Annotated in this window: 94 protein-coding genes, 1 tRNA gene, 2 pseudogenes and 1 riboswitch (2 of these 98 only partly in view); of the genes and pseudogenes, 39 read left to right on the top strand and 58 right to left on the bottom strand. The window is 41.9% G+C overall.

What is annotated here, in order from left to right; all coding sequences use genetic code 11:
• The 4 genes from fcmC to DP114_RS14330 form a co-directional block, all read right to left on the bottom strand.
• A protein-coding gene (gene fcmC / locus DP114_RS14345; RefSeq protein WP_171976411.1) for a filament morphology membrane protein FcmC crosses the window boundary here: on the bottom strand, positions 1 to 410 show its 5' portion. It extends 133 nt beyond the left edge of the window; only the first 410 of its 543 coding nucleotides appear in the window; the start codon lies at positions 408 to 410; its stop codon lies off the left edge, out of view.
• A gap of 5 nt (positions 411 to 415) precedes the next feature.
• Positions 416 to 1,561, bottom strand: a complete 1,146-nt coding sequence (fcmB, locus tag DP114_RS14340) for a filament morphology actin-like protein FcmB (RefSeq protein ID WP_169268451.1) — start codon at positions 1,559 to 1,561, stop codon at positions 416 to 418.
• Positions 1,562 to 1,939: 378 nt separating this feature from the next.
• Positions 1,940 to 2,554 carry a DedA family protein gene (locus tag DP114_RS14335; protein WP_169268454.1) on the bottom strand — a complete coding sequence of 205 codons (615 nt, stop codon included), beginning with the start codon at positions 2,552 to 2,554 and terminating at the stop codon, positions 1,940 to 1,942.
• A gap of 357 nt (positions 2,555 to 2,911) precedes the next feature.
• On the bottom strand, positions 2,912 to 3,988 hold the full coding sequence (locus DP114_RS14330; RefSeq protein WP_171978195.1) for a Gfo/Idh/MocA family protein: 1,077 nt from the start codon (positions 3,986 to 3,988) through the stop codon (positions 2,912 to 2,914).
• 489 nt (positions 3,989 to 4,477) lie between these two features.
• Here DP114_RS14330 and queC point away from each other — a divergent pair, with 489 nt between their 5' ends.
• Positions 4,478 to 5,155 (top strand): 7-cyano-7-deazaguanine synthase QueC, encoded by a 678-nt coding sequence (gene queC / locus DP114_RS14325; protein WP_169268449.1) that lies wholly within the window; start codon positions 4,478 to 4,480, stop codon positions 5,153 to 5,155.
• Positions 5,156 to 5,331: 176 nt separating this feature from the next.
• On the opposite strand, the gene DP114_RS14320 is transcribed toward queC, so the two are convergent.
• Positions 5,332 to 6,717 carry a hemolysin family protein gene (locus DP114_RS14320; RefSeq protein WP_171976410.1) on the bottom strand — a complete coding sequence of 462 codons (1,386 nt, stop codon included), beginning with the start codon at positions 6,715 to 6,717 and terminating at the stop codon, positions 5,332 to 5,334.
• Between the two features lie 44 nt (positions 6,718 to 6,761).
• Entirely contained in the window at positions 6,762 to 7,466 is a 705-nt protein-coding gene (locus DP114_RS14315) for a hypothetical protein (RefSeq protein ID WP_169267842.1), read from the bottom strand.
• A 188-nt stretch (positions 7,467 to 7,654) separates the two neighbouring features.
• Here DP114_RS14315 and DP114_RS14310 point away from each other — a divergent pair.
• A tRNA-Ile gene (locus DP114_RS14310) sits at positions 7,655 to 7,727 on the top strand.
• 132 nt (positions 7,728 to 7,859) lie between these two features.
• Positions 7,860 to 8,483, top strand: coding sequence for an orotate phosphoribosyltransferase (gene pyrE / locus DP114_RS14305; protein WP_171976409.1), 624 nt, complete (start codon positions 7,860 to 7,862; stop codon positions 8,481 to 8,483).
• Positions 8,484 to 8,534: 51 nt separating this feature from the next.
• Here pyrE and thiC read toward each other — a convergent pair whose 3' ends face one another.
• Entirely contained in the window at positions 8,535 to 9,914 is a 1,380-nt protein-coding gene (gene thiC / locus DP114_RS14300; RefSeq protein ID WP_171976408.1) for a phosphomethylpyrimidine synthase, read from the bottom strand.
• Positions 9,915 to 9,921: 7 nt separating this feature from the next.
• A riboswitch (TPP riboswitch) is annotated at positions 9,922 to 10,017 on the bottom strand.
• A gap of 370 nt (positions 10,018 to 10,387) precedes the next feature.
• Between thiC and DP114_RS14295 the strand changes: the two genes are divergently transcribed.
• The 4 genes from DP114_RS14295 (at position 10,388) to DP114_RS14280 (ending at position 11,336) form a co-directional block, all read left to right on the top strand.
• Complete coding sequence (locus tag DP114_RS14295; RefSeq protein ID WP_216669999.1) at positions 10,388 to 10,537, top strand: type II toxin-antitoxin system HicA family toxin; 150 nt, start codon at positions 10,388 to 10,390, stop codon at positions 10,535 to 10,537.
• 11 nt (positions 10,538 to 10,548) lie between these two features.
• Positions 10,549 to 10,755: a type II toxin-antitoxin system HicB family antitoxin gene (locus tag DP114_RS14290; protein WP_171976407.1), complete on the top strand. Its 207-nt coding sequence runs from the start codon at positions 10,549 to 10,551 to the stop codon at positions 10,753 to 10,755.
• A 26-nt stretch (positions 10,756 to 10,781) separates the two neighbouring features.
• Positions 10,782 to 10,928 carry a DUF2281 domain-containing protein gene (locus DP114_RS14285; RefSeq protein WP_171976406.1) on the top strand — a complete coding sequence of 49 codons (147 nt, stop codon included), beginning with the start codon at positions 10,782 to 10,784 and terminating at the stop codon, positions 10,926 to 10,928.
• 210 nt (positions 10,929 to 11,138) lie between these two features.
• On the top strand, positions 11,139 to 11,336 hold the full coding sequence (locus DP114_RS14280; RefSeq protein ID WP_211178682.1) for a hypothetical protein: 198 nt from the start codon (positions 11,139 to 11,141) through the stop codon (positions 11,334 to 11,336).
• 69 nt (positions 11,337 to 11,405) lie between these two features.
• Here the strand turns inward: DP114_RS14280 and DP114_RS14275 are convergent, their stop codons facing one another.
• The 3 genes from DP114_RS14275 to DP114_RS14265 form a co-directional block, all read right to left on the bottom strand.
• The gene (locus tag DP114_RS14275; RefSeq protein WP_169267847.1) at positions 11,406 to 12,026 is read right to left on the bottom strand and encodes a hypothetical protein; all 621 of its coding nucleotides are present in this window, start codon (positions 12,024 to 12,026) and stop codon (positions 11,406 to 11,408) included.
• Positions 12,027 to 12,299: 273 nt separating this feature from the next.
• Positions 12,300 to 12,452, bottom strand: coding sequence for a hypothetical protein (locus DP114_RS14270; protein ID WP_169267848.1), 153 nt, complete (start codon positions 12,450 to 12,452; stop codon positions 12,300 to 12,302).
• Positions 12,453 to 12,893: 441 nt separating this feature from the next.
• Entirely contained in the window at positions 12,894 to 13,331 is a 438-nt protein-coding gene (locus DP114_RS14265; RefSeq protein ID WP_169267849.1) for a hypothetical protein, read from the bottom strand.
• 1,448 nt (positions 13,332 to 14,779) lie between these two features.
• On the opposite strand from DP114_RS14265, the gene DP114_RS35755 reads away from it, so the two are divergent.
• The 4 genes from DP114_RS35755 (at position 14,780) to DP114_RS14250 (ending at position 19,749) form a co-directional block, all read left to right on the top strand.
• On the top strand, positions 14,780 to 14,908 hold the full coding sequence (locus tag DP114_RS35755) for a hypothetical protein (protein ID WP_256379379.1): 129 nt from the start codon (positions 14,780 to 14,782) through the stop codon (positions 14,906 to 14,908).
• A 568-nt stretch (positions 14,909 to 15,476) separates the two neighbouring features.
• Positions 15,477 to 16,085 (top strand): rRNA large subunit pseudouridine synthase E, encoded by a 609-nt coding sequence (locus tag DP114_RS14260; RefSeq protein ID WP_171976405.1) that lies wholly within the window; start codon positions 15,477 to 15,479, stop codon positions 16,083 to 16,085.
• Positions 16,086 to 16,420: 335 nt separating this feature from the next.
• A complete protein-coding gene (locus DP114_RS14255; RefSeq protein WP_171976404.1) occupies positions 16,421 to 18,376 on the top strand; it encodes a serine/threonine phosphatase in 1,956 nt (651 codons plus the stop codon).
• 146 nt (positions 18,377 to 18,522) lie between these two features.
• On the top strand, positions 18,523 to 19,749 hold the full coding sequence (locus DP114_RS14250; protein ID WP_171976403.1) for a protein kinase domain-containing protein: 1,227 nt from the start codon (positions 18,523 to 18,525) through the stop codon (positions 19,747 to 19,749).
• A gap of 47 nt (positions 19,750 to 19,796) precedes the next feature.
• On the opposite strand, the gene DP114_RS14245 is transcribed toward DP114_RS14250, so the two are convergent.
• Complete coding sequence (locus DP114_RS14245) at positions 19,797 to 20,018, bottom strand: DUF4327 family protein (protein WP_169267854.1); 222 nt, start codon at positions 20,016 to 20,018, stop codon at positions 19,797 to 19,799.
• A 730-nt stretch (positions 20,019 to 20,748) separates the two neighbouring features.
• Entirely contained in the window at positions 20,749 to 21,279 is a 531-nt protein-coding gene (locus tag DP114_RS14240; protein WP_171976402.1) for a type IV pilin-like G/H family protein, read from the bottom strand.
• Positions 21,280 to 21,482: 203 nt separating this feature from the next.
• On the opposite strand from DP114_RS14240, the gene trxB reads away from it, so the two are divergent.
• Positions 21,483 to 22,856, top strand: a complete 1,374-nt coding sequence (gene trxB, locus DP114_RS14235) for a thioredoxin-disulfide reductase (protein ID WP_171976401.1) — start codon at positions 21,483 to 21,485, stop codon at positions 22,854 to 22,856.
• 52 nt (positions 22,857 to 22,908) lie between these two features.
• Here trxB and DP114_RS14230 read toward each other — a convergent pair whose 3' ends face one another.
• Positions 22,909 to 23,091: a hypothetical protein gene (locus tag DP114_RS14230; protein WP_169267857.1), complete on the bottom strand. Its 183-nt coding sequence runs from the start codon at positions 23,089 to 23,091 to the stop codon at positions 22,909 to 22,911.
• A gap of 420 nt (positions 23,092 to 23,511) precedes the next feature.
• On the opposite strand from DP114_RS14230, the gene DP114_RS14225 reads away from it, so the two are divergent.
• The 4 genes and pseudogenes from DP114_RS14225 to DP114_RS34965 all read left to right on the top strand — a co-directional run.
• Positions 23,512 to 24,402, top strand: a complete 891-nt coding sequence (locus DP114_RS14225) for an ABC transporter permease (RefSeq protein ID WP_169267858.1) — start codon at positions 23,512 to 23,514, stop codon at positions 24,400 to 24,402.
• A gap of 121 nt (positions 24,403 to 24,523) precedes the next feature.
• Positions 24,524 to 24,727 (top strand): hypothetical protein, encoded by a 204-nt coding sequence (locus DP114_RS14220; RefSeq protein WP_171976400.1) that lies wholly within the window; start codon positions 24,524 to 24,526, stop codon positions 24,725 to 24,727.
• Between the two features lie 950 nt (positions 24,728 to 25,677).
• Positions 25,678 to 26,598 (top strand): ROK family protein, encoded by a 921-nt coding sequence (locus DP114_RS14215; RefSeq protein WP_169265175.1) that lies wholly within the window; start codon positions 25,678 to 25,680, stop codon positions 26,596 to 26,598.
• 353 nt (positions 26,599 to 26,951) lie between these two features.
• A pseudogene (locus DP114_RS34965) lies at positions 26,952 to 27,074 on the top strand (prolyl aminopeptidase); the annotation flags it as partial.
• Positions 27,075 to 27,191: 117 nt separating this feature from the next.
• On the opposite strand, the gene DP114_RS14210 reads toward DP114_RS34965, so the two are convergent.
• Positions 27,192 to 27,728: a lamin tail domain-containing protein gene (locus DP114_RS14210; protein ID WP_216669998.1), complete on the bottom strand. Its 537-nt coding sequence runs from the start codon at positions 27,726 to 27,728 to the stop codon at positions 27,192 to 27,194.
• Between the two features lie 117 nt (positions 27,729 to 27,845).
• Between DP114_RS14210 and pip the strand changes: the two genes are divergently transcribed.
• The 3 genes from pip (at position 27,846) to rdgB (ending at position 31,014) form a co-directional block, all read left to right on the top strand.
• Positions 27,846 to 28,796 carry a prolyl aminopeptidase gene (gene pip / locus DP114_RS14205; RefSeq protein WP_171978194.1) on the top strand — a complete coding sequence of 317 codons (951 nt, stop codon included), beginning with the start codon at positions 27,846 to 27,848 and terminating at the stop codon, positions 28,794 to 28,796.
• A gap of 135 nt (positions 28,797 to 28,931) precedes the next feature.
• A complete protein-coding gene (locus DP114_RS14200; RefSeq protein ID WP_171976399.1) occupies positions 28,932 to 30,368 on the top strand; it encodes a phosphoglucomutase/phosphomannomutase family protein in 1,437 nt (478 codons plus the stop codon).
• A 61-nt stretch (positions 30,369 to 30,429) separates the two neighbouring features.
• Positions 30,430 to 31,014 carry an RdgB/HAM1 family non-canonical purine NTP pyrophosphatase gene (gene rdgB, locus DP114_RS14195; RefSeq protein ID WP_171976398.1) on the top strand — a complete coding sequence of 195 codons (585 nt, stop codon included), beginning with the start codon at positions 30,430 to 30,432 and terminating at the stop codon, positions 31,012 to 31,014.
• Positions 31,015 to 31,162: 148 nt separating this feature from the next.
• On the opposite strand, the gene DP114_RS14190 is transcribed toward rdgB, so the two are convergent.
• The 4 genes from DP114_RS14190 to DP114_RS14175 form a co-directional block, all read right to left on the bottom strand.
• Entirely contained in the window at positions 31,163 to 31,501 is a 339-nt protein-coding gene (locus tag DP114_RS14190) for a P-II family nitrogen regulator (RefSeq protein ID WP_015197276.1), read from the bottom strand.
• A 523-nt stretch (positions 31,502 to 32,024) separates the two neighbouring features.
• Positions 32,025 to 32,615, bottom strand: coding sequence for a hypothetical protein (locus DP114_RS14185; RefSeq protein ID WP_171976397.1), 591 nt, complete (start codon positions 32,613 to 32,615; stop codon positions 32,025 to 32,027).
• 264 nt (positions 32,616 to 32,879) lie between these two features.
• Positions 32,880 to 33,701 carry a bifunctional hydroxymethylpyrimidine kinase/phosphomethylpyrimidine kinase gene (gene thiD, locus DP114_RS14180; protein ID WP_171976396.1) on the bottom strand — a complete coding sequence of 274 codons (822 nt, stop codon included), beginning with the start codon at positions 33,699 to 33,701 and terminating at the stop codon, positions 32,880 to 32,882.
• Positions 33,702 to 33,807: 106 nt separating this feature from the next.
• Positions 33,808 to 34,230, bottom strand: coding sequence for a hypothetical protein (locus DP114_RS14175; RefSeq protein ID WP_169265146.1), 423 nt, complete (start codon positions 34,228 to 34,230; stop codon positions 33,808 to 33,810).
• Between the two features lie 120 nt (positions 34,231 to 34,350).
• On the opposite strand from DP114_RS14175, the gene DP114_RS14170 reads away from it, so the two are divergent.
• Both DP114_RS14170 and DP114_RS14165 read left to right on the top strand, forming a co-directional pair.
• Entirely contained in the window at positions 34,351 to 36,207 is a 1,857-nt protein-coding gene (locus tag DP114_RS14170; protein ID WP_171976395.1) for a DUF5942 domain-containing protein, read from the top strand.
• Between the two features lie 113 nt (positions 36,208 to 36,320).
• Positions 36,321 to 36,554, top strand: a complete 234-nt coding sequence (locus tag DP114_RS14165; RefSeq protein ID WP_171976394.1) for a hypothetical protein — start codon at positions 36,321 to 36,323, stop codon at positions 36,552 to 36,554.
• Here the strand turns inward: DP114_RS14165 and DP114_RS14160 are convergent.
• Together DP114_RS14160 and DP114_RS14155 are read right to left on the bottom strand one after the other, a co-directional pair.
• A complete protein-coding gene (locus DP114_RS14160) occupies positions 36,541 to 36,867 on the bottom strand; it encodes a thioredoxin family protein (RefSeq protein WP_169265177.1) in 327 nt (108 codons plus the stop codon). The genes DP114_RS14165 and DP114_RS14160 overlap by 14 nt on opposite strands.
• Positions 36,868 to 36,946: 79 nt before the next feature.
• Positions 36,947 to 38,128, bottom strand: coding sequence for an RNA-guided endonuclease InsQ/TnpB family protein (locus DP114_RS14155; protein ID WP_169264248.1), 1,182 nt, complete (start codon positions 38,126 to 38,128; stop codon positions 36,947 to 36,949).
• 57 nt (positions 38,129 to 38,185) lie between these two features.
• On the opposite strand from DP114_RS14155, the gene DP114_RS14150 reads away from it, so the two are divergent.
• The 4 genes from DP114_RS14150 to DP114_RS14135 all read left to right on the top strand — a co-directional run bounded on the left by DP114_RS14150 (position 38,186) and on the right by DP114_RS14135 (position 46,173).
• Complete coding sequence (locus DP114_RS14150; protein WP_169264249.1) at positions 38,186 to 38,347, top strand: CopG family transcriptional regulator; 162 nt, start codon at positions 38,186 to 38,188, stop codon at positions 38,345 to 38,347.
• 1,703 nt (positions 38,348 to 40,050) lie between these two features.
• The gene (gene hetF, locus DP114_RS14145) at positions 40,051 to 42,648 is read left to right on the top strand and encodes a cell division protein HetF (protein WP_169265149.1); all 2,598 of its coding nucleotides are present in this window, start codon (positions 40,051 to 40,053) and stop codon (positions 42,646 to 42,648) included.
• A 335-nt stretch (positions 42,649 to 42,983) separates the two neighbouring features.
• Positions 42,984 to 44,246 (top strand): serine/threonine-protein kinase, encoded by a 1,263-nt coding sequence (locus tag DP114_RS14140; protein ID WP_171976393.1) that lies wholly within the window; start codon positions 42,984 to 42,986, stop codon positions 44,244 to 44,246.
• 424 nt (positions 44,247 to 44,670) lie between these two features.
• On the top strand, positions 44,671 to 46,173 hold the full coding sequence (locus DP114_RS14135) for an aldehyde dehydrogenase family protein (protein WP_171976392.1): 1,503 nt from the start codon (positions 44,671 to 44,673) through the stop codon (positions 46,171 to 46,173).
• Between the two features lie 285 nt (positions 46,174 to 46,458).
• Here the strand turns inward: DP114_RS14135 and DP114_RS14130 are convergent, their stop codons facing one another.
• Genes DP114_RS14130 through DP114_RS14120 form a run of 3 tightly spaced genes read right to left on the bottom strand, consistent with a single transcriptional unit; the run spans position 46,459 to position 50,191 of the window.
• On the bottom strand, positions 46,459 to 47,880 hold the full coding sequence (locus DP114_RS14130) for a lactonase family protein (RefSeq protein WP_171976391.1): 1,422 nt from the start codon (positions 47,878 to 47,880) through the stop codon (positions 46,459 to 46,461).
• Between the two features lie 33 nt (positions 47,881 to 47,913).
• Entirely contained in the window at positions 47,914 to 49,242 is a 1,329-nt protein-coding gene (locus tag DP114_RS14125; protein WP_169265153.1) for a carboxymuconolactone decarboxylase family protein, read from the bottom strand.
• A gap of 49 nt (positions 49,243 to 49,291) precedes the next feature.
• Complete coding sequence (locus DP114_RS14120; protein WP_171976390.1) at positions 49,292 to 50,191, bottom strand: SDR family NAD(P)-dependent oxidoreductase; 900 nt, start codon at positions 50,189 to 50,191, stop codon at positions 49,292 to 49,294.
• Between the two features lie 165 nt (positions 50,192 to 50,356).
• Between DP114_RS14120 and DP114_RS14115 the strand changes: the two genes are divergently transcribed.
• Positions 50,357 to 51,265 carry a LysR family transcriptional regulator gene (locus DP114_RS14115; protein WP_171976389.1) on the top strand — a complete coding sequence of 303 codons (909 nt, stop codon included), beginning with the start codon at positions 50,357 to 50,359 and terminating at the stop codon, positions 51,263 to 51,265.
• Between the two features lie 322 nt (positions 51,266 to 51,587).
• Here DP114_RS14115 and gndA read toward each other — a convergent pair.
• Positions 51,588 to 53,006 (bottom strand): annotated as a pseudogene (gene gndA, locus DP114_RS14110) (NADP-dependent phosphogluconate dehydrogenase); the annotation flags it as partial.
• Between the two features lie 306 nt (positions 53,007 to 53,312).
• On the opposite strand from gndA, the gene DP114_RS14105 reads away from it, so the two are divergent.
• Positions 53,313 to 54,053 (top strand): Ycf66 family protein, encoded by a 741-nt coding sequence (locus DP114_RS14105; protein ID WP_171976387.1) that lies wholly within the window; start codon positions 53,313 to 53,315, stop codon positions 54,051 to 54,053.
• A gap of 57 nt (positions 54,054 to 54,110) precedes the next feature.
• Here DP114_RS14105 and DP114_RS14100 read toward each other — a convergent pair whose 3' ends face one another.
• The 5 genes from DP114_RS14100 to DP114_RS14080 all read right to left on the bottom strand — a co-directional run bounded on the left by DP114_RS14100 (position 54,111) and on the right by DP114_RS14080 (position 61,126).
• Positions 54,111 to 56,489: a hypothetical protein gene (locus tag DP114_RS14100; protein ID WP_171976386.1), complete on the bottom strand. Its 2,379-nt coding sequence runs from the start codon at positions 56,487 to 56,489 to the stop codon at positions 54,111 to 54,113.
• A 5-nt stretch (positions 56,490 to 56,494) separates the two neighbouring features.
• Positions 56,495 to 57,502: a PstS family phosphate ABC transporter substrate-binding protein gene (locus DP114_RS14095; RefSeq protein WP_246163180.1), complete on the bottom strand. Its 1,008-nt coding sequence runs from the start codon at positions 57,500 to 57,502 to the stop codon at positions 56,495 to 56,497.
• Positions 57,503 to 58,339: 837 nt separating this feature from the next.
• Positions 58,340 to 59,185 carry a sulfate ABC transporter permease subunit CysW gene (gene cysW, locus DP114_RS14090; RefSeq protein ID WP_171976384.1) on the bottom strand — a complete coding sequence of 282 codons (846 nt, stop codon included), beginning with the start codon at positions 59,183 to 59,185 and terminating at the stop codon, positions 58,340 to 58,342.
• Positions 59,175 to 60,047: a sulfate ABC transporter permease subunit CysT gene (gene cysT, locus DP114_RS14085; protein ID WP_171976383.1), complete on the bottom strand. Its 873-nt coding sequence runs from the start codon at positions 60,045 to 60,047 to the stop codon at positions 59,175 to 59,177. The genes cysW and cysT overlap by 11 nt, the downstream gene beginning before the upstream one ends.
• A 5-nt stretch (positions 60,048 to 60,052) precedes the next feature.
• Complete coding sequence (locus DP114_RS14080; protein ID WP_171976382.1) at positions 60,053 to 61,126, bottom strand: sulfate ABC transporter substrate-binding protein; 1,074 nt, start codon at positions 61,124 to 61,126, stop codon at positions 60,053 to 60,055.
• 283 nt (positions 61,127 to 61,409) lie between these two features.
• Here DP114_RS14080 and ileS point away from each other — a divergent pair, with 283 nt between their 5' ends.
• Complete coding sequence (ileS, locus tag DP114_RS14075) at positions 61,410 to 64,283, top strand: isoleucine--tRNA ligase (protein ID WP_171976381.1); 2,874 nt, start codon at positions 61,410 to 61,412, stop codon at positions 64,281 to 64,283.
• A 142-nt stretch (positions 64,284 to 64,425) separates the two neighbouring features.
• Here the strand turns inward: ileS and DP114_RS14070 are convergent, their stop codons facing one another.
• The 6 genes from DP114_RS14070 to DP114_RS14045 all read right to left on the bottom strand — a co-directional run bounded on the left by DP114_RS14070 (position 64,426) and on the right by DP114_RS14045 (position 73,737).
• Positions 64,426 to 65,364 carry a ParA family protein gene (locus tag DP114_RS14070; protein WP_169265163.1) on the bottom strand — a complete coding sequence of 313 codons (939 nt, stop codon included), beginning with the start codon at positions 65,362 to 65,364 and terminating at the stop codon, positions 64,426 to 64,428.
• Positions 65,365 to 65,544: 180 nt separating this feature from the next.
• Complete coding sequence (locus DP114_RS14065) at positions 65,545 to 68,145, bottom strand: DNA translocase FtsK (protein ID WP_171976380.1); 2,601 nt, start codon at positions 68,143 to 68,145, stop codon at positions 65,545 to 65,547.
• A gap of 17 nt (positions 68,146 to 68,162) precedes the next feature.
• Positions 68,163 to 70,241, bottom strand: coding sequence for an ATP-binding protein (locus DP114_RS14060; RefSeq protein ID WP_171976379.1), 2,079 nt, complete (start codon positions 70,239 to 70,241; stop codon positions 68,163 to 68,165).
• 54 nt (positions 70,242 to 70,295) lie between these two features.
• Entirely contained in the window at positions 70,296 to 71,147 is an 852-nt protein-coding gene (locus tag DP114_RS14055; protein ID WP_171976378.1) for a transcription factor RcaD, read from the bottom strand.
• A gap of 584 nt (positions 71,148 to 71,731) precedes the next feature.
• Positions 71,732 to 72,679 (bottom strand): glycosyltransferase family 2 protein, encoded by a 948-nt coding sequence (locus DP114_RS14050; protein WP_171976377.1) that lies wholly within the window; start codon positions 72,677 to 72,679, stop codon positions 71,732 to 71,734.
• A 32-nt stretch (positions 72,680 to 72,711) separates the two neighbouring features.
• Positions 72,712 to 73,737 (bottom strand): Npun_R2821/Npun_R2822 family protein, encoded by a 1,026-nt coding sequence (locus DP114_RS14045; protein WP_171976376.1) that lies wholly within the window; start codon positions 73,735 to 73,737, stop codon positions 72,712 to 72,714.
• Between the two features lie 242 nt (positions 73,738 to 73,979).
• Here DP114_RS14045 and DP114_RS14040 point away from each other — a divergent pair, with 242 nt between their 5' ends.
• Entirely contained in the window at positions 73,980 to 75,203 is a 1,224-nt protein-coding gene (locus tag DP114_RS14040; protein ID WP_171976375.1) for a glycosyltransferase family 4 protein, read from the top strand.
• Positions 75,204 to 75,214: 11 nt separating this feature from the next.
• On the opposite strand, the gene DP114_RS14035 is transcribed toward DP114_RS14040, so the two are convergent.
• Positions 75,215 to 77,050: a right-handed parallel beta-helix repeat-containing protein gene (locus DP114_RS14035; RefSeq protein WP_169265170.1), complete on the bottom strand. Its 1,836-nt coding sequence runs from the start codon at positions 77,048 to 77,050 to the stop codon at positions 75,215 to 75,217.
• 1,348 nt (positions 77,051 to 78,398) lie between these two features.
• Entirely contained in the window at positions 78,399 to 78,581 is a 183-nt protein-coding gene (locus tag DP114_RS14030; protein WP_169265171.1) for a hypothetical protein, read from the bottom strand.
• A 496-nt stretch (positions 78,582 to 79,077) separates the two neighbouring features.
• Here DP114_RS14030 and thrC point away from each other — a divergent pair, with 496 nt between their 5' ends.
• The gene (gene thrC / locus DP114_RS14025) at positions 79,078 to 80,169 is read left to right on the top strand and encodes a threonine synthase (RefSeq protein ID WP_169265172.1); all 1,092 of its coding nucleotides are present in this window, start codon (positions 79,078 to 79,080) and stop codon (positions 80,167 to 80,169) included.
• Positions 80,170 to 80,234: 65 nt separating this feature from the next.
• Here thrC and DP114_RS14020 read toward each other — a convergent pair whose 3' ends face one another.
• Positions 80,235 to 80,684, bottom strand: a complete 450-nt coding sequence (locus tag DP114_RS14020) for a hypothetical protein (RefSeq protein WP_169265173.1) — start codon at positions 80,682 to 80,684, stop codon at positions 80,235 to 80,237.
• Between the two features lie 158 nt (positions 80,685 to 80,842).
• Between DP114_RS14020 and DP114_RS14015 the strand changes: the two genes are divergently transcribed.
• On the top strand, positions 80,843 to 81,370 hold the full coding sequence (locus DP114_RS14015; RefSeq protein ID WP_169265174.1) for a DUF4112 domain-containing protein: 528 nt from the start codon (positions 80,843 to 80,845) through the stop codon (positions 81,368 to 81,370).
• 169 nt (positions 81,371 to 81,539) lie between these two features.
• Positions 81,540 to 82,475: an alpha/beta fold hydrolase gene (locus DP114_RS14010; RefSeq protein ID WP_171976374.1), complete on the top strand. Its 936-nt coding sequence runs from the start codon at positions 81,540 to 81,542 to the stop codon at positions 82,473 to 82,475.
• A 51-nt stretch (positions 82,476 to 82,526) separates the two neighbouring features.
• Here DP114_RS14010 and DP114_RS14005 read toward each other — a convergent pair whose 3' ends face one another.
• Positions 82,527 to 83,918, bottom strand: coding sequence for a GH1 family beta-glucosidase (locus DP114_RS14005; RefSeq protein WP_246163177.1), 1,392 nt, complete (start codon positions 83,916 to 83,918; stop codon positions 82,527 to 82,529).
• Positions 83,919 to 84,122: 204 nt separating this feature from the next.
• On the opposite strand from DP114_RS14005, the gene DP114_RS14000 reads away from it, so the two are divergent.
• A complete protein-coding gene (locus tag DP114_RS14000) occupies positions 84,123 to 84,329 on the top strand; it encodes a hypothetical protein (RefSeq protein WP_171976373.1) in 207 nt (68 codons plus the stop codon).
• A 232-nt stretch (positions 84,330 to 84,561) separates the two neighbouring features.
• Positions 84,562 to 84,729 (top strand): hypothetical protein, encoded by a 168-nt coding sequence (locus tag DP114_RS13995; RefSeq protein WP_171976372.1) that lies wholly within the window; start codon positions 84,562 to 84,564, stop codon positions 84,727 to 84,729.
• Positions 84,730 to 84,840: 111 nt separating this feature from the next.
• Here the strand turns inward: DP114_RS13995 and DP114_RS13990 are convergent, their stop codons facing one another.
• The 5 genes from DP114_RS13990 to DP114_RS13970 all read right to left on the bottom strand — a co-directional run bounded on the left by DP114_RS13990 (position 84,841) and on the right by DP114_RS13970 (position 88,876).
• Positions 84,841 to 85,707: a polyphosphate kinase 2 family protein gene (locus DP114_RS13990; RefSeq protein ID WP_171976371.1), complete on the bottom strand. Its 867-nt coding sequence runs from the start codon at positions 85,705 to 85,707 to the stop codon at positions 84,841 to 84,843.
• A complete protein-coding gene (locus DP114_RS13985; protein ID WP_171976370.1) occupies positions 85,704 to 86,189 on the bottom strand; it encodes a hypothetical protein in 486 nt (161 codons plus the stop codon). The genes DP114_RS13990 and DP114_RS13985 overlap by 4 nt, the downstream gene beginning before the upstream one ends.
• A 178-nt stretch (positions 86,190 to 86,367) precedes the next feature.
• Complete coding sequence (locus tag DP114_RS13980; RefSeq protein WP_171976369.1) at positions 86,368 to 86,922, bottom strand: peroxiredoxin; 555 nt, start codon at positions 86,920 to 86,922, stop codon at positions 86,368 to 86,370.
• 66 nt (positions 86,923 to 86,988) lie between these two features.
• Positions 86,989 to 87,222 carry a regulatory protein SipA gene (gene sipA / locus DP114_RS13975; RefSeq protein ID WP_171976368.1) on the bottom strand — a complete coding sequence of 78 codons (234 nt, stop codon included), beginning with the start codon at positions 87,220 to 87,222 and terminating at the stop codon, positions 86,989 to 86,991.
• Between the two features lie 127 nt (positions 87,223 to 87,349).
• Positions 87,350 to 88,876 carry an amidase gene (locus tag DP114_RS13970; protein WP_171976367.1) on the bottom strand — a complete coding sequence of 509 codons (1,527 nt, stop codon included), beginning with the start codon at positions 88,874 to 88,876 and terminating at the stop codon, positions 87,350 to 87,352.
• Between the two features lie 228 nt (positions 88,877 to 89,104).
• Here DP114_RS13970 and DP114_RS13965 point away from each other — a divergent pair, with 228 nt between their 5' ends.
• Positions 89,105 to 89,698, top strand: coding sequence for a TetR/AcrR family transcriptional regulator (locus DP114_RS13965; RefSeq protein ID WP_171976366.1), 594 nt, complete (start codon positions 89,105 to 89,107; stop codon positions 89,696 to 89,698).
• Positions 89,699 to 89,876: 178 nt separating this feature from the next.
• Here DP114_RS13965 and DP114_RS13960 read toward each other — a convergent pair whose 3' ends face one another.
• Positions 89,877 to 91,292: a 1-acyl-sn-glycerol-3-phosphate acyltransferase gene (locus DP114_RS13960; protein WP_171978192.1), complete on the bottom strand. Its 1,416-nt coding sequence runs from the start codon at positions 91,290 to 91,292 to the stop codon at positions 89,877 to 89,879.
• Positions 91,293 to 91,439: 147 nt separating this feature from the next.
• Positions 91,440 to 92,321 (bottom strand): hypothetical protein, encoded by an 882-nt coding sequence (locus DP114_RS13955; RefSeq protein ID WP_171976365.1) that lies wholly within the window; start codon positions 92,319 to 92,321, stop codon positions 91,440 to 91,442.
• 1,427 nt (positions 92,322 to 93,748) lie between these two features.
• Here DP114_RS13955 and DP114_RS13950 point away from each other — a divergent pair.
• Positions 93,749 to 94,528, top strand: coding sequence for a WecB/TagA/CpsF family glycosyltransferase (locus DP114_RS13950; protein ID WP_171978191.1), 780 nt, complete (start codon positions 93,749 to 93,751; stop codon positions 94,526 to 94,528).
• Between the two features lie 18 nt (positions 94,529 to 94,546).
• On the opposite strand, the gene DP114_RS13945 is transcribed toward DP114_RS13950, so the two are convergent.
• The 6 genes from DP114_RS13945 to DP114_RS13920 all read right to left on the bottom strand — a co-directional run bounded on the left by DP114_RS13945 (position 94,547) and on the right by DP114_RS13920 (position 102,495).
• Entirely contained in the window at positions 94,547 to 95,716 is a 1,170-nt protein-coding gene (locus tag DP114_RS13945) for a glycosyltransferase family protein (RefSeq protein ID WP_171976364.1), read from the bottom strand.
• A gap of 740 nt (positions 95,717 to 96,456) precedes the next feature.
• Positions 96,457 to 97,713, bottom strand: a complete 1,257-nt coding sequence (locus tag DP114_RS13940; protein WP_169266244.1) for a glycoside hydrolase family 5 protein — start codon at positions 97,711 to 97,713, stop codon at positions 96,457 to 96,459.
• Positions 97,714 to 97,736: 23 nt separating this feature from the next.
• Positions 97,737 to 98,777 (bottom strand): glycosyltransferase family 4 protein, encoded by a 1,041-nt coding sequence (locus tag DP114_RS13935; protein ID WP_169266243.1) that lies wholly within the window; start codon positions 98,775 to 98,777, stop codon positions 97,737 to 97,739.
• 65 nt (positions 98,778 to 98,842) lie between these two features.
• The gene (locus tag DP114_RS13930) at positions 98,843 to 99,931 is read right to left on the bottom strand and encodes a glycosyltransferase (RefSeq protein ID WP_171976363.1); all 1,089 of its coding nucleotides are present in this window, start codon (positions 99,929 to 99,931) and stop codon (positions 98,843 to 98,845) included.
• A gap of 253 nt (positions 99,932 to 100,184) precedes the next feature.
• A complete protein-coding gene (locus DP114_RS13925; RefSeq protein WP_169266241.1) occupies positions 100,185 to 101,156 on the bottom strand; it encodes a glycosyltransferase family 2 protein in 972 nt (323 codons plus the stop codon).
• A 13-nt stretch (positions 101,157 to 101,169) separates the two neighbouring features.
• Positions 101,170 to 102,495 carry an O-antigen ligase family protein gene (locus DP114_RS13920; protein ID WP_171976362.1) on the bottom strand — a complete coding sequence of 442 codons (1,326 nt, stop codon included), beginning with the start codon at positions 102,493 to 102,495 and terminating at the stop codon, positions 101,170 to 101,172.
• A gap of 531 nt (positions 102,496 to 103,026) precedes the next feature.
• On the opposite strand from DP114_RS13920, the gene DP114_RS13915 reads away from it, so the two are divergent.
• The 3 genes from DP114_RS13915 to DP114_RS13905 are packed head-to-tail and all read left to right on the top strand — an operon-like array spanning position 103,027 to position 107,809.
• Positions 103,027 to 105,333 carry a GumC family protein gene (locus DP114_RS13915; protein ID WP_171976361.1) on the top strand — a complete coding sequence of 769 codons (2,307 nt, stop codon included), beginning with the start codon at positions 103,027 to 103,029 and terminating at the stop codon, positions 105,331 to 105,333.
• 53 nt (positions 105,334 to 105,386) lie between these two features.
• Positions 105,387 to 106,736 carry a lipopolysaccharide biosynthesis protein gene (locus DP114_RS13910; protein WP_171976360.1) on the top strand — a complete coding sequence of 450 codons (1,350 nt, stop codon included), beginning with the start codon at positions 105,387 to 105,389 and terminating at the stop codon, positions 106,734 to 106,736.
• 8 nt (positions 106,737 to 106,744) lie between these two features.
• Positions 106,745 to 107,809 (top strand): glycosyltransferase family 2 protein, encoded by a 1,065-nt coding sequence (locus tag DP114_RS13905; protein WP_171976359.1) that lies wholly within the window; start codon positions 106,745 to 106,747, stop codon positions 107,807 to 107,809.
• Here DP114_RS13905 and DP114_RS13900 read toward each other — a convergent pair whose 3' ends face one another.
• The 6 genes from DP114_RS13900 to DP114_RS13875 all read right to left on the bottom strand — a co-directional run.
• On the bottom strand, positions 107,810 to 109,777 hold the full coding sequence (locus DP114_RS13900) for a serine/threonine-protein kinase (RefSeq protein ID WP_171976358.1): 1,968 nt from the start codon (positions 109,775 to 109,777) through the stop codon (positions 107,810 to 107,812).
• 393 nt (positions 109,778 to 110,170) lie between these two features.
• Positions 110,171 to 110,677, bottom strand: coding sequence for a YceD family protein (locus DP114_RS13895; protein WP_171976357.1), 507 nt, complete (start codon positions 110,675 to 110,677; stop codon positions 110,171 to 110,173).
• A gap of 341 nt (positions 110,678 to 111,018) precedes the next feature.
• On the bottom strand, positions 111,019 to 113,043 hold the full coding sequence (locus tag DP114_RS13890; RefSeq protein ID WP_171976356.1) for a hypothetical protein: 2,025 nt from the start codon (positions 113,041 to 113,043) through the stop codon (positions 111,019 to 111,021).
• A 416-nt stretch (positions 113,044 to 113,459) separates the two neighbouring features.
• Positions 113,460 to 114,248 carry an ergothioneine biosynthesis protein EgtC gene (egtC, locus tag DP114_RS13885; protein WP_169266233.1) on the bottom strand — a complete coding sequence of 263 codons (789 nt, stop codon included), beginning with the start codon at positions 114,246 to 114,248 and terminating at the stop codon, positions 113,460 to 113,462.
• Between the two features lie 480 nt (positions 114,249 to 114,728).
• Positions 114,729 to 115,106, bottom strand: coding sequence for a DUF423 domain-containing protein (locus DP114_RS13880; protein WP_171976355.1), 378 nt, complete (start codon positions 115,104 to 115,106; stop codon positions 114,729 to 114,731).
• 28 nt (positions 115,107 to 115,134) lie between these two features.
• Positions 115,135 to 115,343, bottom strand: partial view of a hypothetical protein gene (locus DP114_RS13875; protein WP_169266231.1) — the 3' end only. It continues 283 nt past the right edge of the window; 209 of the gene's 492 nt are visible here — the last part of the coding sequence; its start codon lies beyond the right edge, outside the window — the gene reads right to left on this strand; its stop codon occupies positions 115,135 to 115,137.

Raw genomic sequence — 115,343 nt, 5'->3', positions numbered from 1 at the left:
GGGGAAGTGGTTGAAACATTGTTCAGCATAATAGCCAATTGAGCCACTTGTTGGCTCAGTTGTATGAGCTGCTGTTCCAGCATTTCCAACCGATTCGCTTCCTTGGCAAAAAAACGTTCCTCAAGGTTAGCTATCTGACTTTGCAGTGCAGCAATTTTTTGTTCCAGAATTTTTTGTTCCAGAATTTTTTGTTCCACCCCTTGTGTTGCTGCTGCTGCTGCTGGTTTCGGGGCTGGTCGTACAGATTCCGGTACGCACAAAGATTGCCATAAGGCTTCTTTACAGAGGTCGCTGAAAGTTTTTTGGGGATCTTTCTCCAAATGACTTTCCACAAGAGCTAACAAGCTTTCATCAGCCACCCCTGGCTCAAACGTAACGGATTTCACTACTTTTTTTGACCATTGGAACATCAGTGTTAAGTTCTAGCGCGAGCGTTGGATAACTGTGCCTCTCCATAAATATATTGCCCTAAAGCGTTTGCTTGCCGAGACGGCGAAGCTAAATGGGCATTAATTTTTGCTTCTTTGAGCAAGCGTTGAACATCTTCCCAGAAGAATTCTCCACCTCCTCCGGTGAGAATTACATCGGTAACGCGCTCTGGTAGCCATGCTAGCACGCGGTTACAGATTTCGCGAGAAAACATTTCTATCAAATTGGGGAGAAAGTCATCTAAATTGGTAGGCTTGCTTGCACCTCTGGGACGGTAGAAGCGATCGCCTTTGATTCGGTTGACTGCAGCAATTAAAGATAGAGACTGGCTGTCTGCGCCCTCAATTTCAGCAGCAACCAGTTCATAAAATTTGCTCATACCGAAGTCTTCACTCTTTGACGCACCTCGGGCAAAGCGGAAATTATCAATCATCAAACAATCGGTGGTTTGATGTCCAATATCAACAATGGCTACAGAGACTTTGGTAAAGTCGGGCATTGCTGTACCTTTCTTTGGTTGAGCCTCACACCATAGTAAGCTGCCATAGCCTTCTGGCATGACCCAAACCTTGTTGATATTCAATGGTACGCTTTCTCCGCGAAAATTCATCACATGAGGACCACTGAGTTGGCTGATGAGCTGTGCTTTTTCCTTCTCAAATTGTTCTTGAGAAAGGTAAGGCAGACCGAGTACCACAGAGATCTCATCTTTGAGCTTAAAGTAGCCAGCGCAAGCCAAGACTTTGATCAGTGCGGATTCGACTTTAGATTGACCCACTCCTAAGTTAGCTCCAAAATCTGCTGCCAATTGACCAACAGCGTACCCATTGCCTTGATATTCCAACCACAGGTCCATCAAAGGATCAGTCGCGCGGGCTTCAAAAACACCTCCACGCACTTGTTCCATTGACATCTCTTTCACGTTGGCGGAGACGAACGTCACATTATTAGACTCGCGGCTAATACAAGTCTTTGTAGAAGTTCTACCTAAATCAATACTGAGAATCTTTTTCCCCGGTACACCAGCAATTGGTTGAGGGGGAGCAGCATTTATCGGCGTTGCGGCTGAAACTCTATTCATTGGAATAGCAGCGGCATTCATCGGAGTGGCAGCGGAAGGTTGGTCTGTCATAAAAGCTCCTAGTACTTAACTTAGCTCTCACAAGTTATCATGCTCATCTTACAGAAATGGGTGTACCAGAAAACATCTGTTGCGTCAACTGTAGCAAGCAATATAAAAACAATCACTTAGTTGTTGAGCGATAAACATGGCACGTAAGTTTCACTAGATATCATAGAATGGCAAAACTAACAAGCAGAGTTGCAAAAAATTGCTTTTATACTAAAGAGTAAGTAAATAGCCGTAATGAATTCCTCGATAGCGTTAGTGGAAGCAGGAAAGTTCCCTGCTTTATTACCAATTCGGGTTTTTTGGCCAACGCTAAATTTTATATTTAATTAAAACTATCTACTTACTTATTTTTCCAACGCAAGTTAGAAACAAGAATTGTTACTTTCTCCTGTTTTTTCGCTTACGCTTCATCACCCAGACGACAAATCCCAGGATCAGAACTACAGCCACAATTTTAGAAACAGGAGCCAGATACTTGTCCACAAGTTCATATTGACTACCCAAGGCATATCCTGAGAATGTTAGCAAACCAACCCAAACAGCGCTACCTAAAGTTGAGTAGATTAAAAATGGTAGCAGCGGCATATGACTCATGCCTGCGGGTACAGAAATTAAGGTGCGCACTCCGGGTACAAGGCGACCAATACAAACTGCTTTGCCACCTTGCTGGTCGAACCAGTTCTTTGCCTTGGTAATATCTTTACTTGATATAGTTAGCCACTTACCGTATCTATCTGCCCAAGCTTGTAAACGCTTTTCCCCGAATAATCTACCAGGATAGTACCAGATAAGTGCACCAAATACCGAACCCAGCAATCCTGCAAAAAAGACGCCAAAGACATTAAGTTTTTCTGGAGTTGCCCTTGCTGTAAAGCCGGCCAATGGCATAATGAGTTCCGAAGGAATTGGGGGAAAGAGATTTTCGACAAACATCAACAGAGCAATTCCCCAGTAGCCCAGAGAGTTAATAGTATTGGTTATCCATTCAAGCATAAAGTGTATTCGGTGAAGTTGTGACAGAAGTTTTGTAGTCATTTGTTGTTACTACATCAAACTTGCTTTCTTTACAGGACTTACGCAGGAATAAGCGAAAAATGTATCTCGGCGTATACCTAGGATGCACCACAAAGGACACAAAGAAATACGAGTTTGAAAGAGTTTTTGCGTAAGTCGTAATCTAAATACTTTTTAGCTAATTTTGTTAAAAAATACACTTTCCATAAATAAAAAAGGGTATAGGTTACAGGTTGTGGATGATAACGAGATTCTATTGTCTCGCCCCCCTACAACCGATCCCCCATTCCCTTTCTATACATTGATGTACCCTGCTGTTAACTGTCTTTTGTTCCGTTAAACAGTGGGTGTCAAAGATTGCACTTTTGGTTCAGATTGCCAATCTAATGGGTTCCAAACACGGTCTTCTAACGCCATCTGCTCAATTAAGCTTGCCAATCTTAAGGCTTTGAGTGCTTGTTCACCACCAACTGAAGGTTGATTTCCCCCACGTACGCAGTTGACAAAATGCTCTAACTCTGCTCCTAATTTGTCAGTGTTGCTTGTAGAAACTCTTTCAATCACGCCATCCTGTCTGTAAAGTGCTTGCCGATAATCGTTAGTGTGTCGATGAACCAAAATTTCATTTCTAAGAAAATCTGCCTCAGTGAAGGAGTTTTTACAATGAGCAACAATGCGGCGGATTTTGCAGTGAGTCACTTTACTGGCAGTCACAGTAGCAACAATACCATTGGCAAACCCTAAAGTAGCAGTTACGTAATCTAAATAACCAGAGTCTAATGTACGATTACCACTAGCTGTTAACTTTACTATAGGTGCTGCGGCTAATTCCAAAAGGAGGTCGATGTCATGAATCATTAAATCCAAAACAACTGAGACATCGTTTGCCCGACTTGAATATGGACTTGTACGATGTGCCTCTAGCGCCAGCACTTCCTCAGTTTTCAACACCTTGCTCAATTCTTGAAATGCTGGGCTGAACCGCTCTATATGACCTACTTGTAGAATACATTGAGAATCGGCGGCAGCGTTTACGAGTGATTCGGCTTCAGATATACTGGCTGCGATTGGCTTTTCAATCAGAACATTAATTCCCGCCAAAAGACAGTTGATTCCAACGGCGTAATGCAAACGCGTAGGTACAGCAATACAAACTGCCTGTACATGTGGCAGGAGATCGCAATAATCTTCAAAAAAGCGTACCTTGTACTTGCTGGCTGTTTCTAATCCTCGTTCAACATTTATATCTGCTACACCAACAAGTTCAACGTCCTTCATTGAACTCAGTACTCGGACGTGATGCTGTCCCATATTACCCACGCCGATCACGCCTATGCGGATCGGTCGTGGATAATTGCGCTGTACTTGACCATTTTGTTCTCCCACTGACATACTTCTATTCTGCACTGTTATTCTCTCCTCAACCACCACACTTAGAGACGTTATAGTCCTTGAACTTGACACTCAGCTACCAATCACTATGCGTCTAAAACCATCCAGATGGTAACATAGAGGTTCTGTTTATGAAGAATTTCAAAGTTTCTTGTGAGTTCCCGCCATATGACTCGCTTTTATAAGAAGTGTTTAAATTGATGCTTTTTTTGTAAAGTACAAAAACTATAATCACTTTTTTTATTAGCTTTTGAAAATAACTAGGACGTTAGTCAAGTGCTCTTTGTTTCACAAAAAAATGATTACCGAAAGATAAATCTACAATAAAGCAGGACGGTGGTAGCCCCTAATTTTTAGTTACGGGTGTGGCTCAATTGCCTGACACAATCATTATTAGTAGATTTGAGACTGAACTTAAAAGTTCCGGATTGTGCTTCCTCTGCGACCTGTTCTTTGTAGCGTGTCCGAAAGACACAAGTACTGGGTTTCTACACGTATAGCAAGTTGATTATGAAAGCTGTCATTTTATTATCTGGTGGTTTAGACTCTTCTACAGTTTTATACCAAGCGATCGCTGATGGTTATAACTGCCATACCATTTCTTTTGATTACCAACAGCGACATCGACGAGAGTTAGACTCAGCTTTGGCAATTGCTGAAAAAGCAGGCGTGGTAGACCAGCAATTGGTAAAGTTTGATTTAAGACAATGGGGAGGTTCTGCTCTTACGGATGATGCTATAGAATTGCCCTATAAGCGTGACATAGAGGAAATGTCTCAAAGTATTCCGGTTACCTATGTTCCAGCTCGCAACACGATCTTTTTAAGTTTTGCCCTTGGTTATGCTGAAACCATTTCTGCTCAGTGTGTTTACATCGGTGTTAACGCTCTAGATTATTCTGGATATCCTGATTGTCGTCCTGACTACATCCAAGCCATGCAGGAAGTGTTTCGTTTAGGAACAAAACAAGGACGCGAAGGGCAAAGCATTTACATCAATACACCCTTAATTCAGCTAAAAAAAACTGAAATTATTCAACTCGGGAATAAATTGGGTGTTCCTTGGGAACTCACATGGTCTTGTTATCAAGGAGGCGATGTTGCTTGTGGTGTCTGTGATTCTTGCCGTTTGCGTCTTGCAGCTTTTGCAGAACTGGGATTGAAAGATCCATTGGCTTATGCGAAGTAGGGGTGTAAGGGGAGCCAGTGCGTTGGGCGGGTTTCCCGACTTGAAGCACCTGGCGTTGTAAGGGTGTAAGGGGGATGAGAATATAAATGCATTTTCCCAATACCCCAATACCCCTAGTTTGTTGAGAATATAAATGCATTTCCCCTATACCCCTACACCCCTACACCCTTACACCCCTAGTTTGTTGACTCCTGCAACCGTCGCACCTGAATCTGATGTAAGCGTGGTCCAGTGACTGAGGTGACGGTAAATTCTAGATTTTCATAGCGAAAGGTTTCGCTAAGGGTGGGAACTTTCTGTAACTGGTAGAGTAAAAACCCTCCTAAAGTTTGGTATTCTTTTCTCAAGGGCAAATCGAGATGCAAAACCTCATTCAGGTCTTCTAGATTTGTTTGAGCCTGCACAAGAAAAGTTTGCTCGTCTAAAATCTTGATAAGCAAATCGTTAGTCGTGTCTGGTTCGCCTGGATTACCGATGATTTGAGCAATAATGTCTTGGATCGTAACCAATCCCACAGTTGCACCAAATTCATCTACTACCATGACCATAGTTGGTTCCTCTCGCTGCATGGTTGGCAAGAGTTCCTTTAAGGGAGTATGTTCTGGGACAAATCTTGCAGGACGTATCCAGGGCTGAATTTGTGTTTCTAAAGTTATCTTTCTTAAAGCTAAAGGTTTTGCCAAGTCTTTGAAGTAAACTATGCCGCGAATATCATCCAAGGATTCTCCAATAATAGGGTAGCAAGAGTAACCTGTAGCTATTACTTCCTGTAGAAAAGTCGCAAAAGTAGCGATTTTTGGCAAAGCGATAACGCTGGTGCGAGGAACCATGACTGCTTGTACTGTCTCGTCCCCAAACTCAAAGACGTTTTTGAGTAGTTGTCGTTCTTGTGCTTGTAATCCACTAGATTCGCGTTCTGTGGAAATAATGAGTTGTAATTCTTCAGGTGTCACTGGCGGCTTCCAACTTTTACCTGTGTATTCAATACCAAAAAGTCGCAATAGCCAACGAGTTGATTGGTTAAGAATCCAGATAAAAGGGCTAAAAAATCTGACAGTTGCTCTGATCGAAGGACCCAAAAATTTTGCCAGTTGTTCTGAATAGAGTATAGATACTGATTTGGGACACAATTCTCCTAAAACTATTTGCAAATAAGCTATGAAAAAAAAGGCAATTGGAATTGATAGAGAATGAGCTATGACTGTACTCATTCCTTTAGGTAGAGGTAAAGATAGTAGCCATAATTTTACAAGCACAACTATCGTGCTTTCTCCAATCCAGCCTAGTGCCAAACTAGAGAGAGTTATACCTAATTGAGTTGTCGATAACAATCGGTCAATACTGTGTTGCAAAACTTCAACAGCGATCGCCTGAATATCGCCAGCCTCCACCAGTTGATGGATGCGCGATCGCCGGACTGTCACCATAGAAAATTCTGCTGTTACAAAAAAGGCATTGATAGTAATCAGCAGTAGCACTGATAACAATCGCAGCCCCACGTCTGTCCAACTTAAGCTAAGAAAAGCACTCACTGTTGAAGCCGTATAATACTGATGCCCCATGAATATTTTTCTTAATGGTTAGTTATGCTACTCACCACTAATATTTATCTTTCTACGGGAATATTTGATACTTCTAGGCGTAATCTTTGAGCCGGATAATCTGTCAGGGCGAGTGAAATACGCTTGACATTATCAAGTAAAGGTGCGGGAATGCTGACCGTACCAGAAACAGAAGGTCCATTTACTGGCAATTCAGAAGGTAAACCTTCTGTGCTTGCACTTAAGGTTCGTCCTTTATCATCTGATACATCCAAAAAACTATACAGGAAGCGTACAGAATCTTTGCCTTTGTTCTGCATTTGTACTTTTAAAAGCAAAGCACCACCAGAAAAGCGAGCTGATTGTACGGAAAGGTTAACACCTTCGCTTTGGGCGTTAATGGGAAATCCTTCCTGAGGCTTTTCTTGTTCAGCGGCGGGCGTTGATTTTTCATCTTTCTTGAGCTTGCTGGTATTTACCTGCTCATCATCATCACCTTTTTTTCTAGATTTGGCAGCTTTAGTTTTGCCCTCAATTCGCGATTTGACAATTTTCAGGATTTCATTCTCCTTGAGAAAAGCAACCCCTGCGTGTTGCTCCTTAGCTGATTTAGCGCTGGAAAATTTGCTGGTAGGACGAGCATCAGGTGCTGTAACACCTTTGAGTGCTGCACTTCCTAAAGTAAATCCCCAAAATGCACTTACAGAACCAGCCCCCAACATCAGAACTAGCAAAATCAAAGTCAGAAGTACCGTAGAATTTAGTTTCATTGCCAACAAGTCATTGCAAAAGAATGCTGGTCTATTTAAAAGTATCGAAGTTATTTACTTCAATTTATAGAGGAGCTTAATCAATATTAGTCTCCACTACTGCCACGTCAAACTATATGGTATGAAAATCTGGTATATTATATTAGCATTGTCAAATTCTATTGACTTGTGCTATGATCTAAACTCGACCAGGGTTGGCCGAGCGGTTGAGGCAGCGAACTCATAATTCGCGCTAGGCAGGTTCAACTCCTGCACCCTGGATTTAAAATAGTCAGCAAAAACCCTTTGCATTTCCCGTAAGGGAAAAATCACTCAGGACTCAGCACTTATTGCTACGATGTCTCAGAAGTATATTTTTCTCATTATGAGCGCAATGCAGTGGAGCCTATTGTGATGACATATCAAGCCGAAACTTATGCCCAACCCAATATCAGCGCAACTACTACTGATTTAGTAACCGTTAGCCAATACTTACTCGATTTACTTTGTCAACTGGCATATAAAGAAGGTGATTTTGTCCTCTCCTCAGGACAGCGGAGTTCTTACTATATCAACGGCAAGCAAGTAACACTTCACCCCCAAGGCGCTTTGGCAATTGGTCGTATTCTGCTATCTATGCTGCCATTAGAGACTCAAGCAGTTGCTGGTTTAACATTAGGAGCAGATCCGATTGTCAGCGCTGTCAGTGTGGTTTCTGCATATGAAAATCGACCAATACCAGCATTAATTATTCGTAAGGAAGCCAAGGGACATGGAACAAGGGCATATATTGAAGGTCCCAGTTTGCCAGAAGGGGCAAAAGTAGTAGTTTTGGAAGATGTGGTTACAACTGGACAATCTGCAATGAAAGCCGTTGACCGACTTAGAGAGGCAGGTTATACCGTGAATGAAGTCATTTCATTAGTAGACCGTCAGCAAGGAGGAGCCGAATTCTACCAACAAGCAGGCTTGCAGTTTAAGGCGGTGTATACGATTAAGGACATTCAAGAGCGATATCGGCAGTTTATAAATAGTTAGTGGTAGTTGGTAGTAGTTAATTTTCTGCTACCAGCTAACCATTCCTAATTCCTAACTTTGGGTTACCGTCACCTTATCCTTTGCTAAGAACTTCTCAAGTTCTGTGAGTGCATCAGCATCAACTTTGGTTTGCATGGGGCAGAACTTGGGACCACACATTGAACAAAACTCAGCAGTTTTGTAAATGTCTGCTGGCAGAGTTTCGTCGTGGTACTCCTTCGCTCTTTCCGGATCGAGTGATAATTCAAACTGACGGTTCCAGTCGAAGTTGTAACGGGCGCGAGACAGTTCATCGTCTCTATCTCTTGCACCTGGGCGGTGTCTGGCTATATCTGCGGCATGAGCTGCTATTTTATAAGCAATCAAACCATTCCTGACATCTTCAGGATTGGGCAAGCCCAAGTGTTCTTTTGGTGTGACATAGCACAACATTGCAGTACCGTACCAACCAGCCATTGCTGCTCCAATTGCTGAGGTGATGTGGTCGTAGCCGGGGGCGATGTCCGTCACCAATGGTCCCAGCACGTAGAAAGGGGCTTCAGAACACTCTTCCATCTGCTTTTTGACGTTGAACTCAATTTGATCCATTGGAACGTGTCCAGGACCTTCTACCATGACCTGTACGTCATCTTCCCAAGCTTTACGAGTTAGTTGTCCGAGAGTTTTGAGTTCCGCTAATTGTGCATCATCAGAAGCATCATGGGTACAACCAGGACGCAGGGAATCACCAAAACTGAAGGAGACGTCATATTTCTTAAAGATTTCAATGATGTCGCGCAAGTGGGTATAGAGTGGATTTTGCTTGTGATGAGCCAGCATCCATCTTGCCAAAATACCTCCGCCGCGAGACACAATGCCAGTGAGGCGACTTCTGACTAAAGGCAAATGCTCAATCAAAATCCCAGCGTGGATAGTCATGTAATCGACACCTTGCTCGGCGTGTTTCTCAATCACATGCAGAAAATCATCTGGTGTCAGCTTTTCAATATTGCCGTGGACGCTTTCTAAAGCTTGGTAAACTGGTACTGTCCCAATTGGTACTGGTGAAGCTTTTATAATCGCAGTGCGAATTTCATCCAAGTTTCCGCCACCAGTGGACAAATCCATTACGGTATCAGCCCCATACTTCACCGCTAAATTCAGCTTTGCGACTTCTTCGTCAAGATTGGAAGAGTTGGGAGAAGCACCGATATTGGCATTAACCTTACACTTGGAGGCTATACCAATACACATTGGTTCCAAGTTCGTGTGGTTAATGTTAGCAGGGATAATCATCCGTCCCCGTGCGACTTCGTCTTTGACGAGATCCACGGGGAGGTTTTCCCGCTGCGCGACATAATGCATTTCTTGTGTGATGACACCCTGACGTGCATAATGCATTTGAGTGACATTGCTCTGCCCACGCCGCTTGGCAACCCATTCAGTCCGCATATTTGATTTCCTCGATAAACAGCTTCCCTCCGCCGGTATTACCCGGATTCAGGTGTTAAGAGTGTAATCTCAGCCTGATATACAGGCACCCCTAGCATAAGAAATCATCTTAGCATTTTCGTTATAAGTCGGAGCAAGGAAGTTAAAAATTTGTAGCATTTTTATAATGAAAGTCAAATAAATAATTAAAATGATAGAAAATGATGGCTGGTATTTAGCAAGAACAAGGGGTCATCGTCACTCGCTTCGCTCAAATTCAAAATTCAAAATTCAAAATTCAAAATTAAAGACAATTAGTGGGATCTTGCACTCTCGACGCTATTGTTGACCACCAAATCAAAGATTATGGTGGGGGCTTTGACACGAAGGATTAATCAATTCAAAAAAGAGTTATTATTTTTGAACTTTGATAGCGCAGCGTGGCACGAAGTGCCATACTTTGAACTTTGAATTCAAAAAAGGTCAATACAAACATGACAAAATCAGGTTTAGTTACGGTTCCTGGAAAATTATCTGATGATTTAGCACCTGGTACATTAAACAGTATTTTGAAACAAGCTCAATTCAAAAGTTCAACTGAAAAAATCGAAAACCAAGAACATCAAGAAGATACAGACAATTAGGAAGAAAATGGATGCGTTACGCAATAGTAATTGAGAAAGCTACTAATAATTATTCTGCTTATCTTCCTGACTTACCTGGATGTGTGGCTACAGGTTTAACGATAGAAGAAACTGAGGAACAAATAAAAGAAGCTATTGCTTTTCATTTAGAAGGATTAGGTGAGGAAGGTTTACCAATTCCCGAACCAACAACCCTTTGTCAATACGTCGAGGCATAATTAGGAATTGAAGTGGAGATGAATACATGAATATTGAGCAAGCAGTCTTAGAAAAATTGCGCCAGCTACCTGTAGATAAGCAGCAAGAGTTATTGAATTTTGCCTATTTTTTGTATCAAAATAATATTCCGAAAACTCCCTTACGTAGCGTTAGAGGTTATGTGCTGATTTAAAAGTAGATATTACAGAAGAAGATATTGCTCAAGCGCGGCAAGAAATGTGGGGGAATTTTCCAAGGGATACCGTTTGATGACATCAGTAGTTGCAGATACACACGCTTTAATTTGGTATATTTTTGACATAGACAGATTATCGAAAACTGCTTTTAGACAGCAAAACTAAGGTTTACTATAGAATCTAGTCATGAAGTAGATTCATTGATCATGACACTGGAACAACTTGAAGCCGCCATCCTGACACTCCCGCCTGATGAGTTTCAAAAATTGATGAAATGGTTTTTAGATTTCGATTATCAGCGTTGGAATAAACAGTTAAAAGAAGATATTGCTAATGGTAAGTTAGAAGAATTAGCTCAAGAAGCCATAGGAGATTTTAAAGCAGGTAACTATCGACAAATTTAATGCGGTGGAAAGTGCGATCGCGTTTATGGTTAAGTAAGTGACAATAATATTTTTAATCGGTCTTTAAAGTCACTTTCCTAAATAAACTAAACTTACAGAATTACATTTACTATTCTCGTCGCAATTCCTCACAGTTATTGAATCTTTAGAAAACTGCTGAATGTAAAAAATATCAGCATTGTATCCTCCACGCACATACCACGATAAAACTTCTCCATCAAGAATATATCCACCTTGAGGGTTTACTTTAAGGATCATTATTTGTTCTACTGCTGCTCCTGTATTGTTAGCTAATATCATTCTTCCAGAGTTACCTTGCATCCGTAAAATACCATTCCATCTACCATTCTGTAGAGCCCAAGCACCATAAATACCAGAATTAGGGTTATTAGAATTAGAGTTGTTTGCATAGCGTGACAGCCAATCAGAAGGTGCTAGAGTTCTACAGGTAATTTCACCATTCCAAGAAGATACTTTACAAGCTCCACCAGACCACTCAGCACAAGCAACTTTACCATTCCAAGAGGACTCTACGCAGTTATATCCACAAGCAACTTTACCATTCCAGGAGGATTCTCTACACTGGGCTTTGGGGATTTCTTGAGCATAAATATTCTGAATTGGAGTTGCAACGACAGCACCTAAGCTTAAAATTGTTACAGCACAAACTATCCAATCAAGTTTTCTCATATTTCGAGGCATTCAGTCTCTAGTAAATCTTAGGCATCAAGCTTGACTTTCAAGCGATCGCACTAAATATCATGTATTGAAAAGCGTGATCGCACTCTTAGTGATATGGATATAAATAGGCGATCGCCTAAAATAATCGTGTTATCGAGAGTGCGATCACTAGTTATGTTTAAAGTAAGAGTGATCGCACTACTGTATCGAATCAAAAACATGCGATCGCCCAAAATAATCGAGTCATCGAAAGTGCGATCGCTCTAATAACCTACAAATTATCTACTGAGCATTGCGACAAGCCTGAACAGCAGTTTGCTCGCTCACATCAGTTCGTACATCCTGCATCTGCCAACCTCCAAATCCTTCATCAGGAAAGTGACTACACCTAGGAAAACCACTACGAGTACAAACTAATTTACGCTCGTACATCATTATCGTGTCCTAGAAAGTGCGATAAGCTTTGCTTATCGCACTAAATTATCGGGTCATGGAAAGCGCAATCGCATAAAATCATCGTGCCTTTGAAAGTGCGATCGCACCCAAATTAAAAATGATGAATCTGGTCTGGCTTATCTCATGTAAGCTTTAATTGTCTGATACTTCGTTCGCGAATTTATTACATATCTTTAATTATGCAAATTGAAAGTGAAGTTTCGCTTTTCAGTACTAAAAATTTCACAATTCACAAATTTGGTATCGTAAGTTTCTGTAATGTTAGTGCATCCAGCACCATTTGTTCCCCATTTACAGTAAGTCTTTGTTAAAACTCGCCCACAAATAGATTCTGACCTTTATAAAGTTCATCCTCCTAAAACTTGCGAAAAGTATTTGTATTTTTCCAGACGTTAAGTACGAACCAAACTGCTATCTCAATCAACGCATATTAGATTGGCATAATAACCGTCCATCCGATCTTCCCCAGAGTTGCCCTCCACCGTTCAAACATGACCAACTCCACTCTTTCGCACCACCTAAAGCAAAATAGGAAATACCTGTTATGGGAAACGCAGCAGAATTCATACCCGCAGGAACGGGACATCCGTTATGGGGGTACTCTTTAAGTTGGTAACATCTATATCCTTGTTGGGTCAGACTGCCAGCTATTTTCACCTGTGGAGGTGTCATATCCCTGCCAACTTGCGACTGATTTCCTCCTTCCTTCGGACGTCCCAAAGGTCGTCCAGGACAAGTCGGATCTAAACGACTCAACCCTGTATTACAAGCTTGTACTGGTTTATCAGTAGCAAAACTCAACGAGCCAGATAGTATTGCTGATACAACTAATATTTTGAAGATTTTTTGGGTTTTCACAATATGGAAACTCCTCTTAAATTTAAATTCGTGTAGATTTTGAGGTTAGGGTAAAAATCTATGCAATCACTTCAGAATGATTTGATTACATCTGTTTACGTCATTTACTGATGTAGATAGCGTCTGATATAACGTGATGGATACAAGATATACAAACCACTAACTCCAAATCACCTAACGAGCATTAGCAATTTCCGCAACACAAAACCCCAGTTACACCAATACAGCAAGTTACATCACAAAAAATATACTTACATCTAACCAAACAATAAACAATCAGCTTGGTTATTGAATTTTATCTGATGACTAACTATATAAAGCTTGTAAAATACTGATTTGAGAAGTTAACTTGAAATACTCCCTAACTCCCCAGATGACACTACGGGAATTTCCCCACTCACGAACCCAGATACATCACGGATAACAATTACATCTAATCCGTGCGCTATTGCACCGCATCTTCAAAATCTCGGAAATTAAGAGCTATATACCAAACAGTGGACAAAACTGGACAACCAGTACAAATCCTGGAGATATAGCCATATCAAGTCCTTGACCTTGATTGTAAAGCATCGCGTAGCGGCGGCTTCCGCATCACCTGGTAAAGAGTGCGTTACTCCCAGCTAAACGCTAATTTTCGCTTTCAACCTAAAACTGATTTTTGCGTTTTTGGTAATTTGTACATATGAAATGTTCCCGCGCAAAACTTAAACCACATCAGTACAGCAACTAACACTACAGCACAAAAAATACTTGTCTAAAAGCGATTGCCTACGGCAGAGCTAGCGCCGAAGGGCGCGCTTCGCAAACGCTTAACGCCAAATTTTGATGAAGCTAATAACCTTAATTACACTGGTTCATAAAGATTCTGTGTATTTTCATAACTGTATTAAGACTGATATTTAAAATAACCATAAGGAAAATTCTTCTGATTATATATGACATTACCTCCTCATCTGAGAAGCGATAATTTGGCATATAAGTTTGCCGAAGCAAACTAGCATTGGAACCTGGATAAGTTATACCGAGATATCGCGGACGCCAAGCAGCAAGAAAGACGCAGGCAGTGCAAACAACTGACTCAGACTGAAAAAGCTTGTCTGCGGGGATTGCTTTCTGGTTACAGTCCAACTGAGATTGCTACGCAACTTAACCGCGAACCAAATGGATTGAGGGTTGAACTTTCCAGAGGTTTGTATCGATACATTGAGACTTTGACGGACGCGTGTATAAAAGGTTGGTATAATATCTCGAAACTGCTGGAAAATGCAGGTTATAGACTTCAACAAAACTGTAAAAAATACCACATTCCTCAAGTGGAGGAACCCGCGTACGCAAGTGGATCTGTTGCATCTAACGTCTCTACAATCCAAAATCCAAACTATTCTATTTCTCCCCTTAGTAAGAAGCGATTCAAGAAAGGTGTTCATTGGAGTGAAGCAATTAATATGTCTTTGATTATACTTTCGATAGGATGTAGTCTAGATGGCAAAACGATAGCAAGCAGCAGCATAGACGACATGATGAAATTACGAGAAGTTGAAATAGGTCAATATTGGCAAGACAAACAAAAATGATTACTAGTGTTAGGTTTCGTCTTCTTGGGCGATACAGTTGCTAGTGCTTGTTACTTATATCAGTGGTCTAAAATTACTTATAATAATTTACTTATCCCTCTGTCTGCTCTACGCCTGCTGCTCTTCAAAAATAGGTATTCTTCTGGCGGTTCGAGAGTATAATCTAACTATCAAGCTTTGAGACTGTAAAACAGAAAAATGCTTAAATACGATTCAAGTGTCAATGTGTAAGTCCTAAAATTTTTATTTTTGTTTTCATTTTTATTTGAAATTTTTACTCATGACCGAAAAAGAAAAGGATACAAGCCCCTTAATTTATTCATGGACAAGAAAAAATGTCCCGCAACATTATTCAAGCTTCCGGATTCATGAGCCAGTGCGTTGGGCGGGTTCCCCGACTTGAAGCACCTGGCGTCCGTGGAGTCCTTAATTTTGAATTTTGAGAGAAGTTTGAGCGGAGGTTTCCTCCGTAAGCGATAGCTCCACTCTTACGAGAAGCCGCTACGCGTCTACGCGGAGCGAGGCTCAAATCTTCGGTGATTTTGAATTTTGAATTTGAGCGAAGCGAGTGACTTACCGACACATTCTGTTTTACAAACCCTATGGTGTCCTCAGCCAGTTTACAAAAGACACTCCCACTCGTAGCAGCCTCAAAGACTATATCGACATACCCGATATATATCCTGTGGGTCGTTTGGACTGGGACAGCGAAGGGTTACTGCTGTTGACCAACAACGGGCAATTACAACATCGCCTCTGTCACCCTCAGTTTGGACACGAACGAACTTACTGGGTGCAGGTAGAACGAATTCCTGATGCTGCGGCTTTGACGCAGTTACAACAAGGTGTAACGATTCAAGATTACCGCACTCGACAAGCGAAGGTGGCACTATTGCCAACACAGCCTTCTTTACCAGAACGCGAACCGCCGATTAGGTTTCGCAAAAATGTGCCGACAGCGTGGTTAGAAATGACTTTAACAGAGGGCAAAAATCGTCAGGTCAGGAGAATGACGGCGGCTGTGGGATTTCCGACTTTGCGCCTAGTCAGGGTAAGCATTGCCCACTTAGGGTTAGATAACCTACAACCAGGTCAATGGCGTGAACTAACATCCGGTGAACTCAAGTTGTTAGTCGATTTAGCTTTTGCAGGCTCAATAAAGTTAAAACGCAAATGAACAACGCTTTTAGATTATAACTAAAGTATGAGTGTAGTTATCATTCTAGAGCCTATCATCCCAAATCTAATCACCTTGTATTCTTTCCTAAACCTAAAGATATGTGTCGGAATATGTGAACATGCCTAGTTTTCATGGGAATTTCTTGTAAAGATATAGCTTGCCAATATATCAAGTTTATAGTTAGTATGCGTCAAAATTAAGACTGCCACCAAAATTCGCCAGATGAATCACAATGTATTGTAGTTCTATTGTAGGCAGGTGCTAACAAATGTGGCACTTTTGGATTGTAGTGGCTAAAAGCACCTTGGAACGGGAATTAAGGAACTTCCACAATGCTGATTTGCCCTCAGTGTAAATTTGAAAACCCCAATGCTAACAAATTCTGCCAAAGCTGTGGCGCTTCACTGACTCATAAGGTCTGCCCTGAGTGCGGCACTCATTTGGCTTTAAATGCACGAGAATGTGATAACTGTGGCGCAGCATGCGGAAGCGTTTTGTGGGCAATTATTACAAAAGAAGAGACTTTGCCAGTAGATGAGGATAAGGAAGATTTTGCTTCTTCCTTATCCTCATCTCCTTTCTCACCAGGTTCTTACTTAGACTCACAAAACCGTTATCAGCTGCTAGAACCGCTACCAGCCTTACAAGAAATCGCTCTGAACACTGAAGTTTGTGTGAGAGTTCTAGATTGCCAACCATACCAAGTGTCACTCCTTGAGGTTATGCTGACAAATCAGCAAAAGGGGTTAGTCATGGAATCAGTTGGGGTTGATAAGATTCCGAGTCTAGCCAAACCTTATATTGCCTTACGATCATGGTGCCATTTGGGAATAGCGCCGATTCATGATGCTTGGCAGCAGGACGACATACAGGTAGTAGTCATCGAAGATCGCTCAAATTGGCAAGAATTACTTCATTTGTGGGAGGATGATTCACTAAGCTCGTTACAAATTGTACATTTTTTTTCCCAGATGACTCAGCTTTGGTCAGTACTGGAAAAAGCTGAGTGCCGTCAAAGTTTGTTGGAATTATCCAATATACGAGTTGATGAAAACCTGTCATTAGCACTACAAAGATTGTACATAGATTCGCCAGACTATACAGCTGTTCAGTCCTCAGAAGATACAGAGGCAACACTACCTGTTGCAACAGTTGCGCAGCCTATAACAATCCAAGATTTAGGGGGAGTTTGGCATGCGCTTTTTAGACAGTCTCAACGCACTCAATTTGGCTCTGTTTTGAACCTACTCTCAGAGTTAGAACAAGGAAACATACAAACGCTAGCACAGCTGCAATCATCTTTAGAAGATATTGTGTCTGAATTACAAGGCAATTCTACAAGCGTTTCAATTCCCTCTACATTCCCTAAGAGCAATGCTGCACCGACTGTCTTGCAGTTAGATGACCAACAGGATGAGACTGAATTCAAAAGCGATGATAAGTCCACAGTTACGCAACACATGCAATTAATAAGCCTGGAAAATGCAGGACTTACCAATGTCGGACGTCAACGCGACCATAATGAAGACTATTTTGGTATTGATACAAAAGTATACAAGCTAGAATCACCCAATAGCCAAACTTTGCAGGCGCGTGGTTTGTATATTCTGTGTGATGGAATGGGCGGACACGCGGCGGGCGAGGTTGCTAGTGCCTTGGCTGTAAAATCTTTGTGCGAGTACTTTCAAACCCACTGGACTTCTAACCAACTGCCAACAGAAGATAATATTCGCGCAGCAGTGCGGCTAACCAATCAAGCAATTTTCAATGTCAATCAACAAGATGCCCGTTCTGGTGTTGGGCGCATGGGCACAACTTTAGTTATGGTTTTAATCCAAGATACTCAAGTTGCGGTAGCTCATGTCGGAGACAGTCGTCTGTACCGGGTGACTCGCAAAACAGGACTTGAACAAGTCACATTGGATCATGAAGTTGGTCAACGGGAAATTTCTCGGGGTGTGGAACGTAGTGTAGCATATTCGCGCTCTGATGCTTACCAATTAACTCAAGCCCTTGGTCCTCGCGATGAACAGTCGATTATTCCCGACATCCAGTTTTTTGACATAAATGAAGATACTCTTTTTGTTCTTGCTTCAGATGGTTTATCAGATAATGATTTGCTGACTCTTCATGGGCAGAATTACTTAGCACCTTTGTTAAGTCATTCTGCCAATCTCGAAAGTGGTGTTCAAGCTTTAATTGATTTAGCAAACCATTACAATGGTCATGACAATATTACTGCTATACTTATTCGGGCAAGAGTGCACCCAAGTATAAAACAACAGTAATAATTGTAAATTATTGACAAGGAGAAAGAGGATCAACACAGGGAGAGAGTAACAGAACGAGGGAAACTTCTGTTGCTTCCTTACTCCTTCTCCCCAACTCCTTGTTTGCCACTTTCTACTCCCTTCTCCTTAATTAAAAATTACCTATGGTCACACTGACCCTATTAGAACCGCAACAAAAAACACCTCTTGATCAGTGGCACTTTGACGACGAGTCCATCATTCGGATTGGTCGTTCGGCAGATAATGACGTGGTTTTAACTGATAGTTTGGTGTCACGATATCATTTAGAACTCCGGCAAGTCAATTCCGATAAAAATGGCGGTTCTTGGCAGGTGATAAGTCAAGGCACAAATGGCACTTTTCTCAACGGCGTTTTAGTCACTCAAATTTTATTGCCAGATAACTCTGAACTGCAACTGGCGCAAAAAGGTCCAATTCTGAGATTTGAAATTAACAAGCAAACAACTTCACAAATTTTTCCTTCTCCAGCGCTACCTTATACAAGTTGCACCCATGAAGGAAACTCACCTAACAATTTGTTTTGCATCCACTGCGGTCAACCTTTGTCGATCATTCAGACAATTCGCCAATATCAGGTATTGCGAATTCTGGGACAGGGAGGTATGGGTACTACTTATCTAGCTTGGGATGGGCTAGGAAGAATAGCTGCAGGACACCCACAATTGTTGGTGTTGAAGCAGATGAATGCTGATATGGCAAAAATTGCTAAGGCACAAGAGTTATTTGAACGAGAGGCAAATACTCTTAAATCCCTAAGCCATACTGGTATTCCTAAATATTATGACTCTTTTGTCGAAAATGGAAAGAAATATTTGGCAATGGAATTAATTCATGGACAGGATTTGGAAAAACTAGTTTATTCAAAAGGACCAGTTGTCCCAAATCAAGCGATTAGTTGGATGATTCAAACCTGCGATATTCTGGAATATCTCCATAGCCAACACCCACCCTTGATTCATCGGGATATTAAACCCGCGAACCTCATGGTGCAAAACTATAATGATCGTATAGTTGTGCTGGACTTTGGCGCTGTCAAAGAGATTGCGACAACGCCTGGGACTCGTATTGGTGCAGAGGGCTATTGTGCCCCCGAACAAGAACGGGGACAACCCGTCACCCAATCCGATTTATATGCCATTGGACCGACACTTATTTTTTTGCTGACTGGCGAAAGCCCTTTTAAGTTCTACCGCCAGAGAGGGCGAAGTTTCCGGTTTGAAGTCGCAAATGTGCCCACAATTACTCCCCAGTTACGGCAAGTAATTGACCGCGCCACAGAACCTTTACCGTGGGATCGCTATCAAACGGCGAAGGATTTAGTCGCGGCTTTAGCCGTTTGCAAAGTTTAGGGAAAAGCTATAAGAAACAAGAAATAGAGACCGTATTGCCCTAGCTCTTATTCTTCATCCCAAGCTTCCACTGCTAGCAATTCGCTTACTGGGTCTTGCATACTAAACCCATAGTCTAGCAATTCTTGCTTCAAATGCTGCCATTCATTGCCGAAGAGCAAAGCGATTTTCCAGATACTATCTGTGGGCTTGATAATATTAGAATCTGCGAGTGAACGCACATTACGCTGCAACTTCACCATTGGGTGAATAACTTGCTGCTTACTCATAACCTCGATTAAATTCAGATTTGGTTGGGTAAATGCTTAATCAAAACTGCTTTCCGTATTGGAATTCTTGCCGATGCGTGGAGATTTTTACTTTGGCAAAGCAAGTCTCAACTTTCTAACTATATCATAACTTAACTCAAGTGAGTAACTATTTAATTGGCTTTTGTACGGTAATCCCCACCAGCAGAAGTTACATTTTCTTACCAAAAAGTCGTTACTTTCGGCAGATTTCAAACAGTACCTACTTTAGTATCTTCTACAAACAACATGTTTTGGGCACGTTCAGAGGATATATGCAAAATGTTATTTTTTTCTTTCACCATGAACTATGCAAGTTTTAAAAAACTTATGTTACAAAAGGTTTTTTGAAGGTTTTCACGGAACGGTGAACTGTGCAGTGAACTGGAGTTATGCCGAATTATTTAGTTATATACGATATAGTAAACATCTAGCATTATTATATAGAGATCAGAAAAATTTATCTAAAAATTTAATATTTTCGGCAGAGGCAAAAATTCGGGAAAATACACTCCAAAAGAAGGAAGACAGAACAATCATACGTAAATAAGACATTTTTATGGTATAAAAAAATATGAGTTGTTTTTCTAGAATTAAAACCGAAATAAAAGTGGCTAGTTCAAACTACCCACTTTTATCAACGATTCAATTAGAGATTGAAACGGCTAGATTTTTTAACAAGGACTGATTCTTTATAGTATCATTTAGCCTACTACTTGTTCAGTTCCGTATAGTTATCCGGGCATTGTGGTTCTGATGAGTTTTCGTTAGTTGTGCTATTTGGCTCCTGTGCGGTTCCTATACCAATATTATTAGACTCACACAAGATGGCTAAAGTCGCTCCTTGTTGTTTTGAGAAAATTACAACACCTGCGTAGGATTTGAGGCCGTCTTTCCGAGAAATACCATTATTGACGACAACCTGATTATTGCTATTTACTTTTCTTTCATACTTATAGTTCTTCTGAGTATCTTTAATACCAATCCCTAATTCACTTATATCCGCGAACTGACCATTTTCTAAGTAATAAGCTTGCTGCGCTCGGTTAATTGAACCGACATAGGTTTTAGCCTCTGATTGTTTTGCTTTGTTGGCTTGGCTAAGGAACGAGGGCAAAGCAATAGCAGATAGAATACTTATAATAATAATTACTACTAGGAGTTCAATGAGTGTGAAGCCCTCATCCTCCTTTTTTTTCTTAATAACGTAATGCAGTAATTTAGCTTTTATCTTGAAGATCATACGTGTTATTTCGTATATTCAGAGCTATAAATAGAACTTAATTACTTATTCTCAGTTTCAAATCACTCCTCCGGGATACTTTGGAAAGAGGGTAAGGTAATTGAAGCGCAGCCTGGTCTTAATATTCCTAGATTGGGATTTTCTATCACGCCCTGTCTGGTATGCTAAAATAAGTCGTAGTCGTTATGAGTTTTTATAATATTATGACTAATACAACAATAGAAAACGTAGTAATTATCGGTTCAGGTCCTGCAGGGTATACAGCTGCTATTTACGCAGGACGAGCTAACCTCAAACCAGTTGTCTTTGAGGGTTTCCAAGCCGGGGGGTTACCTGGTGGTCAGTTGATGACAACGACTGAAGTGGAAAACTTTCCTGGGTTTCCCGAAGGAATTACTGGACCCGAACTGATGGATAAAATGAAAGCTCAGGCGCAGCGCTGGGGGGCTGAATTATATACAGAAGATGTTGTTGAAGTTGATTTGAGTCAGCGTCCTTTTACAGTCCGCTCAGACGAACGGGAATTAAAAACCCACAGCATTATCATCGCTACGGGTGCGACAGCAAAGCGCTTGGGTTTAGCCAGTGAACATCAATTCTGGAGCCGTGGAATTTCTGCTTGTGCTATCTGCGACGGTGCTACGCCGATTTTCCACGGAGTGGAATTAGCCGTAGTAGGTGGTGGCGACTCGGCGGCGGAAGAAGCGATTTACTTGACTAAGTACGGATCGAAAGTGAATTTGCTGGTGCGAACTGAGAAGATGCGGGCTTCCAAAGCCATGCAAGACCGGGTTTTGAGCAACCCCAAAATCACGGTTTATTGGAACACAGACGCAGTGGATGTGTTTGGGAACGACAAGCACATGGAAGGAATAAAAATCCACAACACCACTACTGGTGAAGAGAATCAACTGCACGTTAAAGGATTATTCTACGCCATTGGCCACAAACCCAATACATCTTTATTCAAGGGACAACTGGAACTCGATGACGTGGGTTACATTGTCACCAAGCCTAGTTCTCCTGAAACAAGCGTAGAGGGCGTTTTCGCTGCAGGCGATGTACAAGATCATGAGTACCGTCAAGCAATTACCGCTGCTGGTAGTGGCTGTACGGCGGCGATGTTGGCAGAACGCTGGTTGTCTGCGAGTGGCTTAATTCAGGAATTCCATCAAAAACCGGAAACTCCAAATAACGAACTAGAAGAGTTAGCCCAGAAGAAAACCCAGGAACAACAAGCCGCTGAATTCGATTTGAATTCAACCCGCCATCAGGGGGGTATTGCTTTGCGGAAGTTGTTCCATCAAAGCGATCGCCTGATTATCGTCAAATACGTTTCTCCTGGTTGTGGTCCTTGCCATACCCTCAAGCCCATCTTAAATAAAGTCGTGGATGAATTTGACGATAAAATTCACTTCGTTGAAATTGACATCGACAAAGACCGAGACATTGCTGAAAATGCTGGTGTCACAGGAACACCCACAGTTCAGTTCTTTAAGGATAAGGATCTGCTCAAGGAAGTCAAAGGCGTTAAGCAAAAGAGTGAGTACCGCCAATTGATTTCAAGCAATTTGTAGGTAGTGAGTAAAAAAGAAAGGAGATGAAGCAATTTCATCTCCTTTCTTTTCCTTATACCTTTTCCTCTACTAGCCCGAAAACGATTTCATGTTTGCTAGTGGGCTTTTGCTCACGCAGTAACCGAAGGTATTCTTCTGCATCAACGCGACTCCGGTGGCGGCTGATGACTACCCTTTCTGACGGGGACACTGAATTGATAACCGCCCAGGGTTTGAGGCGTTCTTGATAAGCCATAATGAGATTATCTTCTTCAAAAAATTACGAGGCAGAGCCAGCGCTGTCACTTTCGGTGGTTAGATGCTGGCTTCTGCTACTTTAAATGATATTGTTGCCATGTTAAATAATGTTACAAATCTTTATAAGGAATTTAATTTTTGATATTGGACATTCTAGCTTGAAAATAGGGAACGCTTAACAGGGAACACAACGACCACGCTCCCTTAAACAAGCCACTTCGACTTCTTTCGGCTGCGCTCAGCACAAGCTGCTCAGTGCTAGTCAGGGCGGCGCAGTGCATTGCAGGGAACATATTTTTATTCTTGGTTGTGGGATTTTCTCATGAATAGCTGATTCGTTTTTGGATCATTGCATGAAACCATTTGGTATGTAGAATGGTCATTTATAGCTCATAGCCGCGAACTCCTCCCTTGGTTTATGACCATTACGAAAAGTTTCCAACTAAGATTTTTACGGTTTCCCGAAAGCCCCACCCTTTCCCAGCAATTGATGCTGATTGGGTTAACTATTACTCTATTTTTCGTGTTCCTAGCTCTTTTTGCTCCTTTACTTCAGCTATTGGGTTTGGTGCAAAACCCCATAGATTCCTTAAGTAACCCCATTCAAGAACCACCCTCACTTCAACATTGGTTTGGTACTAGCCGCGAAGGTTATGACGTCTTTTCCCGCACTCTATTTGGTGCTCAAGCCGCCTTGCAAGTCGTTTTATTAGCTACGGCGCTTAGTATGTTTATTGGTGTGCCTCTGGGTATGTTGAGTGGCTACGTGGGGGGTAGATTGGATAAAGCATTACTATTCGTTATGGATAGTATCTACACTCTACCGGGGCTGCTGCTTTCCATAACGCTAGCGTTTATCGTGGGACGCGGAATCTTAAACGCCGCTCTTGCGATCAGCATTGCTTATGTACCACAGTATTATCGTGTTGTTCGCAACCACACTGTGAGTGTTAAAACTGAAGTGTTCATTGAAGCAGCACAAGCAATGGGTGCTAACACTTGGCAGGTTCTTTCTCGATACCTGTTTTTCAACGTGATTCAAAGCGTACCCGTACTTTTTACCCTTAACGCCGCTGACGCAATCTTGATTCTGGGAGGTTTGGGCTTTTTAGGGTTAGGGCTTCCAAGAGAAACGCCAGAATGGGGACGCGATTTACAACAAGCTTTGCAAGCCCTACCCGTTGGTGTTTGGTGGACTGCTCTTTTCCCCGGATTAGGGATGACAATAATGGTTGTGGGGCTGTCGCTACTTGGTGAAGGGTTAAATGAGTATATCAATCCGCGTTTACGAAAAGACATCCGGAAATAGTCGAGAGGGATTTGTTATTAAATAGTGGTTAGTCGTCAATACAACAACTAACAATAAAAAAATCATACTTGATATCGTTTGCTACCCTAATATCTGTTGTACTTATCATTGAGAGATTTGTGTGAAAGATCATTTTTCTTTAATTGCTGCCGCTGCTGGTGGCTTCATGCTTTCCGTTGCCCTAACTGGTGTTTTAAGAGGTGCGCCAGTCGCATCTTTAGAGGGTAACCCTAATTTTAATCCCCTGACCGTCGCTACTTTACAACCCGCACCAAAGACTAGTAAAAATGTAGAAATGTTTGGTAGCAAAACGGGTAAAAAATAAAGTAGCAGATTTGGCAGCGGTGGCAAAAAATTTTTTCGCCGATGTCGCAGATTGTTTGTTGAGCATTTGCTCATCCTGCCTTTTGCAAAAGTCAATTTCTTTAAATCACAGAACCACAGTTAACAATTCAAAATTCACGCATGGATTGCGTCCCGGTGCGCTAATAAAATTCAAGCATTGAAGACAGTTTAAAACGGGGATTTCAACCCGGACTGAAACTGCCTCCTCCATCTGTGGTTCTCAATCGTCCCAAACTAGATTTTTGCAAAAATCTACTCATCCGTTGCCAAATATTCTGCTTAATTTTGAATTTTGAGAGAAGTTGGAGCGCAGAGCAGCGCCTTGCGGTGAATCCAGCGCTGCAGGCGGGTTTCCCGCCGTAGGCGACTGGTGAACCCGGAGGGAGCCAGTCCTGCCAAGAGTTGTGCCTTGCGGAGCCAGTACTGCAGGAGGGTTTCCCGACAGAGGGATCTGGCGTCGGGTTCCCCGCGTTGTGGCAACTAGCCCCGAAGGGGGCGCTACGCAAACGGAGAGGGTTTCCCGACAGAGGGATCTGGTGAGACCAGCGCTGCAGGAGGGTCTCCCTCCGTAGGCGACTGGCGAACCCGAAGGGCGTTGGGGTTCCCCCAAAGTCTGTCGGGGGAAGCAACCCAAGCGACGAGCTTTGACCGTTGTGGCGACTGCGGGAGGTTTCCTCCGTAAGCGATAGCTCCACTCTTACGAGAAGCCGCTACGCGTCTACGCGGAGCGAGGCTCCAAATCTATGCCCTAAGTCCTTACGGACACGCTGCGCGTTCACGTTCGCGTAGCGTGTCCCCTTGGGACTCAGTGTGCGCTTTGTGCTTACGGGCACGCTGCTTTGTATCTCCTACGGAGACGGTGCGCGTTCGCTCTTAGCGTGCGCTTGCGCTTACGGTGATTTTGAATTGTTAATTGTGAAGGGTTTGAAAGTGGCAGATTCTCAAGTCATTGGCATTGACTTAGGTGGAACAGCAATCAAGCTGGGGCGTGTTGCTAGAGATGGGACTTGTTTACAATCGTTAACTGTCGCAACGCCGCAACCACCAACACCAGAGGCGGTTATGCTCGCAATGGTAGATGCGATTTCCATTCTGGAACGTTCCGCTAACGCTCAAGTTGACAACCAAAGTCATACAATTGCTATTGGTGTTGGGACTCCAGGACCAGCGGATGCAGCAGGACGTATTGCCAAAGTCGCCATAAACTTGCCAGGATGGTATGATGTTCCGTTAGCCGACTGGCTGGAAGCAAAGACAGGAAAACCTACCATTATCGCCAACGATGCTAACTGTGCAGGGTTGGGAGAAGCTTGGTTGGGAGTAGGTCGCCGCTTTCAAAATTTCATTCTACTCACTTTAGGAACTGGAGTGGGTGGTGCAATTATCTTGGATGGTAAACTCTTTATTGGTCATCTGGGCGCAGCAGGTGAGTTGGGATTAATCACCCTCAATCCAGATGGTCCAATGTGTAATAGTGGGAATCAAGGCTCTTTGGAGCAGCATTTGTCAGTCAGTGCCATTCGTCGTTGTACGGGGAAAGAACCAGCAGAACTGTGCGCTCTTGCGAAAGCAGGAGAGACAAAAGCATTGACTTTTTGGCAAGAATATGGTAGATGTTTAGGCATTGGATTGACCAGCTTGATTTATGTGCTGACGCCAGAAGCTGTTGTCATTGGTGGCGGAATGAGTGCAAGTGCTGAGTTTTTTATACCATCAGTCAAAGCAGAAATTGAACGGAGAGTGCAGCTGACTTCACGTCTGGGTTTACAAATATTACCAGCAAAGTTAGGCAACTTTGCTGGTATAGCAGGTGCTGCAAAGTTGGCTTTTTCAAAAGTAGGGCTGATTTAATTTCTCTGTTGACAATGTGTTGGGGCTAGGGAATGAGCCAGCCTTAATAGAACGAGTAACCGTGAGCGCTAAATTTGGGACAAAAAAAGTCAAGACTTTTTCCCAGTCGGAACCCGCTAGACGAATTAACAAAAACTAAGGCTCGCCTCAGCCCTAGTCGGCAAGCCTAGTACTGTTGTGAAGCACAAAACCAAAGCAACAATGGCAACAGCCATCTGTGAGAAAAGTTTTTTCATAAAATCCTTGCTTACTCCCTGTATTCAGCATAGATCATGAGATCTAGTATGAAAATTCTCCAAAATTAAAGTAATTTAATATACTAGTCTCATAATTTAGGCGGTCAAATGCAAAGAATTCAAAAACTTTACCCACCCATCGAACCTTACAAACAAGGCAAGTTAAAGCTTTCTGAGCTGCACACCATTCATTTTGAAGAGTCAGGCAACCCACATGGCAAACCAATGGTTTTGCTACACAGAACGTAAAGATATGCTGACAGCTTCTGGATGATTTCTAAGGACATTTCAGGCTGTTAATCTGTTTGACTGGTATAAAACCTCCTTAATGAGAATTCTCTTAAGGAGGTTTTATATTTATGAATTTTTATTGTTTTGTGTTAACCACTTAGCAGGGCTACTTTGTGGTGTTTGTGGCTGCTTTGAGACAACAGTTGCTTTTTCGGTTTTCTTATTACCATAGCTGAAGCTATCCACCAGATTTCCTTGTGCATCATACAGTAGCCCCACACTCCCTTTATTGTTCCAAACTGCTCGCTTGATGCCAAAACTGAAACCCCCGGTTTGTGGGTGTATCTCATTGGTATACACTCGCAAACTTTTTCCTGGTGTCAGTAGCGTTTCTTTGGGAAAATAAAAGTTTTGCCGACCATCGTCACTATTGAGTCGCCACGCTGATAGATCTACTTTTGCTAGTCCCTGATTGGTAATTTCAACATATTCATCTGATTCTGTTTGTTTTACGACCCCTTTATAGAAAATGTCTTTAATCACTACTCCCCGTGGACTAGTATTGACGCTAGCCTCAGCCCTAGTCGGCAAGCCTAGTACTGTTGTGAAGCACAAAACCAAAGCAACAATGGCAACAGCCATCTGTGAGAAAAGTTTTTTCATAAAATCCTTGCTTACTCCCTGTGTTCAGCATAGATCATGAGATCTAGTATGAAAATTCTCCAAAATTAAAGTAATTTAATATACTAGTCCCATAATTTAGGCGGTCAAATGCAAAGAATTCAAAAACTTTACCCACCCATCGAACCTTACAAACAAGGCAAGTTAAAGGTTTCTGACCTGCACACCATTCATTTTGAAGAGTCAGGCAACCCACATGGCAAACCAATTGTTTTGCTACATGGAGGACCTGGAGGTGGATGTCCGCCGTTTTATCGACAATATTTCAATCCAGAAAAATGGCGTCTTGTAATGTTTGACCAACGTGGTTGTGGTCAAAGTACCCCTCATGCAGAACTACGGGAGAACACCACTTGGGACTTGGTTAGTGATATTGAAAAGCTGCGATCGCATTTGGGTATAGAAAAGTGGGTTGTCTTCGGTGGAAGTTGGGGAAGCACTCTAGCATTAGCTTACAGTCAAACTCATCCCTCTCGATGCACAGGACTCATTTTACGCGGCATATTTATGTTAAGGCATAAAGAATTGCAATGGTTCTATCAAGAGGGAGCTAGTTATATTTTTCCTGATGCTTGGGAAGAATATCTCAAACCAATTGAGCCTACAGAACGTAAAGATCTGCTCACAGCTTACTACAAACGCTTAACCAGTTCAGATGCACAAACTCGGTTGGAAGCAGCCCGTGCTTGGTCAATTTGGGAAGCGAGTACAAGTCGATTGTTTCTAGACATTGAACTGATGCAAAAATTTGCCACAAATGAGTTTGCAGAAGCATTTGCACGAATTGAATGTCATTATTTTATTAATAAAGGATTTTTTGAATCAGAAAATCAATTACTTTCAAATGTTGAGCGCATCCGCCATATTCCTGCTGTGATTGTTCAGGGACGTTACGATGTTGTTTGTCCGATGATCTCGGCTTGGGAATTACATCGTGCTTGGGAAGAAGCTGAATTTGTTGTTGTCCCGGATGCTGGACATTCAATGAGTGAACCAGGAATTCTCAGCGCTTTGATTTCGGCAACAGATAAGTTTGCAAACTTTGAATGAGTTAGGAACACATTTAGTTCTTTCTGTGTCATCAATAGTATCATAATTACTATTGCACTTTTTATACTAAAAGTCTTGTTACCGGGTGCCCTGTGTGAATGCTAGAATCCACTGTTAGAAAGTAGGGATACCTCAATGTCAGTAGCAGCTAACGTAGTCAAATTTGGTACAGACGGTTGGCGGGGCGTCATTGCCGATGAGTTCACCTTTGAGCGTGTAGCCTTAGTTGCGCCACTTGCCGCAAAAGTTTTACTTGATACATACGGGAAAATAACAGGTAACCGTACAATTATTGTCGGACACGACCGACGGTTTATGGCAGAAGATTTTGCTCATAAAGTTGCGGATGTTGTCTGTGCTGCTGGATTTGATGTACTACTCACGGATACTTATGCCCCAACTCCAGCTTTTAGTTGGGCGGCGAAGGAACAAAATGCTTTGGGTGCACTCGTAATTACCGCGAGTCATAATCCAGGCAAATATTTGGGATTAAAAGTCAAAAGTGCTTTTGGTGGTTCTGCACCGCCAGAAGTTACCAAGCAGATAGAAGCACTTTTATCAGACGAACTACCACCCGCATCAACTCCAGGCAAAATAGAGAAGTTCAACCCCTGGGGCAGTTATTGTCAAGCACTCGAAGGTAAAGTCAAAATTGCAAAAATCCGCGATGCTATAGCTGCAGGCAAACTCACAGTATTTGCCGATGTGATGCATGGCGCGGCTGCTGGTGGATTGGCAATGCTACTTGGCAATGAGATCAAAGAAATTAACAGCAATCGTGATCCCCTGTTTGGTGGCGGCGCACCAGAACCACTACCCAAATACCTTTCGCATCTGTTTGAGGTGATGCAAAATCACCAAAAGACGAATCCAGGAGGTTTAGCGGTAGGGTTGGTGTTTGATGGAGACAGCGATCGGATTGCCGCTGTTGATGGAGACAGCAATTTCCTAAGTTCACAAATCTTAATCCCAATATTAATCGACCACTTAACCCTACGCCGCGATTTCAAAGGCGAAATAGTCAAAACTGTGAGTGGTTCTGACTTGATTCCCCGCCTAGCAGCACTCCACAACTTGTCAGTGTTTGAAACAGCCGTCGGTTATAAATACATTGCTGACAGAATGTTAGAAGCACAAGTTTTGTTGGGTGGCGAAGAATCGGGAGGAATTGGGTACGGAAGCCATATACCTGAACGCGATGCACTTTTATCAGCATTGTACGTGCTAGAAGCGATCGTGGAATCTGGGCTAGATTTAGGTGATTACTATCGCCATTTACAACAACAAACAGATTTTACCTCCGCATATGATCGCATCGATTTACCCCTTGCCAGCATGGAAGTGCGATCGCGTCTTTTGCAACAACTGCAAACCCAACCTTTAACACAAATAGCTGGACAACCAGTCATTGATTGCCAGACAATTGATGGCTACAAATTCCGCTTAGCCGACAACAGTTGGTTAATGATTCGTTTTAGCGGTACCGAACCCGTTTTACGCCTGTACTGCGAAGCCCCCACACTTCAACAAGTACATCAAACTCTAGCTTGGGCAAAAGACTGGGCAGAGTAATATCAGTTGTCATAAGTCAGTGATCACTGTTAACTGTTAACTGTTAACTGTTAACTGACTTATGACATTACTCGTAGTAGCGACAGGAAATCCAGGTAAGTTGAAAGAAATGCAAGCTTACCTAACTGATTCTGGTTGGGACTTAACTCTCAAGCCTGAAGAATTGGAAATCGAGGAAACAGGAGATACCTTTAGTGCTAATGCCTGCTTAAAAGCATCCCAAGTAGCACTTGCAACAGGAAACTGGGCGATCGCTGATGATTCTGGCTTACAAGTGGATGCCCTTGATGGTGCACCAGGAGTCTATTCTGCACGTTATGGCAAAACTGATGAAGAGCGAATTGCCAGAGTGTTGCGGGAATTAGGCGACACACCAAATCGGCAAGCTCAATTTGCTTGTGTTGTGGCGATCGCTCGTCCAGATGGTACAATCGCTTTACAATCAGAAGGGGTTTGTCGTGGTGAAATCCTCTACAGGCCTCGTGGAAATGGCGGTTTCGGCTATGATCCAATTTTTTACGTTCAACAAAAGCAATTGACATTTGCTGAGATGACGCCAGAGTTAAAGCGTTCAGTTAGCCATAGAGGCAAAGCTTTTGCATCTTTACTTCAAAAGTTGCCTCATTTAAATAACACTGACTGTTAGTTGTTAGTTGTTAGTTGTTGGTTGAATTTTATTTCACTATAAACGACTAACGACTAACCACTAACTTCTAACTATGAAACGAGTGAACGCTGAACAGTTATCCGTTATTTTTGAGCAATAAGTACTGATAACTGATAACTGATAACTGTTAAACAGCTTCTGTATTCTTTTCCCCGGTACGAATTCGCACAACTTGTTCAACTGGCGAGATGAAGATTTTGCCATCACCAATTTCACCTGTGCGAGCAGCTGCGATAATTTTATCAACAACCATATCAACTTGGTTGTCTTCAACAACTATTTCCACTTTTAGTTTTTGCAAAAATTCAACTGTGTACTCAGAACCGCGATAGCGTTCTGTTTGACCTTTTTGACGTCCAAAACCCCGTACCTCTGACACAGTCATACCAACGATACCAGCATTTACGAGGGCAATTTTTACCTCATCAAGCTTAAAGGGACGGATAATAGCTTCTACTTTTCTCATTTCTTTTCTCCCAACTTCTACGTTTATCTATCAAAGCAGATCCAGTGTCTAACATTTTTGCGTTTGCTGTTACAGATTGCAGATTTAACTTGTGAGATTTGTTAAGATTCAAAAGTCAAAAGTTACTGTTAACCGTAGATAGTCTTAACAAAAAACTGCAATCAGCATGCTGATTAGCTTAGCAACGTCACCTCAAATAAATATTGAATCACTTGCCACATGACTTAACAGTAGATGATTTACTTATCATTTGAAAAGTAAAACTAGTAATACCAAATCCGGATACTTTCTTTTTTCCATTAGTCTGCACGACTTTTGGACAAGTCTCGTTTAGTTCCACCTGTTTTAGGGGAAAAAGGAGACTATAAAAGCGGATTTGGTATAAGCATTATCTACCTTAATCATCTTTTCAGTTATTCTATGAGGTTTATACGTTCAATTTATCATTTTTTCGTAGCTTATTTAACTTTTAAACAAAGATGAAGTGTGATGTTTCACACTTTGAGTTTAAGAATGATTTGACTTAACGACTATGACTTTGAAGTAAAGGGCGTACAACCAAATACCCAGCACTAAAACCAAGAGCAATAATGAACAAGATACCTATTATTAACCACCAGCCCTTAATTCGTAAAGGCTCTGATTCCCTGTAAGAATCATAGCTAACTTGCTGTTCTTCTATAAACACTGGTTCTGGAATGGAACTTGGAATTTCTATTTTTTGGGAAAAAACAGGTGTCTGGAAATTTTCTGGATAAAAAGCACGCGGATGCGAAACTTGCTCTTTAGAACCTACTTCAGTAATAGGTGGTTTTGTTTGGGTTCTAGAATCAGAAGATGCTTGGTAAGCTTGAGAAAAATTAATCTTGGCTTGTGAATCAACCAGTTTTTGCAAGCGCGAAACAGACTCAACAGCTTTGGTAATTTCTTGCCGAAGTAATTGATTTTCTTTTACGACTTGTTGATTATGAGCATTGAGAGTGTCTAACTTTCCTTGGACAGTTTGCAACTCTGTTGCCAAGTCCCGATAGACAGAAAGCGGTACAGAGGGAGAATAGACTTGTGTATTTCCTGTTGGTGTATTGCTGTGAACTGAATTTGAGATTGTTCGCATTGGTAAATTTCAACCAAAATTTAATGTCAGTCAGTTAAGCGAATTTGCTACCAGAGACAATTAGTCTGGTGAAAGTATGCCCAAGAATAATAGAAAGATATTCTTGAAGCTAAAAATGATTAATTTACAATTTAAGAGGAGAAAGATACAAGTTTATCAAAAATCGAATATAAATTTGTAAAGTATGAACTTAAAAAGGAATGTTGGTAAAAAAGAAGTTTAAACGATTTTGCAACTTCTGTCATTCCTTACTTTGTAACTCCCTTACTTATTCAATAATGGAAAGAAGTGTCCCACAGGACCTTGTCCTTTGCCAATATCTAAAGCGTAAGAAAGGGCTGAGGTGACATACTCCTTTGCCTGTCGTACTGCTGTTATCAAGTCGCTTCCAAGTGCAAGATGGGCGGCGATCGCCGCAGACAGAGTACAACCAGTACCGTGAGAATTTTTTGTTTCTACGTGTTTTGTTGTCAAAGTTTCCATCTTATGTCCGTCGAACCAAATATCAACACCACGCAAATTCCCTTGCATACCTCCACCCTTGACTAAAACAGCCTTTGCCCGTACATTCCTGTGAATCATTTGAGCTGCTGCTCTCATATCATCTAGTGAATTAATTGGTAAACTGCTTAAAATCTGGGCTTCATAGCGATTTGGTGTCACAATAGCAGCCTTAGGAATGAGCAAATGACGCAGAGTGTTCACAGCATCATTATCTAGTAATTGTGCCCCTGTGCGAGAAACCATCACTGGATCGACGACTAAGTTTTGAATTTGTAAAGCCTCCACCTGTTCAGCTACAGCGGTAATAATTTCCTTGTTAATTAGCATTCCCGTTTTGACCGCTTGGACGCCTATATCTTCATACACGGCGCGAATTTGTGCCACAACAGCCTCTGGTGGTATAGGATCAACCCGCATCACCCCCAAAGTATTTTGTGCTGTCACGCAGGTGATAGCGCTTGTTCCGTGAACGCAGTGAAAGGCAAAAGTGCGTAAATCTGCTTGAATACCCGCACCGCCACCGCTGTCAGATCCGGCGATAGTTAAAGCAACGGGCACCGTGGATGTTGTTTGGGAGTTCATAGGTAAGGGGAGAAAGGGAGAGAGGGAGGGAGGGAGGGAAGGAAACTTCCCTCACTTCCCCATCTGGTGTTAATGGTGGTTGTTCTTGGTTTTTAAGTTTAGACTTTTAACTTTCAAGGCTTTGCAATTGACTTTGCAAATATTTACCCCATTCTGCGGCTAAAGGAATCTCTGTAAAAGGAACACGTACTGTTTTGTCTGGTTCGGAAAATAAAAATTCCAACTCAATAGTACGACCTTTTTCGGGTGGTTTTTCTACTTCTACTTGTTTTGAGTCTACCAAAAGGGTGATGCTTTGCACATCAAGCAAAGAAAATGATTCTAACTTGATTGGACCTTTTGGCGTTGGTTTGCCCCAAGTTATATTGTTATCTTTGTGACCCAAAACTGCGTAAATATCATACTTAGCTTGTTCAAATTGTTCCGCCCAAGTACGGTATGCTTCTATCTTTTGATACTCCTGTGAACCTTGCCAAGCCAACCAAAAAAATGCGAATAACAGGGGTAACCATAAAAGACCACGTTCCATCTTTGAAAAATTGTCCTCCAGTTTGTATAAAAATCCTAAGTTTAGTGCCAGATGCACCACCAAAGGGCTTGTATGAGTTATGGTAGTGAGCAAACTGGCAAAAAGCGGTAATGGTTTGAAATGAGAAAGTTAATATTATTTTGCTTATTTGTCATCGGGCTGAGCGTTGCCTTGTTTAATTTTATGAATTTTCAGGGACTTGCAGCCAAAGGGGAGTTTGAAACAATAGTCCTAAATTTTCGGGAAGATATTCCCAAAGAGGTATTGCAGCAAGACCTGCAAACTATTGCTCAACAGTACAACGTCACTCCCGAACTAGATAATCAATATTCCGCCAAGGACAATGTTTATATCGTCAAGGGGGATAAGCAGCGACTCAAAGAATTGAAAAAGTCGCCACTTGCCCAAGCAATGGATTTTATTGAACCAAATTATATCTACAAAATTCCAAAACCAGGTAAAGCAACTTGGCTGGGAGAATTATTAGATCCCTCACAAGAGGCTGACGAAGCAAAACCAGCATTCAAAGGTGCCAACGACCCCTATTACAGCAAGCAGTGGAATCTCCACAATATTCATGTTGAAGGCGCGTGGACTCAAACCAAAGGCAAAGACATTACGGTTGCAGTGATTGATAGCGGCGTCACTCGCGTTCGTGATCTCATAGAGACAGAATTTGTCCCCGGTTACGACTTTGTTCACGACAGAGTAGAAGCCAACGACGACAATGGACATGGCACTCACGTTGCTGGTACGATTGCCCAATCGACTAACAACAGCTATGGGGTAGCTGGAATTGCCTACGAAGCCAAGCTGATGCCTCTCAAAGTTCTGAATGAGTATGGCGGTGGTACTGTTGCTGATATCGCAGCAGCGATTAAGTTTGCTGCTGATAACGGTGCAGATGTCATTAATATGAGCTTAGGCGGTGGCGGTGAAAGTCACCTGATGAAAGATGCAATTGATTATGCACATAGAAAAGGAGTCATCATCATTGCTGCTGCTGGTAATGAAAATCAGAACTCCGCTTCTTACCCAGCACGTTATCCCCATGTTATTGGGGTTTCGGCATTTGGTCCAGATGGCGATCGCGCACCCTATTCTAACTTTGGTGCCGGAGTAGACATCTCCGCCCCCGGTGGTAGTGATGCAGGCAAGATTCTCCAAGAAACCATCGACCCGGATAACAAAGGCACTGGAGTGTTTATGGGCTTCCAGGGGACAAGCATGGCAGCCCCCCACGTTGCTGGTGTTGCTGCATTAGTAAAAGCCTCTGGCGTCAAAGAACCAGACCAAATCCTCGAAGTCCTCAAGCAGTCAGCACGAAGTGTTCAAGATGACAGTTTGAACTACTATGGCGCTGGACAACTCAACGCAGAAGCTGCAGTGCAATTAGCCACTCAAGGGCAAATTTCTTTCCAAGACTTCTTCCGTTGGCTACGGGATAGCGGCTATCTCAACCCCGGTTTTTGGATTGATGGCGGTGCTATAGCGCTGTTACCCAAGATTTTGATGGTCGTCGGTTCCTATCTCCTCGCTTGGTTTTTACGGGTTTACTTCCCGTTCCGCTGGGGTTGGAATTTGTCTTGGGGATTGATCACTGGTAGTTCTGGATTATTCTTTCTCAAGGGGATCTATATTTTTGACCTTCCCCAATGGCCTTTCCGTGTCTTAGGCAGTTCTATTCCTGAATTAGGCAATACCCTTCAAGGAACAGATGCTTTTAACCCACTGTTTGCCAGCGTACTAATTCCCTTAGGCTTAATGGCGCTTTTGCTAGGAAATCCTAAATGGAAGTGGTTTGCCATCGGTTCATCACTAGGTGTAGCAGCGTGTTTAGCGGTAAGTGCAGTTTTAGATCCTGCAGTTTGGGGATTGGGCAGTGGTATCTTAGCCCGTATGTTCCTCATCGTTAATGCCGTGTTATGTTTCGGTTTAGCTCGTTTAGCTGTCAAAAACGAAGAACAACCAGCTTAAACACCAGATAGGGGAGACGAGGAAGCAACAGAAGCAAGGGGAGAAATCACTCCCGCACTCTCTGACTCCCTGACTCCCTCACTTCCTCACCCATTAGGAGTAGTTTTACGAATATGAGCATCACAGTTACAGGTACCGTTGAACGTCGTCATATTGGTACTGGGGCTTGGGCGCTAGTTAGTGATAAGGGTGATACATATGAAATCCTTAGAGGAACAGACAAAAATTTACTCAAACAAGGACAGAAAGCAAAAGTCACGGGACTTGTGCGTGAAGATGTTATGACTGCTGCAATGATTGGTCCAGTGCTAGAAGTAAAATCTTTTGAGGTGATTAACTCTCCTTAGACGCTGGTGAATTGAGAACTTCTTGCAAGCGACTTCTAAATTCGCCTTTGGGATGACCACCTTTGACCTCGCCCAAAATCTGAAATTCTCCTTCTGGCGAATCACAAATAATGTAGGTGGGCCATCCCATCTGTGACTTATCAGGGTATTGAGTCAACAGAATCTGACGATACTTCCGATAAGTCGCTGTATCCTGCATTTTCACGTCAATAAATTCCAAACCCAATTCCTCTGTCACCTTTTTGTCATAGAAAGACATCTTGTGGCAGAGACCGCAGTCTTCGGAAGAAAACTTGATGACAGCTAAATTCATAGATTTACCTAACTGCTCCATAAAACTTATACATTGCTGAACAATGCGGTTTATTTCTCGCTTCAGCCAAGGTAGTCGGCTACTTCTTGTCTACGAGCGTCACTTCCGGTTGAGCCAACCGTACAAAATCCAATGGTGCGTTCAACAAGTTATAAGCCGCATTCAAATCCCTATCCATCGTTATTGTGTGAGCCAAGCACGATCTATCTTGACACTGATAAACTCGGTCAGAAAGTTTCAGATTATCGTGCTTGTTCCCGCAGATTGAGCATAGTTTTGACGATGGATACCACCTGTCAACTAACTCTACCTTGGTTCCGAAAAATTCAGACTTGTAGATTAGTTGACGACGGAATTCGTAAAATCCTAAATCAGAAATTGCTGACGAAAGTTTTCTATTAGCCAGCATTCCTGAAACGTTTAGGTCTTCTATCCGAATCCGGTAAAACTTACAGCTTATATCTGTTGTCGTCTTATGCAGAAAATCTTGGCGTTGATTGGCGATTCGAGCGTGTTTCTTGGCAATAGAGTTATAAAACTTCTTTGCTCTATTCGACTGTTTTATTCCTTGGCGACGGTTGCCAGATTGCTTATTTCGATTTCGCCACTGTGCCTTGGCTAGCTTGGTTTTCGCTCTTTTATAAGGCTTGGGGGCTTCAATTTGGAAACCATCACTGAGGGTGCAAAAACATTTCACGCCTAAATCAATTCCTACCGCTTCTTGTGGGTGATAAGTTGGCGGTATTCTATCAGCATCTACTGCAAAAGATACGTACCATTTATCAGCTTGGCGACTGATAGTAAAAGTTTGCGTGCAGTACGAACACGGGTTCGCTTCTTTGAGACGAAAAGTCCCTAAAGTCGGAATCTTTATCTTTTTGCCAAACAAGATTAAAACCTTGCCATTGCTGTCGTAAACAGTAAACGAATCTCCATTCTTCTTCGATTTCAAGACAGGTTTACCAGATAACCCTTTAGCCCATCTTTGGTAAGCCTGTCCTAAATCCATAAAAGCTCGTTGATAAACCTTGGACGATAGCTCGTTCATCCATTGATTTTCTGGTTGCTTTTTGGTGTAGTTGGTGAATACTTTCTTTATTTCGTTTATCTGTTTAGTGATACTTCCTTTTACTCCAGCAGAGTGCAAACCCTGTGTCAGTGCCAAGCCGTAGTTATAAACAAAACGTGCATAACCAGAATGTTTACGCATCAAAGTTTGCTCTTTATTATTTAGTTTTAGCTCTACTTTGATGGCGTACATTGCAGATTATATTTTTGTTTTATACGATTATTGTACGTATAATTGCACGGCATGTCAATGGCTAAACAAACGGAAAGGTTAGAGATTCGGATTACAGCAGACGAATTAAAAACACTAGAGCTATATTGTCAGCTAGTTGATTTGAATAAAAGTGATGTGTTGCGAGAATACATTCAGTCCTTGAAAAAGAAAATAAAGAAAATGAACAGCAATGTTTAGATATGTTCAGAGCTTTACAGTGATTCAACGTTTAGGACGATCTCCATAAGAAGCCTCCCACTATAACGGTACTCCGTTTGGCGGTGATCGACTTAAATAGTGATTTTTGGAATCCCTCACACTTGCCCCAAGGGTTAACGGTGGGAGGAAGTCAAAACTCTCGAACTATTAACACTAGCTTGTGAAATAACATAATATAGAAGAATACCAAATATTACCAGTCAGCGAGATCCTAGTTCGGTGCAAACCGCTAAATATCGCTTGTTTCGTGTAAAAAAATAAATCCCCAGCAGCGAGTAGCCAACTAGGGAAGTGAGTTATCAGGGTGCATCTACCAATTCTATGTTCTATGAATAACTAGGGTGTTCCGGACAAAACCGCTAAATATCACCGCTTTAGTATCAAAAAAAATAAATCCCCAGCAGCGAGTAGCCAACTAGGGAAGTGAGTTATCAGGGTGCATCTACCAATTCTATGTTCTATGAATAACTAGGGTGTTCCGGACAAAAACCGCCAAATATCACTGCTTTTGTATAAAAAAATAAATCCCCAGCAGCGAGTAGCCAACTAGGGAAGTGAGTTATCAGGGTGCATCTAGAGATTTTATGTTTCCTAAAAAACTAAATAAATAAAATGTATTTTGTGTTAAAAATAAATATAATCTCGGTTTCTGGCAGCCGATTAAAGAAGTGAGTTATGACGATGCATTGCTGATTTTTGTGTTTGAAAAATAACTAAGTATTTGAGAAAAAAAGCGCGAAAATGAAAGCTATAGTTGTATCAGCCAGAAAAATCCCCTAGCAGCCGAAAGTCTACTAGGGGTCAGTTATCAGGGTGCATCTACCAATACTATGTTCTAGAGATAACGACTTTCTCCGGATAAATTCTGCAAAATAGAGTCAAATTTTTGCCTTTATCTACTGTGAAAGAAAAGCAGAAGATGAAAAAAAAGATTTTTATCAGTAATTCTGTAGTGAAAGTTCAACATCCACTAAAAATAAAAAAAACCCCAAGTAGCCGAAAGTCCACTAGGGGTGTCAGTTATCAGGGTGCATCTACCAATACTATGTTCTAGAGATAACGACTTTCTCCGGATGATTTTGTATAGAAAAATAATTGGGATTTTTTGTGAGTGATCAATAAAACTTACAGGGTGTGAACAAATGAGTTAATGATCAGCACAAAATTAATTTGGGTGTAGAGGTGTCGGTAAATGATTTTTCCAAAAGACCCGAAACCCCCCTATTCCTAGCTTGAGAATAAAATCAGTAAAGACAGAAAAACTCCCAAAAGGTGTTAGCCTACATGGGAGTAAAGATCAAGGTGCATCTACCAGTAAGAAAGTTCTGGGCTAAATTGACAAGATCCGGATAAAGTTATGAAAGAAGATTGGTTCAGAATTTAAAATTGTAATATAAGAACTCAATCTATGGGATGTAGTTTTATGAACCAAGAATTTTTTCTGTTGCGATACTCCAGAGGTTGAAGCAATCAAAGCGATACTTTTAAACTAGTCGTAAGATAAGACAGCATGAATTATGACTCGTGGATCCGTGAATCCTTACAGCTTAAAACTGATGAGCAAAACGACACGAACCAGAAACAATCAGTGCCAGGATGCATCTAAGGTATAAGAAAAAGCAAAACATCGACTTGAAACTTTCAGGTTTCAAACCGGATTTAGGAGGCAAACAGGAGCAGTTGTGACCCAGGAATTTCACATTTCCGTAACCCCAGTAGGGCAAAATGACTACTTGGTGCGCACGGAACAAGTCGCGCCTGGGGTGCCATTAGCAGAAGAACTGGTGACTTGGCCTGTGGCTGATTGGTTAACGGCTGCGGGACATTTGATGAATGACCCGTTGAAGTCGGTGCTACAGGGAGATGCTCTAGCACGAAACTCCGTCAACTTGGTAGCGTTGGGTCAGCAACTTTATAATGCACTGTTTCAAGGCACTCTCAGAGATAGTTGGATTACGGCACAAGGAATAGCCCAAAACCACCAACAGGTGTTGCGTTTACGATTAGGGCTCAAAGATACTAAATTAGCACGTCTTCCTTGGGAAGTGATGCATGCAGGCGATCGCCCAATTGCGACTGGACCTTATATCGCTTTTTCTCGCTACCAAAATGGCATTGGTAGAACGTCTCGTTTGCCGTCAACAGGTATGCCAGCACCAGCAGAGGAAGGCGGGCTAAAGGTTTTGATGGCAATTGCTTCTCCCACAGATCTTGTGCGTCTAGATTTGCTCAAACAAGAAGCCATCAAACTCCAAGCGGAACTTCAGCCTGGGGAAAGCGGCAATTATCTGCCGCACATAGAACTGACCCTGTTAGAACAACCAGGGCGAGAAGAATTGACACAAGCCCTAGAACAAGGACGATACCACGTTCTGCACTACTCTGGTCACAGTAACATCGGTCCGAACGGCGGAGAAATTTATCTTGTCAGTAGCAGAACTGGTTTAAGGGAAACCCTCTGTGGTGACGACTTGGCAGGCTTGTTGGTCAACAATAATATCCAAATGGCAGTGTTTAACTCCTGCCTGGGAACATATGCAGCGACGTCCTCTGGTGCGGTAACAGACACAGGGGAACGTAATTTGACAGAAAGCTTGGTCAGGCGGGGCATCAGGAGTGTTTTGGCAATGTCAGAACGCATTCCTGATGAAGTAGCACTACTGCTAACACAATTGTTTTATCGCAACCTTTCTCACGGGTATCCTGTGGATTTGTGCGTGAGTCGGATGCGCCAAGGATTAATTGCTGCTTATGGTTCCCACCAACTGTACTGGGCACTACCAATTCTTTATATCCAGCCAGGATTTGACGGCTATCTTAGCCCAGAAATATCGTTACCTCAAGATGAGGAGTTATTTAACGAATACAATCCATCTTTAAAGACATCAGCAATAATTTACTCAGAGCAGGCAAACGACGCCAGTATGCCTTTACCTCTTGAGGATATGTTACCCTCATCTTTGGCAAGAGACTCATTCGATGATCTAGACTTGCTAGGGGAAGAAACTTGGGGCGACCTGATTGATGAAATTGAGTACGATGACCCAACTTATGAAGAGGATTCAGCGATTGTTTCAGATTTGTTCCGCCAGCTAGATAAACAAAACACATCCTCGCAATCTTCCATGAAAGCGGAACTTGTGCAATTTGGGGAAGATAGTCTTGATGATAAAGAAGTTTCAGGTGAAATAGCTTCGCTGGAAAATGATACTGGGATGTGGGAAGAAGTTCGTGAAGCCGCATCCTATGGTAGACAGCAGGGCGCAGATCCTCGCGAACTTCCCTCCAATAGTGAACTGAGTCGCCAACAAGAGCTGGACTTGCCAGAAGATTGGGAAAACTCAAGTGTCCAGCCATTAGCTCAGACAAGCACTATTCGGCGGACACAAACAGCAAAACCGAAACAAGCCAAAAGACATAGAGTCTCGCGGGGTACTATAGGAGTGAGTGCGATCGCCCTTGCAGGAACGGCACTTTGCGCCATAGCAGCCGTTGTCGGTTTAAATTGGTGGTCGCACAATCAACAAATACCGCTCATTTATCCTCAGTCTCAACAACAAAGCCCTAACACCCCACAAGCCAATTTTAAAACGACTGAAACTAAAGTTGTCAGTGCGATCGCCACCGACAAATTGAGTCAAGGCGACTTGCAAACAGGACTACAGGCTGTGGAAGAACTGCTTAATCGTAATGTACTTCCTAACGCTCAAGCTGCCCTTAACGCGATTCCCGAAAAGTTTGCAGACAACGCATCAGTCTATTTCCTTAAAGGGCGATTAGCATGGCAATTTATCCAGATACGAGACAATAGATATAGCGTCGATGATGCCCGTCGTTATTGGGAAAGTGCGCTCAAGGCTCAACCAGACTCAATTTTGTATAATAATGCTTTAGGCTTTGCCTACTACGCACAAGGTAAACTTGACCAGGCAAATGACTATTGGTTTAAAGCGTTGAGTTTCGCAGTCAGAGAGCAGCAGAGTAAATCCCCTGCTTCTGCGACAACATTTTTGTCCTCAAAGCCAGTCCCTCGGGATGCTTTAACAGCTTATGCTGGGTTAGCTATTGGTTTGTATAAAACTGCAAACAAGCAACCAGAAGGAAAACGCGAGCAATATCTCAATGAAGCCATCAAGCTGCGTCAAATGATCGTTAAAGATGATCCAGTCAATTTTGAGGTTAAAGAATTGGCGAAAAACTGGCTTTGGACCGAGAATAGTTTACAAGATTGGAAAATACTCCTCCAACTAAAAAGTCAGCGTTCCATACTTCAAAATTGACCCAGAAAGAATTCAGAATTTAGAAGTCAGAATGGGTTGCGCCTCACTACGCGCTCCAGAAGTATCGTAACAAAATTATACGATTCTATATATTTTATGAAAAAGAAAAATGTATTTCATCAAGTAGACCTGTAGAAATACGGCGTCATTAGCGCGTAGCAAGACGTCCTTTGAGTGCACCCCCTTAGGGGCTAGCTTGTTCTGGTTTCTAACAACTGAGTTCTTCTTAAAATATTTTTGACCAATATTCTCCATCATCTTTGAACGTGGCAAAATAAAAACATATGAAAGCGTAGACTAACGTATCAAGGCTACGCAAAAGCCATATTTGTCACATGAGCTATTGCTTAAATCCTAATTGCCCCAACCCTGTTAACATCAATCACGAAAAATTTTGCCACACGTGTGGTTCCAAGTTACTGCTTAAAGAGCGCTACGGTGCCATCAAACCAATAGGGCAGGGTGGTTTTGGCAGAACCTTCTTGGCTGTAGATGAGGATAAGCCATCTAAACCACGTTGCGTCATTAAGCAATTCTACCCCCAAGCTCAAGGTACTAGCACAGTTCAGAAAGCAGTAGAGTTGTTTACCCAAGAGGCAATGCGCTTGGATGAATTGGGTAAGCATCCTCAAATTCCAGAACTATTAGCTTATTTCACTCAAGATGATCGGCAGTATCTTGTACAAGAATTTATTGACGGACTGAACTTAGCCCAGGAATTGCAACAAAATGGTGCATTTAATGAAACTCAAATTCGGCAACTGCTGAATGATTTATTACCAGTGCTGCAATTTTGCCATGCGAGACAAGTCATTCACCGAGATATTAAGCCAGAAAATATTATTCGTCGTACAAACACCAAATCAAGCAATGGAAATCTGGTTATAGTAGATTTTGGTGCTGCGAAAGAAGCGACTTACACAGCTTTAAACCGAACAGGAACCAGTATTGGGAGTCCAGAATATGTTGCTCCTGAACAAATCAGAGGAAAGGCGATTTTTGCCAGTGATATATACAGCTTAGGTGTCACCTGTGTTCATCTGTTAACTCAACGCTCTCCTTTTGACTTGTACGATATCAACAACGATGCTTGGATTTGGCAACAATATCTCACAAGCCCAGTTAGCAATGAGTTGAGCCGTATTTTGGACAAAATGCTGCAAAGCATTCCCGTTCGACGTTACCAAACTGTAGATCAAGTCCTCAAAGACTTAAACCAAAAGCCGCAATTACCTGCAACACCCGTAACCCCTCTCAAACCTGTAACTCCATCAAAACCTATTTCCACACCTGTTTCTACAAATCCAGCGACTACCCAAATAGACACAGAATTAGAGGAAATGAAAACTTTATTTCTTCAAGGCGGAAAATCCAAAAGCAATAAAGGTCATAATGTTCAGCCTCAGCCACAAACCCCTCAGCCATCTTCTAATAAAAGCAAAAATATTCAGCCTCAGCCACAAACACCTCAGCCATCTTCTAATAAAAGCAAAAATATTCAACCTCAGCCACAAACACCTCAGCCATCTTCTAGTAAAAACGAAATAGATGAAGAATTGGAAGAATTAAAGGCTAAGTATAAAAAAGGTCAATTATAGCTCAGAAATTATCAATTTTTATATAGTATTGTCTATCTTTATCAACAGATGTAAACAGCCACATTCACGAATTAACTAAAAGTGGCGTGTGATGCAAGCAGGTAGCACAAAATCAAATCTCGTTTCCAGGTTCCACCTGGAAATGCCGTTGGGGCGGCTTTGCCGCAAGTAAGGGAGGCCGAGCCTCCTAATAGACATTCCTAGTCAGAGGCTGGGAACGAGGTAAAAGCTGTATTCTACCCAATTGAAAACTGCTCGAAATGACATTAGTTGGTTCTACATAACTTAATAAGAATTATGGAAAAAAAGCTCTCTGGGCTTAAGTTGTGTATTACAAATTAAGTGGGGAAAAAATGACAGGTTTTACATAACGTTAAAAAAATGCAAGTTAAGTGAATGACACCCTCATAAAAAGGAGATAGATATGTCAACTTTAGTTCAACAAGCAGTTGGAATTCCTGTCAGCGACCAAGTGTCAAGGCTTTTAACTCAGCCATTGAAACTACTGATTGGGGGAAAATGGGTTGAGTCTGCGAGTGGTCAAACCTTTCCTGTATATAATCCGGCTACAGGTCAAGTCATCGCCCATGCGGCTTCGGGTGAGAGCGAAGATATTAATCGAGCAGTACAAGCTGCACGTGAAGCCTTTGAAAATGGTCCTTGGTCAAAACTCACTGTTTCACAACGCGGACGACTCATTTGGAAATTAGCCGACTTAATAGAAGCAAACCTGGAAGAATTTGCCGAATTAGAATCCTTGGATAATGGCAAACCAATCAGTGTTGCTCGTGTTGCTGATGTGCCAGGTGCGGTTGACTTGTTTCGGTATATGGCAGGATGGGCGACAAAAATTGAAGGAAATACGATTCCTATCTCTGCTGGCACTCAATATTTTGCCTACACAGTGCGCGAACCTGTTGGAGTTGTCGGACAAATTATCCCCTGGAATTTCCCTTTGCTAATGGCTGCATGGAAATTAGGTCCGGCTTTAGCTACTGGCTGCACAATCGTTTTGAAACCAGCCGAACAAACCCCCATCTCAGCTATTCGCTTGGGCGAATTAATCTGTGAAGCTGGATTTCCTGATGGTGTGGTCAATATTGTGACTGGTTATGGTGAAACTGCAGGTGCTCCCCTAGCCGCACATCCCGATGTTGATAAAGTTGCTTTTACTGGCTCAACTGAAGTGGGTAGATTAATTGTCCAAGCTGCTGCTGGTAACCTCAAAAAGGTTTCTTTAGAACTAGGCGGTAAATCACCCAACGTCGTGTTCAAAGATGCTGATATAGAGATGGCGATTAAGGGCGCAGCCAATTCCATCTTCTTCAATCATGGTCAATGTTGTAATGCTGGTTCAAGACTTTATATTCAACAAGATATTTTTGACCAAGTGGTGGAAGGTGTTGCAGCCGAAGCTAAGAAAATTAAAATTGGACCAGGACTTGACCCCAGCACACAAATGGGACCACTGATTTCTGATGAGCAACTTGACCGAGTTTATGGCTATATGCAGTCAGGTTTTGCTGAAGGTGCAAAAGCTGTTACGGGTGGACAGCTCATTGGCAATCAGGGCTATTTTGTGGAGCCAACAGTGCTGGTTGATACTAAGCAAACAATGAAGGTGGTACAAGAGGAGATATTTGGTCCAGTCGTAACGGCGATGCCTTTTAAAGACGTGGATGAACTTGTTCCAGTAGCCAATGATAGCGCTTATGGTTTAGCAGCAGGAATCTGGACTAACGATATATCGAAAGCTCATCGTTTAGCGTCTAAATTGCGTGCTGGTACAGTTTGGATTAACTGCTATCACATCTTTGACGCTGCTTTACCCTTTGGCGGCTACAAGCAGTCAGGATGGGGTCGAGATATGGGACACAATGCGCTAGAACTTTACACTGAGGTCAAATCTGTTTGTGTGAAGCTTTAAAATAACGTGACTTCGACGGAATTTAGAGGCTGAAATTCTTACATAGCAAGGCATATGAAATTAAACAGAAGTCAGAAGTCAGCAATTCCTGAGTCAGAATCACTTGGATCGGGATGCGCGACCCCCTACTTATCTGCCAGCGAGGTGAAGTTCATTCTGACTTCTGGCTCCTGAGTCGTAAGTTCTTTTCATTAAAACCTTTTCTAGACAAGTCTTTGAGAGCTTCTAGTTCGTCGAACTCAGGTTCTTCTGAACCCTCAGCAAATACGGTTTCTTAGAAGAGGGTTAAGATCGAGCGACTAACACTTGATGGACACCGCGACCGACATCGACAACATACCCTGTACGTTGTAGCTTAGGTTTTGGCTTTTCAAGGACTTGCCAAAACTCGATTCCACCTTCGGGTTTTGGGGTGAAATAGTCATACACTGCCACAACTAGGAAATTACCACTAGCATCAAATGCTGCGCTCTCTGGCAAGATACCTTCAAACGGATAATCATTAATTTTCGTTAACTGACCAGAGGTGGGATCAAGCGTCATCAAACTGAGTGTCGCTTGACGTGTAAATCGAAATGAATTCGTGGGAAAGGCAGTCCCGCGCATGTTCACAGTGACGACTTTTGAACTATCGGGACTGATTGTTAAACTTTCAGGAGAATTATCGGCAATCGCAGTTGAAACAACACGATGCTGAACCTGGGATGCAGAAGAATTCAACTCTGCAAGTTGAATCACCGATACGGTTCCTCCCGTTTCGGGTATCCGCTGTTCTAAGGTTTTAACTTCTGCGCCAAAATTGCGCCCCCAATTGCTGCTGAGATAAAAGCGTCCATCTGGGGTGAACTGCCCCGTAAAAGGATCTTTACCCACTTTCACTGGGCGACCCCAAGGAATCAGTTGTAGATTACCTTGAAGATTACGCTGTAGTTCATAGAAGGCAATTTCATCACGATAATCCAAATTTATAGCAAGGAAGCGCCCAGAGGGATGCCACTGCACTTGACTGACATACAATCCATTTTGAAATCGCGCTGGATCAGATTGAATGCCTAACTGTTGTAGTGAAAATTCGCTGGGTTGAGCAATTTGACAATTTTGAACTGGAATCAGGATAATTTCTTTGTCTGGAGTCTGGGTTGAAATTGCCAGTAAATCTCCGTCTGGGTGAATGTGGACTGTTTCGGGTTTGGGAGCAACTGCCATTCGACCACAAACAGTGGGGTGACGCGGATTTGATAGATTGATCGCAACTAGTTGATTTCCGGGTGGAAGTTGTTCTCTGCGAGTCGCACCAACTGGCATAGCGCCGAGGGTTTCAACGACAAAAGCTGTGCGACTATCGGGTGATAGAGCCAGCGCATAAGGTGCTCCGGTAACTGAGTTGGAAGCATTGATTTGTGCGATTCTCGGTGCCAACGCTTCCTGTTTGCCGTTGAGTGGCAAAGTCAAGATCGATAACTGATCGCTCACACCTGGAGCAGGTAGCTTACCATCACTATAAGTACTAGCAAGAAAATCACCGTCTGAAATGGCAGCAATGTAGCGACCTGCAAACCTTGGTAATTGCTTTAGCGATTGAGCATTACTGAGTTGAGTTGAAATTAAGATCAGTGTCAGGAAGGCGATGATAAATGCGATCGCGTAGCCTCTCGGAACCAGAATCGCGCTTCGAGTTTTCAAGGCAAAACGTTTCTTGCTATTCATAATTAATGAAAGGATTAATGCTCTTTTAACTGCTTAAACATTTCGTTTCTTAAACGCTGCTTCCGCTAAAGCCATTGCCTGCTGCACTTTGACAAAGCCAACATAGGGAATCATATGCATAATTGCTTCAACAATCTCTTGACGATTGGCTCCAACGTTTAATGCTCCATTGACATGCACCTCGAGCGGCAGTTCTGAGGCAGTTGTATTCAATGCAGTCAGTGCAGAAACGGTCGCAAGTTCGCGGGTTTTAAGATCCAAATTTGGACGAGAAAACACATCACCATAAGAGAATTCCACAATATAGCGTCCCAGGTCGGGAGCAATATCTTCAAAGCTTTTCACTACTGCCTCGCCCGATGCTTTGCTAATTTGGTTTAAAGCTTCTAAACCCCGACGATAACGCGCTTCATTGCTTTCTGCTTGCCGCCGACTTTCTAGATCCGGTTGCGGACTGGCAGCAGGAATTCCCCGTTGCTTGAGATCTGCAAATATCTGCTGCGCAGCAGTAACAGCAGCCAGTGTTTTGGGATACCCTGCATACACTGTCATTTGCAACAGTAACTCTTTAATTTCAGTCTCAGTTGCACCTGCTCGCAATGCACCTTCGACGTGAGCCTCAACCGAATTACTCTGATTTCCCAGAGCCGTCACCATTGCTAGAGTGGCGAACTCGCGGGATTTGAGGCTGAGTCCACGCCGATTCCAAATTTCACCACGTGCGAATTCGATGATTAACCGTGGTAAATCTGGTGCAAGGTTTGCAAACCGAGTTGCAATTGTTTTGACTCTATCGCCTTCTGTTTGCTGCAAATTCTGAATGCCGAGTTGATAGCGATCGCCTTGCGGTCTTGCTGAAACTGGCTGAAACTGGATTTTACGTTCTTTGAAAACTTCCCGTGCGATCGTCATCCCATCTTGTGCGGCTGGAAATCCAGCATACACGACCGCATTCAGAATTATTTCTATCACTTCTTGAGGACTACAACCCACATTCAGCATTCCATGAATGTGAAATTTGAGGGCAGGACGAACCGAGCCGATCGCAGTCAATGCCGCCACAGTCGCAATTTCTCGCTGTTTCAAATCAAGTCCGGATCGGGATACAACATCGCCAAATACATGCTCAACAACCATCCGGCTTAAATCTGGTGAGAACGGCTCCAGTGGGCGAGTTGCGCGATCGTACTCTTTACCCCCAACTCGCTTGAGTGTCTCGATGCCGCGAGTATAGCGATCGCCTGAGCGATTTGATTGAGCTTGTGTTTGCTTTTGAGTTACGATTCCCAAAACAAATGTTGTCAGAGTCGCAATTGCTGAGGTAAGGAGCGATCGCCGCATCCGTTGAGAGGTTTGTGGCATAACTTTTACTGCTGTAAAGTTCAAAATAATTCTGAGTGTTCAAACATTTCTACAACCCAGACATCATGCCGCCATCTGCTAAGAGAGAAACACCCGTGATGTAAGGACAATCGTTGGACGCAAGGAATAACGCAGCTTCGGCAATCTCCTCCGCTGTTGCAATCCGCTTCAGTCCATCCACCAATTGTCGAGCAGCTTCTACCTTCTCCTTTGAGCCTCCCGTTGTCCGTTGAAACAGAGGCGTATCCGTAATCCCCGGCGAGAGCATGTTAACTCGGATTCCTAGCTGTCCATAATCCAGTGTTGCCGCCTGCACTAAACCCAGTAGTGCTCGTTTGGCAGCTGCATAGGCAGCCATACCTGGTCGAGTAGCTACGGTATGCTGAGAAGCAGTAATTACAATGTTTCCACCCCGCTTCAGCATGTGAGGAATCTGGTATTTCATTGCGAGGAAAACGCCCCGTAGATTTGTGTTCTGAACCCAGTCCCACTCATCAACTGTGATCTCGTGGAGTGGCTTTGAAAGTACATCACCAGCATTGTTAAATGCCACATTCAATTGACCATATTTTTCAACGATACGGTTGACAAACGATTCAACTTCTTTGGGCTGCGTCACGTCCGCCTTAACGTAAGTGGCATCGCCACCATTCTTCTTAATCTGCTGTTCTACCTCGGTTCCCAAGTTTTCCCTACGTCCGCAGAAGCCAACTTTGGCTCCTTCACGGGCAAAGGCGATCGCCGCCGCACGCCCAATTCCAGACGTTGCTCCAGTGATCAAGACTACTTTTCCAGCAAAGCGGTTCTTTGAATTTGCGGGTTTGGGTATAGGCTGTTGAGCATTCACTTTTGTCGTAAATCCAACCGTAGCGGCTCCAGCAATTCCAGCAATTCCAGTTTGAATGACTTGGCGACGGCTAGACTGTTGCTTTTTACTGCGGTTAATCATAATTTTTATGGTGTGGAAAATAATTCAAATTTTGCTGCCACCTTAACAACTTTAGTTGACAGCAGACTTGCAAAACGAGCTTCAATAGCCTAAGTGTAGATTCATGTCCAAAAAACTGACAATAGCTTTTTTAGACACCACTCTCATGCACAAATTGCATCAATTATGAGTCGTCTACAAGATTTAGAAGTCTTTGTGCAAGTGGTCAACAGTGGCAATTTTGCAAAAGCGGCAGTGGCTTTAGACATTAATCCGTCTGCAATCAGCCGTCGCATTACTCAGCTTGAAAATCAACTTGGGGTGCGTCTGTTCAATCGCACCACTCGTAGCCTCAGCTTGACCGAAGTGGGAGAACGCTACTTCAACCGTTGTCTCAACATTTTGGCAGATTTGGAGGAAGCTGATCGCGAAGCAAAACAGCACAGCCAAGCGCCCCAAGGATTACTCCACGTCAGTTGTTCGACTATGTTTGCCCATCGCCATCTGCTTACGCGGATTCCTGAGTTTTTGGCACACTACCCGCGCTTAAGCATTCAACTGGTGCTGAGTGATGATGTGGTTGATGTGGTCGGTGAGGGCATAGACGTAGCAATTCGCATTAGTGAACTGGCAAATTCTTCACTTATTACACGTCGGTTAGTGTCTGATCGCCGCATTACTTGTGCGGCTCCGGTTTATCTTGATCGCTATGGAACACCGAAGACTCCTGATGATTTGGCTAATCACAACTGCATCGCATTGAATGCATACAAAACAACTTTGAATCAATGGCGCTTTCGCGATCCAGTTGGACTCAGAGAAATTAGGGTAGCTGGAAATTTTACAGTCAATAGTGGGGTAGCGCTGTACGAGGCTGTACTGGCAGGTTTGGGAATCGCTCGTGTGTCAGCATTTTTGGCAGATCAGGCGTTGCGTTCAGGGCAACTGATTCCCATTCTTTGTGAGTGTGAAGATAAGAATGATGTTGGAATTTATGCCATATTTCCAAGTAATCGTTATCTACTTCCTAAAGTGCAATGCTTTGTCGAATTTCTGGTCAAAAGCTGTTTAGACAACGGAAACACAACTATTTAGGCGGGAAGTGAGGCAGAGGATTTGACGTTTTTATTTAAAGTAAAAAATATGCAGATAAAACTGAATTTATTCCTATTGACAAAAAAAGATAATATGTATCATAAAGGAATTTCAGGATTTTAGCTTCGGTAACAGTTTCTTTATCAGATCAAAAAATTCAGTCTAATGATCTGTGCTTTATGCAATTGAAAAAAGTGACTCTGAAAAACTCAGAGTCACCCGCAAAATTTTCAACTAAAAATCTCTAGCCATTTGAAGACGTTGGAGGTGTAGTTGGTAGTTTAGCTTCCAATTGTCTTGGTGTTGAAGTTGACACGGACTGCTCAGAAATTGGTGTCCATTCAGTGTGGAAGGCACCAGGCTTATCCAGACGCAGGTAGGTATGCGCCCCGAAGTAGTCGCGTTGAGCTTGTGTGAGGTTTTGAGGCAAGCGATCGCGACGATAGCTATCGAAGTAATCCAAAGATGCACTAAATGCTGGCACTGGAATTCCCAGTTTTGCTGCTGTTACCAACACGTCACGCCAAGCATCTTGTCTATCGAGAATCGTCTGCTTGAATTCAGGAGCTAATAGGAGGTTAGGCAGCGCTGGATTTTCACTAAAAGCCTTCTTAATCTTGTTCAAAAATCCAGCACGAATAATACAGCCACCCTTCCAAATCCGCGCCATTTCACCCAGATCCAATCCAAAATTATACGTATGCGACGCGGTAGCTAACAAAGCCATTCCTTGAGCGTAAGAACAGATTTTCGAGCAATAGAGGGCATCCCGGACTTTATTGATAAACTCTTGGGTATTTCCCTCATACTTGCCAGTTGGACCTGTGAGGATCTTGGATGCTGCTACGCGCTCTTGTTTAAAGGAAGAGATAATGCGGGCATTCACCGCTGCTATGATGGTCGGAATAGAAACTCCTAGTTCCAACGCAGTCTGTACCGTCCAACGTCCAGTCCCTTTTTGACCTGCGGCGTCAACAATCAAATCTACCAGAGGTAAATTTGTTTCTGGGTCAATGTAAGGGAAAATATTTGCCGTAATTTCAATCAAAAACGAATTGAGTTCGTCTGTGGTGTTCCATTCGGCAAAAACTTCATGGAGTTGATTATGGTCAAGTCCAGCAGCATTTTTCAGTAAATCGTAGGCTTCTGCAATCAGCTGCATATCGCCGTACTCAATGCCGTTGTGTACCATTTTGACGTAGTGACCTGCACCACCAGGACCAATATACGTCACGCAAGGACCATCATCGACTTGGGCAGCAATTTTGTTAAAAATTGGCTCCAGATACTGGTAAGAGCTTTGTGTACCTCCTGGCATCAGTGAAGGACCATTGAGTGCTCCTTCTTCACCACCGCTGACGCCCATACCAATGAACCGAAACCCAGCGGGTTCTAGTTCTTGGGTGCGGCGAACCGTATCTTCAAACCAAGAGTTGCCACCATCGATAATAATGTCGCCTTCGTCCAGCAAGGGTTTGAGCTGAGCAATCACTGCATCTACAGGTTTACCTGCTTGCACCATGATTAAAATTTTTCTGGGACGTTCCAAAGAAGCCACAAACTCTTCTAACGTAAAAGCAGCTTTAACGTTTCTTCCTTGGGCACGCTCAGCCATGAATTTATCAGTTTTGTCTCGCGAGCGGTTGTAAACTGCGATTGGAAAGCCGTTACGCTCAACGTTTAGAGCGATGTTTTCACCCATAACAGCTAAACCAATCACACCAAAGCTTTGCTGTGTCATAAAATTCTGGCTAACTCTTGCAGATTCTCTTTATCTTCAAGGGTAATCCGAGATTTCTGCTTCTCTCCTAAAGAAGACATTAAGACTTCTTAAACATACCCGAAATATTGAACCTACACAGATAAAAAATTTTAATTTGTATCTGATTCAACAACTTTCTGGCAAAATTTGCAAAATTGAGATATTTAGTTATTTAGTTATAACGATGGGGGGACTAGATACTTTGAACTGAGTACTTCTACTCCCAATTTCTCATCTTCAATCCCAAATCCCTAGTGAAATGACACAGTAAGGAGTAACCACAAAATGCTGGCATATATCCTAGCGTTGACTGTCGGTCTTGGAAGTGTAGCACTTTACATAGCAGCTTTCTTTTTTCCTGAAATCCACCGTAAGAATGATTTTATTTTGAGTGGTGTAGGACTGTTCTACGCCTTAGTCTTATGGATATTTGCCCGACGCATTACTGGGGGTCTTTTGCTGGGTCATGTGGCTAGTGTGGCTCTTTTGGGTTGGTTTGGCTGGCAAACGCTGTCGTTACGTCGTCAACTCACACCAAAGATACAACAAACTCAGATACCCAGCACTGAAACAGTAAAAACAAACATTCAACAGCAAGTCTCTGGGTTGTCGCTTCCACAAAAACTTGTTCAATTGCCAAAAAGTATTGTTGGTAGTTTTTCAGGGCTGAAAAACCGAGTCCAAACTGTGGGTAAAAAGACACCTGAAAAGTCTAAAACGGCACAAACTCCTGCACCCACAGCCAAACCAAAGGTTGAGGTTGTCGATGGACGCACTCCAGTCACAAAGCAACCACCAGTTACCCCACCTGCTACCACTGATACCGAAGCAAAAACTCCAACAGCAGAAGCACCAGCACCTCCAGTTATAGAGGTGATCCCGCAAGCAGTCCCACCAAATCCCCCATCGCCGGAATTAGTGGAAGCGGCTCAAGCACAGACGGAAACTGAGGAAAAAACAGCACCTGTGGTGGAAGTTCTTCCCCCAGCAGAAGTACCACCAAATCCTCCAAATTCAAATACTTAAGTAGCAAATTTAACTAACAAACTACCTGCACTCACCGCTTGCACAAGTGTGGGTAGTTCAATTCTCAAACATGATAAACACAGGGCTAGTCCAAACTTTGGAATCATCAACCTGACGCCCTGAAATATAAATTGGCACAAAACCGTGAGGACTCGACTGAGGTTCTACTGTAAAAGTGCCACTAACATCTCTTGGCATAGGAGTTGCACTTAAGCGTTCTACCGCAATGAAAAGTTCTGCTCCTCCCAATTCTTGCCGTAAAATTCCTTTGTTGAAAAGGTCTTTGCCAGAAAATTCCCACTTAAATTCTGGGCAATGGATATAAGGATTGCGGCGTAATGGACTTCCCACCTTAATGTAACTATCGATTTCAACATGGAGTTGGAATTGCGCATGGAGTAAATCGGAGAGTTCCATATCAATCGCATCAGAATCTCCGTAGGTATCAGAGCAAAACTCTAGTTTGAGTGCTCCATCTCGTCTAACATATTCCTCTGGATGTTCTAGACCATTAACTTGATAGTTGTGCACTAATGTATTGGAAAATTTTAAGGTTCCACGCCATGCAGCCCAACGATAGCGGTCTTTTATCCGTGAACCACCCCAGCGCAGGCGAATTTTATTTGCAGCGTAACCTGCTTCAAGTTGGAGGTTACGATGCCAGAGTAAACCATTATGGGTATGTGCTGCAATTTCGTCCCAACCAGTGGTACCTAGCAATCGATAGTGAATAGTCACTGAATCAGATCCAGGAAATTCATCTCCTTGAATGTGTGATCCTGACCAAAGTAAAGCGACTAAGCGATCGCCCGTTGTCGCCCAAGTATGACGAGAACGCAGCGCCTGACTTATATCCAACTTTGTCAGCGAAGGAGAAATCACCCCCGTTAGTCCACCATTCACTCCAAAAACCGCTGTTCCAGGAACACCACCGCCACAACGCCCGCGATGTTCATCGCCATTCGCTGACACCCCGACTTTATATCCTCGACTGATGGCATCTTGGTAAAACCAAGGGAAGTGTCCCCAAGACGAACCAATTTCTATCAGACGTTCCAGTTTGGGGTGATGCCAGTCTAAAATGGCACGTCGTCCGCCTATGTGAGGGATGAATAGGTGCTGTTCTGGATTATGGATATATCCAGCGTAAAGCTTATCTACGGGCCAAGCCCCAGGCAGCAGTTGCTTTCCTTTCATGTCTTCATTCCACTCAAAAGAGCGAAGCAACTTTCCTTGGCGATCATAGGGAAATAGCACTTCGTCGCCTAAGAAAACAATATTGCGATCGCCCCCCGCCGCTGAATTCCCACACCATTCTGTACCGGGATAGCAAAGAAACTCGCCTTCTTGCGTCACCTCCCGGCATAGCTTTACATCTTCCTTCCACCGCTCCTCAGTAATATTAAAATCATTCGCCGTATAACCCAAAACATCCAAGCCTGCCACATCTCTACCGTAGGCAAAATTATACTCCGTACTATTCGTTCCTATTGTGTTGTTGGAGTGGACATGAAGGTCGGCAAAAAAGGCACGAGGGTAAGCCAAGTTACTATCTGCAGTGATGGGAGTGGGAGCGCTTTGTAACTCAGTTCCTACTAGAGTCGCTTGTAGTATTGTTTCTTCATCCGCATTCAGAGTCAAGTTGGTTTTTACCACCGCCCAACCTTGCTCTGGTATGTCAAGCGATTGCTCATGTTGTGTTCTACAATCTGTTAATCGCAGTTGTCCTCCCAATCCCCAGCAAGTATTACCCCAGACATCTTCTGCCCGTATTACTACAGGAAAAGTGGCCCCCGTCTTAACCAGACGTGGAGTTACAATTGCAAGTTTTGCTGGTAATCCTGGCACAATATCAATCACGACATCACCAGGAATGTCGGCAAAGCGAGAGGTGCCAACGGGGTCAATGTAAGCACGGAAGCGGAAACCTTGCTCAACAAAAGTTTGTACTCTTGTTCCTGGCCCACCAGCGCGGCGATCGCCCAACCGAATCAAAATATGGTCACCTGGTTTGATATAACCATCGACAATATCTACAATAATCGCCTTTTGATAAGGACGTTCATGTCCCTTCTGGTCAAACCGAACTTTCAGTGACTGCACCGTCGCAGGACTCTCACCAGGAAGACAAGGGCGACTTTGGTATTCTGCTGAAAGATAATTAGCTCCCTTGGGGTCTTCCCTCTGAAACAGTCCCCAGTCTGAGTAAAATTTGAACGTTACCTTAATCCAAGCACCGTCTGCAATACCAGAAGCACCAACTTCGTAATCAAGTAGAATTTCCTGCCAACTTCCAGCCTCAATTTGTCGAGTTGAACAGTGCAAACGACCAAGAAACGGTAAGCTGCTGACATACTCTAGATATCCCTCGGGATGAGTATACTCTCCGAGCAATGAATCTAGGTTTTCGTTTGATATGTAGTTTTCCTGAGTCATTATGTTCACCGAATTGGTACTAAGCCTGCTTTTTCAACAAATTGTTGACCTTCTTTAGACAGCAACAGATTAGCATAACCAACTCCAGCTTGTTCATCGGCTCTACCATCCCGACGAATGATGACATACAAGTACCTGGTTATAGGGTACGAGCTATCCCGGAACGCTGCCATATTCAGTTTATGATTCTCAGTCATAGCTGGTACATACTTGTTGGTGTTACCAGCAGCCAAGGCTACAGGGCGAACCGTGTGCTGAGTGACAACTAGCATTGCTGCGCCGATACCAATTGCTCCTGGAGTAGTGCCAACATCACGAACAAGTACAGTGTAGTCACGACTGGAACGTACCTTAGGGCTAACACTGCCAACTTTTGAACCAAGAAGTGTTTTGAGCAAAGCGGTTGTTTTAACGTTGATACTAAAAGGGACTATCCGCAAGTCTGGTCCTCCGACTTCTTTCCAGTTGGTGATTTTGCCCATGTAAATTTCTTGGAGTTGAGTCACCGACAGTCCAGGAATGGAAATATCTGGATGGGTATAACAGCCAAGCCCATCAATCGCAACTGCGACTTGATCCAATGTAAAACCGCGCTCAATTGCTTGTTTATACTCAGCATCCTCAAGAGGACGACCGGACAAAGCAAAGCTCAGTTGACCTTTGAGCAGCATCTCAATTCCTTTACCAGTACCAGGTTGGTTGTCAACTGGCTCAGTGTAGCGTAGGATAAAATTTGGGTGAGTTTGGTTGATAGCCTTGTGTGTACCTTGAGCCATTAAAGATGCAAAAATGAGGGAGCCACCAAAGTTGAATGTACCCTGTGGCAAATTCGGAACTTCCTTCATGGAAGTGTAATTTTGGATATCAGAAGAGGTGTTGGCAGAAACTTTCTCATTGCTGAGAGTTGCTGACGATTGAACTTGGTGCCAAAGAAAGTAGCCTCCTAGACTAAAAAGCAGCAACACTATGACTGACAAAGTAATCTCACTCTTGAACAGTGTAGAGCTAGTCATTCTCTGTGTGCTAGGTACGGAAGCAATAACAAGGGGCTTACCGCACCTTTTACAGTGTTTAGCTGTTTTAGGATTTTCATCATAGGTACATGAGCCACAGATAATGTTTCCCTTGGCATTTGATTCGTTCGTATGCATTTAATTCCTTGAAGATGTATTTTGTGAATTACGGAATAGCAAAAACAAATTCTTTGTTTGCCAGTTGTTGGCAATGGGCTTTTGTGGTAGACGCCCCAAGATTTGTCAGACTGACGCCGTAAGCACAACATTCACCAAATTATGGGAATCAGCTTGGGCAACAAGGAAATATATGGCTTCCTTACTTTCTTCTACTAAGCAATTTTTTATGCAATAGTGATATTTTTTACATTATTGCAGAATAATTTGTTCATTCTTTAGGTTATAGAATAATCGCAATATTTGATATCCGTTGGTAAAGAAATTCAAAGAATATTAACACAATCTTAAATGTCGTATGCCTACAGTACGGCTGATATCCTGTTCAAAGGAACACCTTTGAAGAAGAACTCAGTTGTCAGAACGCAGAACTCAGCAATCTTTTGAATGGGGATTGGGACCCCACTCAATTGAAGACAACGCTCTTATCCTGCACCAGGGTTTCCCTCCCGCAGTACTGGATCTCGTATAGACGGTGGGGTTTTGAACCCCAAAACTCAGAACCCAGAACTCTACAATTTATGCGCTTGTCTTTCTTCTTATTCTGATTTGTGAGTTCTGAGTTCTTTTGATAAAAAACGAAGAACCTCAACCTACCCAATTTTTCACAAATCAGTCTTGACTTGAATTATTGAGCAGTGATTGGTCATTTAAGATTTGTTAAGGAGTAAAATCTCTTGGTTTTTCTACTGTTCGCAGCAACTCTTGTCCAATTAAAGTCAATAATGCTAAGAAAGCTAGAAGCGACGCACAGGCGAAGGCCGCAATAGTATCGTATTCGCTATAAACTCGTTCTATATGTAATGTTAGGGTGTTCGTATCTCCAATCAATTTACCTGAGACAACCGAGACGGCTCCAAATTCTCCAATTGCCCTAGAGGTACAAAGTATCACCCCGTAAAGTAACGCCCAGCGAATAGAAGGAAAAATCACGCGCCAGAAAATCTGCCAGGAATTTGCTCCTAGTGTTTGCGCTGCTTCTTCCTGTGCAAGTTCCATGCTTTGCAGCGTCGGGAGGACTTCTCGGATCACAAACGGAAAGGTGACAAACATGGTTGTCAAAATCATCCCAGGTAGAGCAAAGATAACTTTTATATTTGCAGCTTCTAACCAAGAACCAAATATACCTACGGTTTGGCTGTAAAGAAGGATGAACATTAAACCAACAACGGTAGGTGAAATGGCTAATGGCAAATCGATAATTAAGAGTAACAGAAATTTACCGGGAAAAGAGTATCGCGCGAGAATCCAGGCAATTAAAATCCCAAAACCAGTATTCATGGGAACTGCAATTAAGGCGATCGCCAAAGTTAAAAACAGGGCATGACGAGCTTCTGGTGTTCTAATTCCTGTCAAGTAAGCTGAAATACCTTGAGCAAACGCTTGATAAAAAATATTCAATAGAGGAAAAACAACGACGATCGCCAAGAAAGATAAACCAATCGCAATCAACAAATAGCGTCCCCAAGGGAATGATCGTTGCTTTGCTTGTAAGCTACCTCTCATACCGCAGACTCCACCATTGCACGAGATTGGTACAAATTAAAATGACTAGAGAAAACAACAGAAGCACGATCGCCACCGCCGTTGCACCGCTATAGTCATATTCTTCCAATCGACGGTAGATGTAGACAGAGCTAATCATCGTTTCATAAGGAATATTACCGGAAATTATCAAAACGACACCATACTCCCCAACCGCACGCGCAAAAGCCAGCGTAAACCCTGTCAAAATTGCAGGTAATAATTGCGGAAAAAGAATTCGCCAAAATGTTTGCCAAGCATTTGCTCCCAAAGTATGTGCTGCTTCCTCGACTTCTGGTTCAATCTCCATGAGAACGGGTTGCACGGTTCTGACGACAAAAGGAAGCGTTACGAAAACTTTAGCAAAAACAACTCCCAACACAGATGAGGTCAAGTTTACCTGCTTGATACCAAGCTGTTGTAAACTGTTTCCTAAGAATGTTCCCGGATCAAGGTAATGTCCGAGAACACCACCAGAACCGTAGAGAGAGACTAAAGCAATTCCAGCAACCACAGAAGGCATGGCAAAAGGTAAATCCACCAAACCATCAGCTAAGCGTCTACCTGGAAACTCATAGCGTACGAGTATCCAGGCTAGAATAACCCCAAAGATGCTGTTAATTAAAGCAGCCAACAAAGCAGCACCAAAGGAAAGTTTATACGCTTCCACAGCAACAGGAGCTGTGATCACCTGCCACAATTCTTGCCAAGAACGTTTGGAAGCTTCTAGGAAGATGACGCTCAAGGGCAGAAGAATAATAAAGCTAATGTACGTCAGGGCTAAACCCTGCAAAAGTGATCTATGGAAGCGCTGAATTGATAAAGTCGATGAGAGAACTGACATTAAAATTATCGGGTTCGAGCTGCTGCTTGAGCGTTATCAAATAACGCCCCATCGGCAAAAAGCTTCTGGTTCACAAGTTTCCAACCGCCAAAATCAGCGATTTTATACAGCGTTTTCACAGACTTGTACTGGCTGGCATTTTGTTGATATGCTTGTTGGTCGTTTGGACGATAGCCTGATTGAGCATAGATTTGTTGACCTTTCGGTGAGAACAAAAACTTCGTAAATGCTTCTGCAACTTCGCGAGTACCTCGTTGATCAACAACCTTGTCAACAACGGTCACTGGAAAATCGACCTGGATATTACTCGCTGGCACAATATAAGGATAATCTTCAGGAATGACCTTGTTGGCAAAGATAATTTCGTTCTCAAACGTGACGAGTGCATCACCAATTTTGTTTTTGACAAAGGCATCTGTCGCTTCTCGCCCACTACTCACCATCGTCTTAATGTTTTTGACGAAACCTTTGAGATAGTTTTCTGCCGCCTGTTCTCCTTGAGACTTGAGAATTGAGCCGTACCCTGCTAAAACTCCCCATCGAGCATTGCCACCAGTTTGAGGATTGATTGCTACTATAGATATACCATCATGAGCAAGGTCTTTCCAGTCCTGAATTTTTTTGGGGTTTCCAGGTCTTGTGACTATGACCATAACTGTGCTCGCGGGGGAAGCTTGATTGGGTAATCTTTGACTCCAATCTTTCCTGACAAAGCCTTTTTCTACCAAAGGATCTAAGTTGCTTTGGAGATTTTGAGCCAAAATGTCAGCTTGCAAACCACCCAAAATAGCTCTGGTTTGCGCTCCAGATGGACCATAGGATTCTTTGAACTTGACATCTTGACCGGTTTTTGCTTTCCACTCTTGCTGAAATGCTGGAATCGCTTTTGCGTAAAACGCTTTAGCCACTCCATAGGCAACTAAAGTTAGCTCAACTGGTTGTGGACTTTTAGTAGCAATTTTTTGGATTGGATTGGTTGCTAATGCCTGGTTTCGACTGATATTGCCTGTTTGAGTGCAAACAGGAATTAGAAACCCAGCAGAAAACAGCAAGGCGCGTAATGCAGAACGCCTTCTCATGGATAGAGCTCCTGGTAACTAGTAATATTAAGCTGGTATGACTTTACAACAGAATCTAGGTAAAAAGTTTTCTTAAAATTTTACAAAAAACTTTAGTTCAGAAAATGATACCAATTTTCTTTTTGTTTAGCAAAATCATTTGGGGTGTAAGAAACCCCCTAAATTAATTGAGGGGCAAGTATAAGGATTTCAGCAGGCAGATGCGCTGACTTTTTAAATGACATGTAAAAGTCTTTCTCATGGATAATAATGAGAAGACATTACTATTCCTTGGCATGAAATCGTGACAGAAACTGGAAAATACAAAGATACAGTAAATTTACCCAAAACTAAATTTGATATGCGAGCAAACGCTGTCAAGCGGGAGCCAGAAATCCAGAAGTTTTGGGAAGAAAATAAAATTTATGAACGCCTGTCTCAAAATAATCCAGGCGATTTATTTATATTGCATGATGGACCACCCTATGCAAATGGTGTTCTCCATCTTGGTCATGCTTTAAATAAAATTCTTAAAGACATTATTAACCGTTATCAACTGCTGCGCGGGCGTAAAGTTCGTTATGTACCTGGTTGGGACTGTCACGGTTTGCCGATTGAACTGAAAGTGTTGCAAAATATGAAGTCGGCAGAACGACAAAATTTGACGCCTTTGCAACTGCGTCATAAAGCAAAAGATTTTGCCCTATCTACAGTCAATGAACAGCGTGAAAGTTTCAAACGCTACGGTATTTGGGGTGATTGGGAACACCCGTATCTAACTCTAAAACCTGAATATGAGGCGGCTCAAGTTGGTGTTTTCGGGCAGATGGTGTTAAAAGGCTACATCTATCGTGGTCTGAAGCCAGTACACTGGAGTCCGAGTTCTAAAACGGCATTGGCAGAAGCTGAGTTGGAGTATCCTGAAGGTCACACTTCGCGTAGTATCTATGTGGCTTTCCCAATGACGGGTTTATCGGAGGCGGTAAAACCTGCACTTGAGGAATTTTTGCCTGAGTTGGGTGTGGCTATTTGGACGACAACTCCTTGGACAATTCCAGCTAACTTGGGTGTTGCTCTTAATCCATCTCTAAACTACGCAGTTGTTGAATGTAAAGATGTTGCATCTGAGGGTTCTAGAAAGTATCTGATTGTTGCTGCGGATTTGGTGGAACGTCTTTCTGAAGTTCTGGGAACTCAGTTAACAGTAAAAACCACAGTCAAAGGGAAAGATTTAGAACATTCTACTTACCGTCATCCCTTATTTGACCGCGAAAGTCCGATTGTCATCGGCGGCGATTATGTAACGACTGACTCGGGTACTGGTTTGGTACACACTGCTCCAGGACATGGTCAAGAAGACTACATAGTTGGTCAGCGCTACGGTTTGCCTATCCTTGCGCCAGTGGATGACAATGGGAATTTTACCGCAGAGGCGGGACCTTTTGCTGGGTTGAATGTTCTGGGTGATGGAAACCAGGCGGTGATTGATGCTTTAACGGCGTCGGGTTCTCTGTTGAAGGAAGAAGCTTATGTTCACAAGTATCCTTATGACTGGCGGACAAAGAAACCGACGATTTTCCGGGCGACGGAACAGTGGTTTGCAAGCGTTGAAGGATTTCGGGATGAGGCGCTGAAGGCGATCGCCACAGTAAAATGGATTCCCGCCCAAGGTGAAAACCGCATCACGCCAATGGTTGCAGAACGTTCTGACTGGTGTATCTCCCGTCAGCGCAGTTGGGGTGTCCCAATTCCTGTTTTCTATGATGAAGAAAACGGCGAACCTCTGCTGAATGAAGAAACTATCTCTTACGTCCAAGCAATCTTTGCCGAAAAGGGTTCTGATGCTTGGTGGGAACTTTCAGTTGAGGAGTTATTACCAGAAAAATACCGCAACAACGGTCGGTCTTACCGTAAGGGGACTGATACGATGGATGTGTGGTTTGATTCTGGTTCATCTTGGGCAGCGGTGGCAGAACAACGACAAGAGTTGCGCTATCCTGCTGATTTGTATTTGGAAGGTTCAGACCAACATCGCGGTTGGTTCCAATCGAGTTTGCTCACCAGTGTAGCAGTTAACGATTGTGCGCCGTACAAAAAGGTGTTGACTCACGGCTTTATCTTAGATGAACAAGGGCGTAAGCAAAGTAAGTCTTTGGGGAACACGGTTGAACCGAAAGTCGTGATTGAAGGTGGGAAAAATCAAAAAGAAGAACCCGCCTATGGTGTAGACGTGTTGCGTTTATGGGTGTCGTCAGTAGATTACACCTCAGATGTGCCTTTGGGTAAAAATATCCTCAAGCAACTGACGGATATCAGAAACAAGATTCGCAATACGGCGCGGTTCTTGTTGGGTAACTTGCACGATTTCGATCCTCAAAAAGATGCAGTACCCTTCGAGGAATTACCGCAGCTTGATCGCTATATGCTGCACCGGATGACGGAAGTCTTTCAGGAAGTGACGGAAGCATTTGAGAGTTTCCAATTCTTCCGCTTTTTCCAAACAATTCAGAATTTCTGCGTGGTTGATTTATCCAACTTTTATTTGGATGCTGCAAAGGATCGGCTGTACATCAGTGCACCAAATGGTTTCCGGCGTCGTAGCTGTCAAACGGTGCTGAAGATTGCTTTGGAGAATTTAGCACGGGCGATCGCCCCTGTGTTATGCCACATGGCAGAAGACATCTGGCAATTTCTCCCGTATGAGACGCCTTACAAATCAGTGTTTGAAGCTGGTTGGGTAGAGTTGGACGAGAAGTGGCAAAATCCAGAGTTGGCTGTCGTGTGGCAACAATTGCGACAAGTACGGAATGAGGTGAATAAAGTACTGGAAGAAGCCAGAGTCAAGAAATTGATTGGTTCTTCCCTAGAAGCTAAGGTGTTGCTGTATGTAGGAGATGAGCAGTTACGACCCACAGTGAAATCACTGAATGCAACTCAGAATGGAATAGACGAACTGCGTTATTTGTTCATTACCTCACAGGTAGAGTTGTTGGATTCTCCGGAAGCGGTGCAAGGGCTGGAGTACAAATTGCAGTCCGATGCGTGGGAAATTGGAATTGTGAACGCAGAGGGGCAGAAGTGCGATAGGTGCTGGAACTACTCAACTCATGTCGGAGAGTCAGCCGAACATCCCTTGATTTGTGAACGTTGTGTTTCTGCTTTAGCAGGGGAGTTTTAAGAGCAATACGGTTGCTGATAAGATAATTTGCAATAGTGACCTTTGTAGAGACGTTGCATGCAACGTCTCTACACGTTTAAACAGAACAAAAGGGTAAGAGAACAAGAAACTTTACCTCATTCCCCTCATCTCCACATATTCTTTAAGGGGTAGCAACTTCTAAATTTGTTCTTGGGGGTTTTTCACGCTCAGCATACTCTAACTTTTGCAACAACTCTTGAGTTAATTGATAGAATGCTTTTGACCCTGCTGTGCTGGAATTATTTAAAACAACAGGCTTAAAACTGTCAACAGCTTTAGCAACATTTACATCCACTGGTATTTGTGTCTGACAAATTTTTGCATCGCCAAAATCTTGATGAACGCGCTGCATCACTTGTTTATAATATCTGCCGCTGAGAAAGTTAGTGTTAGACATTGTGAAGATGATTCCCAGCATTTGTATATCTATATGTGCTTCATGTTCGTGACTTTCTTTTAACTGGGCGATGCGTCTTTCCAGCAATTGAATACCCACCACGGATAGTGGTTCTGGTTTAGCAGGAAGTACATAGTAGTTACTTGTTGCTAAAGCACTACGAGTCAAAAGATTATATCCAGGAGCGCAGTCTAAAATGATAAAATCGTATTCTTGCCGAACTGGTTCTAAGATTTTTCCCAGCAAAACTCTTTCAAAACGATTCCAAATCGTTTCAAATTCGTTTTCACCCAAACTAACTGCTTGTTGATGCAGCATTTCTGAGACAACAAATTCATCGTACAAGTCAATATCTCCTGGTAATAAATCTAGTCCAGGGAGATCGCAAACTTGAGGCTGAATAATATCTCGAATTGTCAATTTTGCTCTTGATGAAGGGCTGATAATGTCATCTATCAGATATCTCAATGTCCGTCTGTTTTTGCGAAGCTTGGCAAAGTCTACGGGAGACATCAGACTAAGTGTGGCACTAATTTGACTATCTAAATCAAGGACAAGCACCCGCTTGTTATGATTTTTGACTAAACAAGTAGCCATATTGACGGTAAGGGTGGTTTTACCAACTCCGCCCTTCATATTTGCAGTCGCAATGACATATCCCATCGGTTAATTCCTCTACTAGAGCTTTCTCATCTACTTAACGCAAATGTTTTATTATAGAGAGAAAATTTTTGCGAAGTTTAATATTTTGACATAGTCAAGAGTATTATCTCAGTGACGCTTCTTGAATTGAAGCAGTCCAGATTATAGCAGTGAGCGGTACTTTTTTTTCAATCTTGGATTCTAGCTCAGCGTTAGCCGAATATCACTCGCGAATAAACTTTGTAAGCGGTACAGTTGAGCGCCCATTTGATAAAGCAAATCGCCTTTTCCTAATAAACGAGCAGCGGTTGTTTGTTTACCTCCCAAGATAATAGCTGAATCCGCTTCACTAGCAGTTCTTAGTGCAACCCTTCCTGGTAAATTTGAGCGGATAATTGGGGTGACAATACCGGCTTCCGGGCGTTGAGTGGCGATAATGAGATGAATTCCTGCGGCTCTTGCCATTGCGCCTAATCGTTTTATACTTTGTTCTAATGCTGTGCGGGATTCTTTTTCTGCCATGAAGTCAGCATATTCATCAAAGATGCAGACAATTCTAGGCAAAGGCTGAGGAGAACGTTGATTATAAGTACTTAAATCAGCGCATTTCGCTTTTTCAAACCGTTGATAGCGGGATTCCATTTCTGTGACGAGTTCTTGCATCAGTTCAATAGCGCGATCGCTCTCCTTCACAACAGGTGAATACAACCACTGCATCCGCTCAAACTCAGGAAATGTCACTCGTTTAGGATCAACGAGAGCGATTTGTAAATGTGCAGGGGAATGACGCAAAATGAGACTCAGAAGGAGCGATCGCAAATACTCACTCTTCCCACTCCCAGTTGTACCCCCTACCAAAAAGTGGCACGTATTTGGATCAGACAAATCAGCTTCTATCAGTTGTCCCTCCAAATTCACCCCAATTGCAATTTTTACTGGCGCTGTTGCTGGTAAAACTTGGGATTTTATGTAATCCTCAAACTTAGCAACTTGTCTGTCGGGACGAGGTAAATCAATACTGACATATCCAGCTTGAGGGGAAATCAGAGGCGGATTTGCTAACCCCAACTGAACTTGCAAATCTGCTGACAATTTGAGCAAAGAGTTCACTTTAACACCAAGTTGGGGTTTGAGTTTCACCCTAATAAAAGCTGGACCAATAGCCGCCCCGTGGTAATCTACATTAATACCAAAAGATTGCAGAGTGTTAACTAAATCTTGAGCCATCTCATCAGGATTAAATGGTTGCTTATGATTGTTTCCTGTTTGCCCATTCTGTTCAACTTTTTCTTGTTGATTCTCTTCGTAAGATGATTTCTCACCTTCAGATTCTTCCACAAAGTAATTTTGACACTTTTGCTGCTGTGGACAAATTTTGCACAGGTGAGGCTGGGTTGTTAAAGGCGGAGGATTAGGATTCGGTGGTTCCCAAGTCAACCATTGACGCATTTGCTGTAATTTATAAGGAATCAACTGATGAACCGTATTTTCCAGTTGTTCCCAGGAATACTGATACTCTTTGAATTCTGGCAAAACACAGTAAACTGCTGAGTCAACAGCTACTTTTTTCTTTTGCCACAGCATATAACTATAAAGCGCAACCTGCGCTAATTGTGCTGATGGATCGGCTGGTTGATAGGTTTTAAATTCCACCATACACAGACGCTTTTTCTCAAAGTTATAGACTAAGCAATCAAATTCCCCTGCAACTCGTTGCTGCGTGTTATCGGGTAAATTAAAGTAATGCTCAAGCCTGCGCTCTTCACTGAGAAAAGTTTTACAAACAACTGTTTCTGCACTGCAATAGCGTCGATTGACTACCAGCAATTCCGCAAAGTGTTTGATGAGTCCTTGTAAGCCCTGCCAAACTTTGAATAATGCTTGTGCTTGACTCGAATCTTTTTTTATGGCTTCTTGTAGGTAAGAATAAAACTTTATTTCATAAAAAATTTCTTGTAGACGAGAGGCGATTTCCTCTATCTGTGATTGTGGTGTTGTTGATTTTAAAAAGTCTACAAATCGAGGCTCTTCAGTAAGCAACCGCAGAAAATCATTAGCTAACTGATGAAATGTATTACCAATACCAACAGCATTTTCTGGTGGCAAAAATAATGTATTGCCTCCAAAGCGCTGATTGAGATAAAATAAGCGTGGGCATTCAAAAGCAACTCGTACTTTTGTAGCGCTTAAAGATAATTGTTCGGATTTTTTTGTTTGCTTTGAACCATTAGCTGCCATATCAAAAATAGTACTTACAGCATTGGGATTATAAACTTCCAATAAGCGACGATGCACAGCAGCCAAATAGACTGTATCCATTGCAGCATAGTGTAGTTGTTTTTGTGTGAGAGGTCTTTTTCCCCAGTCACTTCCCTGTTCTTCCTTATCTACATCAGAAAATTGACAAAGTTCTGTTGCTAAGGTTTTCAGTTGTAGATTAGAAACTTGCAAAACTTCGCGGGTAATTTTTCGGGCTAGCTTTAGCGTACAGGTAACATTTGGTGCTAGCTTTCCTCCAAGATATTTTAAATCAAAGCTGGCGTTATGAAAGACCTTTTCTATTTGAGGATTAGCTATAATTTGATTAATAAAATATGCGGCTAAATCAGGTTTGTTCAATACATCGAGGATCAAAGCAGAGTCACTTGTTAAGTTTGTAGGTTCAGCTAGTACCTGAATGAGAGATAGTTTTGGATAGTAAGTATCCCAGTCAGCAATTTCTGTATCTAGCCATAGTGTTTTGGCTGAAGCAAATTTGATAATTTGCGTTCTGATTTTAGTTGCTTGTGTGAGGTATTGCATTGGCTAAAATAAAAACATCACGTTTTAGCTATGAAACAAATTAATTGATCTTGTAATTTAGCTTTTGGATTAATAATTTTTACCTTCTGTTCTTGACACAATAGTTCAATCAATAGTTGAACATCAGCTTCTTTCACAAAAGAAAACTGACTGCTAGATTGTGTCATTAAAGTTGGAACTCCCATGTAACCTTGACTTTTGATTATATTCAACAAGAAATCTTTGACAGGTCTGAAATCTTTTTTTCCATTTTTATCTTCTGGAACAGGCTCTTGTTTAGAAAGAATTCCTAAATCCTGTAATAAAGTACATTTTTCTAAAATTTTAGACTCGCGGATTAAAGTTTGTAGCTCCTGTAAAGTAATGCTTTTACCTACAAGAAGCAATTCATTAGCTTCCACTGATTTTACAAAGCTATGATATGTCGCCAAATAGTGAACAGAAGACAGACTAGGCTTGATATGGCTGTGATTCGTATATGTAAAAATCTGTCTGTAGATTTGATTTCCGGCAAGATTTGGCTTTCCTACTCCTCCAGCACGGAGTAAGTACATAGTTTGACAAAGATTTTGCTGAATTGCTTTTTGACAAGCATTCATCACATTGAAAAAACTTGTCATGTTTGGATCTTCTGTCCAGACTATCCCTACTCGCTCACGCTTACCAGGTTGTTGATAACTCAAGGAATAACTAGCGTACTTTCCACTGATAAGTTTAGGCTTAATTTCCTGTACTTGTAATGCTTCTAAAGCTTGTTGCAACATCCAAATTAGGTCGGATGCGGCTAACAAAGTAATCTTGGTATTTTTTTCCTGAACTTTTTGAAATTCCTGCTGCCATAGCAATTCAAATTCTGCTTTAATTATCTCCCAAGGTGGCGGTGGCGGCGGCGGCGGATCTCCACCACCTAACCATTTGGGCTGAGGGGGTTGTCTATCTCTAAATAGCCATTCCTTGTAATCCTGGAATAGTTGTCTCCCCAGCATCAAAAAATTGCGGGGTGTAGCTTTACGGCTAGGAAACACTTTCTCTAACACCTGTTGATTTAAGGGGTAAATTGGGGAAACAGGTTTAGGGGAAGCTTGATTGTGCACCGGATAGAGTCGAGAAGCTAATAAAGCTTCGCCTTCTTCCAGGGTGATGCGTTTGAGTGGAATTCTGATACTAGCCCTATCCAAGTCAGAAGGCTGAACTCGCTTGGAATTCTCATTCCAAGTACTTGTCCTGATGCTGATGATAATCAGGAAACCTTTCCACTTGCCGTTATAAATCGTAGAGTTAACGTTGAATAAAGCTTGTAGATCAAGAGAGCCATCTGGTAAACGAGCAATGCTATCTAGTTGGTCAAAACACAAGACAATCGGCTGAGTTTTAGCGGATATTTTGCTAAAGTTGCCTAAAATACCCCGCGCCTTGTCTTCATCATCAATAGATTGCTTAACTCGTAACTTTTTCAAACTTTCTTCATCTAGATCATCCCCTTTCAACCATTCACAGGCGAGAGAGTATAAGTCTGGATTAGTCAGGTCATAAAGGACACCAAAAAATTCATTAGCATTGTAAATTCCTGTAGTACCAATAGTCTTTTTGAGGATGTCAATGAAGAGTTGGCGATCCCGTTCAGCGTCTGTTTTTCCAAAAAAGCCTTTAATTATATTAATAAATTTTTGCTGATCGCTTTTTAACTGCTTTTCAATAGTAGACAAGCAGCTTTTGATCCAAAGGATTAATTGAGAATCTGCTTGTCCTACTGGAGCATTAACTAGGCTATCAACGGTGTAGCGTAAGATGTGCTGCCAAATACGGTCACTTTGAGAAAATGGTTCAATGTAGACGAAAAAAGCTTGGTCATTTAGCTGTTCTTTGATCTGACCCATAAAGTGAGTCTTTCCTGTTCCAGCGTCGCCATAGAGAATGAGGCTGCGGGTTTGATGGTCTTGGGAAATCTGTGCTATGAGACTTTTGATTTGGGTTAATGGCTTTTGATGAATAGATTCAACAGTAGGGGGTGACTCCTGCTCTTCCCAAAAGTTTCCTGCTGCTTGGTTATCAAATGGATTCAGCGATTTTTTTATAACTTCATCAATTGTTGCCATGCCAATATCCCTGCTGTCTCAAAGTTAGCCTGCTTGTAATTTGGGTGTATATTGCTAAATCACGGTGATGAAAAATAAGGAGCCACCGCTGATTTGGGGAATTCCAGCGTCAACTTGTTCAGAACCATAATCCCCTGGTTCTGCCAAAGTACTTAATTCAATTTGGTCTGTTTCTTCCAAACGATAAAGTGCCTTATCTACTTCTTCTCGTGACAACGGGGGTTGTAACTTTTCTCGCACATAAAAGATTGGCAAATAATTGTCAGTACCCAGTTCCCGATCCAATCTCCGGATAGTTTCTAAAATTTCTTCGTCACTAATATTGACAATCGTTTCTGGAGAGGATTCTTCACTCTGATGTGCTGAGGGAAATACCTGTTCAGGCTTATCGTGCAAGGATTTCCGCAAAAAGCGCAGGTAATTATTCAGCAAATCCAAGCTGATGGTTGCAGCACCCTTGGGATTGTAATCATCTCGTAAATACTCAATTCCTCGCTGAGTCAGCCAAACTTCAGCTTTAAGTCTTTGGCGTTTGATTTCAGCGTCAATCAATCCCCGTTCACTCAGGGTTTTCAATATGGCTTCTTTCTCAGGCGCTTTCAACGACGAAATTTTTATTTTGCTGGGGGAAACTTTACCAGCAGCTTTACTTATCTTTTCTAGTACCTTGAGTTCTTTGTCTGTGATGGGCAACTGAGTTGCTTCAAGTTTCAGCAGGGCGTTACCAGGTGGTAAAATCTTAACTGCGGCAATCTCGCGGGAATAGTCTAGTAGTTCGCGATCGCCTAAATTTTGACAAATTTTGTCTTTACCTTTAAAACTATCGAAAATACTAGCACTAAAGCTTGATTTATAATTAGCGCATCCTAGTAATTTGAGTAGAAACTTTAACTCATTTGTATCCATGCGGATTCTAGCCTGTATTTAAATCAGCACCACTCTAGCTCAAGTGGCAATAATTGACACCTTTTCTTATCCTAACTAGATTTAGGGTATTTAGGCAGGGTGCGTGTTATCTAAATATCAATACATATCAGTCCTAAATCATAAACCTTACGCGCACGCTACAAAGAACGTAAGAAACAAGATCCCCTACTTCTCACCAGAAGTCGAGGATCTTGGTTTTTCAATTCTCACTCACTCTCTCATTTCCCCATCTCCCTTACCTGAGATCTTGCACCATTACAAGTAAACCACTCTGGGTTGATAAATGTTTTGAAATATACTAAAAATTCCGTTCCAGTTTTAGTCCATTTTAATGGACTTCCCCTATTAGCCTGGGACTTACAGTCCTAGGCGGACGAGAACGGAGTGAAATAAAATGTAATTATTTTTATATTTTATTGATCAGGTGCAAGATGTAAGCTACCTCAGATCTTGCACCTGAGTTAAAAACCGGGTTTCTTGAGAATGCCTGCTCGTAGAAACCTTAATTTCTGGTTCAGAAACCCGGTTTTTTGGGTTTTGTTGAGAATGGTGCAAGATCTCAGCTACCCCTTCACCCTTCTCACCAAATCAAACATCAAAGAACGCAATCCCACAGGTAACAGCGACAACCCCAACCCAGTCCACGCCTTAGCAGGAGAAAAAGACTTCCCTGCTAAAACTAACTCTCTTCCTTTTTGCGTTTCACCCTTTTCAATCAACCGTAAACCTAACAATAACTGTGTCTCCGCGAGACGTTCTTGCCTAATTTTCTCTAGCTTTTGGGATTCAAATTGATAACTTTCTAAATACCGTAACTTATCTGTGAAATAAGGAATTGCCCTGTCAATCCCTTGCTGTTGTGCGTGGAAGCGATATTCCATCAAGAATTCTGGGAGATAATACCCTTTTTTTCCTGCCAAAGCCAGCCGCACAAATAAATCATTATCTTCACAATTTTGCCAATTAGGCTGCATAAATCCTAATTCTTGTAAGGCTGAACGGCGAAATAAGGTTGCACCAATTTGAAAGCTTTGATTAACAAAGACAACTTCCTGTAAATTATCAACAACACCTTCTGGCAAATTCGATCTACCCCAGCGCCGAGAATTTTCTTGTGTTTTTGTCTCATCTCGGATATTGTTAATATCAATCACCCAATGGTCACTTCCAACAAAATCAATATTGGGGTTTTTATCCAGAATTGCTGTGGTACGTGATAGAAAATCTGAAGTTAACCTATCATCATCATCAAATTTGATAAAATATTTCCCTGTTGCAGCATCAAAGCCAGAGCGCATATTATTGCTTTTACCAATATTTTGCTGATGACGGATATATTTGATGCGGCTATCTGTGTACTGCGACATAAGTTTAGGAGTAGTATCCGCAGAACCGTCATCGCAAACAATTAACTCAAAGTCTTGAAAAGTCTGCTGGAGTAAACTTTCAATTGCGAAAGGCAGCAAATTAATACGATTAAAAGTCGGAATACAAACACTGACTTTAGGCATTTGTGTAATTGTAGGGTTGACAAAAACTAAACTTAAGAAATCATTCTTTCAATTCTACTCTTAACCTTTTGGATGAATCGATTGGTTTTAGCCACAATACTCGGCGGCTTGAGTTGCTGAGGTCGTTTTTCTGGTTCTTTTAAAAATCGATAGTACAACAATTCATCTCTGTAACGAATATCAACATCTTCGCCTTGACACAACCGAGTAAAATTAATGGCAGGATAATTCATATAATGTAGACGATGAATTGGTTTTAATCCATCTTGGTTGTAGAGGACATTATTGATATTTACAAATGGATCGGCATCTGCACAATTGCCAGTTATGTCTCGACCATTGGGGCTGAGGGTAAAGTTAAAGAGTGGGCGCTTGCATCGCAATGTCATGTAACTAAATAAGTCTGCATCACACCACCAAGAGCGTTCATTAATCCAGGTAAACTCCTGGTTTTTAACTAAACATTTTCTTAGCATCTCTAATTCATCTTGGTTAAAAATTCCCTGTTTGGAACCGAAGAAACTAGAGCAATGTAATAGTGGTCTTACCTGGGATTCTGGCAAGCATATTGCCTTTTCAATCCGAGCAAAGTTGAGTGCTGCAACAGGAGTTGACTTGCCATGTTCCCAATCATCAAACACAAAGTCGTAGTGGTCTAACTTTTCTAAAACCCTATCGAGCGAACTCATTGCCAAACTATCAGCATCATAAAACACAAATCGTTTAAAGTTGCCATCAAAGGCACACATTTTCCTGAATAAATTACTTTGTTTGTACCATTTTCTAGAATGACCTTGCTTTAGCTGGCTAGCTTGGGCATGGGCATTCCAAGCTTGATTATAAAAATCTTGCCAGCGTTGCATTGAGCTTTTGTTCTCAAATAAGGTGACATTCGGTCGAGAACTTACCTCTAGCTTCACTCGGTCTAGTTTCTGATCATAGGGAATAATACAAATCGGAAGATTTGGGCTAACATTCACTTCAATGCTGTTTAGTAATGCCACTAACTGATTATAAACAATATCATTAGCTAGTGTGTAAATACCAAAATCTTCCATCGCTAAATATCCTTTGTTTATTCACGTGGTTTATCAAAAATTTAAATTTATAAGTCGGAAAATGATGATATAAAATGTGATGACAAGCCATCCTATATGTATAGTAATCCGAAATGAGTTGTGAAAATTCAAAAACTAATAAACCCGACTTATCACCAGAAGTCGGGTATCTTGTTTCTTACAAATGATTTAGGACTGCTATATCACCGCTCTAATTAGTATTATTCCAAATAATTAGGTTTATGAACATCTTAATGCTATCTTCCACCTTCCCTTATCCTCCTACACGAGGCGGAACCCAGGTAAGGACATTTCATTTACTCAAGTATCTCAGTCAACATCATGCTATTACGCTGGTGACTCAACGAGAGCCTGGTGTGACAGATGCAGAAGTATTAGAATTACGGGATTATGTTGATAACTTAATTGTTTTTAATCGCCCTCAAGACACGAGTGAATCAGGAACATTACTAGAAAAAATACAGAGGTTTTATTATTTTATACAAAAAGGAACCCCGCCAAGTGTGTTAAACCGCTACTCAAGCGAAATGCAGACTTGGATTGATAACTTTGTGGAGGCGGGAAAATGCGATGTTATTACCTGTGAACATAGCGTTAATGAAATTTATGTGCGCTCACACTTTCAAAAAAATCTTAGAACTATAGTGAATGTTCATAGTTCAGTCTACGGTACTTGTCGCAACCAGCTAAAAACGGGTATTTCTGAAAATAGATTTCGAGACAGACTCTACTTACCACTTTTGCGTCGTTATGAACAACGCTATTGCTCTAAATTCTCAGCAATTGTGGTGACAACAGAAGAAGATAGAATTCAGATGCAAGAATTTAACCCCAAGACCGAAATTCAAGTTATTCCCAATGGGGTAGATTTAGTTTCTTTTCCCTACCGTACTCATGATCCAAACGGACATCGCATCATTTTCATTGGTGCAATGGATAATTTAGCAAACATTGATGCTGTTTGCTTTTTTAGTAACGAAGTCTTAAGCGAAATTCAAAAGCTTTACCCAGATACCACTTTTGATATTGTTGGTTCTCGTCCTGCACCAGAAGTTTTAGCACTCAAAGAAAAACCCGGTATTACAGTTACCGGGCGTGTTCCTTCAATGGTAGAATATTTGCACAAAGCAACAGTCTGCGTTGTGCCAATGCGAACGGGATTTGGTATTAAAAATAAAACTTTAGAGGCGATGGCTGCAGGTGTGCCAGTAGTAGCAAGTGAGCGTGGTTTAGAAGGACTAAGTGTAGATGGTTCAAATATACCACCCAGAGCATTACGAGCAAATCAGCCTACAGAATACGTTACTCTTATCAGTCAATTATTTGAAAATTCGCAATTGCGAACAAAGTTATCTCGTAACGCCAGACAATTAGTAGAAACGGAATTTACTTGGGAAAGCGCAGGTAAACGCTATGAAGAAGTCCTGACAAGTACTGGGTGTTGAGATCACACGGTTTATGACGACTCGTTATTAGTCACGGTGTTAGGCGAATTACCCTGGATAACGTTATTATTTTGAGTGCTGTGTGTGTAGATTGGCATAACAACATTATCGATTTTGTTTCTTATGACTGTAATTCCTCCACTTGCCTGATCCAGATAAATACCGGTGATCGGATAGCCTGCAGCCCACGGAGAACGAACAAGATCGTGAATATTATTATCTGAAATCAAGGTATTATCTTGATTAGACAAAGTATAAATACCCGCACCGTCATCAAGAGTGTTCATGACGTTGGAAATTTCGTTGTTCCTGATAGTGTTGCTTTTTAGCTTGTTGATATCCCTCGTCCATCCCCAGCCGATGCTGATGCCCGTGTAAGGAAGATTCCACAGTTTGTTGTTTTCAACGGTCATGTTTTCGACAAAACCAGCGAAAATTCCTACCGAACCTTGATAGTCCTGACCAAGGGCGGTAAGGGTATTGTTATTGATGCTAACATTACGGATCGTCGCTGTTGCAGGTTCCGCCTTTAAGAGGGTATCCATGACGATGCCTTGTCCCCCCAGGTTCTCGAAATGGCTGTTCGTAATGGAGAGATTTTCAACATCGCTAGAAGCATTGACGCCTGAGGCGCTCATATTACGGAAGGTGCATTTTTCAAAGCTGACGTTTCCCGCGTAAGACAGTTCTACCCCTGCGATCATCGTCGTATCACCCCATACGTGGGTTGTGCTAATTTCCGTGCCAGCCTGCCCGCCGATAAATCCTTTTTGCGAAGGTCCTGTCCAGTTGGCATCCTGAAAAATGATACCCTGAAAAACAATATTCTGTACTGGTTTTTCAGCAGTTCCGGCAATTTTTACAATCTGATCAAGACGCGGGGCGATAACAGTTGTTCGAGACATATCTTCGCCTGGGCGGGGTATGTAAAATAAAATGTGTGCTTCCTTATCGAGATAAAATTCTCCCTTATTGTCAAGAAATTCATAAGCATTCTCAAAATAATACGAGAGTTGTGGCTCTAAGAATTGGGTATTCACCATAAAAGCCAGATCTCTGCCTGGATTCTGCAGCGTGACAGAAGCAACGTTGCCGTTTATAAAAAAATCTTCAATTTTAAATCTGTTGATAGTCCAGTGTCTGAAAACTATCATTTCTGCTTCGCTGAGTTTGTTCCATCGATTGATCTCGTTTGGCTTTATTTCCACCCTTTTATTGGCTATATCCCAATTCACAACACGAAAATAAGTGCCAGCATTTGGTTGTCGGGCGCGGATAGCTGGAACGCCATTGACGAAAAGCCGACGGAAATCTTGGTTATCCACCGCAGTCTGAAAAATCTTTCCGTCCTGAGTTCGCCATCCTGTAATTACCTTACCGCCTGAAAGTTGAACTCTTCCGGGTGTTTCAGCTCGAAAAATGATCGAATACCCATTGAAACCACTGTCTTGTGCATTAAGGGTAAAAGTATCCGGCAGGTAATATGTGCCATTTTTCAGAATGACGGTTATATCGGTTTTCATCGAGGTATTGATGGAACGCAGATACTGCTGCACGCTTGTCAGGGAGCAGGGTGCTATTGTTGTACAGGCATTCCCCTTGCCGTTAAGGCCGACATATAGCGTTTTTCCCTGTGTTGCAGACTTGTTCTGCTTTGAGTTGGGGGAAACGATCGCAGAACTCGACAACTTTGTAGATAACTTATCCGTAAGACTAGCCAATCCTGGCTTTGTTTGGCTACCTATTGAGAATAATATCAACAAACAAGATCCAAAAATCCGCAAAACTGGAAAGGTTATTCCGTTTTGTTTACGAAAAATGAAGCGGTTGACCAGATGATTATTCATGTAGTAAAATTTGACTCACAAAGAAAAAAACATATGTACTTTTCCCGTAGTGGAAAAGCTCAAAAAACTGGAAACTGGGCGATCGCTCTTGATCCCCAAATGCCTTGTTTTCAATTGGACAAGTAATACTGATAAGCGCGTTGCATTCAAAGATAGTAGGTGGGCGCTTCATGCCCCCCTATTTCTAAATGCTGTTTTTTACAGCAGTTTTCACGTAAATGAACCACACCTTTTGTAAGGGCACAATGTCTTGTGCCCCTATGACTGTGGTCTATTTACCTAAAAATGGCTGTAAAATTAATTGGTATAAAAATCCGCAAAACTGGAAAGGTTATTCCGTTTTGTTTACGAAAAATGAAGCGGTTGACCAGATGATTATTCATTTGGTAAAATATCACTCACAGAGAAAACAAACATATCTACTTTTCCCGTAGTGGAAAAGCTCAAAAAAACTGGGCGATCGCTCTTGATCGCCAAATCCCTTGTTTTCAATTGGACAAGTAATACTGATAAGCGCGTTGCATTCAAAGATAGTAGGTGGGCGCTTCATCTCCCCCTACTTCTAAATGCTGTTTATTACAGCAGTTTTCACATAAATGAACCGCACCTTTTGTAAGGGCGCAATGTTTTGTGCCCCTACGACTGTGGTCTATTTACATAAAAATGGCTGTAAAATTAATTTGTATAAAATGCAACTTCCATAACAACATTTATATTCGATATTTTTGTGATACACAATACGTAAATATACTGAACTTGCATATTTTCACTTAGTCGTGGTAGTGTATGTGATTCAAATGGAACCGCTATATAACCCTCTTGCAACGCCCCATTCATGCACTTTGGACTTACCCTAACAACAAAATTCCCGACTTCTTTAAAAGAAGTCGGGAATCTGAGTATGCGTGATTTATGCGCTTTGCGCAGGCTACACCTACACAAATAAAATCGGATTGGTATATTTGCTTCAAACCAGAAGCACTATGTTATGCTGATCAGTCTTCCGACGCTTTTGTTGTGTAATAATGTCAACTGATTTATACTGGTTTTAAAAGTGATTTAGAGGAAGTATTAGCTGAGATACGCCTTTGGCGTCTGCCCTTTGGGCGATAGCTTCGCTGCTGCCTAAGCGCAAAGCGCACGCTACGCGAACGGCAGATCGCAACAGAGTAACAAACACAAAAATGTGTCTAGTTAGACTCGTACTAGGGCATTTCCTGACTTCGGTCGTAAAAACTGCCCACAGTTCTGGTCTAAAAATCTGCTGACACAACAAACACCGCTTTCAATTGCGTGCTCGTCATGATATTGTGACTATATGCGGCTAGCACCGTTACTGGATACTGACCTACTCCTCCTTGTTCGTGATTGATTTTTCCGTCTTCATACTTTGCAACTGCTCTAGCAAGCAATCGACTTCTGCCTGCAAATGCATAAATTTTGTTAACTGCTCATCTTGGTAATAACACTTGTTTAGTTTGCTTGCCAAGATACTTTGGGTTTCTTTTTCTGACACACTAGATGTAGACATTGACGTATCTATCCATAAATCAACTCACACCATTAGAGATATTATAATAGGCGAGTTTTAATAATCATTAAATAATTGTATATTTTTCTCGCACAAATTTAACACCTCTGACAGGATGTTTGAAAAGTGTTCATTTATCGTACTGTTTCCGTAGCGGTAAGGTGTACAAGCGTGTTACGCAAGATCAGCAACTCCTTTTTTAGGAGTTATCTTTCACTGCACCGCACTTCAATATGACAATTTTGACTTTCACAAACATCCTTTAGAATTGTATTTTAGGAGACTGGACATGGGACAGTTTTGTTCCAAAAAACAATTTCACCAATAGACCTCTCCAAAAATGGCTATGAAACCTTTACGGCGCTTGCACTAAAAATCGATTTTTGGAGAGGTTTAATCGATAGATGCTAGATACCCCTTGCGCTTGCATAGCATCTAAGGTGCAAAATAAATACTACATAGTGTTCTCAATTGGAGCTAAGAGCTTTTAAATACCGTGACTTTGAGCCTGTCTGCTGCTAAATCTCATCGCCAACCCTGGCTTGGACTTATAGAACAATATCGCGAGTACTTGCCTGTCAACGAAAAAACACCAGTTATCACTCTACAGGAGGGCAATACACCCTTAATACCTGTTCCCTCAATTGCACAACTTGTTGGTAGACAAGTGCGTGTCTTCGTCAAATACGATGGTCTTAACCCCACTGGTAGCTTTAAAGACCGAGGGATGACATTGGCAATTTCTAAGGCAAAAGAAGCTGGAGCAAAAGCTGTTATCTGTGCCAGCACGGGTAATACCTCAGCAGCCGCAGCAGCTTATGCTCGCCGTGGAGGAATGCGTGCCTTTGTCTTAATTCCTGATGGTTACGTGGCGCTGGGCAAGTTGGCACAGGCGTTGCTGTATGGGGCAGAAGTCCTGGCAATCAAAGGTAATTTTGACCAAGCGCTAGAAATTGTGCGCGAAATGGCCGAAACTTATCCAGTCACTTTGGTAAACTCTGTCAATCCTTACCGCTTAGAAGGTCAAAAAACAGGGGCGTTTGAAGTTGTTGATGTTTTGGGTAATGCTCCAGACTGGCTATGCATCCCAGTGGGGAATGCGGGAAATATCACAGCATATTGGATGGGATTTTGTCAATATCATCAAATCCAAAAGTGCGATCGCCTACCTAAGATGATGGGATTCCAAGCAGCAGGTGCAGCTCCCCTCGTGACAGGACAGCCAGTCGCACATCCAGAAACCATAGCTACAGCAATTCGTATTGGCAACCCCGCCAGTTGGGAAAAAGCAGTTGCAGCCCAACAAGCAAGCACGGGCAATTTCCACGCCGTCACCGATGCGGAAATTATTGAAGCTTATCGCCTTTTGGCATGCGAAGAAGGGATTTTCTGCGAACCTGCTAGCGCCGCTTCCGTCGCCGGTTTGTTACAGGTGAAAGACCAAGTTCCCACAGGTGCGACAGTCGTTTGCGTCCTCACCGGAAATGGTCTCAAAGATCCAGATACAGCAATCAAACACAGCCAGAGCCAATTTAAACAAGGCATTGAGCCAGAACTGTTGGCAGTCGCAGAGGCAATGGGATTTTAGAACAGTAAAGGACAAGGGGAATAAATAACAATAACTTTCTATCTCCCCTACACCCAAGCGCTCCCCTATCTCCCCTGCTTCTGGTTTGTCAAACCATTTATAGCATCAGCAAGAGCTGTGGTTAAACTTTTGCGCGTTTGGGTGTGGTTGTCTTGTTCTGTTTTCAAAGCTTGTAGCAGGCGATCGCGTTCTTTGGTAACCAAAATCAATTTTGCTTGCAATTCCTCCACAGATTTTAGTTGTTCGACTTGTTGTTCAATGACTGTTGCAGCAGTGGGATCATCAAGTCGTGCGTCCTCAATACCTTTAATTTGCTGTATTTCTGCTTTTAAAGAGGCAATTGTCTGTTGCGCCATTTGAGCATCTGTACGGCGTTGTTCCGCTTCGATGTTGTAAAGTTTGCGCCATTTTTCGCCACTTTGCCACCCCGCGTCCTGTTCGGCTTGAATTTCCACAATCTGCTGTTTGAGGGCTTTAATTTCTGCCAACCACTGTGAGGTTAATTCTTCTGTCATAAATGCTTTTGTTTTTTACTGTTTTTAATGGTATTTTTTGTTACACAAGTACTGTACTACTTTAACGAAGTTTTACAAAATTAAGGATCAAGTATAACCATACCCAGTTAGAGAGTTAAAATATTTAACGGTTTGAAAACTCAAATGTAAACGCCGTAATGTCTGAAATTCCCCCTTCCTACCCCATAATTGAACCTGATGTCAGAGTACCGACTTTAAGAAGGCTGCGTCAGTTAAGTCATTTACTCGATAGAGCTATTACCGTTCCAGGAACGCAAGTTCGTGTTGGTCTAGATCCAATCATAGGATTAATACCTGTTGGTGGTGATTTTTTAGGAGTCATGCTTTCAGCGTACATTGTCCTTGAAGCTGCACGACTAGGAGCACCTGGCGCTACTTTAAGTAGAATGATGATCAATATCATTCTTGATGGCTTAGTAGGTGCAATACCCATAGCAGGAGACCTGTTTGATTTCGCCTGGAAAGCGAACGAGCGTAATGTTAAGCTACTCGAAGATCATCTGAGGTCTCCTAGCCACAGGAAGAGTGCAGACAAGTGGTTTGTATTTGGGGTTTTTATTGTATTATTCATAGTTGCTATTGCATTAGTCGCATTTACCGTAATGTTCATTAGACTGCTTGGATCACTGCTTGTAATGCTACAGGGATTGTTAAGTGGCGGTTAAAACAGTGAACAGGGAACGGGGAACAGTGAACAGGGAACAGGGAACAGGGAACAGGGTTATGGGAAATAAAAACTGATAACTGATAACTGATAACTGATAACTGGTAACTGGTAACTGATAACTGATAACTGGTAACTGATAACTGGTTAAATAAGTTACGACAAAATAAATGAAAGATTGGTGGCAAGAGACTTTCCCGAAAGGTCGGCAAAATCTTATAATTACCGATGCGAATGGGTATCCTGTCAAAATAGCTTACGGAGAAAAAGGAACAGGTAAACCTTTATTCCTGTTACATGGTGTTGGCAGTTGGAGCTACAATTGGCGTCATAGTGTTCAGCCACTTTCTGAGCATTTTCGAGTCATTTGTTTTGATGCCAAAGGTTACGGGTTTTCCGAAAAACCGGTGTCTCGTCGGGAACAAAGTGGTCATCAAATTATTGAATTTGAAAGAATTATTCTTTCTTTATGCGATGAACCCGTTGTTCTTGTGGCAGAATCTTTAGGTGCATTAATTGCTCTTGGGCTTGCTCAAACAAATCCCCACTTAATTGCACGGCTTGTAGTCTTGAATGTACCTATTTTTCCTCAACGTTTACCTCATTGGGGAATGTCGTTACTTTCTCAAATACCATTAGAAATGGTGCAAGCGATCGACTCTTTTCGTCTAGCGCATCTATTTGCACCACTTGTCAGAGAAATTATGGCAATAGAAAGACGTGGAGTTTTATACGATCCATCAATACTGACGCAGGAAGATGTTTACTGGATAACTTATCCTTACACTGAAATTCCAGGAACTCTTACGAAGGTAGCAGAAGAGTTACAAATCGCAGCACAAGAAATCGAACAATTCCAAAGCAATAAACCGAATCTCATCAGTAAAGTTCAGGAGAATCTCGGTGCAATTAGATGTCCTAGCCTGATTTTATGGGGTGAACTAGATAGTTGGTTTCCTGCTAGCGATGGAGAAAAATTGCGTCAACGCCTTCTGGATGCAAGATTACAAATTTTACCAAACTGCTGTCATGATGCGTCCACTGGTGCTTCACAAGCAGTGAATGCAGCGATTCTTCATTTTTTGCAGGAAACTAATTTTTATTAAACCAGTGAACACTTACCAACTGATAACTGATAACTGTTCACTGATAACTGCTTAAACCACTCGATTCTGGCGGATACATTCCGCATACCATTCAAAGCTGGCTTTTGGAATACGTTTTTGTGTTTCGTAGTCCACATAAACAATCCCAAAGCGTCTGGAGTATCCCCAAGCCCACTCAAAATTATCCATCAAACTCCACAAGAAATATCCCTTCAAAGGATACCCTTCACTTACAGCGCGATGCGCTGACTTTAGATGCTGTCGCAAGTACATTATCCTGTCAGTATCCAGAACTTCACCAGTTGCATTAACTTCATCTTGAGCCGCACAGCCACTCTCGGTGATGTACACTGGTAAATCATTACGCCCCACCGTTTCGCTGATATGCCGGATTCCCCAATAAATACTTTCAGGTAAGATATTCAACCAAGGCATATGCATTTGCGGGTAGCCTTTGGGAAAGTTGAGGAATTCGTAACCTAATTCATTATCAGCAGCACGAACATATGTGCCAGTGTAGATGTTCAGACCAAGAGAATCAAGAGGTTGGTGAATGATTTCTAAGTCACCTGGTTGTATATCTGGGGCATCTTTTTTCAAATTGTCTAGCATTGTGGAACTGTAAGCCCCAGTCAGGGCAGGGAAAATAATGCCACCATTTTGCCCGCAGCTGTGGAAGGCATTTTTAGCTGCTGCGACATTAACAGGTGATTCGTTGATCGGAACTGTAACGGAGATATTATCGACTAGAGCAACTTGACAAGGAACAGGTGAAGCAGCGCGGATCGCTTGACATCCCAACCCATGAGCAAGTAACGCATGGTGAGAAGTTTGCCAAACTTCCTTTCTACTCCTGACTTGTTTCCCAGGGGCGTGGGGAGGTTTGTGTTTGACGTCATAACTCATGTGGGTAAAACAGGGGATTTCGTTGAGAGTCATCCAGTGGGTTATGCGATCGCCCAACCCCCTCACAACCGCCGTCACATAATCAGCATAATCGTACGCCATCTGGCGACTTTGCCAAGAACCGTACAAGTCTTCTAATGCTTGAGGGCTATCCCAGTGAAACAGGGTTGCATGGGGAGTGATGCCATATTCGTGCAAACAATCCACCAAACGTTTGTAGAAATCTATGCCCTCTTCATTCACTGTGCCACGACCGTCAGGAATGATGCGAGTCCATGCAATACTAAAACGATAGTGTTTGATGCCCAATTGTGCCATAAGCTGTACATCTGCCTTATAGCGATGGTAGTGATCGCAGGCTACAGCACCTGTATCGCCATTCAAAACTTTTCCTGAAGTAGCGCTGAAAGTGTCCCACACACTGGGTTTACGTCTTCCTTCTCGATATGCACCTTCAATTTGATAAGCAGCAGTCGCAGTACCCCAGCAAAAATCTTCTGGAAATTTATACATAATCACAATTTTAGATAACGTCACTATTTTCTTGAATTAAAGCTCAATTCGGTTATGAGACTTCTTGCAAAAGTGAGATTTTAGGAGGTTCTGTTAAAAGTTAAGCCTTCAGAATTCCCTATTCCCTACTTCTGCAAGAAGTTTATTGTAAAGATTTGTAAAAGAAACACGAAATTTCTGATGAAGAAGTTGTAGTTATTATCAGAACCCACTAAAATTTTTCAGGCTATGGTGTTAATCCGTGACGTTGTTCAAGAAGCTATAGCAGCTGGATATCTCAGCCTTGCAGCAGAAGAACAATTGCGAAATCTTCTGAAGAAAAAGTATGAGTTGGAAGATTTCAATGCTTTTATGACATTGCAAGAGGTTGCTAGTTTAGGGAAGATTCGACAGGAGTCTCGTGAGTTGAGGCTGTACGAGCAGCAAATGCAATAATTTATTATCAATCCCCTCAAACACTAAGAAACATCCACTTAATAGACAGACTCTGTGCACAACTTCAGGAGTCTATGTTTGTTGTTTTTTCTTTTTCCGGAATTTAGTCTTCACAGAGTGATGATCTAAATAGAGATTTGAGCAGATAGATGAAAGGACAAGCAATGGTTGCAGATTTATCGATGCCTCAAAAATCACAAATCCCAAAACGACAACCATATTGGTGAATGCTATGACTACCTTAGAAATCAACTCCAACAAACAAGACAACAAATCCGCGAAGAAAAAACAGAAGTCTTTTCCCTACACGAGTGTTGGTACTCCTTTAACACTTTTGCGCCCACGTCAGATTAAGCAGCAGCAACATGAGTTGCTGAGTGATTGGGAGCATGCAAGTTAATTTCGCTTCATGAAGGCGTACTACTCTTGAGCTTTTTTAGGATTGCCCACATTTATGATAACTTCGGTACAGGGGCGGGGCCATTTCTTTAGTGGTGGCGATGTCATAAGCTTATTCTTCATTTTCTAGCATTTGCTTCGCTTGCAGAAGGTACTGTTGATGTTCCTCAGTAACTGTTGGGTATTGGAGATTGAGTTCTTTTAACTTAGTGCAAATGATGTTAGCAACGGTGAGACGTGTAAACCATTTGCGATCGGCAGGAATAATGTACCAAGGTGCCCAATTCGTACTGGTGTGATTGAAAACATCTTCATAAGCGTGCATGTAATCATTCCAAAAAGCTCGTTCTTGAGCATCGCTGATGGAAAACTTCCAATGTTTTTCTGGCAATTCAATTCTGTCTAAAAAACGTTTTTTCTGTTCCTTTTTTGAAACATTCAGAAAAAACTTTAGGACAACAATCCCATTATTTACCAAATATTTTTCAAAATTATTAATTTCCTCAAAGCGTTGCTTCCAAATTTTATTTTCCTCTGGAATATGGGGAAGTTGTTGCTTTGTGAGAAGTGCTGGGTGAACGCGAACTACAAGGACTTCTTCATAATACGAACGATTAAAAATTCCAATTCGACCTCTTTCAGGCAAAGCTTTTGTGCTTCGCCAAAGATAGTCATGGTCTAATTCTTCACTATTTGGAGATTTAAAACTAAATACCTGACATCCTTGCGGGTTGACGCCTGACATTACATGTTTGATGGTGCTATCTTTTCCAGCAGCATCCATTGCTTGAAAAATAATCAACAAGGCATAAGTGTTTTGAGCATAAAGAACATTTTGATATTTCTTAAGCTGTTGAATATCAGCTTCTAATTTGCCTTGTGCATCCGCTTTTTTGTGAAAATCACCTGTGTAATTCGGATCAGAATCTTTCAAAGAGATTTTTGAGCCTGGTTTAACAATAAAAGGAGTGTGGTTCATAATTTATTTGAATTTTGCTGCTGTTGAGCAGAACGCATTGCTTCTCGCCCGAGAACAAACATCCCCGCGACGCCCAAACAAACAAACCAGACGTACTGATACCAATATTTTCCAATTTGCTGAACTGCACTCAGTTCTGGATGCTGCGTGTTGAGATACAGCAACAGCACAACTATCATCAAAGCCCCAAACCCTACAAAGCTTAAACCAACTCGAATGCGTGCAGGTTGCAGTTCCCAATCGCTAATCTTGTCTAAATCAATCTCAGCTAAATCTTCCAGAAAATCCTCTGCAACGAACGAAGCTGCTTCCACACGCCTAGCCACCTTTGGAGATAACATCGGTACAATTGCTCCGACTGTAGGACGACGCAATAAAGCCTCAGTATCTCGTAGCAATTCCAGAGGCTTACGAGGAAGCGGTTCAGGAGCAAATTCTACCTTTGCTGAAGCAGTTCGAGTGGTTTGGGGTTCAAAGTCCATAGTCGTCTTTTAAGCAGCTAGCAGCCGTTGGGGCAAACAAAAAAATTTGCCTTTAATTTCATTTTACAGAGCGCCACAAGAATAAGAAACTTCTTGGCTCGGTGAATTTTTTGAAATAATGAACCGCAGAAGAACACAAAATAATTTATCTGTGTTCTTCTGCGTGCGCCTGGAGTTTCTATGCTGCTTTTTGCAACTCCTCAAGTCGCGCCAGAACTTCTTTACTGTGGATGACTGGATTGACTTTGACAAAAGTCTCACGCACAATCCCTTGCGGATCAATAATAAAACTATGGCGCACAGACATAAAGCCCAACCAAGAACCATATGCCTTGCTCACCGCACCAGTGGTATCAGCTAACAGAGGGAATTTGAGTCCTTCTGAATCGCAAAATTCCGCATGGGAATCAACATCGTCAGCGCTGACACCAATAATTTGAGCTTTCTTTTCGATGTATTTGGGTAAATCTTGCTGAAAGCGACGAGCTTCAATGGTACAACCAGAGGTAAAGTCTTTGGGGTAAAAGTAAAGGACAACCCACTGACCTCTCAAGTCAGCAAGAGACATTTTACCATTACCAGTGTTTGTTGGCAAGGTAAAGTCTGGCGCGCTTTGATTAATTGCAGGAAGTTTTCCACCAAGAGCATCAGCAGTTGGGACAAAATTTAACCAACTGATAACAGCTAAACATGTGGCAAATAATACGCTTAAAAAAGTGCGGCGGGAAATCATTATATATAAAGACCAGAAACACAACTTAAGATAAGTTTACAATTTCTAGTTACTATTCTCAGATTCTTAAGAATCCGAAGCGGTTTCTATGCTTTCAATATATTGACTGTCAAGGAGAAAAGCTCCTTTTGTAAAGCGAATACCCCAGTATCCACCAGGACGGCGGTCAAGAACTATACCTTCTTCCCCAATTTGAATCACATCGGGCGGGCGAAGCATAGGCATAGGTTCAGCAGTTTTCACGTAGGGGGGTAGGGCTACGAGGCGGACTTTACTACCAATGGCAAATTCTTTGGTCATGTTGAGTGAGTTTTGAGTGTTACAACGAGATATTTTTGGGAATTGTTCCTTTAGCTAATCGAGTTTAGCCAAATTCAATACCACAATTCGATAATCTCAGAAAAGTGATGTCAGAGGTTATAACTGCTCAATAACCAGATGGACGTTGAAAAGCACCAATAACTTTGTTAATCTCCTGGGCGATTGCCAACAATTCCATCTCTCGCCATCGCTTACCCACAATTTGCATTCCAATCGGTAATCCGTCTTTGGTTTGTCCGATAGGTATCACAACAACTGGATGTCCCGTGAGACTAAATGGCATTGTGTAAGCACCAGAAGCCATGAAGTAAGGCACTTTTTTGCCATCCACTTCCACCGCTTCACCTTTCGGGCGGTGTGTAAATGCGGTTGTCATTGCTACAGGACACAACCAGACATCCCATTGTAAGAGCGCTTGCTCCATTTGGGCAATCAGGCGATCGCGCTCTTGCAATGCCTGAAAGTAACCCTTCATCGTTGGGTTCAAGAACGTAGGCAAGACTCCAGTCACCTTGTAGAGCGATTGCGCAGAGCGCACGCTGAGTCCTTCGGACACGCTGCGCGAACGCGAACGCAGTGACCTATCCCCTTGAGTCCACTCCCGAAACATCAGAGAAATCGTCTTCCCAACTGCATCTAAATTAATAGGTTGAGAGTAAAGCATGGTGTAAGCAACAACGACGTTGTAGAGTTGCAAACCGGCGGCAAAATCAAACCCTGGTGGAACCCATTGCTCGATTTGAACGCCCGTTTGTACCAGAGTATTTGCAACAGCTTGCATTGCTAAACGAATTTCTGAGGCAACTCCAAAAGCTGAGAATTCATCTGTCCAAGCAATTCGCAGCGTTTGTAAGCTTTGAGGAGCAGGAGTATCCAGCCCAACAGGTGGAATTTCAGGTTGACGTAAATCAGCTCCAGCGATGAGTTGCAGGCATAGAGTTAAATCTTCAATTGAGCGAGCAAACGGTCCAGCAGTCAGCATTTGACGAATGCATCTAGGCATCCCTGGAACTTCCGGAATGTGACCTGCTGTCGATACGCGGCGATCTGTTGGTTTGAGTCCAAATACTCCACACAAATGAGCAGGCTGGCGAATCGAACCTGCAATGTCACTGCCTAAGTCTAGAGGTGAAAGCCCCGCAGCAACAGCAGCAGCACTACCACCAGAACTCCCACCTGCTGTGTAATCTAGGTTCCAAGGATTGTTGACACGGGGGAAAATGTCGTTGGTACTTTGGAAATCACCCGCGAGTTCAGCCTGATTCGTTTTACCCAAGATAACTGCCCCAGCAGCACGCAGGCGAGCAACAGCGGTTGCGTCTTGTTTAGGAATGTAATCTTTGAGAGGTTTATAGCCTGCAGTCGTGCGAAGTCCAGCTGTTTCAAATATGTCTTTAATCGTGATGGGCACTCCGTGAAGAACGCCCCAGTTCTCACCTCGTGCTAAAGCTTCATCCGCTTGTTTTGCTCGTTGACGGGCGTGTTCTTCATCTAAGGTGCAGATAGCGTTGAGTTTGGTGTTATGTTTGACAATTTGTATTAATTGTGCATCTAGTACTTCAACAGCAGAGACAGTGCGAGCGCGAATCATGCGAGCAAGCTGGTGAGCAGGTGTAAACACTAAATCGGTCATAATGACTCCTGTGAAATGTAGGAGGAAAAGACTCTAGGGGGAAGTCGCGACAGTGCAGAACTTGATAAAGTTAATTATATTCACTTTTAGTTAATTCAGTTAACTAAATTAACTTATACGAATTTGAAAAAAGAATGCGACAGATACACACTCCTAAACCCAAGTTTCGTCTCGGCTTTCTTCCGGATTGAATTTTGAACTTTGAATTTTGAATTTTGAATTGGTATTATGGGTCGTCCCACGAAAGAAAAATCTCTGAGACAACAGGATGTAATTGAAGCGGCGATCGCCTGCTTAGAAAAAGAGGGAGAATCTGCTCTTGGGGTGAATCGAGTCGCGCGGGAATTGGGAATCAAACCACCCGCGATTTACAAGCATCTCGATGGAAATGCAGGACTCCGGCGAGCAGTGGTATTGGCAATTTGGCGAAAATATTTAACGTACAGCCAGGAACAAATGGCTGGACTGAGTGAACCTCATGCTTTACTAAGAGCAGGCGGACATGCAACTCGTAACTTTGCGCGATTGCATCCAGCACTGTACAAGGTGATGATGCAATTTCAGTTACAGCCAACTGAACCGGATGCTGCTGCACTTATACAAGAATCTCTTGGCTTACTCAAAAAGTCACTACAACTGTATGAGTTAAATGACAGCCAATTGATTGATGTCATGCGGATGGTGAACGCTGCAATTTACGGTTTTATTAGTCTAGAACAAGCAGGATTAATGACACTAGAGCACTCGACGGATACCAGTTATGAAGTTATGCTCAATGCTCTAATCGTTGCGATCGAGCATATCAGACATGAAAGCGCTTAATCTGCAAGGTTTTATCAGCGCTGCGCTGCCAAAAGCCCATAAGCAATTGAGTTCGCACTTTCCCCACATTGATCGGGGCTATATAAAAGTCAACTGGGATATTGTGTCTAAACAGGGACAGTCGGCGGTATGACAAAACTTATTTATTGATACGCCAACTGTTTAAGGTTCGCAAGCCTTAGCAAATCATCTTCTCCAACGCCATTTGCAAATCTTGCGTCATATCATTAACAGCACGTCTTGCTCCTTGACGACTTGTCTGATAAGCTGACCAACGTTCTGTTACTGAAATTGGCTCACCGACTGTTAAGCGTGATTTTCGCCAACCTAACCGAGGTCGTGCAGGATTTTTCTCTCCTTTTATCCGCGCGATGACGTCGAATAAGATTAAGGACGTTTCTGCAAATCTCTCAAAAGTAGGCTTTTGTTGAACATAAGTTCCTGTGACTGCGACAAAACTCTCAACTAGGCGCATATGTAATATCCGCAAAGATGCTTCTTCAGCAATCCAGTCTGCCAAGCCGCGCTCCATAGGTGATAATGCATGTAAGTTTGGCAAATCCTTTCTGTGGATATCATCCCAGCTTGCTGACTCCAAGCGGCGACAACGTTCAATGATAGTTCCTTGGCTTTCCAGTCCAAAAAACTGCTCAGCTGCTTGTAGGGAATTATCTAATACCGTCTGTAGTCGAGCCTCAAGTACTTGGTTACGACTTGCAGATGAATCTATTTGCGTTGTGACTGGTGTACTTTGATGGTAAAAGCGAGCGTAAAACTGCTCCATTTGGGAAAGGATATGTTGACCAAGCCGGAAGAGTCGCTCATAGAAAACTTTTTCTCGCTCAACCAGGTTTGATTCACCAACTTGTTGCACAGATAAGCCGCAATCTGCTTCCAATTTGCCCAAAAGCCAATCTAGTTTTGCCCAAGATGGATTGATGTAGCGATACTGATTGCATATTGGCACAATGAAAACTTCCTCAGTTCGGTTAGCTTTGAGCAAATCTTCTACACACCAGAAGCCCATGTGAGCAACACCAGGTTCTAAAGGGCTGACAATTTCGCTGTGTCCGTTAGTTGCGCCTTCTGGAGCTACACTGATTGGTAGTTGACCATTGGCGAACACATCCCGCGCTGTCCGCATACCAACCTTGTCTAGCCGCTTACCTCGATGAATCGGAAAGCCTCCTAACCGAGAAAAAAACCAACCTAGCCAATCGCCAGCCCACAGAGTCATCCCCCGATCATAGATAAAATGAGAATGAGTCGGATACTGTAATAAAATTCCCCTTTGACGAGCAACTTTCGGCACAGCCTGAGAAAGTAAATACATCATGCAAAGGGGATCATCAACCTCTGGGTGGCGAAATGCCATTAAAAAGCGAATTTTGCCAGCTTGAAATTGTTGGTAGAGATTAACTAGCCTCTCGACATTCACAGTTTCAACCTCCGCAATACCAGCTGGTAACCACGGTCGAGTCCGGAACCGCATTAAAACAGGCAGTGCCCATTTGGTGATATGGTACACTGCTAAGTTAAAATGCTGGGGAATATACTCCAGGGGCGGTTGAGCTTGTTGAATCGAATGAGGCAAGGTAATTCTCCAAGGTGTATTTTTAGGGTTGAGAAACTCAGTGAGACTATTCTCTATGTGCTGCCTCACTGATATCCACCGTTTAAACCAAAGATATGACTCTGTGTCAAGTCACATCGGTGGTAACTTTGGGCTTTATGGTATTATTTATGAACCAAAAAGACGACCAAAGTTATAACCAACTCCTATTGATAAACCTATATCAGTTTCATTGAAAAATGCGGCATTCAAAGCGGCTGTTGCTGTAAATCGAGGAGTTATGGGCACATCGACTCCGCCAGTGACAAGAAAGGCAACTTCAGAGCCGTCACCAGTGTTGATAGCTGCACCTGCTCCTATGTATGGGGCAATAGGCAAGGGAGCAGCAAAAGGATCTGATAGCTGCCTGAATGAAATGTCGTAGGTTACTGGAAGTAAGATAGTTGTATTGTCTCCGATCACTGCTGCTGGTCGCACTGATATCGCATTTGTTAGACCGATTTTGCTGATAACCATAAAGTTACCATCACCCAAAGCAGAGTTACCACCTAAACCAATGTTACCACCAATTCCAATGTAACTTGAACCACCACGGGTTGGTCTGCCGGGGTCAATACTAATATCTGATTGTGCCACCTTAGACTTAGACGACCCAGAAGTGGATGATTGAGCTTCTGCATTCTGGGAATCTATAAGTGCCGCAGATGAAGTTGCTGTTGTTCCAGGAACAGGTGTAACTACATTATTATTAGCTTGGTGTGTGCTAGTTGGTAACTGCTGCTGGTTATTTACATTTGATACTGACGATAGATGATTATCTTGTACAGCAGTGGACTCTACCGCACTAGAGCTAAAAGCTGGTGGGTAGAAGCTTTCTACTTCAGGACTTACCTGATTAACAAACGCATCAGTTCTGGAAGACTGGATTGATTGCTGAGCGCTTGTGGCCTCTACCGTTTGGGCAGCAGCAGATAAACCGCTTCCCAAAACCGCCATAGCCGATAAACTCAGCAAAGAAAATACATTTTTACGAGAAATAATAATGTTCACGTTCACTCCTGAATATTGCCTCAATAAATAACAGTGATATGATTTTTAGTCAACTTTTGGCAATCCCCACCATTTAACATCAAAATACCAATTTTCACATCTTCTATTTGGCTAGATTACCTAAAGTTTGAAAGAAGAATTTCAACGCATAGATTCTCAATTTGACAGAGGGCAAAAAATCTTTATATCATGGTAAATATATCTAATGGTAATAAAAATTTTAACTAACAAAGGGAAACTCTAACCTAGATCTATAGTTTTCTTATACAAAAATGAAATCTTACTGGATATAACGCTGCAAGTACTGACTCTTGTAAGGAGCATCTGCAAAAATCTTTTGGCGCGCAGCAGATACAACATACACAATAGGCTTCTTACAGAAGTCGGGAACGGTTAACGCTTAACATAACCTTGTAAAATCTCACTTTTGGAAGAGGTGTCATTATTTCTAATGTTGTTCTTAATACACTATTCATTTTCATGATTACTTTACAAATTTTTCATATATGTCTAGTAAGTGTGCAAACTTTGGTCGAAAGCGTTGATATAACTATATTTTAGACTCTTGCTCACTGTAGATACACTGAAATTATGTCGTTTTTTTTTATGAAAAATATGTGAAGTGACAATTTTGCTTTATGTTTTCATGATAAATTGTCACATAGTAATTAAATTTGATAGCCGTTAAAGTGAAAAAATCAACGAAATTAAACCGTAAATACGCCTAAAAAATTGAGTTCTAAAGCACATTCGTCATCTGAGAGCAAAGTAACCCTCTCGTTCATATTTCCTACAGACACGCTGCCATGCGATTTGCGTTTACGGGAGATGAACTACCGTTTGGGAAATTCACGCGTTCACTCATTCAAAATTTAAAAAGCTTTTATTGTTAAGTTTTTGGTTGTTTTGAATGATACAGTCCGTGCCCAATTTACTAGTTACCAGGTATTGTATCGACTAAAAACCCAGTTCAGTTAGGTGTTCTCAGTTTGATCATAGAAACGAGTGCGAGTGTGCGCGGTTTTCTCAAAGGCACAATCTGCCTCCGCAAGGACACTATTTTCGTGCCTTATTACGATACGCACATGCGATCAACCTCCGGCTTATCGCCCTTGGTGGCGACCATAGCCTCACCCGTATCATGCCCAGAGGGTTTTCACAAAAAACAGCCCTCTCCCTGAATCGAGAATTCAGACTAATCCGGCGCATCCAGATTGAAGCATAGACGTGCCAAACCTTCTCAAGGTTGGCAATTTCCATACAACTCTCTTTTAAATCTGTTCATTTGCTGAAAGATAGGTGCTATACACAACTAAGATGAAAATCCAAAATCAGGGCATGCTCGAATTCTCAAGATATTCTCTCCTTTCTCATTGTCTACTGAGTCAATTAACCGAAAGTAAGATTTAAGGGTAACTGTGCAAGCCATGAATAAAGTTAAAATTTTGAACTTGGAGATTGACAATTTATCTAAGGTAGAACTGTTGGATAAATTGCGCTCTGGGGTAGTGTTTACACCCAATGTCGATCATTTGATGAAATTACAAGAAGATCCGGAGTTTTTACAAGCATATAGCATTAGTGACTATAAGATTTGTGATAGTCAAATACTCCTTTACGCATCTAAGTTTTTGGGCACGCCAATTCAAGAGAAGATATCGGGTTCAGATTTGTTCCCGGCTTTCTATAATTATCACAAGAACAATCAAAACATCAAAATCTTTCTTTTGGGAGCAGGTATTGGGGTAGCCAGTAAAGCTCAAAATGAAATCAACAGGAAAACAGGCAGGAATATTATTGTTGCCTCCTATTCTCCACCTTTTGGATTTGAAAAAGACGAAGAAGAGTGTCAGAACATCATTAACATGATAAATAGCTCCGGTGCGACTGTCTTAGTTATCGGAGTTGGTGCCCCAAAGCAAGAAAAGTGGATATACAAGTACAAGAGTATGCTACCCCATATAAAGATATTTATGGCGCTCGGTGCCACTATTGATTTTGAAGCAGGAAAGTTGAAAAGATCTCCAAAGTGGATGAGTGAAGTTGGTTTCGAGTGGTTGTTCAGAATTTTATGTGATCCAAAAAGATTGTGGAAAAGATATTTGGTAGATGATATCCCTTTTTTCATATTAATTTTGAAACAAAAGTTCAAGTTCTCTATAACTAAGGAACACAAGAAGAAGAACCCAATGAGTGCAAATTGCTAACAGATTTTAGGTATAAATTTAACACTCAGTTTTCACCTTGTCAGCTAAGTTTGCTAAGTCAGTTTTTCGAGATAACATTTCTGGCGTGCTCTCAAGTCCTACTTGTTTTAAAACTTGTTCCCAACGATACACCCAGTCATGACGCAGTAGCGAATTCATGACATTCTCTTTACGAATTCTATTTACATAATCAGGTCGTGCATCTAATTCTGTGATCATATCCGCTACATTAGCAGGATCGTAAGGAATTTGAATTACTGCATCAGACCAATTAAAGTAAGTTGTATAAGCTTCACAAACTGGAGGAGTCCCAATCATAACAGTTCCGCCAGCAGCGCCTTCAAAAAAGCGAGAACATAATTCATCTTGAGCACCTGTTTGATCAATAGCATCAAACTTTGCTTTATTAGCAATAAAATAACGACTTCTTTTAATCAAATGACTATATAAAGTTCGATGTTCTTTATAGTCCCCCATTTGTAAACCTTTCAGAGAATCAAATAGGTATAAAAAGTTTTTTCGTTCCGCTACTTCCAACAAAGTTTTGTGTACTATTGGTGAACGGCGACCAATGCTATAAACATCTATATGGCGTTGAGGTCGTTCTGGATAGGGACAAAACTTTATAGCATCTACAGCAAAAGGTAAAGAAATACAAGGACGCTGAACCAGATTAGCAATAGCATCAACACTAGAACTTAGTGTCGTAAAGATATAATCAAAATCTTTAGCCAGTTCAAAACAAAGTTTAGTTTTCTGTTCCTCCATTTCTTTTACCCAGATTTCATCAATCCATAAAACAGTTTTTCGACATTTTTCTCGCCATCCTTTAATAGAATTTATGGAAGTGATATCCCAAAAGTGTTGACAGAGAAAAAATAATAAGTCGTATTCTCTGTCTAGAATAGAGGACATGCAACCAGAATTGAGAAGTTTACCTTTAACAAAAGCTCTAGCTGTATTGTTTGATAGCTTTTTTTTGAATGAATTAACTTTACCAGAAGCTAATGTAGGAGTGAGTATATCAGCATAGTCAAAAGTACAAAGAAGATCTTCAAATTCAAAGTCAACAGAGCGATAGACCTCAGAATGAAAACCACGCATTGATACTACCAAAATGCGTGGTTTTTTATTTGAATAAAAAGATAAAGGTTTAGTAAAAATCTTTTGAGGATTTTTTGTCAACATGATTCAATACATGTATGATGTGTCGAATAATATATTAGTATAAGACTGATGAAAACACTGTATTATTATTATGAATATATGCTAAAAATAGCACCTGAGCAGAGAAAAATGAGAAAAAATTATCAGTTTTGGTGAAGGCACTTCAGAGGATGTTTTAAAAGTCCAAGAAGGTATAAAGTTGTCATTCTGTTAGCGTAGCGGGCAAGGGAGCGTATCTCCTGCAAAAATGCTCTTGGAAGGCGCCTACAGTAAGCGCGTGTCCCAAGGGGAGCCACTGCGGACGCCACATGCCTAGGTCGGGAGACCCCTTCGGGTATCTCTATAGCCCTGCCTTGCCCGCACTCGCGTTCGCAGACGCGCGTGTCCCAAGGGGACAAGGGACGCCAGATGCCTGGCTGTCGGGAAACAAGGACCGCAGCCGGTTGTCGTCACCTCCTGCAGCAGTGGCTCGTCTTGGGGTTTCACGCGCTTGTGCTTTGCGACGCAAGGTTACACAAACCCACTGGCTCCCCAAGTGGAGCAAGTGGCGTGATATCATGTCCGGCTAATTAGTTGTGATTACAAAATCTGTGCAAAAACCGGGAAATCCTCTTTCTCCCTGGGAAGAGCCGTCTTAATGATAAGTCTTTCACCGGACATGATATGACACGTGCAAGGGACGCTAGGTTCAGCATGACCTTTAGCGAACGCGCAGCGTGTCGCTTTGCGACTCAGCGAGTGACAACTACTTACCTTATTTGTTAACGCAGCAGCCGAGCCAAAAGTTTTTGCTTATCAGTATTAATAGTTTTCCAATCATCTAGTAGAATACCTCCGGTATCTTTGCTATTGGGATTCCAGCACCAATAGGTAAAGCTAAGCTTTTTCTGATTGATATAATCAACAAACCATCTCTGCCAAATCCCCTCATTAGATTTAGTATCTACTTGATTTCCACCAAATTCACCAATCCAAATTGGGGCAATACCTTGAGTCGCAATATAGTGAAATCCAATCTCCAAACGTTTATATAAATTACCAGGAAGTATAGGTTCTTTAACCCACGGTAGGTGAGGAGCTGCATACTCATGAGGAGAATAGACTAGCTTTTTTGGGACTTTCAAACGCACTGGGTATTTCCGCACACCTTCCAAATTAGCACCCCAAGCATAGATAGGCTGTTTTTGATTAGGCACGTTTCCCACGACTCCCTCTACCAAAATCAGCCAATTTGGATTGACACTGAGAATACTATTTCCAGCTCGTTCTGCGGCTAAGCGCCAGTCTGTTGGGCGATCGCCTGTTCCCCAACTAGCACGACCATGAGGTTCATTTTTCAGATCTGCCCCGATGACGTTGCTATAGCCTTTGTAGCGTTTTGCTAGCAGCGTCCAACTGTCAATCCAGTCTTTCTCGCTAAAGGAATCGTTATACCACAATTCAGACTCAAGCTTGTCGTTGAGGCGGTGACTGTCGAGCAGAATCAGTAATCCTTGCCGTTGCGCCTCCTGGATCACCAGATCCATGACTTCCAGAGGATTTTTACCTTGTAAATCTTTATTTGCACCAATGGAAAAATCAACACCACTGATGTCACTAGAACGCAAAGCTTCCACGGAATAGGGCAAGCGAATGACGTTGTAGCTCAGACTTTTTATCTGAGCAAGCATATCTTTGTAATCCCTCGCCCAAAGTCCGTGAGGAACATGATTTGGTAGTTCCATACCAAACCAGTTGACGCCGCGCAGCAGAGCGACTCGACCTTTGGCATCAATAATCGCAGAACCGCGAGTAGACAAAGGAGGCACAATAGTCGTAGCTGCTTCACTTCTAGCCATGCCAAATTGGTTTACAAACCACGGCGAACAACTACTGAACATTGTGTAAAGTAACACTAAAGCCAAGCCAGCCACAATGTTTTTTGTGACTTGCCCCCACTTTTTGTAATAGTAAACAACGGAAAAACCAATCTTGCGTATTATGGTAAATCCCTGTTTAACAAAAATTGGTCTACTCATAAGACATTATTAGTTAGTACAAGTTAGTACATACCTGCAGTATCTGCAACTTTATCTAGAATTCTGCCCAAAGCTGCTCCTGCTGCATTACAAGAAAAATGTTCTTCAGCATAGCGTTTAGCTGCCTGACCAAGACGGTTGCGTAGTGCTGAATCGTTCCATAACATTTCTATCGCCTGCACTAAGTCATCAACAGATTGGGGTTCAACTAACAAACCTGTCTCGCCATGCTGAATATAATCTTCTGCTCCATGACAACGGGTGGCGATGACAGCACGTCCCATGAGCATAGCTTCTACAATAGTGATTTGTCCCGCTGCTGTCACTTGGGGCAATGGACGCAGAGGTACGACATTGATCCGCGCCTGTTGAGCTAAATCCAAGCAATCTTGCCTTTCAATCCCGAATGGTGTTTTCACATTCGGTGGAATAGTTAATCCTTCTAATGCACGTTCGCTTGATGCGACAACCGTTGGTAGGTTGAGCTTGGACACTGCTTGGAAGAAGGTGGAAAAGTCGCGATGAGCAGAACCAAGTGCTGCAATAAAAGGATGAGTCGTATTCTCTTGATGAGTTATGGGAATCTCTGATTGATGAAAGGGAACAAATTCAAAACGCTCTTTTGGGATTCCCAACCAGTGGTGATAGATATCTATTTCACGGCGTGTATGGACAACAAAGCGATCAATGTGTTTGAGGGTATATTGGGCGATCGCCTGCCGAATTCCACTAGAACAGGTGCCAACATTAAATAACCAAGCTACTACAGGAACGCGCTTCTTGCCAGTCATCCGTTGTTGCATTCCTATGACTGCTGGTAGCTGAGGAAAAAGGGTAATCACGCCTCCCTCAGACGCCTTCATCGCTTCCATACCATGTTGCCAATAAATAAGCCAACTCTTGAACCCAGTCACAGAAGACTTCTGATTGTGCCAGTTTCCTAACGGTATTGAACGTGGAACGATATGGAACTGGTGGCGATCGCCAGGAACATTTCGTGTTAACCAATGCTCGTTCACGAGGTTCTGTTGGTTTATAAACGGTGCTGCAATTGTCCAATGCATATAAATTGAGAATCCCTATGTCAAAATTCTTTATAGTATAAATGACTCTCCGTGTACAAGACTTGCTATCTCAAAGCATCTTTCAAAAGTTTAGATAATTTTGATGTAAAAACTTCTAAGTTATATTTTTCCTCACATAAACGTCGAGCTCTGTTTCCCATCTCCCGAGTTTCATCTGGATGTTCCAATAAATAGGATATTGCCTGTTCCCATCCTTTCTCGTCTCCTGGTTCAACAAAAATTCCAATTCCTTCTTTTTCAATATCAATGCAAGGCTCTATAGTTCTCGTCATGACAACTGCTTTTCCCATACCCATTGCATCTAGAAGACTAGTCACTCCAAGCACATTAATATATGATTTAGGCTGGGTTGTATCTAGAGGTATAGCAATTGCATAAGCTTTGGCATGTTCAGTTAATATTTCTCGCCATGATACGTAATCTGTGACAATTTTTACGTTTGACTTCATCTCCGAATTTTTTTTAAAAAAAGGCTCTTCAGGGCTATATATCCTTAAGGGATAACTGATATTTTTGAAACCTTTTATTAGGCTTTTGTAGTCTCTGTATGTTCTACCCGCGCTCAAAATAAAACTATTTTCTTCCTCTTTTATTGTGTCAACTGTGTTCTTCATTTTTATCTTGTCATAACAAGGTAAATCAATGCCCCATTCTAACAAAGAAACTTTATTTTCTGGTACATTGAACTCTTTTATAAGGTGCTCTCTTAGTCCATTACTTAAGCAAAAAAGCCGATCATAGGAAGATAAAATTATTTTTATAAATAATAGACTCCAAATACTTTTTTTAAATGATTGATGTTGTACAGTAACAACTGGTTTTCTTAAAATTTTTATAGCGCGTAAAATTGCGAGGAAGTATGTAGATCCTTGATTTCCCGAGTAAATAATATCGTAATCGTATTTTCCAAAAAGTAATCTAAGTTGCTGATCTAAGTCTCCTAATATTTTTACTTTTTCACTAATCTTTTTTAAAAAATCAAACTTTTCATAAGGCATAAGCTCAACATCAATACCATGTTTCGGTAATGTTGTCGCTCCCCAAAGATGATGACTTGGATACTCATAATTTTCTTCTTTCCACTTTTCCCACTGAGCAGTCATGCTATAGTTATTAAGCAAAATTACCTTCATTATTAATTACTCTCATTAAGCTTATCGATATTTTGACAACCTCTTTACCGAGGCGGTTAGAATCATGAAATGATATTTTCAGACACCCGACTTTGCGAAATCAGCTTTGTGAAATAAATTGAATTGATTGCATAAGGAACATTCGTCAATAATTTTGAGCGTTGTCTTAATGCTTATGCGAGTGCATCCTCATCTAAATATAGATTTCAGACTAATAGTTAAACTAAACGTACTAGCAAACTTTTATAATTTTTCAGCAACCGCTACGAAAACTTGTACTGGGTTTGCGGTCATTCTGTATTCCACTAATGACTTTGTACTCTTGGTAACGGACTCCAGCAAGACCTGCAAGTGTACCTGTTCCTCTACAAATATGTAGTAATGCTTTCACAATTGCGTGTTGTCCTAACACTAAAGAAGGAAGAAGAAGGCAGAATCCTTGACTAATTAATCCGATTCCTTTACAGGCACGTATGCTGAGAACCATAATGGAAGGATATAGTTCTCGCTCGCATAAACTTTGTGTACTCCAACAACGATAACCTCGCCGAAGAATCCATTTCATCTTAGTACGGTTTTGGGGTATCCACTCGTAAACTAAAGCCGTATCTGCCCACACGATCTTGTATCCTGCCCGAGACAAGCGCATGAAAAAGTGCGAATCTTCTCCACCACTCAGAGCAAAACGCTCGTCAAACATTATGTGTATTTGCCTTAAGATCTCAAAGCGGATGAGCACATTATTCGTGAAAGCAACTTTAAGTGGATGACCTGTAGGAAAATGCGTCGGCTCAAAAAACTTTCCTTTGAGAACCCAATTAGGAACGTCTGTCTCTGTAAAATGGGGAAAAACTGGTCCAGTGACGACATCTGCATCCAATTTCTGCTGAACAAATAAAAGCTCATCGAGCCATGATGATGCAGGAACCTCGTCATCATCGATAAAAGCAACAAAGTTAGTATCTTTGTTAATACAAGCAAGAGCTTTATTTCGACTGTTAGAAATGCCACGAGTAGGTTCAATGGAGTATTTCAATACTCCATTGAAATTCTTCTCTTTAACAGAGCAAAGAGCACTAGCAGAACCAGTTGAGTCATTGTCAACAACAATCACCTCTAAATTTGGAGTTTCACACTTACTAAAAGTTAACTGATTGAGACCATCGAGTAAACGTTTTAATCCTTCAGGACGTTGGTATGTTGACACGCACACAGAAATTAACATTTTCTTACCTCAACTAGAAATCTTGTTTACTTGATGCTTCTATCTCAATCCATTCTTCATTGTTTATATAAGAACTTTCATATTTATAGAGCTTCGCTTGTTCCGATTCCACAGCCATTGAAAAAATGATTGATACGTATAATATCCAAAAAATATTGTTAGTTACTACAAGATTACTTTCTGTGATGTTAGACATAAATAAAAATGTCAGATACATTAAAGGAAATAATCCCTCTACCATTTTTGTTAACCGTAACCACATAACTCCTTTTATGCAAGCGGTTATATAGCTGATTGCAAAAACTATTAACCCTAGTATCCCTAATTCTGCCAATAAATCCATAAAACCATTGTGACCATAAGGAGATTCCCATTCCAAAGTGCGCCAAAGGTAGGCTGTCACCTCATTATCCCAGCTTTGCCAAACAGCATTAAAACCGTAGCCTAATAAAGGGCGTTCCCAAATTAGCTCAAGCATTACTCCCCAAATATCTGTGCGTCCTGTGAGTGTCAAATCCTTACCCAATGCAGTCGCGATAAGTGGTAAATTATCTAATAGCAAAGTCGCTGTAGTTCCTACCACAAGAACCACAGTTATAACTAAAGGGACTATTTGATTATAATTACCTCGCAAAGCCTTATATAGTGGCAAAATAATTGTCAAAGTCAGAAGAACAATCAAAGCTGTTTTTGAGGTTGAAAGAATGATTAAAACCACTGATAAAACAAAACCAAGCCACGAAAGCCATTTATATTTCTGTTGAGAAAGCGAGTTGTCAAGACAGAGTAACAGAAAGACTATGGTGCTGACATTCATCAGACGACCCAAGGTGTTTTTGTGCGTTATGACACCTCGCCAAGCTCCCGCGTGAATACCTTTTTCCTGAAAGGTCATTAAACCATAAGATGGGAGTGCTATGGCAAACACAAAGCTTAGTAATATTATTAAGCCGAACATCCAAGCGAGTAATTCTAGTTGCTCCCTCATCGTGTAACGCGTAGCTAAGTATACTCCAAATCCAGTTGTCCCCAAAAAAAGTACACTACGACGTGGCGTAATATCTGGTGCTACTGTCCACAACACGGATGCTAATGCAATTCCTACCAGTAACCAGATCCAAATGTCCCTCTGTGCAACGTACAAAAAACTTTTCCAGTTTTTCATAACCAACAACAGAGTCACGATATAGATTCCCATAAAAAGGATTGGAGTGTATGGATCTTGGCTCGCATCTACAGAATCTTCTTTTTCTATAAGAATAGGTATCAAGGCAGTTGTTGAAAAAAACAGAGTCAATACAACAAATACCTTTTCGGCTAGCCTTGAGAATCTGTGCATGGCTACTCTATTTGCAATAATTTGTTAGCCGTCTCAATAAAATTTGTTGAACAAAAAAAGTGATGCTTAATTTGAACAAAGGTCTTAAATACATTTATCGTATAAAGATTATTTTATTCAACTTTCGTATCATTATGTCCGCATAAGTCATTTTTGATTCAGTCATAACTTTCGACTTTACTTTATCTTTATTGAAAAAAACCTTTTTATAAATTTTATGTAAAGGAGAGCATAATATATACGTAGGAGGGTATGTTAGAGGATACTGAAACTAGCAAAAATCTGATATGATTTATTCTTAAAGTTCAGGGAGTACTCTGCGCAAAGATAACTAACGGGTGCAGAGTCTGTAACCGCATCGCCTTGTTGGATGTTAGCCGTACCATACTCACGCTAGAATTAGTTGTTGCAAATGCAACACCATTGCAAATACTTATTGCGTTTGTGTTTCTGGCAAGTTGGCTAGAATTCAGTATCTAAAAAGATAGATTGACAAAATCGTGTATCTAATATATTGAAATGGGAAAACCAATGCCAACTAAGGAACAAAGCTTGCAGTACTTGAGAAATTCCAATACTGTCTTGAAAGAACCGTATTTATTATGGAGAAGACCAGAAGGTGAACAAGAAAATACGGGTTCAAATCAAATTTTCCCTGTATTGCGTCGTCGCTTAGGTTTGATTGCTAGTACGACAGTGATTTTGACGACAGTGGCTATTGCGTGGACAGCAACTCGAACTCCAAAATATGAAGGGAAGTTTCAGATATTAGTTGAACCATTAAAAAGTGCTGATAGTGAGTTACTGGTTTTACTATCGGAAACTTTAAAGCAAAATATCAACGAAATCACCAAACAGAATAAAACCGAAATGGATTATCAGGCTTTAATGGAGGTTTTGAAAAGTCCAAAGCTGATAGATCCAGTAGTGAAAGACTTGAAAACGCGCTATCCAGACATTACCTACGATCAACTTGTTGCGAGTGATGCGTCGGGTAAAGTGTCTCCTGAACGAGTTGGCACGTTACATATTAGTCGGATTGGTAAAGGCAAAGACCTATCAAGAGTCGTGGAGGTTCGGTATCGAGAATCCAGCCCACAAAAAGTCCAGTATGTTTTAGAGGAGGTATCACAAGCATATCAAAACTATAGTAAAGAACAACAGCAGACGAACTTACGTCAGGGAATAAAATTTGTTGAACAGCAGATTCCCAAAAGACATCTCCGGGTGAATACACTTCAAGGACAAATGCAAGTGTTCCAAAAGAAGTATAATATGCTCAACCCGGAACTTCAGGGGCAACAATTGCTCAACAGAGCTGATGAACTAAAAACACAGCGCATAGAAACCGAAAGAAGCTTAGCTGAGACTCGCTCACTTTCTGCTTCTTTGCAAAAGCAGTTGCAAATGTCAGAGAATAGTGCGATCGCCTCATCAGCATTGAGTGAATCACCTCAATATCAGCAAGTCCTGACTCGTCTGCAAGAGGTAGAAACAAAAATTGCTGCAGAGTCAACCCGCCTCACTGACAACAACCCAGTCATGCGGAGTTTGCGCGAACAGCAACGCAAACTCTTACCTTTAGTACAGCAAGAAGCAAAACAGGCATTAGGTAGAAATCAGGGGAGGGAGAACTCCCAAGTAGGAGTTTATCAAAACTCGGTTCGGCGTGACCTGATCAAACAACTAGCTGATAGCGCTAACCAAATTCAGGCGTTAGAAAGTAGCCTCCAAGCTAATAAAGAAGCAACAGTGCAGCTGAATCAACAAATTCAGGAATATCCTGCCCTTTCACGTCAGTACGCCAATTTGCAAAGGGATTTGCAAGTTTCTACCGACACCCTCAACCAGATTTTAGCTAAGCGAGAAGCACTGCGGGTAGATGCTGCTCAACAGGATATTCCTTGGGAAGTGATTACGCCTCCCACACTCCCTCGTGATAAAAAAGGGCATCTTATACCAGTTGGACTCAATGGTGAGCGTAACATTGCCTTAGGAGTTGTTGGAGGTTTACTCTTGGGAAGTCTGGCTGCTTTGGTTCTGGAGAATTTGCAAAATGTCTTTCGCGATCCTGAAGAAATCAAACGTACAACTAAACTACCAGTTTTTGCAGTCGTTCCTTTCCACAAAGAATTAAGACACCCGACTACTGTCAGAGATCAAGAACTAGCTTATGCAAATCAAAAAGGAAAACATCAATTTGTACCACAGATAAAAGCAAAGACTCACGAGTATCAAACAACTGCTTTTAGCGAAGCTTTCTGCTCTCTTTTTAACAGAATAAATTCTCTCAAATCACAAGCTTCTATCCACTCAATAGTCGTCACATCAGCTACAAGTGGCGATGGCAAATCTACAGTAGCAGTCAATTTAGCAAAGATAGCAGCTCAAGCAGGTCAAAAAGTGCTATTAGTAGATGCTAATTTACGTCATCCTCAAGTTCATCATGCATTAGGTTTAGTTAACATCAAAGGACTTAGCGAGATACTTTTTCTAGGTATAGATTTAAATGATGTTGTTGGACAAGCACCCAGAGAAGAAAATCTTTTTGTAATCACAGCTGGTGATGCACCACAAAATCCCACAAAGCTATTTTCCTCTCAAAGAATGGAAAATTTCGTGAAGGAAGCCCATGCAAACTATGATTTAATTGTGTATGACGCACCACATATTATGGGACTTTTAGACACAAGCATCTTAGCAAATCGTGTTGATGGAGTTTTAATGGTTGTAGGACTAGGTAAAACAGTTCGTCCTTCTTTACACCAAGCCCTGGAAGAATTAAAAACTGGTCAGGTTCCAGTTTTGGGTATAGTAGCTGATACCATTGAACGGTAGCTAGTAATAGACAGTGATATTTTCGTCACTCGTTAGTTGTCCCAAAGATAGTAATGAGATCAATTCATCCTGTAATAAACATTATTAAGAAAAAATTCTCCGGTCAATTCATCCGAAATGTTGGCTGGTTGAGTATTTCAGAGATTATCTACAGAGTCTTGCGCTTGGGATTAGTTGTGATCATTGCTCGATATTTAAATCGCCATGACTATGGTTTGGGTGCGATTATCATGACAGTACGTGAGTTTTCACTCACGTTTGCTGACATCGGTATAAGTGCAAAAATTATTCAGGCTGAAGAAGAAGAACTAGAGGATTTGTGTAACTCTGCATACTGGTTAAGTTGGGTCGTTTTTTTTAGTCTTTTTGTTATTCAGTCTATTGCAGCTTTTCCCATAGCTTGGTTTTATAAAAGTCCAAATCTGATTTTGCCAATCATTGTCTCAGGTATAGCTTATTTAATTTGGCCTTTATCTACAATACAAAAAACTCTGATACAAAGAGAAAATCGTCTGAAAGTAATAGCAATTGCGAATAGTGCTCAAAACTTTACTGGAAGTATACTGACTGCAATTTTTGCTGTCTTAGGTATGGGTGTATGGTCGTTGGTGTTGCCTTCAATATTAATTTCGCCTCTTGAACCCTTAATATACTACAGAGCACAGTCTTGGCGTGTCAACACAGGATTTACCACCAAAAGTTGGAGTCAGATTTTTAAGTTTGGTAAAAATATTTTAGGGGTCTCCTTGTTAAGAACACTAAGAAATAACTTAGATTATCTGTTAGTTGGTCGGTTTGTTGTAAAGCAGGGAGTCCCTGAATATGGAATTCAGGAATTAGGGTTATACTTCTTTGGTTTTAACGCCGGATTAGGAATAAGTTTAAGTATTATTAATGCTATTAACTCAGCAATTTTACCTCATTTATGTGCAGTTCGCTCAGAATTGTCTGAATTGAAAAAATCCTATTTTAGTAGTCTGAAAACTATTCGCGCTACTATTATCCCTTTTGTGATACTCCAATCTAGTTTAGCTCATATTTATGTACCAATTGTTTTTGGTAAGAAATGGGTGCCTGCTATCCCCATTGTTATTCTCATTTGCCTATCGGCAATTCCACGACCTTTTGCAGACGCTGCATCCCAATTGCTTATAGCTGTTGGTAAACCTCATTTAGATTTATATTGGAATATCATATTCACTTTCCTATTTAGCATAACAATCCTGATAGGAGTGAACTTACAATTTCTTGGTGTAGATACATCTGTGTTATCAGTTCATCTAGGAGAGCACTGGCAAATAATTGTTGTAGCAATATCCGTTTTATTAGTTCATATTGTGTTTTTACCTTTGTTTACATTGTGGGCAACAAATTATGTTTTCCCAAAAACTAAGAAAATTTAGGGGCTTCTATGAAAAAAGTTTCTGTGATCATTCCAGTTTACAAAGTTGAGAAATATGTAGCAGCAACAATACAATCAGTTCTTGAGCAAACCTATACAAATTTTGAGTTGCTCATTATTGACGATGGTTCCCCAGATAGAAGCATAGAAATTTGCCAGCAATTTACAGACAATAGAATCAAAATAATCCGTCAGCAAAACCGGGGAGTGGCGGCGGCTCGAAATGTTGGTATTCGTCATGCTCAAGGGGAATATTTGGCTTTTTTAGATGCAGATGACTTATGGGTTCCAGAAAAGTTAGAAAAACATGTTGAACATTTAAAGAAGTCACCAGCAGTGGGGGTGAGTTTTTGTCGTTCTTCTTTAATCGATGAAGCAGGGAAGCCTTTGGGTATTTATCAGATAACCAAGCTCAAGGAAATTACTCCACTTGATATACTTTGTCGGACTCCCATTGGAAATGGATCAGTACCCGTGATTCGGCGTCAGGTTTTTGAAGATATCGCATTCCAAGATAATCTTTATGGAGTGGTAGAAAACTTTTATTTTGATGATGATCGCCAACTGCATCCTTCAGAAGATGTGGAACTTTGGCTGCGGATAGCGATGAAAACGAAATGGCTGATAGAAGGAATACCAGAAGCCTTGACGCTTTACCGAATAAATTCCCAGGGATTTTCGGCTCAACTGGTGAAAAAGTTAAGTTCTTGGGAAACAATGCTGGAAAAAGCACGCGCCTACGTACCTGCAGGATCTATGCCTGAGTTGGAAAAAATCGCGATGGCTTACCAACTACGCCATTTAGCCCGAAGAGCAGTCACTTTAGAAGCTGGTTCAACAGCTGTGGAGTTTGCCATGCGATCGCTATCTACCCACTGGCGAATTATACTAGAAGAACCACACCGTACAATTATCACTCTCGCAGCAGCTTATTTTCTCTGGCTAATGCCACGCAAGCTGTACCATCAAGTACAGTCTGTTGCTTTAAAAATTGCCGGGGCTAGTCAAAAACGACGCATTCAACAAGAAGAATTCGGAAAAAAACCTTATAGCGTTGTCCTAAAGGATGTCTGATTACCGAACCACCCGCCAAAGATTAATAGTCCCGTCAGTGCAACCACTCACAAGGGTGTTATTATCGGGACTAAAGGCCACGGAAGTAACTTCTTTAGAATGTCCCCGGAGGGTAAGAATTTCTCTTTTCGTTGCCACATCCCACAGTTTGATGGTATGGTCACTACTACCACTTGCCAGGGTTTTGCCATCTGAAGTAAAAGCCACAGAATTAACTGAGAAAGAATGTCCCTTAAAGGTGTAGATTTCCTGTCCGGTTCCTAAATCCCATAGTTTGATAGTGTCGTCAGCACTGCTACTGGCAAGAATTCCTCCAAGTCGTCCTCCCAAACTCCGCAAGTCAGAACGAATAGGACTAATAGCCACAGATCTAATTGGTTGAGAATGTCCTTTTAAAGTTCTGATCAGCTGTTTATTTTTTAAATTCCATAGTTTGATAGTATTGTCTTCACTGCCACTGGCAAGAATTTGTCCATCCGGACTAAAGGCAACAGATTTCACTGCAGCAGAATGTTCTTTTAGGGTAGCAATTTCCCTTCCCGATGGCAGATCCCATAGTTTGATGCTACCGTCAAAACTGCCACTTGCAAGCATTTTGCTATCCGGACTAATGGCAACGGATTCAACCGAACTCGAATGTCCATAAAGGGTATAAATTTGTTGTCCAGTGAAGAGATTCCATAGTTTAATTGTTTTGTCACCATTGCCACTAGCTACAGTACGACCATCCGGACTGGTAGCGACGGAATAAACTGAACCAGCATTGCCCTCAAGTGTGAAAATTTCCTTTCTAGTTGACAAATTCCACAGTTTGAGTGTTGTGTCAAAACTGCCGCTGGCAACAATCCCCCCCAGTCCCCCCTTATAAAGCGGGGAGTCAGGGGGAATCGAACTAACAGCAACAGAAGTCACCACATTGGAATGCCCATTGAGGGTTTTCATCAAGAAATTGTTTTGCGCTATCAGATTTAGGATCTCGAAATTGTTTATGTAACAAAATCCCCCAAATCCTAACAACACAATACCAGCACCTGCTAAAAGTCTGTTTTTCAGTCTAGGTGGCTGTGGGGATGGTGGCCGAGGTTCCAAGTCTTTGAGGACTTCATCCGCAGACTGATAACGCTCATTAATGTCTTTTTTGAGAAGCTTATCGAAAACTTTAGCTAAATCTGCACTTATCGAACATTTCAAATATAGCTGCCAAGAAGTAACCCAGCTATAGCCATTTTCTGCCCAAAGAGTACCTGGTGAAACACCAGACATTAAATGAAAACACGTAGCCCCTAAGCTAAACAAATCGCTTGCAGGATGAGCTTCACCATCCTGCAATTGTTCGAGAGGACTATAGCCGCGTGTACCAATAGTCGTCCCCGGTTTAGTCCGTACTGTTGCGCTTAGTTGCTTTGAGGCACCAAAATCAATGAGTACTAACTTGCCATCACTTTGACGGCGCATAATATTTTGTGGCTTAATATCGCGGTGAATCACCCCACGCTCATGAATAAACTTGAGAACAGGCAGCAAATCGAGTAAACCTTGGCGAATTTTTGCTTCATGATATATTCCCTGTTGTCGCAAGTCTTTGAGCAAAGTTTGCCCATCAATAAACTCTTGGACTAAATACAGATAGTTATCTTCCTCAAAGTAAGCCAATAAGGTAGGAATCTGCGAATTTTTTCCGAGTTCTTGCAATCGCTGCGCCTCTTGTTGGAATGACTCAATCGCCTTCTTCAAAGCCCACGTCCCCTGGACTTTTGGTGCTAGTTGCTTGACGACACAGCGTTCATTGAGCTTATCTATGTCTTTTGCCAAGTAGGTTCTACCAAACCCACCTTCATCTGAAAGCACCTGAGTTATGCGATAGTGACCTCTCAAAAGCGGTATGAGTAGCGCACCACAACTCTGGCAATGGATTATCTGTTCAGGATTTTGAGGTTGCGGGCAATCGGGGTTGAGGCAGCAGAGCATCGTCTGGCAAGCTTGACTGTGCTGCCATCTATCATATTACATCTTAAATTTTTCAGAGTGAAAATTCTCAAAGCGATCACGCTAAGCCCCAACCAAGCGTCCCTTGCGCGTGTCCGGAGGACTCAGCGACTTTGCCCCAAATCTCCGATTTGCCCAGAGGGGTTTCCTTCAAAAAACCCCTCTGGGCAAAGAAGAACCATCGCTGTGAACAATTTCTCCAACAACTCGCTTCTGGAGTTTAGACCAGTCAGCAGTGCGAAACAACAGAACAAATCAGTGAAAAAATTATGAAACTTATATGAAACTAAACTAGTTTGCCAAAATGAGCGATTAAATTTTCCTACTTTGCAGTAGACGCTTTCAGACAAAAGCGCCCACTACAAACTTATCAAACTACGCTCCCGGAAATTGGTTTTTAAAACCTTCCAAAGAAGCCCAACGCCTGTCAACACGCTTATCAGATTTGCTCTGGGCGGTTGGTTGAATGCCTAAACAATTGGCATCACACAACTGTTGCTGAGGCAATTCCAAGCATATTTGCTCATACAGCCATGTACCAGGGTCAAAATACCCTTGGGGTGATAAAGTTTCTACTAAATCATCAAAAGCGATTTCGCGTTCTAGCGGTAGATCATCAACGTTTGCAGCTTCATCTAGCCAAATGATTTCCTTTGTATCAATAGTTAAACGATGATTGTAGTTTTGTAAGCATCGACTACAGGTACAAGTGATGATTGTTTCTGCTTGAGAACGTATTTCTAAGTAATTCCCACAATGCTGGACGCGGATGCGACCTTTAACTGGTGTCAGAGTTTCTAAACCAGCTAGAAACTCTTTAACTTGAACTTCCTCTGTTGCTTGCGGCGCTTTTGTAAGCTGCGGAATAAAAATTGCGTCCATAGCACTTGTCAGACATCCTTTCTGCATAGCCCCATCTTACGACAAGCGCGGAGTTATATTTCCTTGACCACGTCTATTGGTGAGAAGGGCGTCTACTTTTTCAAATCTTGGGGTTGGTTTTTACGTCTTGTACAGGCACGGTTATTATATCATTTTGGCAGCAATTAAAATTTCCGTGTCCTATTTATTCTCCGGTCGTGCATACACCAGACGACTTTGAGGCGGCGGTGGGGGGACTTTAGGCAATAAGGTAGGCAAAGCGATCTGCGCGGAGCGCAGCAGCGTTTGCGCAGCGCCCCCTAAGGGGCTAGCTATCGCGCCAAGAGCCAAGACTTGGGGATTCAAATAGATAATAAATTTAGTATCTGCCTTTCCTCATCTTTCAAACTTTCGAGTTTCTCATATCTTAATATCCTTTGATACTCTAATCTTTTTTCATACTGTTGAATGAGTTTATATATTATTTTTTCAATTCCCAGATAAATTAACATACCAGGAGCAGCAATCAAACCCAAAATCCGAGTTAGATTCTCTCCTGCCTCACCAAAAAATATCTTCACAATACCTATAAGTAACCCAACAGGAACCATCATGGTTAGCGTCCACGGTAGCAGAAGAAGAGAAATTAGATAGAGGCATAATATTTTAGAAAAATTATTAATCTTATCGGCGATATTCTTAGCTGCCTCCATTTTTATCTTTGCTTTTTTTATTTCTGTATCAAGAGGTGATAATTGACTTGGGATTATTCTTTCGTAACGACAAACTACTTCATCTCTAAGTTGATTTAACTTATTTTTTAAATAAGTCGAATATTGCTCAAGCAAACTCAATTGTGTATAGTTTTGATAAGTGATACGACTTGGCAATTGAATTTCAATTAAGTCGTCTTTTAAAGCTAAATATCCATAAACTCTATAATTTATAGATTTTATTAACGTTAAATTGTTTTGAATTGTCTCATGATGGTTTTGACATTTTTCTAATTGAGAATAAAACGTCAACACTTGTTTATGAACAGAAGAGGCTATTGATAACTTTTCTGCCAATAGATTTTTATAATCTTCAAATAAGATAAGTCCGTGTTCATGATCAACACTAATATCAGGCAGTTGACCAAGTTGTACTTCATCAAATACTTTTTCATAAATTTCTGTACTGATTGATTGAATTTTTTTCAAACATTTATCAATCTCCACATGAATACTTTTTCGGAAATTTTCACAGGAAAGTTTAGCTGCAGCAAATTGACTTTTTCTCTTACTCATTTCGTCTAAAACTAGCAACTTCATCTGAGAAAGTTCACCCAGTACTTTGTTTCGCTTCAGTTGTTTTTCTAAAAAATCTATATTTTCGGACAATATTTCTAATTTTTTATAGGTAGTTTTACGAGTAATATTGTATGTTTCTATTTCCATCAAAGCTTCTGTTGAATGGAAAATTTGTAGTTGTTCATCTCGGATTTTATCTAAACAAGTGTTTTCCAAAGTCAGGATTTTTCGAGCCGCAAGTAAGCGAGTTGTTTTATTATTACTTTCCAAACAGTGAAATTGAGTCTCCATTAAAACTTGCAAATCACTGTCACTACTAAATTCAGTCAATTGATAAGTTGACAAAACTTGGGCAATGCCTTCAAATACCTCATTTTCATCAATATCTGAAGCCTTTTCTCCACAATCTTCAGCTTTTTTTAGTGCCAAGTTCACCTGATTTAATCCCCTCAAACTAAGAGCATTCATTACCTCCCAACAAACTGAAAATTTATTGAGACGCTGAATCTTTTGAGAGTCATGTGAATCTTGCCATCCTCTTTCTTTTTTAGACTCCCATTCCTTCTTTAATGTCCAAAACTCATAATCTAGAGTCAATTCCTTGAGTTTGTACCAATATCCATAAATCCAGAAACGTAAAAACTCATCATAATCATGACTTTCTATAAGATTTTGGTCAGCAAATCTTTTAATCTTAAACTGCATTATCTTCTGGGCAATACTTCCGGGTTCCTCTGAAAGATGTTGAGATACTACGGTGAGATCAAATCCTAATTTATCAATCGTTGTCGCCGCAGCCCAGCGAATCAAGTCTGTCGAACCAGAACGCGCCTGTTCACTCAGCATGATCAGCAAATCATCACTTTGCTTCAACCGCAGCTTCACATCAGCATCAGTAATCTTCCCAAAAGCCTGTAACGTAAGTGCCAATATAGGCTCTAGTTTTATTTTTTGCAGTATCTCTACAAATGCTACTATAGGTGCCTCAGGGTGAGTTGCCAAACACTCAAATAGATCAATCTCTTCCCCTGGATTCTTGCAAGCGTTGAAAGCCTCGAAGATTTCCGCTGCACTGTTGAGAATTTTGCAGTTCATACTGTCAGTAATATGCTAAATTTTACACAACTCATATATTATTATCATCGTACTAACAACATGAGTTCAGTATAAATACTGTTTATTTTATGGCAGTAAATAGAACTTTACAATACGATAGTAACGAGGGGATTAGCACCCGCATCTTTTGTCTATGCTGAGGAATTCTACTGTTTAAACTACGTTGCTTCCAGCTATATTAATTAGCTACATACACTACACGTCGCAATAGTCCTGTGCTTTGCAAAGCGCTAATTAACTCAGGTATCTCCAGTAGTTTGCAACCCAGATATAATTCCGATTTTTCTTGGATATTGAATGACCCCCAAGACGAACGCTAGCCATGCAGACGGGTTTCCCGCCGCAGGTGACAAGCGTTCTAAGCTGGCTCACTTTTGACGATCGCAACAGCGCTACTAGATCTGCTCAATTCTGATATCACAGTCTTGCCCCACACTGATGATGCTATTCTCAGGGCATGAAATCCAATTTCCTGCAAACATTGGTTCTGACGCAATGATTACAGATTTAGGGAAATTTGGATCATCAGCTATCGTGTACAGCGAAGGAGCAGGTGATTTTGTGCTAAAGCGCGAAGCAATGAGGCGATGTCCGTCACTGATGACTACATTAGCTGAAATATTGGTTTGATAATTTTGCGCTAACTGTTGAAGCTCAAGCAACGTTACATGTAAAGCCTGCTCTAGGCTTTTACCAGGGTTAGCTTCCCAGTGGTTTAGCAGCAAAGCAAAAATATGTTCTGAATCTGTCGTTCCTTCTATCCATTGGTAAATTTTATCGCTTAACACCTTGCGTATAGGTCTGTAGAGTGTCTGCCGAAAGTTGTCAATTGCACCATTATGAATGAAAAGCAGACGCTGGTAGTCACAGGGTTGACAGTTACTTATATCCAGTACTTGACCAGATGTAACGCTGCGAACATAAGCTAGCACACACTCTGACTCAACGTAACGACTGAGGTTTGGCAGATTAATTTCATTCCGAATCGGCAGTGTACTTTTGTAAGTAAATGGTTCAGTTTCTTTTTGAGAATCATACCAACCAACACCAAAGCCATCAACATTCACCTCCTCAGATAGCATTTCACGGGGTTGATCGCTTTGAACGATAAGCGAGTGTTCAGGCTTGTACAACAGAGTTTCCAAAGAAACAGGTGAACCGAGGTAACCAAGTAATCGGCACATAATTAGGATATTTGCTTGTGTAGAACAGATTAAGTTTTTATAGTGAGAATCTCCGGAATGGTAGATGAATTTCTGCTATAATCTCACTCTTAGTTTTCAGACTGCAAAAATTGTATTCCCCACTACTTCAGTTTACATAAATTAACATTAACTTGCACTCATACTTTGGTGTCACAGTCAAGGAGTGGACAGTATGAAGATTGAATTGACCGACTACCGAACACCCAGATTGACAAAAAACGAAACGCTAAGGAACGTTTCGTTTTTTGTTTGAGCATAGATTAAGTCAGCGATCGCTCATTTTCTAGGGACTGAGAAAAAGTACGGAACGAAAGAATGAGCAGGACAGCGTGAAGAACCTATCAAGTTCTAAACCAAGGTATTCTTTCAAGAGTAATATGACGTCGCATATCTCAAACCCTGATGAAAACTAGATTTATCGATTTTCCTAACTCTCAAAAAAAATCGGCGAACCTTTGATTACTTCAAACTCCAAGCAGCAAATGCTAAAGCGCCCCAACCTGCAAGAAACGCCGCTCCTCCCAGTGGGGCGATCGCTCCTAAAGATTTAACACCGCTTAAGCTCAAAGCATATAAGCTCCCTGAAAAGATGACGATACCAATGATGAACAGCCATCCGCTTGCGATCATAGTAGCTGGAGGTGACTCGATGCGACTGAGGAGTAGTGCCACCACTAGCAGTGCTAAGGCATGATACATCTGATAACGAGCGCCGACTTCAAAAATTTCTAGGGAGCGATCACTGATTTTCTCACGCAATGCATGGGAACCAAATGCACCTGCTGCAACTGATAAACCAGCTAAGATTGCTGCTAAACTCAAAAAAATTCGTGCCATGAGTTACACTCTTGAGCCAATTTGTTCTTTAAACATCAAAATGGTAAGAGACTCCCCCTTCTTCGTTTACTTTAAAATTAGCATTAAATACTTTAGCTTGATCGTCTAAATATTGCTTTGCAGTTGCTGGTGGCAATTGTAACTGCATTGCAAAGCTCACAAGAGTAATACGCCCATTATTTTCTTGAATCATACGATAGAAGGTGGATTGCAGCTGGTCAGTTGTCTGTTCCTTAA

Source organism: Brasilonema sennae CENA114 (genome assembly GCF_006968745.1).
Taxonomy (GTDB): Bacteria; Cyanobacteriota; Cyanobacteriia; order Cyanobacteriales; family Nostocaceae; genus Brasilonema; species Brasilonema sennae.
The sequence above is the reverse complement of the archived record's forward strand: the minus strand, read 5'-3'. Positions and strand labels throughout refer to the sequence as shown.

Excerpts from the sequence above, each read along its gene's own strand:
- DP114_RS14095 (WP_246163180.1), bottom strand. The coding sequence starts at position 57,502 with ATGACTAGCTCTACACTGTTCAAGAGTGAGATTACTTTGTCAGTCATA.
- DP114_RS14055 (WP_171976378.1), bottom strand. The coding sequence starts at position 71,147 with ATGGATACAAATGAGTTAAAGTTTCTACTCAAATTACTAGGATGCGCT.
- DP114_RS13880 (WP_171976355.1), bottom strand. The coding sequence starts at position 115,106 with ATGGCACGAATTTTTTTGAGTTTAGCAGCAATCTTAGCTGGTTTATCA.
- DP114_RS14210 (WP_216669998.1), bottom strand. The coding sequence starts at position 27,728 with ATGAAAAAACTTTTCTCACAGATGGCTGTTGCCATTGTTGCTTTGGTT.
- DP114_RS14050 (WP_171976377.1), bottom strand. The coding sequence starts at position 72,679 with ATGCCTAAAGTCAGTGTTTGTATTCCGACTTTTAATCGTATTAATTTG.
- DP114_RS14240 (WP_171976402.1), bottom strand. The coding sequence starts at position 21,279 with ATGATCTTCAAGATAAAAGCTAAATTACTGCATTACGTTATTAAGAAA.
- DP114_RS13985 (WP_171976370.1), bottom strand. The coding sequence starts at position 86,189 with ATGGACTTTGAACCCCAAACCACTCGAACTGCTTCAGCAAAGGTAGAA.
- DP114_RS13895 (WP_171976357.1), bottom strand. The coding sequence starts at position 110,677 with ATGGACGCAATTTTTATTCCGCAGCTTACAAAAGCGCCGCAAGCAACA.
- DP114_RS14245 (WP_169267854.1), bottom strand. The coding sequence starts at position 20,018 with ATGAGTAAGCAGCAAGTTATTCACCCAATGGTGAAGTTGCAGCGTAAT.
- DP114_RS14185 (WP_171976397.1), bottom strand. The coding sequence starts at position 32,615 with ATGCGAACAATCTCAAATTCAGTTCACAGCAATACACCAACAGGAAAT.
- sipA (WP_171976368.1), bottom strand. The coding sequence starts at position 87,222 with ATGACCAAAGAATTTGCCATTGGTAGTAAAGTCCGCCTCGTAGCCCTA.
- DP114_RS13910 (WP_171976360.1), top strand. The coding sequence starts at position 105,387 with ATGAGATCAATTCATCCTGTAATAAACATTATTAAGAAAAAATTCTCC.
- DP114_RS13995 (WP_171976372.1), top strand. The coding sequence starts at position 84,562 with ATGACTACCTTAGAAATCAACTCCAACAAACAAGACAACAAATCCGCG.
- DP114_RS14130 (WP_171976391.1), bottom strand. The coding sequence starts at position 47,880 with ATGAATAGCAAGAAACGTTTTGCCTTGAAAACTCGAAGCGCGATTCTG.
- DP114_RS14150 (WP_169264249.1), top strand. The coding sequence starts at position 38,186 with ATGGCTAAACAAACGGAAAGGTTAGAGATTCGGATTACAGCAGACGAA.
- DP114_RS13890 (WP_171976356.1), bottom strand. The coding sequence starts at position 113,043 with ATGAACTGCAAAATTCTCAACAGTGCAGCGGAAATCTTCGAGGCTTTC.
- DP114_RS14190 (WP_015197276.1), bottom strand. The coding sequence starts at position 31,501 with ATGAGAAAAGTAGAAGCTATTATCCGTCCCTTTAAGCTTGATGAGGTA.
- DP114_RS14060 (WP_171976379.1), bottom strand. The coding sequence starts at position 70,241 with ATGGCAACAATTGATGAAGTTATAAAAAAATCGCTGAATCCATTTGAT.
- DP114_RS14295 (WP_216669999.1), top strand. The coding sequence starts at position 10,388 with ATGACAAAATCAGGTTTAGTTACGGTTCCTGGAAAATTATCTGATGAT.
- DP114_RS14280 (WP_211178682.1), top strand. The coding sequence starts at position 11,139 with ATGACACTGGAACAACTTGAAGCCGCCATCCTGACACTCCCGCCTGAT.
- DP114_RS13965 (WP_171976366.1), top strand. The coding sequence starts at position 89,105 with ATGGGTCGTCCCACGAAAGAAAAATCTCTGAGACAACAGGATGTAATT.
- DP114_RS14015 (WP_169265174.1), top strand. The coding sequence starts at position 80,843 with ATGTCTGAAATTCCCCCTTCCTACCCCATAATTGAACCTGATGTCAGA.
- DP114_RS13935 (WP_169266243.1), bottom strand. The coding sequence starts at position 98,777 with ATGCATTGGACAATTGCAGCACCGTTTATAAACCAACAGAACCTCGTG.
- DP114_RS14165 (WP_171976394.1), top strand. The coding sequence starts at position 36,321 with ATGAGCATCACAGTTACAGGTACCGTTGAACGTCGTCATATTGGTACT.
- DP114_RS13915 (WP_171976361.1), top strand. The coding sequence starts at position 103,027 with ATGCCAACTAAGGAACAAAGCTTGCAGTACTTGAGAAATTCCAATACT.
- DP114_RS13920 (WP_171976362.1), bottom strand. The coding sequence starts at position 102,495 with ATGCACAGATTCTCAAGGCTAGCCGAAAAGGTATTTGTTGTATTGACT.
- DP114_RS14270 (WP_169267848.1), bottom strand. The coding sequence starts at position 12,452 with ATGATGTACGAGCGTAAATTAGTTTGTACTCGTAGTGGTTTTCCTAGG.
- trxB (WP_171976401.1), top strand. The coding sequence starts at position 21,483 with ATGACTAATACAACAATAGAAAACGTAGTAATTATCGGTTCAGGTCCT.
- DP114_RS13930 (WP_171976363.1), bottom strand. The coding sequence starts at position 99,931 with ATGAAGGTAATTTTGCTTAATAACTATAGCATGACTGCTCAGTGGGAA.
- pyrE (WP_171976409.1), top strand. The coding sequence starts at position 7,860 with ATGACATATCAAGCCGAAACTTATGCCCAACCCAATATCAGCGCAACT.
- DP114_RS14080 (WP_171976382.1), bottom strand. The coding sequence starts at position 61,126 with ATGAGAAGGCGTTCTGCATTACGCGCCTTGCTGTTTTCTGCTGGGTTT.
- DP114_RS14170 (WP_171976395.1), top strand. The coding sequence starts at position 34,351 with ATGAGAAAGTTAATATTATTTTGCTTATTTGTCATCGGGCTGAGCGTT.
- DP114_RS14120 (WP_171976390.1), bottom strand. The coding sequence starts at position 50,191 with ATGATTAACCGCAGTAAAAAGCAACAGTCTAGCCGTCGCCAAGTCATT.
- DP114_RS14225 (WP_169267858.1), top strand. The coding sequence starts at position 23,512 with ATGACCATTACGAAAAGTTTCCAACTAAGATTTTTACGGTTTCCCGAA.
- DP114_RS14105 (WP_171976387.1), top strand. The coding sequence starts at position 53,313 with ATGCTGGCATATATCCTAGCGTTGACTGTCGGTCTTGGAAGTGTAGCA.
- DP114_RS14290 (WP_171976407.1), top strand. The coding sequence starts at position 10,549 with ATGCGTTACGCAATAGTAATTGAGAAAGCTACTAATAATTATTCTGCT.
- cysT (WP_171976383.1), bottom strand. The coding sequence starts at position 60,047 with ATGTCAGTTCTCTCATCGACTTTATCAATTCAGCGCTTCCATAGATCA.
- rdgB (WP_171976398.1), top strand. The coding sequence starts at position 30,430 with ATGACATTACTCGTAGTAGCGACAGGAAATCCAGGTAAGTTGAAAGAA.
- DP114_RS14275 (WP_169267847.1), bottom strand. The coding sequence starts at position 12,026 with ATGAGAAAACTTGATTGGATAGTTTGTGCTGTAACAATTTTAAGCTTA.
- DP114_RS14065 (WP_171976380.1), bottom strand. The coding sequence starts at position 68,145 with ATGCAATACCTCACACAAGCAACTAAAATCAGAACGCAAATTATCAAA.
- fcmB (WP_169268451.1), bottom strand. The coding sequence starts at position 1,561 with ATGACAGACCAACCTTCCGCTGCCACTCCGATGAATGCCGCTGCTATT.
- DP114_RS14035 (WP_169265170.1), bottom strand. The coding sequence starts at position 77,050 with ATGAATAATCATCTGGTCAACCGCTTCATTTTTCGTAAACAAAACGGA.
- DP114_RS14175 (WP_169265146.1), bottom strand. The coding sequence starts at position 34,230 with ATGGAACGTGGTCTTTTATGGTTACCCCTGTTATTCGCATTTTTTTGG.
- DP114_RS14140 (WP_171976393.1), top strand. The coding sequence starts at position 42,984 with ATGAGCTATTGCTTAAATCCTAATTGCCCCAACCCTGTTAACATCAAT.
- DP114_RS13925 (WP_169266241.1), bottom strand. The coding sequence starts at position 101,156 with ATGTTAATTTCTGTGTGCGTGTCAACATACCAACGTCCTGAAGGATTA.
- DP114_RS13980 (WP_171976369.1), bottom strand. The coding sequence starts at position 86,922 with ATGATTTCCCGCCGCACTTTTTTAAGCGTATTATTTGCCACATGTTTA.
- DP114_RS14125 (WP_169265153.1), bottom strand. The coding sequence starts at position 49,242 with ATGCCACAAACCTCTCAACGGATGCGGCGATCGCTCCTTACCTCAGCA.
- queC (WP_169268449.1), top strand. The coding sequence starts at position 4,478 with ATGAAAGCTGTCATTTTATTATCTGGTGGTTTAGACTCTTCTACAGTT.
- DP114_RS14285 (WP_171976406.1), top strand. The coding sequence starts at position 10,782 with ATGAATATTGAGCAAGCAGTCTTAGAAAAATTGCGCCAGCTACCTGTA.
- DP114_RS14155 (WP_169264248.1), bottom strand. The coding sequence starts at position 38,128 with ATGTACGCCATCAAAGTAGAGCTAAAACTAAATAATAAAGAGCAAACT.
- DP114_RS14250 (WP_171976403.1), top strand. The coding sequence starts at position 18,523 with ATGGTCACACTGACCCTATTAGAACCGCAACAAAAAACACCTCTTGAT.
- DP114_RS14160 (WP_169265177.1), bottom strand. The coding sequence starts at position 36,867 with ATGAATTTAGCTGTCATCAAGTTTTCTTCCGAAGACTGCGGTCTCTGC.
- cysW (WP_171976384.1), bottom strand. The coding sequence starts at position 59,185 with ATGAGAGGTAGCTTACAAGCAAAGCAACGATCATTCCCTTGGGGACGC.
- egtC (WP_169266233.1), bottom strand. The coding sequence starts at position 114,248 with ATGTGCCGATTACTTGGTTACCTCGGTTCACCTGTTTCTTTGGAAACT.
- DP114_RS14315 (WP_169267842.1), bottom strand. The coding sequence starts at position 7,466 with ATGAAACTAAATTCTACGGTACTTCTGACTTTGATTTTGCTAGTTCTG.
- DP114_RS14200 (WP_171976399.1), top strand. The coding sequence starts at position 28,932 with ATGTCAGTAGCAGCTAACGTAGTCAAATTTGGTACAGACGGTTGGCGG.
- DP114_RS14100 (WP_171976386.1), bottom strand. The coding sequence starts at position 56,489 with ATGACTCAGGAAAACTACATATCAAACGAAAACCTAGATTCATTGCTC.
- thiC (WP_171976408.1), bottom strand. The coding sequence starts at position 9,914 with ATGCGGACTGAATGGGTTGCCAAGCGGCGTGGGCAGAGCAATGTCACT.
- DP114_RS14255 (WP_171976404.1), top strand. The coding sequence starts at position 16,421 with ATGCTGATTTGCCCTCAGTGTAAATTTGAAAACCCCAATGCTAACAAA.
- DP114_RS14230 (WP_169267857.1), bottom strand. The coding sequence starts at position 23,091 with ATGGCTTATCAAGAACGCCTCAAACCCTGGGCGGTTATCAATTCAGTG.
- DP114_RS13970 (WP_171976367.1), bottom strand. The coding sequence starts at position 88,876 with ATGACCGATTTAGTGTTTACACCTGCTCACCAGCTTGCTCGCATGATT.
- DP114_RS13940 (WP_169266244.1), bottom strand. The coding sequence starts at position 97,713 with ATGAGTAGACCAATTTTTGTTAAACAGGGATTTACCATAATACGCAAG.
- DP114_RS14320 (WP_171976410.1), bottom strand. The coding sequence starts at position 6,717 with ATGGGGCATCAGTATTATACGGCTTCAACAGTGAGTGCTTTTCTTAGC.
- DP114_RS14040 (WP_171976375.1), top strand. The coding sequence starts at position 73,980 with ATGAACATCTTAATGCTATCTTCCACCTTCCCTTATCCTCCTACACGA.
- DP114_RS14045 (WP_171976376.1), bottom strand. The coding sequence starts at position 73,737 with ATGGAAGATTTTGGTATTTACACACTAGCTAATGATATTGTTTATAAT.
- thiD (WP_171976396.1), bottom strand. The coding sequence starts at position 33,701 with ATGAACTCCCAAACAACATCCACGGTGCCCGTTGCTTTAACTATCGCC.
- DP114_RS14335 (WP_169268454.1), bottom strand. The coding sequence starts at position 2,554 with ATGCTTGAATGGATAACCAATACTATTAACTCTCTGGGCTACTGGGGA.
- DP114_RS14115 (WP_171976389.1), top strand. The coding sequence starts at position 50,357 with ATGAGTCGTCTACAAGATTTAGAAGTCTTTGTGCAAGTGGTCAACAGT.
- DP114_RS13900 (WP_171976358.1), bottom strand. The coding sequence starts at position 109,777 with ATGCTCTGCTGCCTCAACCCCGATTGCCCGCAACCTCAAAATCCTGAA.
- DP114_RS14010 (WP_171976374.1), top strand. The coding sequence starts at position 81,540 with ATGAAAGATTGGTGGCAAGAGACTTTCCCGAAAGGTCGGCAAAATCTT.
- DP114_RS14070 (WP_169265163.1), bottom strand. The coding sequence starts at position 65,364 with ATGGGATATGTCATTGCGACTGCAAATATGAAGGGCGGAGTTGGTAAA.
- DP114_RS13945 (WP_171976364.1), bottom strand. The coding sequence starts at position 95,716 with ATGTTGACAAAAAATCCTCAAAAGATTTTTACTAAACCTTTATCTTTT.
- DP114_RS13905 (WP_171976359.1), top strand. The coding sequence starts at position 106,745 with ATGAAAAAAGTTTCTGTGATCATTCCAGTTTACAAAGTTGAGAAATAT.
- DP114_RS13990 (WP_171976371.1), bottom strand. The coding sequence starts at position 85,707 with ATGAACCACACTCCTTTTATTGTTAAACCAGGCTCAAAAATCTCTTTG.
- DP114_RS14000 (WP_171976373.1), top strand. The coding sequence starts at position 84,123 with ATGGTGTTAATCCGTGACGTTGTTCAAGAAGCTATAGCAGCTGGATAT.
- DP114_RS35755 (WP_256379379.1), top strand. The coding sequence starts at position 14,780 with ATGTCTTTGATTATACTTTCGATAGGATGTAGTCTAGATGGCAAAACG.
- DP114_RS13950 (WP_171978191.1), top strand. The coding sequence starts at position 93,749 with ATGAATAAAGTTAAAATTTTGAACTTGGAGATTGACAATTTATCTAAG.
- DP114_RS14135 (WP_171976392.1), top strand. The coding sequence starts at position 44,671 with ATGTCAACTTTAGTTCAACAAGCAGTTGGAATTCCTGTCAGCGACCAA.
- DP114_RS14020 (WP_169265173.1), bottom strand. The coding sequence starts at position 80,684 with ATGACAGAAGAATTAACCTCACAGTGGTTGGCAGAAATTAAAGCCCTC.
- DP114_RS14030 (WP_169265171.1), bottom strand. The coding sequence starts at position 78,581 with ATGTCTACATCTAGTGTGTCAGAAAAAGAAACCCAAAGTATCTTGGCA.